Raw genomic sequence first — 115,343 nt, forward strand, 5'->3', positions numbered from 1 at the left:
CAAAGGTGTAGTTGTTGGTCGCGTCCCAGTTGACGGACCAGGTCATGGCTCCGCCGATCGGACCGTAGGGGGTGGAGGGGGTGAAGGAACCGCAGTTGGTGCCGTTCTCCAGGCAGTCCAGTGCCTTGACCACGTTGTCGGCGGACTGGTAGCCGCCGCCGGCCGCCGACGGTACCGCGGGCAGGCCCAGGCCGACCTGGTCGGGGCTCAGCCCCATCTCCAGCTGGATGCACGCCTGGGCGGTCAGGAAGTCCACCGTGCCCTGGCTGTAGACCTGGCCGTCGCACCCCAGCATCGAGCCGGAGTTGTAGTACTGCATGTTGACGATGGTCAGGATGTCCTTGATGTTGCTCGCCAACTGGTAGTACTGCGCCGACTCCGACTGGAAGTCGATGGTCTGCGGTGCCATGGCGATGATCAGCTCGGGGCCGGCCTTGTCCGACAGCGAGTTCAGCGCCTGTGTCATGTACTGGGCGTTGATGCCGTGTTCGAGGTCGATGTTGACGCCGTCGAACCCGTATTCCTGCATCAGGGCGTAGGTGGTGTCGGCGAAGTTGGTGGCCTCGGTGGCGTTGCTGACGCTGACGTTGCCGAGTTCACCGCCCACCGAGATGATCACCTTGCGGCCCTGGGCCTGGGCGGCGGCGATGTCGCTCTTGAACTCTTGGTCGGTGTAACCGTTGAGCTCACCGCTGGACAGGTTGAACGTGATGCCGCCGGGGGTGCCGGCCAGGTTGTCGGCGAAGGCGACCGCAACCAGGTTGTAGGCCTCGGGAACCTCGCTGAGCTTCATCACGGTCGAGCCGTTGTTGAAGTTGTGCCAGTAGCCGGTCAGCCACGGGCCGTCGGCCGCGGTGGTGACGGGCTCCTGCGGGGCGGGAGCCGCGTGGGCAGGCGCCGAGAGCGCGGACAGCCCGGCCATGACCATTAATGCGGAAGCGGCTACTGCGACTACTGAGCGTAGTGCCTTGGGGGGCAACGGCTTACTCCTCATCGTCGGGCGGGTACGACGTGATCTGGTTGACGACGGCGCGATGCGGGTTCGGGCCGCCGGTGGGAGGCCGGGGCGGACGCATCCGAGCGCCGTCGGTTGTCTTCGCAGGGCGTCCAGATTCGGACAGTCTCGAATTGTCAATAAACGTAAAAGAAACAGGGCTGTGCGGTCAATGCAATTGGAAGGAAAGTTTTCAATATTTGTGCCGTACGTCTCTCATCCCCCACCGGGCGGTTGTCGGCCCCGTCAGGGCCGGACGGACACCGGCCCCGGCGCAGCGCCTCAAGCGCTGCCCGGGGCCGGGACGTCAGGGCCGGTGCCTCCTGCTCCTCAGCGACCGGCCCCGACCGCGTTGTGATGCCTGCCGATGGGCAGCATGAGGGGCTTCCCCGACGTCGGGTCGGTGATGACCTGGCTGTGCAGCCCGAACACGGCGTGCACCGTTTCGGGGACGAGTACCTCCTCGGGCGGGCCCGCGGCGTGGAGCCGGCCGGACGCGAGTGCGATGAGGTGGTCGGCATAGCGTGCGGCGAGGTTGAGGTCGTGGAGAACCAGCACGATCGTTGTTCCGGACGAGTGGTTGAGGTCGGTGAGCAGATCGAGGACCTCGACCTGGTGGTTGACGTCGAGGAACGTGGTGGGTTCGTCGAGCAGGAGAAGGTCCGTGCGCTGGGCCAGGGCCATGGCGATCCAGACGCGTTGGCGCTGCCCGCCGGAGAGTTCGTTGACGGGCCTGTCGGCGAGCTCGACCGTCCGCGTCGCCTCCAGGGCGGCGGCGACGGCTTCGTCGTCCTCCTTGCTCCATCGGGACAGCATTTTCTGGTGGGGGTGCCGCCCCCGGCCCACGAGATTGCTCACCGTGATCCCCTCCGGGGCGATCGGCGACTGCGGCAGCAGGCCGAGGGTCCGGGCGACCTGCTTCGACGGAAGGCGGTGGACTTCCTTGCCGTCGAGGAGCACCCGTCCGCTCCGGGGCGCGAGGAGTCGGGACATCGAGCGGAGCAGGGTTGACTTCCCGCACGCGTTGGCCCCGACGATCGCGGTGATCTGCCCGGCGGGGATGGCGAGGTCGAGGGAGTCGATGACGGCCCGGTCCTTGTAGCCGAGTGTCAGTTCCTCGACGAGGAGTGAATGAGCCGTGGTCACAGGGAGCCTCCCACGCGGTTGGTCCGGACGATGAGGTACACGAGGTAGGGAGCGCCGAGTACGCCGGTGACGACCCCGACCGGGTAACGGGTGCCGAAAAGGAACTGTCCGGCGAAGTCGGCCACCAGTACGAGGAGCGCTCCGACCAGTGCGGCGGGAACGAGGAGGGAGCCGTTCGGGCCGACGAGGCGCGCCGCGATCGGGCCGGAGAGGAAGGCGACGAATGCGATCGGCCCCGCAGCGGCGGTCGCGAAGGCGATGAGCCCGACCGCTCCGACGATCGCGACGAGCCGGGTGCGGTTGACCCGGACCCCGAGCGCCGACGCGGTGTCCTCGCCCAGCTGGAACATGGTGAGGTTGCCCGCCTGGGAGAGGAGCACCGGAGCGATCACCAGCAGCGCGATGACGACCGGGACGACCTCGCTCCACTTGGTTCCGTTGAGGCTGCCGGTCAGCCACCGCATCGCTTCCTGGACGTCCCATTCGGCCGCCTGGTCCAGGATGTAGGTGGTAAGGCTGTCGAGCATCGCCGCGATACCGATGCCGATCAGGATGAAGCGCGTCCCGACGACTCCGTCCTTGAACGCCAGTACGTACACGAGCAAGGAGACCGCCAGCCCGGCGACGATCGCGAAGACCGACACGCCAGTCTTGTCGAGCGAGAGCATCACGATCGCGAAGGTCGCGGCCGCGCTCGCGCCCGAGCTGATGCCGATGATGTCCGGACTGGCGAGCGGGTTGCGCAGCATGGTCTGGAAGGTGACGCCGGCGAGTCCGAAGCACGCCCCGGCCACCACCGCGAGGACCGCGCGGGGCAACCGGAGCCGTCCGACGGTGAACGAAGCGCCCGGCACGTTCTCCCCGAGGATCACCCGCACGACGTCGCCGGGAGGATAGAACGTCTTTCCGATCATCAGGGTCGCGGCGAACGCGAGGACGATCAGGGTGGCGAGAACTCCGATCACGACGCGCCGTCGGCGCGCACTGCGCTTCCGGCCGTGGGCGACAGTCTCGACGGTTGCGATGCTCACAGCTCATGAACCTTTTGCCGGCGGACGATGTAGATGAAGAGGGGGGCGCCGATCAACGCGGTCACGATCCCTACGTTGACCTGTCCGGGCCGCGCCACGATACGGCCGACCACGTCCGCGGCTGTCAGGAGAGCGGCACCGCCGAGCGCCGAGAAGGGCAGGAGCCACCGGTGGTTGACACCGACGAGCAGGCGGAACACGTGCGGCACGATGAGGCCGACGAAGGCGATCGGTCCGGTGACGGCGGTGACCGCGCCGCACAGGACGACGGCACCGAGGGCCGCGCTCGCCCGCGCGACCGCGACGCGCTCTCCCAGGCCGGCGGCGAGTTCGTCGCCGAGGCTGAGCAGGTCGAGCCCCCGTGCCGAGAGCAGGCAGATGGCGAAACCGACCGCGAGGAAGGGAAGGACCTGGGAGATACTGTCGAACGTCCCGCCGCCGACACCGCCGATCTGCCAGGAGCGGACCCCGTTGACGATGTCGTTGCGCGGGAGCACGATCGCGCTGATGAACGATGCGAGGGCGGCAGAGGTCGCGGTTCCGGCGAGGGCGAGCTTGAGCGGTGTCGCGCCGCCCCGGCCCAATGATCCGATCGCGTAGACGAACACCGCGGTGACCCCCGCGCCGACGATCGCGACCCAGATGAAACTGGTCGCGGACGCCAGCCCGAAGGAGGCGATACCGGTGACGACTGCGAGGGAGGCCCCCATGTTCACGCCGAGGATGCCCGGGTCGGCCAGGGTGTTTCGGGTCACCCCCTGCATGACCGCACCCGACACGCCCAGCGCCGCGCCGGCGATGACGGCGAGCAGTGTCCGGGGGATGCGCTTGGCGACCGCGGCCTGGCCGAAGCCTTCGACCGAGCCGCCGAAGGCCGCCACGATGTCGGACCAGTTGACGTTGCGCGATCCGACGGTGACCGAGGCGCACATGAGCGCGACCAGCGCACCGAGCACCACGATCAGCCAAAGGGTCTTGCCGCGTTTCGGGCGCCGTCGTGCGGCGCCCGAAACGGACAGGGAACCGTTCCTCGTCACTGCGCCTCGTCAGCTGCCGAGGCGAGGAGGGACAGGTAGTCCTCAAGGATCCAGGCGATCGACAGCGGAGTGGGGTTCGCGGCCGTGCCCAGGGGGCTGTCCCCGGGGAGGTTGACGATCGAACCGTTCTCCACCGCCGGCATCTGGGACAGCAGCGGGTCGTCGTTCAGAACGCTCACGAGTTCGTCGCCGCCGTACGTGACGATGATGTTGACGTCGTTGAACGCGTCCGCCTGCTCGGCGCTGCGGGTAAGGGCGAACCGGTCGGTGTCGGCGGAGGCCGTGGCGATGCTTTCGGGGGTCTTCAGGCCGATGTCCTCGAAGAACAGGGTGCGCGTGTCATGCGTCGTGTAGAAGCTGACCTCGCTCAGGTCCGTGGTGTTGACGTGCGTGAGGAACATCGTCGCCTTGTCCTTGATCTGCGGGTACTCCGCGACGGACTCGTCGATCTGCTGTTCGAGGTCGGCGATGAGCTCGGTTCCCTCGTCCGCCATGCCGATGGCCTGGCTGTTCAGCTCGATCATCTCCCGCCACGGGGTGCCCCACGCGGTCTCCGGGTAGGCGACGACGGGAGCGATCTCGCTCAGCGTGTCGTAGTCCTCCTGGGTCAACCCGGAGTACGCGGCGAGGATCACGTCCGGCTGGGTGTCGGCGACCGCCTCGAAGTCGATCCCGTCGGTCTCGTCGAAGAGCACCGGCTGTTCGTCCGGGGCCAGCTCGTCGAGCTTTTCCTCGACCCACGGGAGAATGCCGTCGTCGTTGTCGTCGCCGAAGTTGGCGGCTGCCATGCCGACCGGTACGACCCCCAGCGCCAGGGGGACCTCGTGGTTGGCCCAGTTCACCGTCGCGACCCGCTCGGGCTTGGACTCGATGGTCGTCGTGCCGAGAGCGTGCTCGATGGTGATGGCCGCCCAGTCGTCGGAGCCGCCACCCTCCTGACCGGAATCGGAAGGGGAGGACGAGCAGGCTGCGATCCCGACGATGAGCAGCGCAGCGGTGGGGAGCGCGGCCAGCCTTGAAACGCGGGGCATGGTTTCCTTCCGTTTTTGACCGTCTGGCCGCAGGCACAGCACTGACGTGGCCGGAGCCTCGTGACGCCCGGGGCGAACAAGGAACGGCATGCGGCGGTGAGAGACCGGTCGGGCGAAACGCCTCGATGCGGTGCACGGAAGCAGGTGCTTCCGCGACCAAGACGATGGCGAAAATAAGGGTTGCCTAACCGAACTTAGGGTGCATTTGGTTGCTGCGCAATCACGCAGATGTGACATTTTTTTCGCGAAACGGACAAAAATTGCCCGCGAGGGGGCACGACCGGTGCGTCACTGCGCGCGGAACCGCCCGGGACTCATCCCCACGATCCGCCGGAACGCCGTGCTGAACGCGCTCACCGAGTGGTACCCGACACACGCCGCGACCTCGTCGATCTCGTCCCCTCGTGTGAGCATCGACACCGCGTGCTGCACGCGGGCCGTGGCAAGCCACTGGCTGAATCCGAGGCCGGTCTCGAAACGGAACGCCCGGGTCAGGGTCCGGGTGCTGACGCCCAGCCGCGTCGCCCACGCGGCCAGGGTCGTCGTCTCGGCGGGATCGGCGCGCACGGCGGCGACGATTGGTGCCAGCAGTGACGATTCGGGGATTTGCAGGAACAGCTCATGCTGGGCCGGAGCGATCAGGTCGAGGACGATCGCCTCGGTCTTCGCCCGTGAATCCGCGGTGAGGCCGTCGGTGTTGAGCCGGCCGAGCAGGAGCCCCAGCAAAGGTGTGATGTCCACCGCGACCGGATCGTCGGAGATCGACGGCACCGCGTGAATACTGAACTGCGCGGCCCGGTGCCACGTTCCTGTGGGCGTCCATCCGGAATGGGGGATGCCCGCCGGGATCCACAGACCCACCGTCGGAGTGATCGTCCAGACCCGCATGCCGATCGCCGCGGAGGACGCACCCCGCTGGTTCCAGAGCAGTTCGTGCGTCGGATGCGAATGCTTCTCCCACAGCGTGTCGCGGGAGATGACCTCGTCCTGGCCACTGATGACGAACGGCACATCGATCTCACCGGCCGCGTAGAGGGGGAGCCGGCGGCTGTCAACGGTGCCGCGCCGCGCCGCCCCGCCGATGAACAGTTCGCCCGCGGAGGTCGGTCGGAGATCTCGTATGGCCACGTCATCCAGGCTAGCGAGCTTCCTCGGGCCTCCCGGCAGGGCGTCGGCCCGGAGCCGTCTCGGCGCGCTCGCGAAGAGTAGGGACGGCCGGCCCGCGGCCGGTCCAGGGGCCCGGCGACGGCCTAGGGGAGCGGCGGTTCTTTCAGGTCAAGCTCGCGCTGGAGGTTCTGGTAGACGTCGTGGCCGATCTCGCCCTTGCGGTAGAGCCGGGTCAGTGCCAACCGCTGGGCTGCGCCGACCTCCCGGCGCACCACAAAGGTCTCCTTGGCCCGGTCCAGCGTGGAGGGGTCGGTGTCGGCATCCGCCAGTACTTCCCGCGCCCGGGTCACCAAGAGCTCGTGCATCTGCCGGTGGGCCCGGGCGGTGTCCGCGTCCACCCGTTCGTCCGCGATGAGCTCGTCCAACCTGTCCATTGCGGCGCGGCCCATCGCCGTCTCCGCCGAGGCGATCTCCTGGAGCACCCGACTGTCGGTCCTGACCCCCAGGCGGCGCAGCAGCAGCGGGAGCGTCATCCCCTGTCCGATCAGGGTGGCCAGGACGACCGAGGCGGCCATGAAGATCAACAGGTTGCGGTCGCCGAACTCCTCGCCCTCCAGGGTCAACGGCAGTGACAACGCGATGGCCAGCGAGATCGCCCCGCGCATCCCGCTCCACCCGATTACCACCCGCTGGGCCAGCGGTCCAGAGTCCAGCCGCAGGCGACCGGGAAGGCGCCGCATCACCGGCGACACCACGACCTCCCAGAGCATCCGCACCCCGATGGCCGCGACGATCACCGCCACCGCTGCCGCGGCCAGCTGGCCGAACGGCAGCCCCGCAACGTCGGTGAGCACCTCGTGCAGCTGCAGTCCCAGCAGTACGAACAACACGGATTCCAGCAGCATCACCAGGCCCTTCCAGACGGTCTGCCCGGTCACCCGCACGCGTGGCGGCAGGAGACCGGAGCCCCTGGTGCCCAGGTAGAAGCCCGCGATCACCGCGGCCAGTACCCCCGAGAAACCCATCAGCTCGGCGGGGACGTAGGCGATGAACGGGGTCAGCAGCGCGACGACGAGCTGGGTGTTGTCGTCGTGCAGCCGGGTGCGCACCCAGGTCACCGCGACCGCCACGACAAACCCGTACGCGAGCCCGCCCGCGACCACCTTGACCAGTTCCACCACGCCGTCCACCGGGGTCAGTGGCACGGCCATCGCCGTCACGGCGAGGCTGAACAGGGTCAGGGCCACACCGTCGTTGATGAGGCTCTCGCCCTCCAGGATGGTCATCACCCGTTTGGGCGCGCCCACCCGCTTGAGCACCGCAGAGGACGCCACCGCATCGGTGGGCGCGACGGCCGCGCCCAACGCGATCGCGGCCGGCCAGGCGGTGTCGGGTAGCAGGTAGACCGCTGCCGCCGCCACGGCGAACGCCGTCACCAGCGTCATTCCCACCGCCAAGGCCACGATCGGCCGCGCCTCCGCGCGCATCTCCCTCGGCGCGGAGAAGAACGCCGCGTTGTAGATCAGTGGGGGGAGGAAGACCAACAGCACCACGTCGGGATCGACATGGATGCTCTCCATGCCGGGGACGAAGCTCACCGCGAACCCCAGCGGGACCAGAACGATCGCGTCCGGCAGTCGCAGACGAGGTGCGATCACCCGGCCGGCCAACACCATGAGCACGATGACCAGGCCGGCGAGGACGTAGTGCTCTGCACTCAACTATCCGGACCTCCGTCGTGGCCGAAGGCCTCCACTCTCCCATGCTGCTGTCGTGTCACAGGTGAGGCCGCTACCGGGGCGTCCTCACCTGCAACACTCACCTGACCTGGATGAATTCCTCGGGGTCTCTGGGAGCGCGCTCGGCTGGGGCAGCTGCCGGGTGGCCTACCGCGACAGCCCCCATCGGCTGCCAGTGCGCGGGGACGTCGAGCACTTCGCGCACCACGTTCGGGCAGAACATCGTGGAGGACACCCAGGCCGACCCCAGCCCTTCCATGGCCAGCCCCACCAGGAGGTTCTGCACGCCGGCGCCCATCGCCACCAGGAACATCGCCTGCTCGGCCGATGCCCGCCGCTCGTCGGGGTAGGAGTGGGCCCCCTCGGCGACGAGGAACGGCACCACCAGGTACGGGGCGTGGCGCAGGACGTCGCCACGGCGCACCCTGCGCGCGATGGAGGCGTCGGTGAAGCCGTCGCGACGCAGGTCGGCCATCCATGCGTCCGCCATCGCGTCCAGCAACCGGGTTCGTTCGGCGGCCGACTCCACCAGCACGAACCGCCACGGGGTCGTGTGGTGCGGGGCCGGTGCGGTGATCGCCGCCGCCACCGCGCGGCGCACGGCCTCGGGATCCACCGGGGCCTCGCCGAACGTGCGGACCGTGCGGCGGGCGTGCAGTACGTCGCGCGAACCGTAGCGGAACATGTCCTGGTCCGCGCTGCGCACCAGGACCCGGGCCCCGTCGCCGTCGTCCTCGGTCACCAGGTGCGACAGGCCCCGCACGATCGCTGCGGGGACACCCGTGGCCTTGCCCTTGACCAGTTCGCCCGCCGCCGCGATCTCGTTGACCACCGCGCTTAGCGTCACCTCCAGCACGTTGCCGTGGGTGTCGGTGGTCCCGCGCAGGTCCTCCAGGGCGTCGATCCCCGCAGCGCCGATCGCGATGTCGGTCTGGCCCACCCGCCAGGGGCGCCCGAACGTATCGGTGACGATGACCGCGACGCTCACCCCGGACCGTTCCCACAGACCGCTCCGGATGCGCCGCGCGGACCCGTCGGGATCCTCCGGCAGCAGCAGTACGTGGCCGGCCTCCACGTTGGAGGAGTTGACGCCGGCCGCAGCCATCACCAGTCCGTGGTGGGTCTGCACGATCCGGGTCCGTCCGCGCCTGGCCACCACCCGCTGGGTCTCGGCGTCGATGGCGGCATCGCGGTCCATCGTGGTGATGCGCCCCTCGGCCTTGCTGACCACCTTGGAGGTGACCACGAGCACGTCACCGTCGCGCAGGTCGGCGGCGTCGGCCAGCAGCGCGGCCAGGTCGTCGCCCGGTCGTACCTCGGGCAGCCCGGTGATTCCTTCGATCGCGATCATCGGGTGCTCCGCCCGGTGTTGACGCCGGACAGTTCCCCGGCGAGGTCCAGCGCGGCGGCCGCGATGGCCTCGGTCGTCTCGGGGGTGCTCATGTACAGCGGCAGCGCCCGCACCTCGATGCCCGGTACCCGCGTGTGCGCATCGGCCTCGTCCACCAGCCAGCCGTCCAGGAGGTCGGCCCCGTAGTGCGCGGCGACCGCTTCCGCGCTGGTCCGCACGCCGATCGCCTTCAGGCAGGCGTCGGCCATGCCCCGCACGGGGGCGCCCCCGATGATGGGGGAGACACCGACCACGGTCGTGGCCGCCACGGCTTCCCTGATGCCGGGCACGCCCAGGATGGAGCCGACACTGACGACCGGGTTGGAGGGGGGCAGCACCACGAAGTCCGCCGTGTCGATCGCCTCCAGTACACCCGGCGCCGGCTTGGCGTCCGCCGCGCCCACGCTCACGATCGACTCCGCGTCGATCGCGGCCCGGTGGCGCACCCACCATTCCTGGAAGTGGATGGCGCGCTGCCCCTCGCCTTCGTTGACGAGAACATGCGTCTCCACCCGGTCATCGCTCATCGGCAGCAGCCGGACACCCGGCTGCCAGCGGTCGCACAACGCCTCGGTGATCGCGGAGAGGGGGTAGCCGGCCGCCATCATCTGCGCCCGCACGATGTGCGTGGCCATGTCCCGGTCGCCGAGCCCGAACCACTGCGGCTGCATCCCGTACGCGGCCAGTTCGGTCCGCACGGAGAACGTCTCGTCGGCGCGTCCCCAGCCCTGTTCCTCGTTGATGCCGCCGCCCAGCGTGTACATCACCGTGTCCAGATCCGGGCACACTCGCAGACCGAAAAGGGTGATGTCATCACCGGTGTTGCCGATGACGGTGATCTCGGTTCCGGTTGTGGTCGGGGCCTCCCGATTGTCCAGCGCGTCCTTGAGGCCGCGCAGGAACCGCGCGCCTCCGATCCCACCAGCCAGCACGACTATCCGCATGGGGACAAGTCTGGCAGGGTGGTGGGGTATGCGTGTCGTGCCCCGGCTCCGCTGGTCGCAGGACACGGTGACGGGGTGGCTGAGAAGCGCGCCCCGGTGCTCGGGGCGTCGCGTCTGCGCCGAAGACCGGATCCGCGCGAGGCGGCGCAGGCCCATCAATGCGTGCCCTGGCCGAGCCGCGCGGCTGTTGCGCGTGTCGGTCGAACCTGTGCAGACCCATTGGCTTGGATTGCTGATTCGCAATTTTTGGCCATTTCTCCTATCGGATCTTGTCCGATTCAGTTAAGAAACCAACGATATGCAAAGCTTCCACCGACGCGACAGAGAAGCAGCAGCGGAGGGGAACCTCTTGAACAACGAAGCCATCCAGCGGTTGCGCGAGCCCGCAGCCTGGGCGCTGATCGGCGCCGCGGGCGCGATCATGCTCGGTGCGCTCGTCTCCATATTCGGTGCCGATTACGACGCCACCTGGGTGATGCGCGACATCGGCCGCAACCACTTCGCGAACCCGGTGACGGTCGCCCTGCTCCTGGGCGGGGTGCTGCTCGCCGTCACCGCGCCGACCAGGTCGCCGCGCACCTTCCAGATCGTGCTGACCGCCATGATCCTGCTGGGAGCAGGGGCGGTGTTCGGATTCATCTCGTTGATCATGGGGTTCATCGCCTCCGCGAACTTCGCCGATGGCGTTGGCCACTTCTTCCTGATGGCCGGCTACCTGGCGTTCCTGGCCGTCGTGGGCCTGTTCGTGTTCCGGGTCTTCGGCGACACCGACCTGGTCCCGCGCAACGCTCCGGCCGCTCACCCCGGTGTCCCGATGCAGCCCCCGGCCGCCTATCCCGCCACGGGGGCCCAGCAGTCCTTCGCCCCGCAGAACCCCAACCTGACCGGTCAGGGGTACCCGGTGGCACCGCAGCAGCAGCCGGGGTACGGGGAGCAGTACCAGCAGCCCCAGCAGCCGGGGTATGCGCAGCCCAGTGGTGCTCAGCCGGCCTATGGTGCGGGGCAGCAGCCGCCGAGCGGTTACGGCCAGCAGGGGTACGGGGAGCAGCAGCAGGGGGGCTACCCCCAGACCGGTGCCCAGCAGGCCTACGGCCCCGACCAGACCGGCGGCTACGCCCAGCAGCAGCCCTATGACCCCTACCAGCAGCCGGCCCAGCCGGGGTACGGGGAGCAGTACCAGCAGCCCCAGCAGCCGGGGTATGCGCAGCCCAGTGGTGCTCAGCCGGCCTATGGTGCGGGGCAGCAGCCGCCGAGCGGTTACGGCCAGCAGGGGTACGGGGAGCAGCAGCAGGGGGGCTACCCCCAGACCGGTGCCCAGCAGGCCTACGGCCCCGACCAGACCGGCGGCTACAGCCAGAGCGGTGGCCAGCCCGCCGGTTACGGCCAGCAGCAGTCGTACGACGCCTATCAGCAGCCGGCCCAGCCGGGGTACGGGGACCAGCCGTCGGCGCAGCCCGGATACGGTGAGCAGGCCCCTTCTGCCGGATACGGCGACCAGAAGCCCGCTTACCCCGGCTACGACACGGGCCAGGGCGCGTACGGAGATGCCGACGCCACGATCGTGCAGGACGCGGTCCCCGGTCCGCCGCCGGCCGGTTCCTACCCTGGGGCGGACGACCGCTCGGTCGAGCGGGCCGCCCAGGACGCCATCCAGCACGGCTGGTACCAGCAGACCCCGATCTCCGACCAGCCGCCCACCGACCAACCGGCCGCCAACCAGCGTCGCGACACGCCGTTGGACGCATTTTTCCGTTCCGACGACCAGAACGGTCCTGAAGCCTCAGCGAGGTCCGAATCGGGACAGCAGGGGTCCTACGGGGCGAGCGCGTACCCGGGGCGGGGTTCGGAGGCCCCGAGCGCCTATGGTGACAATTACCCTTCTGACCAGCAGCGACGCCCTGGTTCCGAAGGGGATGACCACTGGAAGGGGTCGTATCGCGACGGCGACCCCCGCTGACGCCCGCAGGCTCCCAGAACACCGCGAATAGGGCGTGGTAATCCGCTGGATCCGGTCACCGCGAAGCGAAGTGACTGTTCGTTACATGATATTCAGGGGATTACCACGCAACGCGCTTGACGTATAGCAAGACGCGCGCGTGTAATTTCAAGGTGTGATTCCACCTTCCCGGGGGCCGAATGGGAAGGTACATCTAGGGGGGCAATAGGAGGTGCGCGTGAGCGAGGTTATCCCGCTGACGCACGGTTCGGATGAAGATCTGGGCTGGCAAGAGCGTGCCTTGTGCGCGCAGACCGATCCCGAGGCGTTCTTTCCCGAGAAGGGCGGATCGACGCGGGAGGCCAAGAAGGTCTGCCACTCGTGCGAGGTACGTACGGAGTGCCTGGAATACGCGCTTGAGCATGATGAGCGGTTCGGTATCTGGGGGGGACTCTCCGAACGAGAGCGCCGGAGGTTGAAGAAAGCCGCCGGACAGGATTTCGATTTTCTGATTGACATGCTGTAACGGGTCGTCAGTGCGTAGGCGTGTGCCCTGGGAGCTTTGTCCAGGGCGCACGCCTTTTTTATCTTCTCTTTGCCATCCTTGATCGGGTGCGCCTGGTGTGCGAACAGCACGCTGAGTGACCGGTCGGAGGGGGTGGGAGGTGTCCCGATGGGCCCAAAACGACGGCGACCACCATGGCCGCTCCCGGACTGGCGTATCGTGATCAGCCGTTAGTGGTCTGCCCGCAATGACCGTTTGTGTCCTCTCTCCCTGCTACTTCGAGGCGAACACCAGCAGTGCTACCCCTGGACCCCACACGCCACATCGTCACGGCCGTAGTGGTCACCCATGACGGTGCCCGTTGGTTGCCCGAGACCCTGGAGGCGGTGCGCTCCCAGACGCGCCCGGTACAGCGTGTCGTCGGAGTGGACAACGGAAGCCGCGATCGAAGCAACAAGATCCTGGCCGAGTTCATCGCGCCCGAGTCGATCATCCGGATGGACCGCGCCGCCGGTTACGGCGAAGCCGTGCAGGCCGCGCTGGACCATCCGCGCTCCCGAACCGAGTTCCCCTCCTCCAAGGACGCCGTCGAGTGGGTCTGGCTGATCCACGACGACTGCACGCCCGAGCCCGAGACGCTGCAGCGACTCCTGCTCGCAGCCGCCGACGACCCGCGCGCCGCCGTCCTCGGACCCAAGCTCCGGGACTGGTTCGACCGTCGGCGGCTCATCGAGGTCGGCGTCACCATCGACGGTGCTGGACGTCGCGAGACCGGTCTGGAGCCCCGCGAGTTCGACCACGGCCAGCACGATGGAAACCGCCAGGTCCTGGCGGTCTCCAGTGCCGGGATGCTGGTGCGTCGTGACGTCTGGGAGGACCTCAACGGCTTCGACCCGGCGCTGCGCCTGTTCCGTGACGACATCGACTTCTGCTGGCGGGTGGGCGGAGCGGGCCATCGGGTCCGCATCGTCACCGACGCCGTCGCCTACCACGCGGAGGCCGCCGCCCGCCGGCGCCGCCGCATCAACGCGACCGTCAACCACCCGCGCCGCGTCAACCGCCGCAACGCCCTCTACGTCCTGCTCGCCAACTTGCCGTTTGGGGCGATGCTGTTCGCGTTGCTGCGCAACTCTTTCGGGTCGGCGCTGCGCGTCCTGACCTACATCGTCGCCAAGCAGCCCGCCAACGCCCTGGACGAGGCACTGGCCATCACGTCGGTGTTCTTCGTGATGCCGTTCCGGCTCATGATGGCCCGGGCCAGACGCCGCAAGGGGCGACGGCGCACCTACAGCGCCATCCAGCCCTACCTGGCGCACGGCGTTGCCATGCGCCAGTTCACCGACGCCGTCGCCAACCTGCTGGGCGGCGACACCGAGGCATTGGACACGGCGGGACGTCACCAGGCCGTCACCGTCGCACCCGGCACGGACGACGATCCGCTCCGCGACGACTCCGGTCTGCTGCGGCGCGCGATCACCCACCCCGGCGTCCTCCTGGTCGTCGGCCTCACCGTGATCGCCCTGGTTGCCGAGCGGTCCCTCCTGCTGGGCGGCACGCTCGCCGGCGGCGCGCTGCCACCGGTCAACGGCGGAGCCGCCGATCTCTGGGCGATGTATACCGCCACCTGGCACGACGTCGGGATCGGCTCCGACGCCATCGCCCCGCCCTACATCGGCATCCTCGCCCTGCTGTCCACCATCGCCCTGGGAAAGCCCTGGCTCGCGGTCACCGTCATCCTGTTGGGCTGCGTACCGCTCGCCGGGCTCACCGCCTACCTGTTGGCCCGCCGCGTCCTCAACTACCCGCCGGCCCAACTGTGGATGGCGGCCTCCTACGCCCTGCTGCCGGTGGCCACCGGCGCCGTCGCCCAAGGCCGCCTGGGTACCGCCCTGGTGCACGCACTGTTCCCGGTCCTGGGGCTTCTGGCGACCAACATCCTCACCCGCCCGCCGCGCCGGTCGCGCCGCGCCGCCTGGGCCCTTGCCCTGCTGCTGGCGCTCGCGACGGCCTTCGTCCCACTGGTGTGGATACTCGCCCTGGTCACCGCGGTGCTGATCGCGATCACCTTCGGCCACGTCGGCCGACGGCTCTACGCGAGCCTGGGCATCGTCCTGGCCGTGCCGCTGGTGCTCCTGCTGCCGTGGACCCTCGACCTGTTCGCGCACCCCTCGTTGTGGCTGCTGGAGGCCGGCCTCAACCGGGCCGACATCGCCGATCCCCGGATCTCGGCGGAAGCCCTGCTGCTGCTCTCCCCCGGAGGCCCGGGTCTACCGCCGATCTGGATCACCGGGGGCTTCGTCGCTGCCGCACTGTGCGCGCTGCTGCTGCGCCGGCGCCGGATGCTGGTCGCAGTCGGCTGGTGCATCGCGCTGTTCGGCATCCTGATCGCCATCGTGCTCAGCCGTATCACCATCACCCTGCCCTACAGCACCCAGGATGCCACCGCCTGGCCCGGTGTCGCCCTGGCCTTCGCGGCCACCGCGATGCTGCTGTCCGCGGCCACCGCAGCGCAGTCCTTCGGCGACCTGTGGTCGTTGGGCGGGACCCGCCGGCTCTTCGCCGGGGGAGTGGCGGCCCTCGCCCTGGCCACGCCGATCGCCTCGGCCGGGGTCTGGATGTGGAACGGAGTACAGGGGCCGCTCAGCGGCGACGCGCCGCCCTCCGTCCCACCGTTCCTCGCCTCCTACAGCGATGACGGCACCCAGCCCCGCACCCTGGTGATCACCCCGGCCGAGGATCGGACCGTCACCTACAGTGTCCTGCGCGGTCGCGAGCCCCGGTTGGGTGAACCCCAGATCCCCGCGGACCCGGCCTCCAGCGCCCAGCTCGACGAAGTGGTGGCCGCGCTCGTCGCAGGCCGGGGCGGTGACGGTGCCGACCTGCTGTCGGAGTTCGGGATCCGCTTCGTGCTCGTCGCCTCCCCGGAGGTCGGGACGACCACCGACCTCACGCTGGTCAACACGGTGGACGCGCTGCCCGGGGTGCGCCGGCTCCAACTCGGCGACGACTTCGCGCTGTGGCGGCTCACCGCCGAGACCGGACGGCTGCGCCTGCTCACCGCCACCGACGGTGACGGTGACAGCGGGGCGACCGTTCTACAGTCCGGCCCGGTGAACGTCTCCACCACCGTCCCCGGCGGGCAGCAGGGAAGCCGCCTGGTGCTCGCCGAACCCGCTGACGGCGGTTGGAGAGCGACCGTGGACGGCGTCGAACTCAAGGGCTCCGCCAACGAGTTCGGAATGCAGGAGTTCGAGCTGTCCGATGCCGGGGGGCGGTTGGAGATCACCCGGGTCGGGATCGCCCGCCAGGTATGGCTGCTCGTCCAAGGACTCCTCGTCCTCGTCGTCCTCGTGCTCGCGCTGCCCGGCGCGCGCACCGAGGACGACCTGCGCGAGCAGGCCGCCCAGTCCACCCCCCGTCCGCGTCAACCGCGTGCCCGCCGCCGTCCCGCCAAGGACACCTCCGCGGAGCAGACCGAGAACGACGAGGCAGCAGAGGCCCCCCGCCGCACCCATGGCCGCGGCCACCGCGGCGGACGCCGCGCCCGACAGCGAGGGAGCTCCACGTGAGATTGATCGTCGAGAACCGTTTCGCGCTGCTCGGCCTCGTCATGGTCGCGTTGGCGGCGCTGTTCGGTGCGGCCCACTTGTCGCTCAACGTCGTGGCCCCCGCCGATGCCGCCCCCGTGCTCACGAGGGTGGAGTCGGCGCTGCGGGTCTGTCCGCCTCCCCAGGGAAGCGGTGCCACCCAGGTGGCAGCCTTCGCGCCCGGTGCCGAGGGCTCCGACGAGGCGGGCAGCCTCGGTGCGGCGCCCAACCGGCCCGGCGCGGAGCCCACCGAGCCGCTGCTGGAGGCCGGAGTGCCGTGGTCGTCCACCGATGTCGCGGCCGACGACGAAGACGCGTCCGGGACCCTCGTGCGCGCCGACGGTGTGCTTGCGGCAGGGCTTGAGGTGACCCAGACCAGCACGGGTGGCTCCGCCGTCACCGAGGTCCGCTGCGTGGAACCCTCGCTGAGCACCTGGTTCGTCGCGCCTGGGGGCAGGGACCTCGACGAACTGCGGCTGCACCTGTCCAACGCCGACGCCAGCGCCGCAACGGTCAACGTCAACCTGTTCGCCACGGACGGGCCCGCGTTCGCTCCCGAGACCCGCGGTGTCCAGATCGGCCCCGCCGACGACCTGGAGCTGTCCCTCATGCCGCTGGTGGAGACCACCGGCGCGGTCGCGGTGCACGTACGCACCAACTCCGGTCGGGTCGCCGCGGCGCTCTTCGCCGAAGGAAGCAAGGGCGGGGCCGCCTGGGTGCCCGCCACCGCCGAGCCCGCCACCCGGCACGTCATCCCGGGTGTCGTAGGCGGGGGAGGCAACAAGCGTCTGATCGTGACCGCCCCCGGTGACGACCCGGCGACGGTGAAGGTCCGGCTGACCACCCCGGACGGCGTCGTCGAGGACGAGTCGTTGACGTCGCTGGACGTGCCTCCGGCGGCGTCGGCCCGGTTGAGCCTGGAGGGGCCGTTGGACAAGCGGCCGGCCACCGTGGTGGTGGAGAGCGATCGGCCGGTGGTCGCAGGGATCGCGGTGGAACGGTCCGGGGGCGATGACGTCGCCTACTCCAGTGCCGTCGATCCGTTGGAGAGCGGCCCCAACGCCCGGGCCGTCGCCCCGGCAACGGGCAAGGGGACGACCTCACTGCTGCTGGGGGCTCCGCAGGAGGCCGCAGTGGTACGCCTCACCCCGATCGACAAGGACGGGGTCGCCGGGGAGCCGGTGGTCCTGACCGTGGAAGCGGCGACCACCGTCGAACCGGAGCTCGACCCCACCGGGGGCGGTACCACCTGGGTCGTCGAGGCACTCGAAGGCGGTCCGGTCCATGCCGCCCGCAGTCTCGCCCATGACGGATCCCTGAGTATCCTGCCGCTCCCGCCCGCCCCGTCCGAGGTTCCGTTGCCCAGGGTCGCGGACAGCCTCACGAGCATCGTGCCCTGACCCGCCCGGGGGTGAAACGGCCGTCCGGAGCGGTGTCCCGGGTTCGGGGAGGACGCCCGGCTCCATGGCTCGGCACCGCGACCCGTCGCGGGCGCGCGGTGCCGATCGGTGGAAGGGCGCGGCCCGATCCGGTCACCCGGCGTCGGTCCTTCGAGCGAACAACGCCGGGCGGCCCCATGGTCGAGCAGTACGGTGCACCCGCTGCCTGATCGCGGTAGTTCGGGCCCCGCGCCCGGGCGAGGGGGGTCACGCCTCGGGGTCAACCGTCTCCGGTTCCAGGCCCAAGAGGTTGGCCACTTCCTCGACAACGGTGTCGTAGACGAGCAGTGCCATCTCCTCGGGTTCCTTCGTGCGGATCTCGACGGGGCGTCGGTAGACGATGATCCGGGCCTGTCCGGACGCGGACGCCTCCAAGCGGGAGAACGGTATACCGTCCTCCGAGGTGACGCCGGGCGGCACACGCGGGACGTCCTCGACAAGGAACTCGACGTTGGCGAGTTCCCGGGCCCAAACGCGTTCGAGCCGTTCGACGGCGTCCAGGACGAGGTCGTCGAAGACCTGGGCGCGGGTTCTGGTGATCGGGAGTTCGGGTTGTGTCAGTGGGCCGCGCACACCACGTCCGCGGCGGTCTCTGCGCCGAACTCGTCCGGCCTCGGTGTGGGAAAGGTGCAGTCGTCGCACATATCGAGACTATGCCATCGACACACCAAAGCGCAGCCCCGGGGAGGCATCGACGTGTCTGATCCATCCCGGAGCGTGCACAACCGGCACGGGAGGGGCGTAGAAGCTAGCGCAGCGGCCCGGAAAGGGATACCGTCTGTCCTCGTGAGCGTTGTCCGACGCTGCTCACGCACAGCGTGCAGGCAGCCAGCCGTCTTCACGCTTACCTATGTCTACGCTGACTCCACCGCGGTGCTCGGCCCGCTCGCCGCCTACGTCGAACCGCACTGCTACGACCTGTGCGCGATGCATGCCGACCGGCTCACCGCCCCGCGCGGCTGGGAGGTCGTCCGCCTGCCGGCCGACAACACCAGCGGTGGTCCGGGCAGCGATGATCTCGAAGCCCTGGCCAACGCCGTGCGCGAGGCGGGCCGCCCGCCCGCGATCAGGCCGCCCGCCCCCACCGGTCAGGGGGTCGAGACCAACCGCCGCGGCCACCTGCGTGTCGTCAAATCCGATCCGCCGCGCCCGGAAGAGCGTCCCCGACCGTCGGTCCACAGGCCGTCCCGCGACGCCTGAACCCGGTGCCGCCGCTCGGAGCGCACGGCTGCCGTCATCCGGGTCTTGTACGTTTGTCTCCGTGGACCGACCGCGGTCCGCGGACTCTTCAACGGGCGCACATCGACACATCCGGAGCTGCTGTGGGTGACCTCGGTCAGATCTTCAAGGCATACGACATCCGTGGAGTAATCCCGGACACCTTCGACGCCGGCATCGCCCGTTCGATCGGAGCGGCTTTCGCCCGGACAGTGGGTGGCGAGCAGATCGTCATCGCCCACGACATGCGTCCCTCCTCGCCGGAACTGGCCGAGGCTTTCGCCGAGGGCGTCACCACGCAGGGGGTGAACGTCGTCATGGCCGGACTCGGCTCGACCGACCTGCTCTACTTCGCCTCCGGAAGCCTCGGCATTCCCGGCGCCATGTTCACCGCCAGCCACAACCCGGCCCAGTACAACGGGATCAAGATGTGCCGGGCGGGTGCGGCGCCGATCAGCTCCGACACCGGCCTCGACGACATCCGGCGCCTCGCCGAGCAGGGAGTCCCCGCCCACGACGGTCCCGTCGGAACCGTCACCGAGCGCGACATGCTCGCCGACTACGCCGCTCACCTGCGTTCCCTGGTGGACCTGTCCGGCATCCGCCCCCTCAAGGTCGTCGTGGACGCCGGCAACGGAATGGGGGGCTACACCGTGCCCGCGGTGCTGGGCGACCAGATCCTCAAGGCACTGCCGCTGGAGATCCTGCCGCTGTTCTTCGAGCTGGACGGCACCTTCCCCAACCACCCGGCCAACCCCATGGACGCCGCCAACATCGTGGACCTCCAGGCGAGGGTGCGCGAGAGCGGCGCCGACCTGGGGCTGGCCTTCGACGGCGACGCCGACCGCTGCTTCGTGGTGGACGAGCGCGGGGAACCGGTCTCGCCCTCGGCGATCACCGCGCTGGTCGCGGTCCAGGAGCTCGCCAAGGACCCGGGCGCCACGATCATCCATAACCTGATCACCTCTTCCGCGGTCGCCGAGGTCGTGCGCGAGCACGGCGGTGTCCCGGTGCGCACCAGGGTCGGCCACTCCTTCATCAAGGCCACCATGGCCGAGACCGGTGCCATCTTCGGCGGCGAGCACTCGGCGCACTACTACTTCCGGGACTTCTGGAAGGCCGACACCGGCATGCTCGCCGCGATGCACGTGCTGCGGGTGCTGGGCACCGACGAGCGGGCGCTGTCGCAGATCACCGCGGAGTACGCTCGTTACGCGGACTCCGGTGAGATCAACTCCGAGGTCGCCGACCAGGCCGAGCGCGCAGCTGCCGTCGAGGCCGCCTACGCCGACCGCCAGGACGTCGCCTCGGTGGACCACCTCGACGGCCTCACAGTGACCCTCTCCGACGGTTCGTGGTTCAACCTGCGGGCCTCCAACACCGAACCGCTGCTGCGGCTCAACGCGGAGGGCCCCGACCACGCGGCGATGGCACGGCTGCGCGACGAGGTCCTGGCCATCGTCCGGGCCTAGACCGCGCCGTACCCGCTCCCCATCGACCACCATCGAGGAAGTGACCGAGGACATGACCACCAAGATCGACGAGTGGCTGCTGGACATTCTGGCCTGCCCCAAGAGCAAGGCCCCGCTTCGGTTGGACGCTGAAGCCGGCGAACTCGTCTGCGACGAGAGCGGCCTTGCCTACCCGATCCGGGACGGCATTCCGGTGCTGCTGGTCAACGAGGCACGCCAGATCGGCTAGCACCGGCATAACGACGGGCACCCGGGGCACACCGATGAGCACCCGGGGCCCCGTCCCCGCCGTGAAACACGAGGAAAGAAGCCAGTGGAATTCGAGGAGTACCGGCTCGACGACGTCGCGACCGACCCCCGCCTCGATCCTGGAGGGCTGTTGCGCCAGGCCGCCACGGGGGCTGCCCAGGTGCGCCGGTCCAGGTCGGCCGTACTGGAAGCAGGTCTGGACGTTCTCGCCCAGGAGGGGCGACCGCGTTCCGTCGTCATCGTGGGAACCGGGATCACCGCGTTCAGTGGTGACGTCCTGGAGGTCCTGTTGGGCACGGGGCTGCCGGTACCGGTGACCACCGTGGAGGGAACAAGGCTGCCCGGTTGGGTCGGCGCCTACGACCTCGTGGTCGTGGTCGCGGTCGCTTCCGGACAGGACGACGCCGGTGCCGTGGCCGTGGTGGTCGAGGCGGCTCGCCGAGGCTGCCGCCTCCTCGCCGTCGGTGTTCCCGGAGGTCCTCTCGCCGGTCCCGCGGAGCAGGTCCGCGCCCCTTATGCGGCCGTCCCGTTGTCGGGGGAGCCGCGCACGCTGTTGTGGGCGGTCGCCACCGCGCTGCTCACCGCGGTGGGCACGGCGGGGCTGCGCACCGTGCCCGAGGACGGCTACGAGGCCACCGCGGTCGCGTTGGAGGACGCCGCGCACCGTTGCGCCCCGGGGGTCAACACCTCCACCAACCCCGCCAAGGTCCTGGCGCTGGAACTCGCCGGCTCGTTGCCGGTGATCTGGGGAACCTCACCGGTCACCGCCCTGGCGGCCCGACGCTTCGCATCCCAGTTGGCCGCCGACGCGCGTTATCCCGCGCTGGCCGCCGGTACCCCGGGCGCCGTCGAGACGCAGGCCGCGACCCTGTCGGGCCCCTTGTTCCCGGCCGGCGAGCGCAGCATCTTCGACGACCCCGAGACCGGGGCCGGACTCCGGCCGCGGGTGGTCCTGCTGAAGGACGACCACGCCGCGCCTCAGGACGCAGCCGCGCTGGACGGTGCGCGGCTCAGTGCCCTCGGCGCGGGGGCCGCGGTGACGGAGATCGCCGCGAAGGGGGCCGGACCAATGGAACGTTTGGCTGGTTTGATCGCTCTAACCGATTACGCCAGTCTGTATCTGGCCGTGGCATATGCCGTGGAACCGCTGACAAATACTCTGGTCGTGCGATAGCGCCGTCCACGACCGTTCTGGAGGAGATCGATGCCCGGTCCCGAATCGCTGCTGCCGAGCGACCCCACCTCGTTCGGCGACTACAGCGTTGTCGGCCGTCTCGGGCGGGGTGGCCAGGGAATCGTCTACCTCGGGCACGACTCCTCGGGCGACGAGTACGCCATCAAGGTCCTCAACGACCAGTGGGCCCAGGACACCGACCTCCGCAAGCGCTTCGAGAAGGAGGTCCGCGCGGCGCAGAAGGTCGCCTCCTTCTGCACCGCTGCCGTCCACGAGGCCAACCTCGAAGCCGAGCCGCCCTACGTGGTCAGCGAGTACGTGCCGGGGCCCGACCTCCAGGAAGCGGTGTCCACGGAGGGGCCGCGCAAGGGCGCTTCCCTGCAACGGCTCGCGGTGTCCACCGCCACTGCGCTGGTCGCGATCCACAAGGCGGGCATCGTGCACCGCGACTTCAAGCCCGGCAACGTGCTCCTCGGCCCCGACGGCCCCCGGGTGATCGACTTCGGTATCGCCCGGGTCTCCGACAGCACCGCCACCATGACCAACTCGATCGTGGGCACCCCCTCCTACATGGCGCCCGAGCAGATCGCGGGCAAGAACATCACCGACAAGGTCAACGTCTTCGCCTGGGGCTGCGTGATCGCGTTCGCCTCCACCGGCAGCGCACCCTTCGGAGCGGACAGCGTTCCCGCTGTCGTGCACCGGGTCGTGAGCGCTCCGCCCAGCATCGACGGCGTTCCCGCCGAGATCCGTGGCATCGTCGAAGACTGCCTCGACAAGGACCCCGACAAGCGCCCCAGCGCCCAGCGGCTCCTCATGCGCCTGCTCGGCCACGACGAGGCCGAGGCGTCCACGGAGCAGGTGGTCGCCGAGGGGGAGCAGGTCGCCCAGCACAACACGGGCAGCGGACCCAACGCCGCGGCCTACCTGGCCCCGCCGCGCACCGGTCCGCAGACGCCCTTCCCCAACCAGGGCGGTCCCGCTGCCCGGCCCCAGTCCGGTCCGCAGCACGTCAGCGGGGGCTTCACCCCCAGGCCGCACCACCAGCAGCCCCAGCACCCCAACATGACCGGCGGCCTGCCCCCGGGGGTGGCCCGGCCGCCGGCGACCGGCCCCAACACCATCTACAACCGGATGCCCCCGCCCCAGGGCGTGCCGGCCAAACAGAACTTCCAGCAGAACCAGCCCGTCAACGACCCCGTGCTGTCGCAGGGCTGGGTGATCCCGGCGGTGCTCATCGTGATCATCGTGTTGATGCTGCTCCTGCTGCTGGCCGCGATCCAGTAGGCGCAGGCGTCCTCACCAGTCGGTGACGCGGTCCAGCTCGGCGCCCAGCACGGGCGCCAGGGTACGCGAGAACGTCGCGGTGAAGTGCGCGTTGTCCCAGTAGACGAGGACGTTGCCGATCACCGTGGGGCAGCGGCCGGAGCGGCACAGCGAATCGGTGAGGTCGATGAGGGCGACGTTGCCGGGAACCCCGCTCAGTTCCTCCAAGGGGGACTGCTCGGCCATCGAGTTCGCGGCGTCCCCCACACATCCCGACGGGCCCTTCGCAGCCACGCACTCGGGCACGTTGACGTCCAGCCGCGGGGTGTCGCGTACCCCGATGACCGCGATGCCCAGCGCCTCCAGTTCCGCCCAGCGGTCAAGGTAGCCCTGGACGACCGTCTCCGACCCGAAGCCGGCGCCGGTGTCGAGACTGGTGGTCGTGGCGGTGGTGAACACCGCGTCCGGTCGCAGTTCGGCGAGGCGGTCCATGACCGAGGCGTTCCACTGCGCGCACGAGGTGTACGCGGCCTTCTTGTAGGTCTGCGGGGCGTCGGTGAACAGGCACGCCCCCTTGACCAGGTTGACCACCTGCCAGTCGCGCTGCTCGGCGACGGCCAGCAGGGCGGGGAACCAGTGGGCGGCGTGCGAGGCGCCCACCAGTGCCACGGTGCGCTCGGGGGTCGAGGAGCCGTAGACGCACTCCAGCACCGTGCTGTCGGCGATCCCCTGGTTGCAGCCGTCGGCATAGGTCTGCGCCACATCGGTCGCGGCGTCCGCCGGAGCAGGGTAGATCGGCAGGTCCGGCGCGCTTCCCATCGGGCCGGCCGCGGCCCCCGGGTAGTTGGCCGGGTCGGCGACCAGTGCCTCCTGGGCGCGATCCCGCGCGTCCAGGTGCGCCGTCCAGCCGCCCGCCGCGGTCAGCACGGGAAGGAGGAAACCGGCGGCCAGCAGCAGCGACCACGTCGGTGCGGGCCTGGTCAGGGTGAGCTCCCGTGCCCGGTCCTCCACCAGTCGCTTGGTGGCCACCGCCATCAACAGGGCCAGGACCAGGACGCACGTTCCACCGAGCAGGCTCGCCGAATTCCGGTCGGTCACCGCCAGGTAGCAGACCAGGACCGGCCAGTGCCACAGGTAGAAGGAGTAGGAGACGCCCGCGACGAAGTGCAGTGGGCGCAGCGAGAGCAGCCGGTCCGCGGAGAACCGGTACCCGGTCGTTCCCGCCGCGATCACCAGGACCGCCGCGCCGGTGGGCCACAGCGCCGCGTAGCCGGGGAAGACCGTGGACACCTCCACGAGTGCGCCGCAGGCCAGTAGGGCCACCAGCCCCGTCCAGCCCATGACCGCGCGCATCGCCGCCGGAAGCCTCAGGTGGGGAAGCACGACGGCCAGCAGGCCGCCAAGGGCCAACTCCCACAACCGCGCACCGGTGTCGAAGTACGCCCAGGGCTGGTCGGTGGCGGTCATGCGGACCGAGTAGGCCAGTGACACGGCGAACACGCCGGAGACCGCGGCCAGCACCACCCGGCGCAGCGGCCATCCCAGCCGTACGGCCAGTATCGCGGCGCCTGCCACCAGCAGCGGCCACAGCAGGTAGAACTGCCCTTGTACGGCCAGTGACCAGAAGTGCTGGACCGGGCTTGCCTGCGCGTTCTGCGCGAGGTAGTCCACCGAGTTCAGCGCCAGGAGCCAGTTCTCGTAGTAGAGGGCGGCGGCCACGGTCTCCGCGAGGGTGGCGCGCCACCGGTCAGCGGGAAGGAAGACCAGGGTCGCGGCCAGCACACCCAGCAGCGTCACTCCGACGGCAGGGGAAAGCCTGCCCAAGAGCCGGGTCCAGAACGCGACCGTGTTCACCCGGCCGGTGCGCTCCACCGAGCGCACCAGGGAACCGGTGATCAAAAACCCGGTGATCAGCAGGAACACGTCCACGCCGCCCGAGACCCGGCCGAACCACACGTGGTAGACGGCCACCAGCAGCACGGCTACCGCGCGCAGTCCCTCGATCTCGGGTCAACGGGCGTCGTTGACGGCTCTGCTCGGACGCTCCCCCGCGCCGGGGACGGGCGTGACGGCGGTGGGATTGCTGAGCATGAGGATGTCGTCTCTGCGAAGAGCCAGGAAGAGGTAGCGGCCGGCTGGATGGGTCAGCGATATCGAGACATCGTCGGTTATCGCGGTTACGACGGGTTAATCCGTTGGCCAACCTAGGTTGAACCGTGTGCCACGCCTAGGGGTGGGGGCCTGTTCGACGAAAACTCCATCGGTGCGGAAAATGCGGATTTCACCTCTTCGGACTTTCGGTTCGTTTTCATACACAGCGTGGCGGTAGCGAAAAGTCACAACAGAGTGCCGCACTGTGCCCGTGCTCATCCGGCCTGCCCTGTCCGGATGGGGGATCGCAGGTTTTCGCCGGGTGCGCGCGGGTTACGGTGAGTTTCGTGAACTTCATGCGTGGCCTTGAACTCGCCCCGGACCGGTTGCCCGCTGACGTGCGAAACCGGCTCGCCGAACTCGACCGCCTCCGCCAGGTCTGGGCGGAACGACAGGTACTTCGTCCGGCCCGGAAATGGGCCGACGACCGCGTTCGACTGTTCCGTAGACACATCCTGGAGATGCGCGCGCTCTCCGGCCACGCCATGCCCGCTCCGCTCGCTGTCGAGGCGCTGACGGCCGAGGGGTGGGACGCGGCCGACCTCGACGCAGACCTGCGCGAGCAACTGCGCGGAGAGGAGAAGGCGCTCGTGGCGCTGGCGGCCGACTGCTTGGCCGGCCACCGGTTCACCCCCGAGTACCTGCAAGGGCTCGCCCGCGCCCTGGGCGGGGAGGACAACGTCCCGCCGGTGGAGATGCTGGGCGGCTGCCTGGCCGAGGCCGCCTCGGTGTGCACCCATCCCGTCGTCCGTGCCGCCGTGGTCTACCTGTGTTGCGCCGGCGCGCTGGCGCAGCAGGCATCCTCCGGCGCAATCGTTCCGGAGCAGGCCACTGCTGAGTTCGCGGCCCGTGGACAGGAGGGCCGTATCGCACTGCCGTGGGCGCTCGCCTCGATGGCGCTGATGCGGGCGAACCACCCGCCGCTGATCGCCGACCACCGAACGGCCGCGGCTTTTCGCGGTGCCCTGGTCGGTGCCGCCGACCAGGACCGGCTGGTCCGGTTGACCGGTCTGTTCGCCGACCTGGAGATCGCCGCGCTGCGCGGCGAGCTCAGTTGGGCCGCGGAGCGACCGGCTCCGGAGACAGGGGGAACGGCACTGGCCAGGGCGGTGTACCGGCGCCTCCTCACCCATCTGCGCCAGCGGGCCTCCTCGCTCTCCCTGGTGCTGCGCGAGCTCGATCCGGCGGCCCGGGTCGGGGTCAACTCCGGGGATCTCGGTGGTGACGAGCCCTACCGGGAACGCATGGACTCGGCGGCCGAACGTGCCTTGTTCGCGCGCGGCGGTTCCTCGTGGTGGGTCTGTCTCAACGCCGAGACCGAAGGGACGACCCTGCGGTTGCTGCTCACCGTCCAGGACGTCGGGGGGCCGGCCACGGGAGTACTCGCGGTCACCGCCGACGCCCGCCTCGAATCGCTGAACGAGTCACAGGACGTTCTCGACCTGGCCTCCACGGACTGCGTGACACTGCTGTCCACCGACAGCGCCGACGAACGCTGGCCCGCGGTGGCCGACCTGACCGACGAGGTCGTCTCCCGCGCGGTCAGCCATCTGACCAGCGTCATGGCCTGAGAGTCCCCGTTCGGGCCCGGTGTGCCGTCAGGCACGCCGGGCCCGGCTCAGGGCAGCGGGTGCGGTGGTGCGCTCTTGAGGAGACGCAGCGCCTTCTGCTGCTCGAAGTCGAGGGCCCGGGCAGGGGGTGGGGTCAGCCGGCCCAGCCGCTCGCCGTAGGCGCGCACCCGTACCCGGGTCGCGGGTTCGGCCAGCACGCGCAACGCGAAGGACAGCGCCGCCGGGGTGATGTCGTAGGAGCGTTCCAGCTCCAGGCCCGCGGCCACCGTCTGCACGTCGGCCTCCGTGAACCGGCGGTGCCGGTGGCCGCGTCCGGTCGGCTGTTCCTTGGTCACCGGGAGCAGGCCCAGCCCTTCCCGGTAGCGCAGCATACGGGGGGTCGTGTCGAGCCGATCGGCAGCAGCCGAGATCGGAATATCGCGCTCCATGCCCACGAATCTAACAAACCATCGTCAACTTTGCGCGTTTGGTCGTGTCCGGTCGGGGCGCGCGCCTCTAGACTCGGGACGCACCCACAGGAGGAGTTAAGAAGCATGGCATTCGACTTCAAGGTCGCGGACCTGTCGCTGGCGGAGTTCGGTCGCAACGAGATTCGCCTCGCCGAGCACGAGATGCCCGGCCTCATGGCAACGCGCGCGGAGTTCGGTGACTCCAAGCCGCTCCAGGGCGCCAGGATCATGGGTTCCCTGCACATGACCATTCAGACCGCGGTCCTGATCGAGACCCTGGTGGACCTGGGCGCCGACGTCCGCTGGGTCAGCTGCAACATCTTCTCCACCCAGGACCACGCCGCCGCGGCGGTCGTCGTCGGCCGTGACGGCACGCCGGAGGACCCCAAGGGCGTCCCGGTGTTCGCCTGGAAGGGCGAGACGCTCGAAGAGTACTGGTGGTGCACCGAGCAGGCGCTCACCTGGCCCGGCGCCGACGGCCCGAACATGATCCTCGACGACGGCGGCGACGCCACCATGCTCGTCCACAAGGGCGCAGAGTACGAGAAGGCCGGTGCGGCCCCCGACCCCGGTACCGCCGACTCCGAGGAGTTCCGCGTCGTGCTGGAGCTGCTCCAGCGCAGCATCGCCGCCGACTCCGGCAAGTGGACGAAGGTCGCCGCCCAGATCCAGGGCGTCACCGAGGAGACCACCACCGGCGTGCACCGCCTCTACGAGATGCACCGCAACGGCGAGCTGCTCTTCCCGGCGATCAACGTCAACGACTCGGTCACCAAGAGCAAGTTCGACAACAAGTACGGCTGCCGCCACTCCCTGGTCAACGGCATCAACCGCGCCACCGACGTCCTCATCGGCGGAAAGGTCGCGGTCATCGCCGGCTACGGCGACGTGGGCAAGGGCAGCGCCGAGTCGCTGCGCGGCCAGGGCGCCCGGGTGATCGTCACCGAGATCGACCCCATCTGCGCGCTCCAGGCGGCGATGGACGGCTACCAGGTCGCCACGCTCGAGGACGTCGTCGAGACCGCCGACATCTTCGTCACCACGACCGGCAACTTCAACATCATCATGGCCGGCCACATGGCCCGGATGAAGCACCAGGCCATCGTCGGCAACATCGGCCACTTCGACAACGAGATCGACATGGCGGGCCTCGCCGCGATCCCCGGCATCGAGAAGATCGAGATCAAGCCGCAGGTGCACGAGTGGCGCTTCCCCGACGGCCACTCGATCATCGTGCTGTCCGAGGGCCGCCTGCTCAACCTGGGCAACGCCACCGGCCACCCCAGCTTCGTGATGTCCAACAGCTTCACCAACCAGGTGATCGCCCAGATCGAGCTGTTCACCAAGCAGAGCGAGTACCCCACCGACGTCTACGTGCTGCCCAAGCACCTCGACGAGAAGGTGGCCCGTCTGCACCTGGACGCACTGGGCGTACGCCTGACCGAGCTCACCAAGGAGCAGGCGAGCTACATCGGCGTGGACGTCGCCGGGCCGTACAAGCCCGACCACTACCGCTACTAGCCGACCCGATGTCCCTTCCCCAGCACGACATCGCGGACCCCGGCCTCAGCGCGGCCGGGGCCCGCAGGGTGGAGTGGGCCGAGCGTTCCATGCCGGCACTGCGTCGAATCCGGGACGGATTCGCGCAGCGCCGGCCGCTGGAAGGCCTGCGGGTGGCCGCATGCATGCATGTCACCGCCGAGACCGCCAACCTCTTGCGTGCGTTGCGCGCGGGCGGGGCCGAGGTGGCGCTGGCCGCCTCCAACCCCCTGTCCACCCAGGACGACACCGCCGCCGCGCTCGTCATGGAGTACGGGGTCGGTGTGCACGCCCGTTCCGGGATGGACACCGCCACCTACGACCGCAACCTCGCCACGGTGCTGGAGTACCGTCCGCACCTGCTCCTGGACGACGGCTGCGACCTCGTCAACCTGGCACACCTGCACCGTCCGGACCTGCTCGCCGAGACCCTGGGCGGGTGCGAACAGACCACCACCGGCGTGATCCGGTTGCGCCAGATGAGCGCCGAGGGAGTACTCAAGATCCCGATGGTCGCCGTCAACGACACCGCCACCAAACGGATGTTCGACAACCGCTACGGCACCGGCCAGTCCACGATCGACGGCATCATGCGCGCCACCAACGCGTTGCTGGCCGGACGGACCCTGGTCGTGGCCGGTTTCGGTTACTGCGGACGCGGCCTGGCCGAACGTGCCCGCGGGATGGGTGCGCGCGTCGTCGTCACCGAGGTCAACCCGGTCAAGGCGCTGGACGCCGCCATGCAGGGCTATCCGGTCCTGCCCATGGCGGAGGCCGCGACGATCGGCGACGTGTTCGTCACCGTGACCGGCAACCGCGACGTCATCCGCGCAGAGCACCTGGCCGTGCTCAAGGACGGGGCGATCCTGGCCAACTCTGGTCACTTCGACGTCGAGATCGACCTCGTCGCCCTGGAAGCACTGGCCGTCGAGGTCCGACGCGAGGTCCGGCCCCAGGCCGACGAGTACGTCCTCGCCGACGGACGTCGCCTGATCCTGCTGGCGGAAGGCCGCCTCGTGAACCTCGGCGCGGCCGAGGGACATCCGGCCGCCGTGATGGACATGTCCTTCGCCGTCCAGGCCCTCACCGTGGCGTGGCTCGCCGAGCACCACGCCGACCTCGCCCCGGGGGTCGTGGAGGTCCCCGCCGCGATCGACACCGAGGTCGCGCGGCTGGAGCTCGCGGCGCTGGGCATCCGGATCGACGCGATGACCCCCGAGCAGGAGGACTACCTCAGGTCCTGGCGCGTCTGAGCCGACACCGCACGCCGGTCGCGGCCTCGTCCCGCTCACACCGTGCCCGTGCGCGAGGCGTTACGACCACGGGGAGGAACCGTGCTGTCGGCGGGCCTCCTCGCGGCGGCGGCGTTCGGCGAGGACCGCGGACAGGAACTCCGGAGGGCTCGCCCACTGGGGCGGCGGGGGAGCCACGTACCTGGCGACGGTGTTGGCGACCTGGACCCCCATCTCGTAGCGGGTGGCCTCGGTGAGCTCGTCGTAGCGCAGCACGTACTGGTGCGCCATCGACGCGGTCTCGGCCGGCAGTCCGGACAGTTCCGCGTGCTGGGCCCACTCGGCCATCCTCGGGGGCATCTCGATCGCTGTGCTCGGGCGGCGCCCCGCCCGTTCCTGGACCACCATGGTCCCGGCCAGGAAGTCCCCGACCCGGCGGCCGTCCCGGTTCAGCATCGACACCACCACCGCCACCACGCCGAAGGTCATCCACAGTTCGACGAACCCGGTCAGCCCGCGGGTCAGGGCCTGGCGGAACCGCACCGGTCCGCCGTCCTCGCTGACGACCCGCAGGCCCAGCGCGTACTTGCCCAGGGACCGGCCGCGGCTCAGCGTCTCGAAGGCCACCGGGTAGACGACGATCACCAGCACCATCGTCGCCACCGCCAGTGCCGCGGCCATGGCCGTGTCGATGGCGCCCTCGACCAGCGCCAGGAGCAGGGTCGCGCCGATCAGGACGCTCACCTGGAGGGCGACGTCGATACACAGTGCCACCATCCGGCTGGCGAACCCAGCGGGATTGAGGTCGAGGACGACCGCGTCCCCGGTCACCAACCGGGTCTGCTCGAACTGGCCGCCCTGGTTCGCCACCGTCGTCTCCCATCGCTCGCACACCGCACCGACACACCAAGTCTGTCAGGTGCTCTGATGGCCCGACGCCCGGTACGGTTCCCCGGGTTCCGCCCTGCCTTTCGCCCTCGGGGGGTCAGTAGAGTCAAAGCGTGGACCTCGATCTCTTCATCGCCGAACACCGTCCCGACTGGAACCGGTTGGAAACGCTGGTGCGCCGGCACCGCAAGCTCGACGGGCCAGAGGTGGACGAACTCGTCGAGCTGTACCAGCGGGCAGCCACCCACCTGTCGGTGCTGCGCTCCTCGGGCCAGGACCCGGCCCTGACCGGCTGGTTGTCGGGGCTGGTGGCGCGGGCCCGTTCCGTCGTGACCGGCGCGCAGTCGGGGGGCTGGCGCGACTTCGGGAGGTTCTTCACCCGCAGTTTCCCCGCCGCGCTGTACCGGCTCCGCTGGTGGTGGATGCTCACCGCGCTGGCCTGCACGGCCGTCGCCTTCGGGGTCGGCTGGTGGGTCGCGGCCAACCCGGAGGTCCAGGCCGCGATGGGCACGCCCGAAACCATCCGGTCCTACGTCGAGAACGACTTCGCGAACTACTACGTCGAGAACCCGGGAGCGTCCTTCGCCGCCCAGGTCTGGACCAACAACGCCTGGGTGGCCGCCCAGGCCATCGTGTTCGGCGCGTTCCTGTGCCTGCCGGCCGTCTACGTGCTCGCCACCAACTCCATCGGGCTGGGCCAGGCCGGCGGGTTGATGGCAGCCAACGGCAAGGCCGACGTCTTCTTCGGCCTGATCCTGCCGCACGGTCTCCTGGAGCTGACCGCGGTCTTCGTCGCCGGCGGAGTGGGGATCAAGCTCGGCTGGACCTTCATCGCGCCGGGCCACCGCACCCGGATCAGGGCCATGGGCGAGGAAGCCCGTTCAGCGATGGGCGTCGTCCTGGGGCTGGTCGTGGTCCTGTTCGTCTCCGGGCTCATCGAGGGGTTCGTCACCGGCTGGGTGCACACCACCTGGCTGCGCATCGGTATCGGGGTGGTGGCGGAGGTGCTGTTCTTCCTCTACGTGTTCACCCTGGGGCGCCGCGCCGTCCAGCAGGGGGAGACGGGCGACATCCGCGACTCCCCGCAGACGGTCGCGGTCTCCGGCTGACGCCGTGCCGCTTTCCCTCCCCGAGTACGAAGAGCGCTACAGCCGTCCCTGCGCCTTCAGCGAGATGTAGGCGTCGGCCAGTGCCGGCGCGATCTCCTCGGGGCCGGCGTCCACGACCTCGACGCCGTGGCGGCGCAGCTCCGCGGTGATGCGGCGGCGCTCGGCCAGGGTCTTCTGGGCGGCCGCCGCACCGTAGACCGACTGTGCGTCCCCGCGCTGTGCCGCCATCTCGGCCACCTTGGGGTCGCCGACCGCGGCCACCAGCACCATGTGCCGAGCGGTGAGCGCGGACAGTCGTGGCAGCAGCCCCTCCTCCATCGCGGCGGCGTTGAGGTCGGTGAGCAGCACCACCAGTTGCCGGGTCCGGCTCTGGCGCCCCAGGATCGTGGCCACCAGCCCGGCGGAGTCGGATTCCACCAGTTCCGGCTCCAACGGTGTCATCGCCCGCACGATCGCCTGGAGCGTGCTGCCCCGCCCCTGGGAGCGCACCTGCGCGCGGACGCGGCGGTCGTAGGCCAGCAGTTCCACCCGGTCGCCGGCCTTGCCGGCCAGCGCGGTCAGCAGCAGGCCGGCGTCCATCGCATGGTCCAGTCGAGGAGTGTCGCCCACGCGCCCGGCCGATGTCCGGCCGGTGTCCAGGACCACGAGCAGCCGCCGGTCCCGCTCGGGCCGCCAGGTGCGTACCACGACGGTTTCGCGGCGCGCGGTCGCGCGCCAGTCGATGGAGCGCACGTCGTCACCCGGGACGTATTCGCGCAGCGAGTCGAACTCGCTGCCCTGTCCGCGGATCATCGCGCGGTGTTGGCCGTCCAGCTCGCGCAGCTTGGACAGCTTGCCCGGGAGGTGGCGCCGGCTGTGGAACGGCGGCAGCGCCCGCACACTCCACGGCACGGCGTGCGTGGACTGGCGCGCGGCCAGCCCCAAGGGGCCGTAACTGCGCACGGTGACGTGTGCGCGATGCTGGTCGCCCCTGCGGACGGGGGTCAGCGTGGTCTCCACCCGGCGACGTTCGCCCGCCGGAACCACGAGGTCGTGGACGCGGGGGCCGGCCACGGCGCTGGGCGCCCACGCGTCGCGCACGGTCGCCCGGAGCGTGCGCTTGTCCGGGTTGGCCACGATCAGGAAGACCGCCGCGTCCTCGCCCAGCCGGACCGACGTCGCGCCCCCGGCTTCCAGCCGCACCCGCCGGGAGTTCGCGGCAAGGGCGAGGTCGGTCAGCAGCAGTGCCGCGAGCGCGCCGAGCACCGCCCACAGCACCCACGTGCCCGCGGGTGCGGCGAGGAACACCAGCAGCACCCCGACGAACGCCAGGAACACCGCGCGGCCAGTGATCGCCATGGGTCAGATCCGCCTTTGCTTGCTGGGGGCCGCTGATCGTGTCGTGCCCACTGTCCCGACCGCGGTCGGACCGCGCGAGGCGGAGCCGACCGCGAGGACACGGGGTCAGCGGGGAACGGGAACGGAGGAGAGCACGCTGTCGAGGACGCCGTCGGTGGTCGCCCCCTCCAGTTCGGCCTCGGGGCGCACCGCGATCCGGTGGCGCAGTGTGGCCTTGGACAGGGCTTTGACGTCGTCGGGGGTGACGTAGTCGCGACCGGACAGCCACGCCCAAGCCCGGGCGGTGCGCAGCAGCGCGGTGGCGCCGCGCGGCGACGCGCCCAGTTGCAGCGACGGGGAGGAACGGGTGGCCCGGCACAGGTCCACGATGTAGGCCAGGACCTCAGGGGCCACCCGCACGGAGCTCACCGCTGCCCGGGCGGCCACCAGCTCCGCCGCTCCGGCGACCGCCTGTACCCCGGCCGCCTCCAGGTCCGAAGGATCGAACCCGGCGGCGTGCCGGTCCAGCATCTCGACCTCCGCGTCGCGCGGCGGCAGCGGCACGATCAGTTTCAGCAGGAACCGGTCCAGCTGGGCCTCGGGCAACGGGTAGGTGCCCTCGTACTCGACGGGGTTCTGCGTGGCGGCCACCATGAACGGGTCCGGCAGCGCCAACGGCTTGCCGTCCACCGTCACCTGCCGTTCCTCCATCGCCTCCAACAGCGCCGCCTGCGTCTTGGGCGGGGTGCGGTTGATCTCGTCAGCCAGCATCAGGTTGGTGAAGACGGGGCCGTCGTGGAACTCGAACTTGGCACTGCGCGCGTCGTAGACCATCGAGCCGGTGACGTCGCCGGGCATCAGGTCGGGGGTGAACTGGACCCGCTTGTGATCCAGGGACAGAGCCGCCGACACGGAACGCACCAGGAGCGTCTTGGCGACGCCCGGCACCCCTTCCAACAACACGTGGCCGCGGCACAGCAGCGCGATGACCAGGCCGGTCACCGTCTCCTCCTGGCCGACTACGGCCTTGCCGACCTCGGAGCGCAGCGCCGTCAGCGCGGTCCGCGCGGCATCGGGGGACACCGGCTGCTCGGGGTGGTACTCGCTCACGACTGGGGTACCTCTTTCCATATCGAAGTCCGGAAGCGGGGGAGGGGACGGCACGGGCCGGGACTGGGGCTCCGCGTCACTCCCGCACCTCCCGATCGAGCGCGTCGAGCTCGTCGGCGAGCCGGACCAGCGCCGTGTCGTCGGCGGTGTAGGGGTCGCTCGGCCCACCGTAGAGCAGGGCGCGGATCTGTTCGGGGTCGCGCGGGCTGCGCTGGGACACCGCTTCGACGACCGCCTCGGGAGCGGTTTCGGTGCCCAGTCCCAGCCTGGGACGCACAGAGCTGAGGGCGCCCGAACGCAGCGCCTCCGCCGCGTTCGGGCGGGCCCGTCGCGCCGTGTACAGCCGTGCGCGTCCCTCGGTGGTCTCCGAGGCCCGCACCACGACCGGCAGCCGCTCGGCCACGAGCGGTCCCAGTCGGCGTCCGCGCCACAGCGCGAGCAGCAGCAGCGCCGCCAACAGCATGCCCGCGCCCGGCAGGAAGCCCGGGTGCAGCAGGTTGACCGGATCGGAGGCCCCACCGGTCGAGGGGACGTCGGGCAGGAACCACACGACGCCGTCGCCGGCCAGCAGGTTGATCATCAGCGCCGCGTTGCCCTCGTAGGCGAGGAAGCGGTTGCGCATCGGGTCGCCGGAGCCCAGTATCGTCACCGTCGCGTCGCCGCTGTCCGTCCTGACCAGGGCGCTTCCGCCCTCGGCCGGGTAGCAGGCGGTTGAGGCGCCGCTGTAGAGCTCCCCGCCGGTGCGCGCGTCGCCCGCGGTGCGCGCCGCCTCCAGCGTGCACTCGGGGGAGAGGACGTCGCGGTCGTCGCCGCGGCCGGTCACCTCCACGCCCGGTGCGAGGGCCTTGATCGCCTGGGTCGTCGGCTGGACCAGCAGCCGGTCGCCGGGGAGCCCGGCGAGCCGGTCGAGTTCCCCCGCGGTCAGCCGGTGCGACTTGACCAGGACGAGCACCGAGTCCGCACCCGCGGCGGCGACGGCCTCGTCGGTGTCGCGGGCGATGGTGACCGGAACGTCGAAGTCGTCGCGCAGGATCTGCACGAGTGCCCGCGACCCGTCGGGATTGGCGCCTTCGGGGTCGAGGTCGCCGATGGGGGAGGGCACGGCGTTCAGCGATACGAGTACCCCGAGCACGCTCGCCCCGACCAGGAACGCCAACGGGCCGCGCACTCGGCGCCATACTCCGGCAACGCCCACCGAGACGGCGCTCGAACCGGCCGGTGGGTCCGTCGGCGGGGACTGCGCCGCGCCGGTGGTGTCCGTGCTCATCGGGTCGGCTCCGCGTCCTTGACTGGTCGGGCGGCGCGCACCGCGTCGTCCACCGCGACGAGGGCCTGGTAGCCCTCCGCGGTGGCCGCGCGCTCGCCGTACCAGACGTCGTTGAACACGACGGCGGCCCGGTCGAGGTCGGCGCGCAGCTCAGGGAGCGGGCCCGAGGTCTCCGCGGCCAGCTCGGTCGCGGTACGGCCCGGGCGTGGGGTGATCAGGGCGCGCTCCTCAAGATCGCGGGTGATGGCGCGCAGCCGTTCCCGGATGGCGTCGGCGTACTCCTGCGCGACGGCGTGGCGTTCGGCGCGGTCGCGGTGCCCGGAGGCGGTCAGGACCGTGCCGCCGTTGACCACGGCCGCACGCTTCGCCCGGCGGGCCGGGCGCAGGTAGACGACGAGGACGACGAGCAGGACCGCGAGGAGCAGCAGCAGCGGTCCCACGACCCACCAGCCCCCGGCCACTGATCCTGCGACCTGGTTGAGGAGGGAATCCAGCCAGCCCATGGCCCAGCTGTAGAGGCGGTCGATCAGGGAGGGTTCCTGCTCCCGGTAGATCGACTTGGCCAGTTCCTCCTGCGCGGCCCGTGCAGCCTCCCCCCGGCCGACCGGATCGCTCAAAAGGGGGCTCCAGGTCGGTCGCCGGTGAGGTAGACCTCGGGTCCGACCTGGTGGCCGGACTGAGTCGCCTGCTGCAGCCGCAGGTCAAGACCCTCGCGCCGCATCCGCATGTCCAGGTACAGCAGCGCGCTGGCCCCCGCGGAGAAGGGCGTGGTCAGCGCGGTGGCCACCGCCGTCGCGACGAAATTGGTGGCCAGGGTCGCGATGACGATCGCGGTGGGGTCGGCCAGGACCAGTTGCAGTCCGGTGCCGACGATCGTGAACGGGGTCTGCAACAGACCCGAGACGAAGCTGATGATCAGGTTGGCCAGCAGCAGGATGCCCAGGATGCGCCAGAAGCTTCCCGAGGTCAGCCGCCAGGAGCGGGCCAGGGCGGGGAACGGGCCGATGCGCTCCAGCACGATCGCGGGCATGGCCAGGGAGATCTTGGTCGCGAGCCAGGCCGTGAGTGCCACGGCGAGGACGACGCCCAGCAGTCCCGCCAGGATGCCGGCCACCGGGGCCTGGGTGATGCCGAGGGCCACCGCGAGCACGATCACCCCGAAGAACAGCGCCATGGCCGCGATCGCGAAGACGAAGGTCAGACCGGTCAGGCCGAGGATGGCCCCGACCCGGCCGCGCACGGTGGAGAAGGCCTCCTTGAAGGAGACCCGGCGGCCCAGCACCGACAGGGCCAGTACCCCGGTGAGCAGGCCCAGGAGGACGGAACCGGCCACCAGCTGCACGACGAGGCCCGCGAACAGGCTGACCATGCTGCCCAGGGAGAAGGGGAAGACCACCTCGTCGGACGGCGGGGGTGCCATCTCGAAGGACATGGCCTCCGACAGCAGCGACCCGGTGCCCAGCGTCGAGATCAGCCCCGACACCGCCATGACGATGAAGGCGATCCCGATGGTGGCGCCGGGGTTGTGGCGCACGTAACCGAACGCCCCGTTGAAGATGTCGCCGAGGGAGAGCGGACGCAGCGCGATCACCCCGGGGCGCGGTGCGGAGTACGGTGCCCATGGGTACGGGCCCTGCGGCCCCCAGCCGTGCGGGGCACCGGCACCGGGAGGCGGACCGTAGCCGGGCTGTGCGGGGCCGCCGGGAGGCGCCCCCCATCCCTGGTCGCCCGGGGGAGGGCCGTACGGTCCCTGGCCGCCGGGGGGAGGGCCGTACTGCCCCTGGTTCCCGGGGGGCGCGCCCCAGCCCTGGACCGGTGCGCCGAAAGGCTGCTGTCCGACGCCGGGGGGTGCTTCCCAGCCGCCGTTGGGAGGCTGAGCCGGTTGGGGACCGCTCCAGGGGCCGTCCTGCGGGGTGTCGGCCGGTTCCTGGCGGTCGCCCGGGGCCCGCCACGCCTGGCCGTCCTCCTGGGACATCAATCCTCCTGTGCGTCAACCGAGTGCCCGAACGGGCTTTCGACGGGTGCTTGAACGGATGGTCGTGTTCATCCACGCTATGCGACTTCAACCTACTGGTAACGGATCCACGCCGCAGGTCGCATTCGTCATGTATCACCCACCCGACGCTGTTCATTCTTTTTGTATGCTTTCGTTATCCAAACGACTGGCTCCCGGCCGGGGATCGCCGCTGTTCACACTGGACGAGACGTCCGGTCGGACGGCAGGCTGTGGCAGGGGCCGAAAAGGGGGGACCGGGCCGCCCGTGCCGACCGGTGCGCGGCCGCAGGGCTGACCTTGTGCGATGTCGCGCCGATTGATGGCAAGGTTAGGAAGTGTCGCCCGATGCGCCTCCGATGATCGGAGAGCCGTGCCACGGGGAGAAACCGGCAGAAGAGTTCGCAGTTTTGCCGCATGAGTGTCCGGAAAGGAGAAGGCGACCGGACCGTCGCCCCCAGAACGGGGACGCCGACCGACGCCGGAAAATCGATGAAGGGACGCGTACTGGTCGTCGATGACGACCTCGCTCTCGCCGAAATGCTGGGCATCGTGCTCAGAGGCGAGGGCTTTGAGCCATCGTTCGTACACGACGGCGACAAGGCCCTGGAAGCATTTCGCGAGACCAAGCCAGACCTGGTGTTGCTGGACCTCATGCTGCCCGGCGCCGACGGCATCGACGTGTGCCGCCAGATCCGGGCCGAGTCCGGCGTGCCCATCGTGATGCTCACGGCCAAGAGCGACACCGTGGACATCGTGCTCGGCCTGGAGTCGGGCGCCGATGACTACATCGTCAAGCCGTTCAAGCCCAAGGAGTTGGTGGCCCGGGTCCGGGTCAGGCTGCGCCGCACCGAGGAGCCCGCTCCGGAGGTGCTCCAGATCGGCGACATCACCATCGACGTCGCCGGGCACTCCGTGCGCCGCGGGGGCCAGCCCATCAGCCTCACCCCGCTGGAGTTCGACCTGCTCGTTGCGCTCGCGCGCAAGCCGCGCCAGGTCTTCACCCGCGAGGTGCTGCTGGAGCAGGTGTGGGGCTACCGCCACGCCGCTGACACCCGGTTGGTCAACGTGCACGTGCAGCGTCTCCGGGCCAAGATCGAGAAGGACCCGGAGCATCCCGAGGTGGTCGTCACCGTTCGCGGTGTCGGCTACAAAGCCGGAACCGCCTGAGTGGTTTGGTGAAGCAGCGGTCGCCAGGACTGGTCCTGGACGCGGACGCGGCGCGCCCGCTCGAGAGCGGGGACGCCGCGGCTTCGCGACTGCAACGGGCGGGTTCGGCGGTGCAGAAGGGGTATCTGGTCGCCCAGCGCAAGGCGCGCTCGCTGGTCAGGGGAGTGCACTCCCGCTGGCGGCGGTCGCTGCAACTGCGCGTGGTGACCAGCACCCTGCTCTTCTCCGTGCTGGTCACCGCCGTGCTCGGCTTCTTCCTGGTTCACCAGGTCCAGACCGGGCTCCTCGACGCCAAGACGCAGTCGGCGTTCAACGACCACTACGCGGGGCTGAGCACCGCGCGAAACATCATCCAGGACAGCGACCAGCAGGACCCCGACCGCCAACTCGACCAGATCATCGAGGACCTCAGCGCGCGCAGCGGCTCCACCGGCCTCTACGACGTCGTGATCATGCCCTCGGTCGGTGGCATGACGGGGCGGGTGAGCGGTGGTGTGGACGAGGCCAGCGTGCCGGAACGGCTGCGCGAGGACGTCCGCAAGAACGGCGAACTGCCCTACGGCAACTACACCGAGATCATCCGCGGCACCCAGCGGGAACCGGGCCTGGCCGTGGGCGCCCAGCTGTCCAGCACCTACGAGCTGTACTACCTCTTCCCGCTCGACCACGAGCAGCAGATGCTCAACCTGGTCCAGCAGACGCTCGTCCTGGTCGCCATCGCGTTGACGTTGCTGCTCGCCGCTGTCGCCTACGTGGTCACCCGGCAGGTGGTCACGCCGGTGCGCCAGGCCGCGAGCTCCGCGGAGAAACTCTCCTCCGGCGACCTCTCCGAACGCATGAAGGTGCGCGGCGAGGACGACCTCGCCCGGCTCGCCATGTCCTTCAACGACATGGCCGGCAGCCTCCAGGAGAAGATCCAGGAACTGGAGGAGCTGTCCAAGCTCCAGCGCCAGTTCGTCTCGGACGTCTCCCACGAACTGCGCACCCCGCTCACCACCATCCGGATGGCCGGTGACCTGCTCTACGACGACCGCGACGACCTCGATCCCACCATGCGCCGCTCGGTGGAGCTCCTACAGAGCCAGCTGGAGCGCTTCGAGGAACTGCTCGCCGACCTGCTGGAGATCAGCCGGCACGACGCGGGGGCGGCCACACTGGCGACCGGGACGGTGGACATCCGCGACTCCGTCCTCAAGGCCGTCGGTGAGGCGGAGCAGATCGCGGAGAGACGCGGCATCAAAGTGGTCCTGCGCCTGCCGGTCAACCCCTGTGTGGCCGAGTTCGACGCCCGCCGGATCAACCGCATCCTGCGCAACCTCGTGGTCAACGCGATCGAGCACAGCGAAGGCAAGGACGTCATCGTCACCGCTGCCGGGGACCGCGACGCCGTGGCCGTGGCGGTCCGCGACTTCGGTGTCGGCCTGAAGGAGGGCGAGGAGCACCTCTGCTTCGACCGCTTCTGGCGTGCCGACCCCGCGCGCGCCCGGACCACGGGCGGCACCGGCCTGGGGTTGTCCATCTCCAAGGAGGACGCACTCCTGCACGGCGGATGGCTCCAGGCGTGGGGAATGCCCGGCAAGGGATCGCAGTTCCGTCTCTCGCTCCCGCGCAAGTCCGGCGGTGAACTGCGCGGCTCGCCGCTGCCGCTGGCGCCGCCCGAGATCACCCTGGGCCGCACGCTCTCGGCGTTCAGCAGCATGCAAGGAGACTTCGACCGCAAAGGCATCTGGATCAGCGGACCGGGGGAGGACCAATGAGCAAGAACGCCGTTGCACTGCGCACCACCGCCTGGGCGGCCTGTCTCGTGACCCTCGTGGCCGGCTGCGCCACGGTGCCCACCGGCGGCCCGCCCTTCTCCGGTCGTGGCGACGACGCCGCCGGCCAGGTCAACACCTTCACCCGGCTGCTTCCCGCCGGCCCCCAGCCCGGTGTGGACGAGAAGACCCTGGTCCGCGGATTCCTCAAGGACATGGGGAGTTTCGAGGAGGACTACAAGGCCGCCAGGCTCTACATGACCTCCGACGAGCAGGTCGTCTGGAAGCCCAGCAGCCAGGTACTGGTCTACGAGGAGGACGACGTCGCCCTCGACGTCGAGACCGGTGACGACGGCGAGAGCGCCAAGGTGCGGATGCGCGCGGCCCAGGTCGCCACCATCGGCACCGACGGACAGTACGTCGCGGCCGGTGAGGGGGAATCGGTCAACACCGTCTTCGACCTCGTCCAGGTCGAGGAGGGGTGGCGCATCTCCGACCTCCCCGACGAACTGCTGCTCAGCCGGCGCGCCGTGGACCGGGTCTACCGTCCGCTCAACCTCTACTACTTCAACCGCGACGAGAGCACTCTCGTGCCCGACCCCGTGTTCCTGCCGGTGCAGCCCACCAGCGACGTGACCGAGCAGCTCTCGCGGATGCTGGCCCGGATGCTGGTCAACGGCCCCACCGACTGGTTGGCGCCCGCCGTGCACTCAGCCTTCCCCGAAGGCACCCGTGCTGACGTCAGTTACGACTCCGGCCGGGTCACCGTCGCCCTGAGCCCGGAGGCGGACGGCGTTGACGCCGAGGCGCGCTGGGGGATGAGCGCCCAACTCGTGTGGACGCTCCGACAGCTCCCCGAGATCCAGGAACTCATCCTCAGCATCGACGGTGACGAGTCGGAACTGGCCGGCGAGGGCAGCGAGAACCTTCAGGCCAACAGCGAGACGTGGAGCGGGGTCAACCCCTCGGGCACCAACGGCCAGCTGCGCTCGTACTTCATGCGCGAGGGCGTGCTGTGGTCGCTGGACTCCAACCAGCAGGAAGCCCGCACGGAGGGGGCGCCGGGCACCGGCGCGACCCCACTGGAGCTGCACGCCGTCTCCCTCGCAGAGGACCGGGTGGCGGGCATCGCGCCCGGCGGGAACTCGGTCCAGGTGGCGTCCCTCAACGAGGGCAGTGAGTACACCACCGTGCTCGACGGTGCCGACTACGCCTCGTTGTCCTGGGACGGGTACGGCAACCTCTGGGTGCTGGAGGACCCCAGCGACGCCCGGGCGGAGGGCGAGGCGCTCGACGACACCGAGCCCGGGGACCCGCCCGTCGAGGAGGAGCGCCGCCCCGCGGCCGACTCCCGGTCCGCCCGGATCTGGCTGCTGCCCGATGGCGGTGATCCCGTCGAGGTGGACATTCCCGAGCTGCGGTCGCAGCAGGTCACCAAGCTCCAGGTGTCCCGCGACGGGACCCGGGTCGCGATCCTCACCGAGGTCGGCGGGGAGGGGAGGGTCTCGGTCGGCCGGATCGTCTACGACGAGTCCGGTGTCAGCGCCCAGGGCTTCCTGCCGCTGGCCTCCGACATCGACAACGTCACCGACCTTTCCTGGCGGGGCGCCGACCAGCTCGCCGTTTTGGGACAGAAGGCCCGCGGAGCCCTTCAGGCCTACCTTGTCCCGATCAACGGGAGCGCCGACTCCACCAGCGCGGGGGTCTCCGCGGGCTCGGACATGACCAGCATCGCCGCCGGTCCGGGCCAGCCGCTGCTGTCGGGGACGGAGGAGGACTACATCTTCATGTCCAGTGACCGCCTGATGTGGCGCAAAGTCGCTGACGGCACGAACCCCGTCTACCCGGGCTGACGCTCCCGACCCGCGCTGCTGTGCGCCGGTCCCGTGCGGACTTCTCCCATCGGGCGCCGAACCGCTGGAGATCCGCTTGTCCACAGACGCGGATCCGCTTCCGGGACGCCCCCGCCGGGCAGGACAGACTCGCCGGTATGGGAATGCTCGAAGGGTGGGCCGGTGAGCTGCTGGACCTCGTGCTCGGTCAGTGCTGCGCCGGGTGCGGCCTGGGCGGCGCGCAGGTCTGCGCCGCCTGCTCCGACGCCCTGCGCCGTCGGGCACGGCGTTGCCCGGCCAGGCCCGGTTGCCCGGTGACGTGGGCGGCGTGGCCGTATGCCGGCCGCTGCCGTGACGTGCTTCTGGCCTTCAAGGACCGCGGTCGGCGTGGGCTCGCCGACCAGCTTTCCGGTTCGTTGGCCGCGGCCGTGCTGTCCGGTTCGGGTGCCGCCCGTCACATCCGGCTCGTCCCGGTTCCGGGGCGAGCCGCGTCGGTGCGCCGGCGGGGTTACGATCCGGTCCGGCTCCTGGCAGGGGCTACCGCGGCCCGATTACGGGAGGGCATGGTCAACGCCAGGGCGACGCCGATCCTGGCCTACGCCCGCCGCACCCGCCACCAGGTCGGTCTCGGAGCCGCCGAGCGTCGCACCAACCTGTCCGGTGCCATGCGGCTGCGGACCGGTGCACGGGGCCGGTTCCGCACCGGGTCGGTGGTGCTCGTCGACGACGTTCTCACCACCGGATCGACCCTCGCAGAGGCCGCCAGGGCCCTCGGTGAGGGCGGCGTGCCGGTCGCTTGCGCTGCTGTGCTCGCCGAACGCGAGTAGGCTCATGGGGCCGGGGATACCCCAGGCGAGATTTTCGGACGGACAAAGAACCTTTACCCGTGTGTCTTTTTCGCCGCTCCCGGTAGATTTTCGGGGTTGCTGGAACGCTTCCGTGGACAGCCGCTCAAATCAGTACCTGACAAGTGGCGGATCTAGGGCTAGCGTTCCAGATATGGCACCCGTCCGGGTCCGTGGTTGCGTCGGGCATGGCGTCCTCCCCGTGAGGGCGGCGGCTCGACAAGCCGATGCCAGCCGCAGGCGAAACGGCCCACGTAAGGCGACTTTTCGTCAACCGATCACGGTGCGGCTTAGAGGTAAGCCCTGCCCCTTCGGAGGTCCAGATGTCCTCCGGACAAGGGAGAAGGGCAGTAGTGGTGCACGAGCGCCGCGAGCCCCTCAGCAGGCGGATGTGGGGACGAAGACCAGGTCGGCCGGACGGGTGACATCCTCTCCGCGTGGATCGCGCCGTTCTTGGGCGCGACTCCCGCACATGGTGCCCAGGCACCGCGCGACATCAGGCACGAGGGCACGCACCTCGTGCCTGATGTCGTTTTCGGGACTTCTCCCCGCGTTTCACCGCCCTGTGGCTCTTCTCGGACGAACTGCTGCGACGCGAGGCCTTCGGCAAGTGATGAGGGCGGTTCTTGTGGGTATACGGGCAGCAACGTGGGCCACGACCACTGTGGCGGGAGAGGAGGTTGTGAAAGCTAGCCCGACGCTCACAGCGGGCGCGGCGCACACCGATCAGTTGGCCGCCGAAAAGGGCGGTCACGCCACGAAGGGGGTCTTGTGGACATCATCGTCAAGGGTCGGCGCACAGGTGTCAGCGACAAGTTCCGGCAGCATGTCGAAACGAAGCTGACCCGGCTCCACAAGTGGGAGCAGAAGGACATCATGAGCGTCGATGTGGAGGTGTCCAAGGAGCGCAGTCCCAAGCTCGCCGAGCATCGCGAGCGGGTTGAGCTGACCGTCCACTCCAGCGGTCCGGTGATTCGCGGTGAAGCCTCCGCTGATGACCGCTATACCGCCCTCGACCTCGCGCTGGACCGGATCGAGTCCCGGCTGCGCAAGGCCGCCGACCGTCGCAAGGTGCACAAGGGCAGCAACCGTGCCCCTGTCTCCGTCGCTGCCGCGACAGCCCACCTCGCCGCCGGCGGCCCCATGGGCTCCGTGGTCGAACCCCCGATCGCCCCGGACACCCCCGACTCCCCGGAATTCGACGGTGCCGCAGTTGACAACGAGTTCGCCGACGACTTCGTCGAGCTCGACACCCAGGGCGACGTTCCGGTCATCGTTCGCGAAAAATTCCACTCCGCCAAACCCATGACCATTGACCAGGCCCTTATGGAAATGGAACTCGTCGGCCACGACTTCTACCTCTTCCGGGACGAGGAGCGCGACGCCCCGAGCGTGGTCTACCGTCGGAAGGGCTTCAACTACGGCGTTCTGCGGCTCATGGAATAAAGTAAGAGACAACTGAATAGCCGTCCTGGCGCGCCGTGTCCGGTCTTGATACCGGGCACGGCGCGTTGTGGGGTAAGGCGTCCGAAGACGGTTTTTCCAGAGAAATTCCCCGTTTAGCTGGAAAACCGCGACCGAAGCGTGGTGCCTCTTCCGAGGCGGGTGCGCTTGACGAAACAATCCGTCCGCGTCTGGGTGATTTCGCCGCGTGGGAGGAAGGAACGCAGGCTGTGAGCTTGACTCCCCCCAATCGAGTGGACCCGATCAAGGTATTGGTCGTGGACGATCACGCCTTCTTCCGCCGCGGACTCGTGTCCGTGCTCGCAGAGGAGTCCGACATCGACGTCGTCGGGGAGGCGGCCGACGGTGAGGACGCGGTGACCCAGGCCGGCGACCTTCTCCCCGACGTGGTCCTGATGGACGTCCGGATGCCCAAGACCAGCGGTATCGCCGCCTGCACGGGGATCAAGAACATGGTTCCCAGTGCGAAGATCGTGATGCTGACGATGAGCGACGAGGAGGAGGACCTCTTCGAGGCCATCAAGGCCGGCGCCACCGGCTACCTCCTCAAGGAGATCTCGGTGGTGGAGCTCCCGGAGGCCGTCCGCGCGGTCGCCGGCGGACAGTCCTTCATCAACCCTTCCATGGCCACCAAGCTGATCGGCGAGTTCGCGACCCTGGCGAAGAAGGAGAAGGGGCGGCCGCAGTCCCTGCCCGCCCCGCGGTTGACCGCACGGGAGAAGGAAGTCCTGCGACTGGTCGCCCGCGGCCTCAACAACAAGGACATCGGTGAGGAGCTGTACATCTCCGACAACACCGTGAAGAACCACGTCCGCAACATCCTGGAGAAGCTCCAGTTGCATTCGCGCACGGAGGCCGCGGTCTACGCGATACGGGAGAAGTTCCTCGACGCGGACGGCGAGTGAGTACCGGAGCACACGGCCCCGCATCCGGCAGATACAGGTTCTTGGCCTCGCCGCACACGGATTTGACCGTGAAGGCAATAGGGTCTTCTACGATGGAAGGCTAGGGGATGGGTCCGTCCCATCTCCGGATGCGGGCCACGATCGCGAGGAGCGCATTAGAAGTGCCAGGCATACTCGACAAGGTCCTGCGCGCGGGTGAAGGCAAGATCCTGCGCCAGCTCAAGAAGCTCAAGGACCAGATCAACTCGATCGAGGATGATTTCGTCGATCTCACCGACGCCGAACTGCGTGAGCTGACCGACGAGTTCAAACAGCGCCTCGCCGACGGCGAAACGCTGGACGACCTGCTGCCGGAGGCGTTCGCCACGGTGCGCGAGGCGGCCAAGCGCACGCTGGGGCAGCGGCACTTCGACGTGCAGCTGATGGGCGGTGCGGCGCTGCATCGCGGCAATATCGCCGAGATGAAGACCGGTGAGGGCAAGACCCTGACCGCCACGCTCGCCGTGTACCTCAACGCGCTCGCCGGCAAGGGCGTCCACGTGGTCACCGTCAACGACTACCTCGCCCGCCGCGACGCCGAGAACATGGGGCGCGTCTACCAGTTCTTGGGCATGGAGGTCGGCGTCATCGGCCCCGACATGTCGCCCGAGGAGCGCCGCAAGGCGTACCAGGCCGACATCACCCACGGGACCAACAACGAGTTCGGCTTCGACTACCTGCGCGACAACATGGCGCTGTCGATCGACGACTGCGTGCAGCGCGAGCACTTCTTCGCGATCGTCAACGAGGTCAACTCCATCCTCATCGACGAGGCGCGCACACCGCTGATCATCAGCGGTCCGGCCGAGCAGAACTCCAAGTGGTACGGGGAGTTCGCCAAGATCGCTCCGCGGCTGCGCAAGGAGACCGACTACGAGGTTGACGAGAAGAAGCGCACCGTCGGCATCACCGAGTCCGGTGTCGCCAAGGTCGAGGACTGGCTGGGGATCGAGAACCTCTACGAGGCCGTCAACACCCCGCTGATCAGCTTCCTCAACAACTCCCTGAAGGCCAAGGAGCTGTACCGCCGCGACAAGGAGTACATCGTCAAGGACGGCGAGGTGCTCATCGTCAACGAGTTCACCGGTCGTGTCCTGCGCGGTCGCCGCTACAACGAGGGTATGCACCAGGCCATCGAGGCCAAGGAGAAGGTGAAGGTCAAGGACGAGAACCAGACCCTCGCCAAGGTCACCCTCCAGAACTACTTCCGCCTCTACGAGAAGCTGGGCGGCATGACCGGTACCGCCTCCACCGAGGCGGCCGAGTTCAACCAGACGTACAACATCGGTGTCGTGCCGATCCCGACCAACCGCGACATGATCCGCGATGACCAGCGTGACGTCGTGTACAAGTCCGAAGAGTCGAAGTTCGACGCGGTCGTGGACGACATCGCGGAGTGCCACGAGGCCGGCCAGCCGGTCCTGGTGGGTACCACCAGCGTCGAGAAGTCCGAGCTGCTGTCGAAGATGCTCAAGCGTCGCGGTGTCGCCCACGAGGTCCTCAACGCGAAGAACCACGCGCGTGAGGCGTCGATCGTGGCCCGCGCCGGAAAGCTCAAGGCCGTCACGGTCGCCACCAACATGGCCGGTCGCGGTACCGACATCATGCTGGGCGGAAACCCTGACTTCATCGCCGACGAGGAGCTCCAGACGCGCGGCCTGACCCCGCTGGAGACCCCCGAGGAGTACGAGAAGGCGTGGCCCGAGGCGCTGGAAAAGGCCCAGAAGGACGTCGAGACGGAGAACAAGCAGGTCGTCGAGGCCGGTGGCCTCTACGTCCTGGGCACCGAACGGCACGAGTCGCGCCGCATCGACAACCAGCTGCGCGGTCGTTCCGGACGCCAGGGCGACCCCGGCAAGTCCCGGTTCTACCTCTCGCTCAAGGACGACCTCATGCGGCTGTTCAACAGCGGTCGCGTCGAGATCATCATGGAGCGCCTGAACATCCCCGAGGACCAGCCCATCGAGTCCGGTGTGGTCTCCAAGGCCATCCAGGGCGCCCAGGGCCAGGTCGAGCAGCAGAACTTCGAGATCCGCAAGAACGTCCTCAAGTACGACGAGGTCCTCAACCGCCAGCGCAAGGTGGTCTACGCCGAGCGCCGCAAGGTGTTGGAGGGCGCCGACCTGCGCGAGCAGATCGAGGGCATGATCGAGGACGTCCTGGAGGGCTACGTCCGTTCCGCGACGGCCGAGGGCGAGAGCGACGACTGGGACCTGGAGCGCCTGTGGAAGGCGTTCGCTGAGGTCTTCCCGGTGGACTTCACCGCCGACCAGCTCATCGAGGAGAACGGCGGCGACGTCACGGTACTGACCCCCGACCTCATCTCGCACCGTGTCGTGGAGAACGCCCACGCCGCCTACGAGCGTCGCGAGCAGGAGCTCGGCCCGGACACCATGCGCGAGGTCGAGCGCACGGTCATCCTGCGCGTCATGGACCGCAAGTGGCGCGAGCACCTCTACGAGATGGATTACCTCCAGGAGGGCATCGGCCTGCGTGCCATGGCCCAGCGCAACCCGCTGATCGAGTACCAGCGGGAGGGCTACGACATGTTCCAGGAGATGCTCGAGGGCATCAAGGAGGAGTCGGTCCGCTTCCTGTTCAACGTCGAGGTCCAGGTGAACCGGCCGCAGGAGGGCCAGGGCATCACCGCGGCCGGAGCGGCGGCCACGGCTGCCGCGGTGCCGCTGGTGCAGGGAGCCACGGCCACGGCCCAGCCGGACGCTCCCACCGCGGTCGAGCCCGCGGTGGACGAGCCGGCCGTCGGGGAGCCGGCGGCCGAGACCGAGGCCGAGGGCGAGGGCGGCTCTACCCCGGAGGTGGTCGTCCCGGGGCTGACCGAGAACCGGCCCGACCGCTTGCAGTACAGCGCTCCCAACGAGGAGGGCGAGGCGGAGAGCCACACCGAGTCCACGAACGGCCAGTACGCCAACGCCGCGCGTAACTCGCCCTGCCCCTGCGGCTCGGGCAAGAAGTTCAAGAAGTGCCACGGGGATCCCAAGAACCGGCCCTGACCGGGGAGGATTCTGGAGGGCCCCGGGAGAGCGGCAACAGCCGCCCTCCCGGGGCCCTCGTCGTTGTTCCCCGGTTGCCAAGACCGGTGGCCCGGAGCCTCGAAGGGCTCCGGGCCACCGGTGCGGATCAGGCTCGGGGGGCTACGTCGCGGTTCCCGCGTCCGTGCCCTTGGCCGCCTCGGCGTCGGCGATCGTCGCCGCCGACGAGGGTGCGGCCTCGGCCGGTGCCTCGGCCGGGGTGCCGGCGGCCACCGTCGGCTGCTCGTCGGCGGGTTCGCGGCCCGGCGTGGGCAGGTTCAGCTTGGTGATCGCGAAGTAGAAGATCACGTAGTAGAGCGCGGCGTAGACCAGACCCAGCGCGATGATCATCCACAGGTTCGTGGTGTTGGACTTGAAGGCGTTCAGCAGCAGGTCGATGAGGCCGGCCGAGAACCCGAAGCCCAGGTGGGCCTCCAGCGCGTTCAGGATCGCCATGGAGACGCCGGTCAGCACCACGTGCACGGCGAACAGCACCGGCGCGATGAAGATGAACGCGTATTCGATCGGCTCGGTGATGCCGGTGACGAACGCCGTCAGCGCGGCGGAGATCATGATGCCGCCCACCGCCGCACGCTGGCTCGGGTGCGCCGCCCGCCAGATCGCGAGTGCCGCTGCGGGCAGACCGAACATCAGGACGGGGAAGAAGCCGGAGAGGAAGCCCCCGGCCGTGGGGTCGCCGGCAAGATAGCGGTTGATCTCGCCGTTGACGATGGCGCCGTCGGCGCCCTCGTAGCTGCCGAAGACGAACCAGACCACGGAGTTGACGATGTGGTGCAGGCCGAAGGGCAGCAACAGCCGGTTGACGACACCGTAGACGCCCGCGCCCACCGCCCCGGAGCCGATGATCCAGTTGCCGAGGTCGTTGATCCAACCGCCCACGGTCGGCCAGACCAGGCCGAAGACGAGCGCGACGACGATCGCTGCCAGGGCGGTCACGATCGGCACGAACCGTCGCCCGCCGAAGAAGCCGAGCCAGCTCGGCAGTTTGATCCGGTAGTAGCGCTGCCACAGCAGGGCCGCGACGATACCGATGACGATGCCGCCGAGTACGTCGGTGGGGTTCTTCGCGCCCCAGTTGATCGCGGTGGAGCCGTCGGCCAGTTCGAGCGTGATGCCGGAGGCGAGCTCGCCGCCCTGCTCGAAGAACAGGTACTTGGACACCCGGTCGAAGACGAGGTAGCCCACGACGGCGGCCAGAGCGGTGGAGCCGTCGGCGCGCTTGGCGAAACCGATGGCCACGCCCACCGCGAACAACAGGGGCAGCGCGCTGAAGATCGCGTCACCGGCGGTGCCGATCACGGGGGAGACGGCGTTCATCCAGGCGAAGCCGGGGACGTCGGCCAAGCCGCCCGGCTCGGGGCCGTTGCTGCCGAGCATGTCCGGTTGTCCCAGACGCAGCAGGATGGCCGCCGCGGGTAGGACGGCGATGGGCATCATCAGGCTGCGCCCGATGCGCTGCAGGATGCCCAGTATCGGGGACGACTTCTTCGGTGCGGCGGGGAGGCCGTCGCTGACCGTCGATGAGGAACTCATCGTTGGTCCTCCTGATCACGTGGTGAGCTCGTGGCTCGTGGGAGTGGTGGGAGTGTCAGCGCTCGATGGTACGGGCCCGGGGGCGGCCGGTGCCATCAGCCGCGTTGGCGGGGGTCCAGCGTGGAATGCAGCTGGTAACGGTCGGCACGGTAGGTGGATATCGCCAGTTCGACACAGGTGCCGTTGACGAAACTGCGCCGCTGTAGGAGCAGAACGGCGCTACCGGTGGGCAGTCCGAGGAGCCGGGCGTCCGTGGGGTCGCACAGCCCGGCCTCGATGGTCTGCTCGCCGGAGTCGAGGAGAAGCCCGTAGTCGTCTTCCAGGAGTTGGTAGAGCGAGCGCCCGGAGAGTGATTCCTCACTCAGCCCGGGGGCCACCGACAACGGGATGTTGGAGCGTTCGATCGCCATCGGCTCGCCGTCGGCGGTGCGCAGGCGCTCGATGTGGTGCACGGGGCTGCCCGGGCTGATGTCGAGCATCCGGGCGACGTGCCCGCGCGCCGGGTCGATCCGGCGGGCCAGGTCCTGGGCGCCGGGCTCGAAGCCGCGGGCGCGCATGTCCTCGGTGAAGGAGGCCATCCGCAGCGACATCTCGATCTTGGGTCTGGCCAGGAAGGTGCCCTTGCCGGGGACGCGGTACAGCTTGCCCTCGGCCACGAGGTGGTCGATGGTCTGGCGCACCGTCATCCGGGACAGTCCGTAGCGCAGGCCGAGTTCGCGCTCCGAGGGCACCGCGCCGTCCACCGCGAGCTGTGTCTCGTCGATCCATTCGAGCAGGAGGTCCCGGAGTTGTGCGTACTTGGGGACGGGGCTCGTGGGGTCGATGCTCATCGCGGGTGCCTGTTCGCTTCTCTTGCGGATCGGTCGGATATGGTGCGTACTGGTATAGGCCGGACTAGACCACAGGTGCTCCCGACGTGTCAACGCTCGTGGTCAACGCTTTGTGCAGCCCCCTCGGGGGCGTGTCGTCCTGCCTGTTCAGAGAGGGTGCCCGGCTTGGTGGGGCGCGGCAAATGGGTATCGAGTAGGAAGAAGCCGATGAGTACTACGACCAGCGTCATGCGTTCGGAGATCAACGAGCAGCCCGCGGCGCTGCGCCGGACCCTGGACGTGCTCCTGCCCCAGACGACCGAGATCGCGGCGCTGGCCAAGGAGACCCGCCAAGTGCTGTTCATCGCGCGCGGCTCCTCCGACAACGCCGCCGTCTACGGCAGCTATCTCCTCCAGGCGCACTCGGGCCGGCTCGCCACCCTGGCGTCGCCCTCCATCGCCACGACCTACGGCGCCGAGGTGGACCTGTCCGGTGTGCTCGCCGTCGCCATCTCCCAGTCGGGCAAGACCGAGGAGATCGTGGAGACCATGAACTGGGCGGCCCGGTGCGGCGCCCGGACGGTCGGCATCACCAACGGTGCGGGCTCGCCCATGGCCGAGATCGCCGACGTCGCCCTGGTCACGCAGGCCGGCGACGAGTTCGCCGTTCCCGCGACCAAGACCTACACCGCCCAGCTCGCCGCGCTCGCGGTCCTGGCCCTGGGCGTGGGAGCCGACCTCTCCGAGGACGAGCTGCGCGCGGTCCCCGACGCGATCGAGGCCACCCTGGCCGGCCCCGAGGACTCCATCGACGCCATCGTGGAGAGCCTCATCGGTGTCTCCGGCGCCGTGGTCTCCGGGCGCGGGATGGCTTTCTCCACCGCGCTTGAGGCGGCCCTCAAGCTCAAGGAGGCGTGCTACCTGCACGCGATGGGGCTCTCCTACGCGGACCTGCTGCACGGCCCCATCGCGGTGGTGGACGGCCTGACCCCCGCGCTGCTGGTCGCCGCCAACTCGGGCCCGACCCTGGCCGGCACCGTCGCCCTCGCCGAGCGGGTGCGCGCGGCGGGAGCCCCCGCCTACGCCATCGGCGGCGGCGCGGCCCTGGCGGGTGCCTGCGACCTGTCCACCGGGATTCCGGACCTGCCCGAGTGGCTGGCCCCGATCAGCCTCATCGTTCCCGCGCAGATCATCACCGAGAAGCTGGCGCGCGGGCTGGGATACGACCCCGACGCGCCGCGCAGCCTCAACAAGGTCACCCAGACCTCCTAGGCCCAGGCGCCACACGCCCCTTAAGCTCGGCAAGCACACCACACATCGTTCGCGTGGGCGTCAGGGCCCGCGCTAGCCACGGAGGAACAGATGGCCGACAAGGCAGCCGCGATCGTCGCCGGACTGGGCGGCGCCGGCAACATCGAGGACATCGAGGCCTGCATCACGCGTCTGCGCACCGAGGTCACCGATGCCGCCAAGGTCAACCAGGCCGCGTTGAAGGCGGCCGGCGCGCACGGAGTGCTGGTCTCCGGCAACATCGTGCAGGTCGTCGTCGGACCCGAGGCGGACTCGCTCACCGACGACATCAACGACCTGCTCGACTGATCTCACCCGCATCAACTCCGGGCAGGGCGGTCCGGCCGGGCCGGCTCCCAGCAGGTGGGAGCCGCCCGGCGCCGTCTCCCCGGCCGAGGAGGCAACGACAGTGCTTTCCGTGCTTTCGCCCGTGACAGGTACGGCGGTGGGACTCGAAGAGGTCCCCGATCCGGTGTTCGCCCAAGGGATGGTCGGGCCGGGAACAGCGATCCGGCCCGAACCGGGGCTCCAGACCGCGGTCTCCCCGGTCAACGGACGGGTGGTCAAGCTGCATCCGCACGCCTTCGTCGTCGTCGGCGCGGCCGACGGGAACGGCAACGGCGGCAAGGGTGTCCTGGTCCACCTGGGCATCGACACCGTCCGGCTCGACGGCAAGGGCTTCACCGCCCTGGTCGCGGAGGGGGACGACGTCGTCGCCGGCCAGGACCTGATCCGATGGAACCCCACCGATGTCCTCGAAGGCGGATTGTCGCCGATCGTTCCGGTCATCGCCCTGGACGCGGTCGGGGACGTGGTCTCGCGCCCGGTCACCGGGGAAGTGAATCGGGGAGCACTGCTGTTTCAGTGGGCGTGAGCGAATTGATAACCGATGACACCCGACCGCGTGCCGCCCTGTTCGACCTCGACGGCACCCTGATCAACAGCGAACCCCGCAGCATGGCCGTGTGGTCCAGGCTGCTCACCGCCTACGGTGTTCCCCACGACGACCAGGTCCTGCACGGTTTCATGGGGCGGCGCGGGGTGGACGTCCTCGCCGAGCAGCCGCACCTGTTCCCCGGGCTCAGCCTCGCCGAGCTCAGGGGCGAGATCCGCCGGCACGGCGAGGCGCCCGGGCTCCCCGACGTCGAACACCTTCCCGAATCGGTGGCGTTCCTGCGCGTCCTGCACGCCGAGGGAGTGCCGTTCGGCCTGGTCACCTCGGCGGGGCGCGACTGGGCGGAGCTCGCCCTGGAGCAGCTCGGCGTCCGCGAACTGTTCCGGGGGCTGGTCACGGCCGACGACGTCACCGAGGGCAAGCCGCACCCGCAGGGGTACCTCGACGGCGCGCGGATCCTCGGCTACGCCCCCGAGCACATCGTGGTCTTCGAGGACACCCCGGCCGGAATCCTGGCCGGCAAGAGCGCGGGAATGCGGGTCGTGGGCATCACCACGACCCACGCCCGCTCCGTACTGGGACAGGCCGACCTGGTGGTTGACCATCTCACCGAGGTTGACTGGCCGCGCCTGGCCGCCCGAACCTGACCGCCCACCCCCTGACATCCCCATCCCCTGGTGCGGCGCGGTGCGTCCGCGTCTCGCACCACGGCCCCGTCGCGGGGCCGACGACATCGAAGCGAGGTAGCACCGTGGCCGAGCGCCGGGTGAAGATCGAGTCCAAGGTCGGGCTGCACGCCCGTCCGGCGTCCCTGTTCGTCAAGGCCGCATCCGCGTTCGACGGCGACGTGCACGTCGCCAAGGGCGACGCCGCACCGGTGTCGGCCAAGAGCATCCTGGGGGTCATGAGCCTGGGGGCCAAGCACGGCGACGAGATCGTCGTCACCGCCGAGGGGGAGGGCGCCGAGGCGCTGCTGGACACCCTCGCCGAGATCGCCAACGCCGACTGACCGCACGGGCGTCCCGGTGCGCACGGTTCCCCCGCACCGGGACGCCCTGCCCGCCCGGCCCCTCCTCCCACCGACCAGTCAGGATTGCCCATGACCGATCCAGTAGCCCCCCAGGGGCCGGTGGCGCTGTCCGGCGTCGGAGTCAGCACCGGGACGGGATACGGCCCCGCCCTCCGGTTGAGCCGTGCGGCGCCCATTCCCGCCGAGGGTGAATCGCACACCGGCGACGCGGACGCGGAGACGGCCGCTGCCCGCGCGGCGCTGGAGGGGACCGCCGCCGAACTCACCGAACGCGGCGAGCGGGCCGGACGGGAGGCGCAGGAGGTCCTGGAGGCCCAGGCCCTCATGGCCCGCGACCCGGGGCTGGCCGCCGACGTCGAACGCCGGATCGCCGGGGGCGCCTCGGCGGCCCGCGCCGTCCACGACGCCTTCGTCGGCTACCGCGCACTGCTTTCCGAGGCCGGCGCCTTCTTCGCCGCGCGCGTCGCCGACCTCGACGACGTGCGCGACCGGGTCGTCGCCACCCTCATGGGGCTCCCCGTCCCGGGCGTGCCCCACTCGGACGTGCCGTTCGTCCTGCTCGCCCACGACCTCGCCCCGGCCGACACCGCACTGCTGGACCCCGACCTGGTGCTCGCCTTCGTCACCGTGGAGGGCGGCCCCACCAGCCACACCGCCATCCTGGCCCGCTCCCTGGGGCTGCCGGCGGTCGTCGCCTGCGCCGGGTCGAACCTGATCGCCGAGCACACCCCGGTACTGGTGGACGGCGCCACCGGTGAGGTCGCGGTGCGCCCCGATCCCCAACAGGTGGAGCGCGCCAAGGCCCGTGCCGCGGTGCGCGCCGAGGCCGCCGCGCGCAGCACCGGTCCGGGGCGGACCTGTGACGGCCACCCGGTCCCGCTGCTCGCCAACATCGGCGGTCCTCAGGACCTGCCCGCTGCCCTGGAACTGGGAGCGGAAGGGGTGGGCCTGTACCGCAGCGAATTCCTCTTCCTCGACCGCGCCGACGCCCCGGCCCACGACGAGCAGGTCGCCGCCTACCGCGCCGTCCTGGAGGCGTTCCCCGGCGCGAAGGTCGTGGTGCGTACCCTGGACTCCGGCGCGGACAAGCCGCTGGCCTTCCTGCCCCCGAGGGCGCCCGAGCCCAACCCCGCACTGGGCGAACGGGGCCTGCGCATGATGCGCCGCCACCCCGAGATCCTGCGCGCCCAGCTCGCGGCCCTGGCCGACGCCCACCGCGACACCGAGGCCGACCTGCACGTGATGGCGCCGATGGTCACCGACGTCGAGGACGCCGAGTGGTTCGCCGCAGAGGCCGCCGCGGCCGGACTCGCCACCGCGGGGGTCATGGTCGAGGTCCCGGCCGCGGCCCTGCGCGCCGCCCGCCTCACGGATGCGGCCGCGTTCTTCAGCATCGGCACCAACGACCTCACCCAGTACGCCTGCGCCGCGGACCGGGAGGCGGGTTCGCTGAGCCGTTTCCAGGACTCCTGGCAGCCGGGGGTGCTGGAACTGGTGGCGATGACCGCGCGGGCAGCCCGGGAGGCGGAGCGCTCCTGCGGGGTCTGCGGCGAGGCCGCCGCCGACCCGTTCCTGGCCTGCGTCCTGGTGGGCATGGGGGTGGACAGCCTGTCGATGGGCGCCACCGCGCTGCCCCTCGTGCGCGCGGCCCTGGCCGCCTCCAGCCTCGCGCAGTGCCGGGCGGCGGCCGAGGCGGCCTTGGCCGCCCGCGGGGCCGCCGAGGCCAAGCAGGCCGCGCGGGACGCCCTGCCGGGCGTGACCGCGCTGGGGGTGTGACGCACCGGGGACCGGAGTGACCCACCGTGGTCCTGGACACCCTCCGGCCGCGCCCGGTCCGGCGCGGCAGGGGCTCGACCCGCGACTGAACCGGGTGCGCGGGCGCGACGCCCCCCGCGCGCGCCGGGCGGTGCGGCGCCCGGCTCGGGCGAACCCGGCGAACTCCCGCCGGCGGCGGGCTAGGGTGGGCGCCGAACCCCCCGATCCGCCGACCGAAAGCCACCACCATGTCCCTTCGACGTCTCCTCGCGCCGCTCTGTGCGGGGACCCTCCTGCTCACCACCGCCTGTTCCGAAGGGGGTGAGGTCGCCCCGGCGCCGCGCGCCGATCCGCCCGCGGCGTCGGACCCGGGGGAGGGCGCGGCCGAGATCCTGGCGGACATGAGCCTGGAGGAGAAGGTCGGCCAGCTGTTCGTGCCGACCCTGACCGGGACCACCCCCGAGGAGAGCGCCGAGGTGATCTCGGCCTACCACCCGGGCGGCTTCATCTACTTCCCCGACAACCTCCAGGACACCGAGCAGATCGTCGCGCTGTCCAACGGTCTCCAGGACCGCGCGGTGGACGACTCCGGGGTCCCGATGTTCCTGGGGATCGACCAGGAGCAGGGCATGGTCTCCCGGCTGCCCGTCGGCGAGCGGTTCCCCGACGCGATGGCGGTGGGTGCGACCCGCGACCCCGACGCCGCGACCTCGCTGGCCTCGGTCACCGCCGCGGAGCTGTCGGCGCTGGGCATCAACCTCGACTACGCGCCGGTGGCCGACGTCAACATCAACGCCGACAACCCCGTCATCGGCATCCGCTCCTTCGGCTCCGACCCCGCGCTGGTCAGCGAGCTCATGACCGCCGAGGCCGACGCGTTCGAGGCCGGCGGCGTGGTGCCCGTGGCCAAGCACTTCCCCGGCCACGGCGACACCGACGTGGACAGCCATACGGGCCTGCCCGTCATCGACAAGACCCGCGCGGAGTGGGAGGAGGTGGACCTCCCGCCGTTCGTGGCGGCTGTGGAGTCCGACATCGACATGATCATGATCGCCCACGTGTTCATGCCCGAGCTGGACGACTCCGGCGAGCCCGCGACCCTCTCGCCCGGGATCGTCACCGGCATCCTGCGCGAGGAGCTCGGCTACGACGGAGTGGTCAGCACCGACGCACTCAACATGGAGGGCGTGCGCCAGACCCACGACGACGGAGAGATCGCGGTCATGGCGGTCCTCGCGGGCGCCGACCAGCTGCTGATGCCCCCGGACCTGGGCACCGCGCACGCCGCCGTCGTGTCGGCGGTCGAGGAGGGGCGCATCACCGAGGAGCGCCTGGACGAGTCGGTGCTGCGGGTGCTGCGCCTGAAGCTGCGGCGCGGCCTGTTCGACGCCGCCCCGGTCAACCCGGGGGAGGCCGCCGAGGTGGTGGGGTCCGCCGAGCACAAGGAAGCCGCCCAGCAGGTGGCGGATTCCTCGGTGACGCTGCTGCGAAACGAGGGCGGCGTGCTGCCGTTGCGGGAGGGAGCGTCGGTGCGGGTGGTCGGTTCCGGCTCGGAGGAGATCGGCGCGGAACTCGAAGGCATGGGCTTCACCCTCGCGGCCTCGGCGGCCGACGCCGACGTGGCGGTGGTGGGCACCAACGGCGCGCGCGGCGACGCCGAGCAGAAGGGCCTGGTCACCCAGGCCCAGGACGCGGGCGTCCCGGTGGTCGTGGTGGCCCAGGGCAATCCGTACGACATCAGCGAGCTGCCCGGCCTGGACGGCTACCTCGCCACGTACTCGTCGGTGGACGTCTCCCGCGCCGCGGCGGCCCGCGTGATCGCCGGCGAGGTCAACCCGTCGGGCCGCCTCCCGGTGGACATCCCGGGCACGGACCTGGCGTTCGGCGACGGCCTCACCTACTAGGACGGCACAGGGGCGGCGTCTCCCCACCGGCCACCCGGGCCCGGGCGGGGAGGCTGCCTCGTGGCCGCGACCAGGGGATTGACTGTTATGCACTTTTTGTTTGTGGAGTCCATTTCTCCACAAGTGAATGAAAAAGCGGTTACCCGCTGGTAGAGTCCCAGGTCAGCAAGAGTGCTCCCCGCGTATGCGGGGATGGTCCCAGAGGAATTTGAGACGCCGAAAGCCGAGGTGAGTGCTCCCCGCGTATGCGGGGATGGTCCTGGGGCCTACCCCGGGGCAATGTCATCGGTGCGGTGCTCCCCGCGTATGCGGGGATGGTCCCATGATGGGCTCGGCCGGGGGGACCTCGGGCAGGTGCTCCCCGCGTATGCGGGGATGGTCCCAGGCATAGGTCTTCCGAAGAGAGATCCCCCTCGTGCTCCCCGCGCATGCGGGGATGGTCCCGCCGCTGGGGAACTGGTTTTCGCGCTCGACGAGTGCTCCCCGCGCATGCGGGGATGGTCCCGCGGCCGTGGCCTCATCAGCCGACTGGGTCTCGTGCTCCCCGCGCATGCGGGGATGGCCCCGCCGACGGAGAACGAACCGGTCGAGATCGAGAGTGCTCCCCGCGCATGCGGGGATGGTCCCGGGACGGCGGTGGCCAACTCCTCCATCTTCGCGTGCTCCCCGCGCATGCGGGGATGGTCCCCCGGCCCGGACCACGTCCGCGACATCGTGGCGGTGCTCCCCGCGCATGCGGGGATGGTCCCAGCTTCGTCCACGCCTGGAGCTGGGGGATTATGTGCTCCCCGCGCATGCGGGGATGGTCCCCGGCGGGTAGTACCCGGCCGGCTGCTGCGGATGTGCTCCCCGCGCATGCGGGGATGGTCCCAACGCCCCGCCCTTGTCCGGGTTGAGGTTCACGTGCTCCCCGCGCATGCGGGGATGGTCCGACGGCGCGGCGAATTCTTCACTCGGCATAAACCCTCGCGCATGCGGAGGTCGCCTCTGTGTTTTGGCGTGTGTTGTGTCCCGGAACGGGATACGGACTGTGTTTTGGCCAGGGGTTTGGAACGGTGCCTGGTCGTCGTTCTGTTCTCCGGGCTAGGATCGGAGTCATGTCTTGGGCGTGGCTGCCTGAGTCAGGTCTCGATCAGGACCGCGAAGAAGCCCCCAGCACGCTGGGGGCTTCTTCATGTCGGTGGGTCAGAAGCGGCCGGAGCGGAGCGCACCCAGTAGTCCGGCCATTTCTCTGGCGGGGAACTCGATGTGTCCCCGGGTTGGGTTCTGCGAGTCGCGGACGGCTGCCCCTTGGGGGAGGTCGGCGATCTCGACGCAGTTCTCTGTTCTGGGGCCCGAGTAGGAGGACTTGCGGAAGCTCAGGGGTGTTGCGGCGGGCATGGCGGGCCCTTTCAGTGGCGGTCGATCAGGTCCTGGATCAGCGCCTTCGAATCTGCGATGGAGAGTGCGGAGGCACTTACATACTGATACACGAGGTCCCATGCCAGAACTTCTTCGGCGTCGTCGCTGAGTCTTTGGGTCAAGGGGTTCTCGGTGTAGATGACGCTGCTGTCGCCCGCGAAGTCGAGCAGGGTGAAGGCTCCTGCGAGGGCGGCGTGTGGGCCGGTCTCGTCGGAGATCACCTGGATGCGAAGGTCTTGTCGTTGAACGTCGAGCAGGTGTTGGAGTTGCGCGGCCGGGGCTTTGCGTAGTGCCGCCTCGTCGATGATCGCCCACAGCTGGGGAGCGTCGGTGCTGGTCAGGACACGCTGCCTGAGCATGCGGGCTTCGATTCGCCTCTCGACTTCCGCCTCGTCGGCCATGCCTCTGGCCTCGATGACGGTGCGGGCGTATGCCTCGGTCTGGAGAAGCCCCGGTATGACGGTCAGCTCGACGGTGCGGATTCTGGAAGCGCCGGGTTCCAGGCCGGTGAGGGCGCCTCGGCCCAGTACGTCGTCGTAGGAGGACCACCAGCCTCGCTGGCGGGCTTCGCGGCCGAGTCTGATGATTTCGGCGCGCAGGGCGAGGTCGGTCACGTCGTAGACATCCAGCAGCATTTCCACGTCGTCGATACGGGGACGCAGCCACTCGTCGCGTTCGATCCGGGTGATCTTGGAGGCGGACCAGCGGGTGCCTCCCGCTGCGTGGGCGCGTTCCACTACTGCATCGGCGGTGAACCCTGAAGCTTCGCGTAGCTCTCGAAGGCGCTTGGACAGTCGTCGCTTGCTGAGCGTTGGCGAGACGGCCACCAGGTCACCTCCGGTTGGGGGGTTGAGCTGGCGAGAGCCTATGTGTGTGGTCGGTTCTTCCGTCATTTTGTGCGCTACCAACCTTGTGTCAGGTTTTTCTTTAAAAACTTGCGTGCCAATTTAAAAGTTGGTCTTGCATTTTTTGGTTGCAGTGGGTGACCATGGAGGTACCTGATCGAGTCGCCCCTTGCCAGGGGCATCCTATGAGGAGCGCTTCATGCGATTCCTGTCCTTGCTCGCGTTGGCGAGTGTGCTGTTGGTGGCGGCGGTGATGCCCGCCCGGCGGGCGGGCCGTCACTGCGCCGGTGCCCCCGGTGTCGCGCCGGGTGTGCCTGGTCCGCAGTCCGCACCGATGCGTCAGGCGCGGGTGGTGCCGCGTATCCCCGACTATCCGCGTTTCGCGGAGGTCGCGGAGTCGCATTCGGCTCTGTGGGAGGTGACCTACCGCTACGGAGAGGCCGCGCCTTATACCGCGCGCAACCGCGTCACCGCCCACGTGCTCGCGGTCTCCGACGTGGAGCTTTTGGACCACTGCCTGCACGTCTACGAGCCGCCCTCACCGCTGCGCGCCTACACCGCACCGCGCGTACGCGCCTACGCCCCCACGCAGTGCCACGGCCGGTGAGTGCGGTGTGCATCCCCGACAGTGTTGCTGCGGCCCTGGCCCGGGTGCGGTGGGACTTCCCGGCCTGGACCATCACCCACACCCCCGATACCGACCCCCAACGGGCGTGGAACGCCCACCGGCGCGCACCCCTGACCCGGGCCGAACACAGCAGCGGGCGCAGGCGTCACCTGCACGCCCCCACCCTCGACGCCCTCCTCACCCAGCTGGGCACCGAACAGCGGGCCCTGGACGACCATCCCGACTCCCCGGACCACCCCGGCCGGTAACCGACCGGCCCTCAAGCGGGGGCCGCGCGTTCGCTCACCCCGCACGCGCGGCCCCTCCCACCCTTCGACCACCCGGTGTGCGCCTGCCGTCCAAGGCGTGTGCCAATGCTGCCCGAACGGACCCCTCACCCTCATGTCTTGCACCGACCCCACCCCCACCGGCCCGGATACGGCGTTGGGCGCCATTGACGACGCCCTGTTGATGAATCGCCAGGTCGCGGCGCTGTTCGGGGTGGACACCTCCACCGTGGCCCGCTGGGGAAGCCACGGCCTCATCACCTACGTCACCACCCCAGGCGGAGCACGCCGCTACCCCGCAGCCCAGTTCCACGACCTGCTCCACGAAACCCCGCGCACCCACCCGCTCAACCACACCGACCCGCCGGGCCACGCGGACTCTCCCGGCCGGAATGCTCCTGATGGGCGTTGACGTCTCCACCGCGCTCGTCAAACACCAACGCAACCTCGCGTTGGACGAACCCCACGGCCAGATCCGCGTCTTCGCACCCTCGACCGTGCCCGCACCCCTGCAAACCGCGACCTACGCCCGCACGGTCCTGACCGCTTCGGGTTTGCTGCGCCCTGAGCATGTGGAAGAGGTCGTGGCGATCCGGATGCGCCGTCAGCGCTTGCTGATCGATGCCGAACACCCCCGCACCTACGTGGTGACCGAGACGGCGCTGCGTCGTCCTATCGGCGGGGTGGAGACCATGACCGAACAGCGGGTGCTGCTCCTGGCGTTGGCCGAGTTGGCGCATGTCACCCTGCGTGTCCTGCCCGAGAGACACGACCCTCCGGTGATCTGGTCGTGTGGGTTCACCATGACCGAGAACGCCACCACGGTGGAGACGATCCCTTTCCCTCTGGCGTTGCCGATCACCGACACCCGCCACTACCTCGCCCACTTCCACGACCTCCTCCACGCCGCCCACCCCTACCGCCTCTGACCGGGGATTAGGAGGGGTGTCGTGCCTGCTCGACGCGGGTGATCGACAAGTCGCGAGGGGTATTGCGGACGGTTTTCTTCCGCAATCGCTTCCGCCTTTCCCGCGTGGTGGGATCTGATCTCTGGCGGAGGATGCTGTCGCCAAGCCCTGCTTGGCCGCATGTCATGGGCGTAGTGCCTGGTCGGGGGTGGGGGAGCGGGCGGTCTGACAGGGGGCGGGAGTCGGTGGATAATAGGGGTGCTGGACGCCTCACCGAAAATCTCATAATGATAACGGCCCGCAAAGTGCCAGGTCATTAACTGTGAGCCCCACGCACGTGGGGATGGACCGGCGAACGCACGGATCCTGCGGTTGCACGAAGAGTGAGCCCCACGCACGTGGGGATGGACCGGTGATGGCCTCGCCCGGACGGTTCTTGAACGCGTGAGCCCCACGCACGTGGGGATGGACCGGCACCCAGTTTCGACGTCCGCCCCTGCACATGGTGAGCCCCACGCACGTGGGGATGGACCGCGCTCCGGTGGCCTCACCGGAGGGACCGGTGGGTGAGCCCCACGCACGTGGGGATGGACCGGGGTTCCACCTGCGGCGACGTCGGCTGGGGTGGTGAGCCCCACGCACGTGGGGATGGACCAGTGGGGCGAGGACTTTCACCTGGTCAAGCCTGGGTGAGCCCCACGCACGTGGGGATGGACCTGTACACGGTCCCACCGTCAGTGGCGCCGTCGAGTGAGCCCCACGCACGTGGGGATGGACCGCGGGTACACGAGCTGGCCACCCACTGGTACCGGTGAGCCCCACGCACGTGGGGATGGACCGGCGGTGGAGGAGTAGTGCCCTGGCGCGGTCCGGTGAGCCCCACGCACGTGGGGATGGACCGGTGATGGCGATCCAGGGTCTTTACAGCGGCTCGTGAGCCCCACGCACGTGGGGATGGACCGAACCGTCCCATCCCGACCGCCCCGGGCGCCATGTGAGCCCCACGCACGTGGGGATGGACCCGCCCGCAGAGGAGACCCCTATGACCCCCCGCAGTGAGCCCCACGCACGTGGGGATGGACCGCCCCCGCCGATGGGCGGGGGCCGGGGAGTGGGGTGAGCCCCACGCACGTGGGGATGGACCGCTTCTGAACGTCATAAAGCGGTACCCCTGCCTGTGAGCCCCACGCACGTGGGGATGGACCGCAGAACGCCAGCTTGCCCGCCAGGAAGACCGCGTGAGCCCCACGCACGTGGGGATGGACCGTTCGGTATGGCCGACGCGACTCTGAAGGTCATGTGAGCCCCACGCACGTGGGGATGGACCGGAACTCGTCGAGGTCGTCCATCGCTTCGTGCGGTGAGCCCCACGCACGTGGGGATGGACCGTTCTCCAGCGACAGTTTCTTGCCGTTTCCCGGTGAGCCCCACGCACGTGGGGATGGACCGTCGCCCATGAGCACCACGACCAATCCCACCCGGTGAGCCCCACGCACGTGGGGATGGACCGTGGGGCGTACTACGGTCACTCCATTTTTGAGAGTGAGCCCCACGCACGTGGGGATGGACCTTCCCCGTCGAGGCGTTCGGCGTAGGCCTTCACGTGAGCCCCACGCACGTGGGGATGGACCGCCGTCGGTGGTGGCGATGGTGAGGGTTCCGGTGTGAGCCCCACGCACGTGGGGATGGACCGGGAGTGGAAGCCTTCAAGGCCGACACGGCGTCGTGAGCCCCACGCACGTGGGGATGGACCGCTCTTGCCGCACACATCCACGCGGTAGTCCGCGGTGAGCCCCACGCACGTGGGGATGGACCGGCTTTCCGGGGAGGTAGTGACTTGCCGCCTTGCGTGAGCCCCACGCACGTGGGGATGGACCGTGACGTTCGGCCCGCCCCAACTCCCTCTGTCCGTGAGCCCCACGCACGTGGGGATGGACCGACGGTGACCCACGCGTGGGTTCGTCCCGTCACGTGAGCCCCACGCACGTGGGGATGGACCGCCGTGCCCCCCTCGACTAAAACCCTCGCGGACGTGAGCCCCACGCACGTGGGGATGGACCGAGAAACTGCATCGACTGGGTCGCTGAAAACGAGTGAGCCCCACGCACGTGGGGATGGACCGCTCTCCTACAACTGCACCTACAACTCTTCCATGTGAGCCCCACGCACGTGGGGATGGGCCAGATGGGTCCGTCGAAACACACGTGGGGACAGGGAAGGGCGCAGGCGGCGCGCGGACGATCCGCAACGGTGCGTCCCGAACCCATGACGTGGGTCGGTGCAGGAGGAAACGGTCCTGTCCGGAAGAACTGGTATAACCGGGCAACCGACAATCCACGGCGATCCTCGCGAGGTACCCCTGATGCGCCCTGCCCTGCCCCTGCCCCCGGTCGACGACGACTCGCATGTGCCCGGCATGTTGCTGATCCGCACCGACCGCGACGACGACGCCTGGCGCGACGTCCTCCACCGCATGGGCGAGCTGCCCGGACTGGTCGTCACGCGTCCCGGCGAGGAGCCCCCGGCCCCGGAACCGGGAGACATCCCCAGACTCCTGGTCGTGGTGGACGACCCCGCCTGGTGGGGTGCCACCCCCGAGGAGGTAGGCGAAGCCCTGCGCGGGGAGGACACCTGGGTCCCCGACCTGGTCCTGCTGGCCACCGACAGGACCGCTGCCACCCCGGACCTGCGCCCGTTGCGGGCGTTTCGCGTTGACGACGACAACGACGACGTCACCCTGTTCCGGATCACGCCCCTCCAGGCCGCCCTCACCTACCTGGTGCTGCACCGCCTCGACCCGGACACCACCTTCGAGTACTTCGAGGAGTGGTCCCCCATCGCCTCCGAATGGGAGCCCGAGGAGGACGAAGACCTCGACGAATGGGAAGCGGGCCTGCCCGAGCCCGTGGGCGCCTACCTGGACGGGCAGGACCCCGTCCCGCGCTACACGCCCCCGGCCCGGGCCCTGCCCCCGCTCACCCAGGAGAACGACGGCCTGATCGTGCGCACCGACTTCGGCGACGACGCCGCCTGGGCGGCGTTCCTCGCAGCCGCGTACCGTCCGGAGAACGGCGGCCCCATCGACGACTTCGACGACTACATCGACGTGGTGGACGACCCGGTGTTCGAGGGAGCCTCCCTGGAACAGGTGATGGCGGTGCTGCGCGACGCTCCGGAGGACTCCGAGCAGTTGACCGCGGACGTCGTGATGATCGCGGACGGGGTCACCATGCGCGACCCCGGCCGTCCCGTCCTGGTCGTGTCCTTGGACGAGCGGATCGGGTGCGCCTTCCGGCTGTCCCCCGACCAGGTCGGGAACCTGGTGGTCAACCTGGCGCTGGGCAACCAGGACATCGAGGACTACATGGACGACGCGACCAAGGCCAGGATCGAGGGGGAGTGACGGCCGCCGGGGCGGGCCCGCCCCGGACCCCGTTCCCCCGTCGCGCACCGGGGCCGTGACCGCCTCGCGGGCCCTTCGGGAGCCGCGCCTCCCGAAGGGCCCGCCGGTTTGGGCCCGATCCCGGCCTTCGCCCGCTCCCGGTCCCGTCAACGTCTCGATGCGTGGCCTCGGGGCGCCGGTCCGTCGAACCGCTTCGCCGAGGCCCGTGACACGGGGAGCCCACGGCCCTTCCCGACCCACAGCCGGCCCTGCCGGCAGCCCGACGGGGCCATCCCGGCCGGGCGCCCCCGCGAGGCCGGAGGCGTCCGGGCGAATCCCTTGGACGCCTGCGCCGCCGTTGTCCACCTGCGGCCACCTTCTCCCCATCTTTTGGGATGCCCGGGCGCGGTCCCGGTGCTGCGATTGGGGTCACGTCCCTGAGGGCCCGGTGCGCGATCCGCACGGCCGTGACAGGGCACCACTACCAATGGGGGAGAGCGTGGCGGGCAGGGCGGAGAAGAAACTGATCCTTCTTGACGTGCCCGATCTTCCCGAAGAGCACTACCAGGAGTTCAGGGATCTCCACGGGTCGATCAAGGAGGTCCCGGTGAACCAGAACCACTGGACGACCGAGCGCGGTCGTTACAAGGTCACGTTCGCGTTCTCCGGCATCAGGGAGACCTGGGGCGGGGTGGGGGACCTGGACGTCTACCGCCCGTCGGCCTGGGTGCACGGTCCCCGGTAGGCGGTCCCGTCGAACGCGCGCTTCCGGGGGCCGGGGGCACGCGCCCCGGCGGCCCCCGTGCGGGGCGTGTGCTCCTTCGGCCGCCGCCGGTGTCCGGGCCCGATGCCCGCGCCCGGTCACGGCATCGGGCCGGTTCCCCTAGTGGTCGTGGTCGTGACCGTCGTCGTGGGAGTGCTCCTCGTCCTCCGCGTGGTCGTGCTCCTCCTCGTGCCCGTCGTCGTGGCCGGGCGACTCCAGGGCGGCCAGGCCCACCACGGCGAGGTCGCGCGGAACGAAGTCGAGCACCTTGTTGCGCTCCACCGCCAGGCCCTCGCCCGAGACCGCCACCTCCACCAGCTCGCGGGTGGTGGGGTTGACCAGGTAGACGTAGTTCTCGCCCGCCACGACCACGGCGCGCCCGCCGTCCTCGCTGTCGGTGCGGAACTCGTCGGTGGCCTGCACGCTCGCACCCAGTTCCTTGGACTCGGGGTCCACCGTGTGCAGGGTCCCGTCGGTGGTCAGCACCAGGCCGGTGCCCCAGTACGGGTCCCAGGCGATCGAGGCCACGGTGCCCGGCACCTCGACCCGGGTCATCGAGTCGTCACGGGTGTCGATCAGCACGACCGCCCCGTCGGAGTAGTTGCCGAGGACGACCTCCTCCCCGGCGCGGCCACGGATCGTGCCGACCTTGGCGTCCTCGGTGTCGTCGGGGTTGGCGATCTTCGTGGTCGCCCACTTCCCGCCGTCGTTGTGGACCTTCAGCACGCCGTCGGCGCAGCCGAACAGCACCGTGTCGTCGTCGGGGGTGAACTCGCCGTGCAGGCCGGGGCACTCCTCGAACGTCTCCTCGACCGTGCCGTCCTCGGTGAGCACCTGCACGCCGACCCGTTCGCCGTCGGCGTCGCCGAGGCTCGTGACGAGGTCGTGGCCCAGCGGCACCGAGACGCCGTGGTGGGGGTCGCCCGCCTCGACCTTCGCCTCGGCCGCCAGTTTCGCGGGGGCCTCCTCCCCGTCCAGGTGGACGAGGGAGACGCCGGCGTCGCCGTCCGCGAAGATCGCGGCGTGGTCGTCGTGCGTCACCACGTGGGAGGGGGTGGGGACGTCGATGGAGCCCTCCACGATGGCGGGCTCCACGTGCTTGGGGTCGCTGTGCTCGCCGTGCGCCTCGTAGCGGATGCCGGCGTCCAGGAGCTGGACGGTGTCGTCGTCGCCCTGGACCAGGAACGCCAGTCCGCCGTCGGTGGTGACCGTGGCGAACCGGGCCGGTCCGGTGGCCTCCACGGTCCCGGCGGTCGCACCGGTGTTGACGTCCAGGACCGTCACGGCCCCGCTGCCGGCGTCCGAGAGCAGCAGCCGGGGCAGCACCGCGCCGTGCGAACCGGTGCGCTCCTCCCACGAGGCGTTGACGGCCGGGGTCGCAGCGGATTCTTCGGGGGTCTCGTCCGGTCCGGCACCGCACGCGCTTGCCATCAGCGCGAGGGGGAGCAGGGGGACGACAAGCGCCGATCTGCGCATGTCACTCCTTATGTGAATGAAAATCGTTTCTATTACCAAAATACACGGCTCGGTTCGGGGGCCGAGACCGGACACCGAAAACGCCCCTGGTCCGTGACCAGGGGCGCCGGTGGACGCGTCTGAGGGTGGGGTCAGGAGCGCAGCGCGATCTCCCGGCGGGCCAGGGAACGCAGGTGGACTTCGTCGGGGCCGTCGAAGATCCGCATGGCCCGGGCCGAGGCGTACATCTGCGCCAGCGGGAAGTCGTCGCCGACCCCCGCCCCGCCGTGCACCTGGATGGCGCGGTCGATGGTCTGCACGGCGGCACGCGGTGCCGCCACCTTGATGGCCGCGATCTCGGTGCGCGCGGCCCGCGCGCCGTGGTTGTCGATCAGCCACGCCGTCTTCAGGACCAGCAGCCGGGCCTGCTCGATGGCCAGCCGCGACTCCGCGATCTGCTGCTGCACGACCCCCTGGCTCGCCAGCGGCCCGCCGAACGCCACTCGGGAGACGGCCCGGTCCACCATCAGCTCCAGCGCCCGTTCGGCCATGCCCAGGGCGCGCATGCAGTGGTGCACCCGCCCGGGGCCCAGCCGGGCCTGGGCGATCGTGAAACCGTCGCCCTCCCCGCCGATCAGGTTCGCCGCGGGGACCCGGACGTCGGTGAGGCGCAGCTCGCAGTGGCCCTCCTGGTCCTGGTAGCCGAACACCGCAAGGGTGCGCACGATCTCCAGGCCGGGGGCGTCGCGGGGGACCAGGATCATCGACTGCTGCCGGTGCGCCGCCCCCTCGGGGGCGGTCTTGCCCATGACGACGAACACCGCGCAACGGGGGTCCGCCGCTCCGCTGACCCACCATTTGCGGCCGTTCACCACGTAGTCGTCACCGTCGCGGGTGATGGAGGTGGCGACGTTGGTGGCGTCGGAGGAGGCCACCTCGGGCTCGGTCATGGCGAACGCCGACCGGATGCGGCCGTCCAGCAGCGGGGCCAGCCACCGTTCGCGCTGCTCGGGGGTGCCGAACATGTGCAGCACCTCCATGTTCCCGGTGTCGGGGGCCGAGCAGTTCAGCGCCTGGGGCGCCAGGTGGGATCGTCCGGTCACCTCGGCGAGAGGGGCGTAGTCGGTCACGCTCAGGCCGCCCACGTCGGGCAGGAAGAGGTTCCACAGTCCGCGCCTGCGGGCCTCGGCCTTGAGGTCCTCCATCACCGGGGGGAGGTCGTGGTTGTCGTGCCCGGCGGCCTGCCGCCACGCGTGGTAGACGGGTTCGGCCGGGTAGACGTGACCGTCCATGAACGCGTGGAGCTCGGCCAGGTACGCGCGGGCCGTGGAACTGAGGTCGAAGTCCATGCCCCCGATCATCTCATCAGACCGACCAGTCGGTACTTTGCTGGCGGGTCGGTCGGCCGCCCCGTTCCGGGCGTCCCCGCCCCCGAACCGGAACAGAATGGAGCGGAAGAGACGTCCGTCCCCGCCGGGCGCGGTGGACACCTGCAGGAGGCAATGGCAATGACGCAGATCTGTCGAGGCATCATCACCGATTGGGGCGGCGTGCTCACCAGCCCGCTGCCCGTGGCGATCGAGACGTGGTTGGAGGCCGAGCGGATCGACCGCAGCGCCTACCTCACCGTCATGCGCGACTGGCTGCACGCCGCGTACGCCGGCGGTGAGCGCAACCTCGTCCACGCCCTGGAGCGCGGCGAGGTTGACACCGGTGAGTTCGAGCAGAGCCTCGCCGGGCAGTTGCGGCTCCTCGACGGCGGAGCGGTGCCCGCGGCCGGGCTGATCGAGCGGATGTTCGCCGGCTTCCTGCCCGTCGAGGAGATGTACACGGCACTGCGCGAGGCCCGTGCCCAGGGGGTGCGCACCTGCCTGCTCTCCAACTCCTGGGGCAACGGCTACCCGCAGGAGAGGTTCGCCGACACCTTCGACGCCGTCGTCATCTCCGGCGAGGTGGGGATGCGCAAACCCGAGCCGGAGATCTTCGCCCACGCCCTCGAACTCGTGGGACTGCCCCCCGAGGAGTGCGTGTTCATCGACGACATCGAGCACAACGTGACCGCCGCCCAGGAACTCGGCATGGTCGGGATCGTGCACACCGATCCGGAACTGACCCGCAAGCGGCTGGAAGAGGAGTGCGGGGTCAACCTGACGGCCCTGCTGTAGCGGTGGCCGGCACGCAGCGGGGTGGCGGCGCACGCGCGGTGGCGGTGCACGCGCCGGCCCCGCTGTTTGGCAGACTCTAGAGCTGTCCGACCACGTCCGCCCGCCCCACCGAACTGACGAGTGACCCATGCGCATCTACCTGCCGAGCACGATCGGCGCCCTGGCCCGGGCCCTCGACGAAGGCGCCTTCCGGGGCGGCCCGCTGACCGCCTACGCCGTGACCCCCGCCCTGCGTGCACGCCACGGCGACGACGAGGAGGAGTTGGAGTACGCCGCGCTGGGCGCGGCGGCCGACGCCTCCCGGCGGCTGCTGGCCGCGGAGCCCGGCGAGCGTGCGCGTCGCGTCGTGATCGCCGCGGAGGTCCCCGAGGGTGTCGTCGGCCGGGGGGAGTCCGCCGACGAGCCGGCCCTGGTCCTGGTGGAGGCGGCGATTCCCCTCAAGCGCGTGGCGTCCGCCCACGTCAACGACGAGGCCGCCGCCGACGACGTGGCCGCCGGCCGCACGGAGGACCACGAGCTCATGTGGTACGCCACCCAGGAACTGCGCTACCTGGTCAACCGGTCCTGACCCCTGAGGGGCGTCCTCATAATTGAGGACGCCGTGCACGGGGCGCCCGCGATCCGCGCTCCCGCAGGGGCGGCGCGAGAAGCCGCACCGCCCCCGAAACGTTCCGTGCTCAGCGGGTCGCGTACCCCGCGAGCAGGGAGCGGATCGCCGCCAGGTCGCGTTCGGCCGCGGGGCCGGCCTCCGCGCAGCGGCCGACCAGGGCGTGCCACTCCCGCACCGCCCCGTCGGCCCGTTCGCGCATCCGCGTGCGGTCGGCCGCCAGGGCCTGCGCGCGCTCGGCGGCCGTGCGCCGCCCTTTGACGAAGGCGAACGCGCCGGCCCCCGCGGCGGCCAGCGCCAGCACCAGGAACACCCAGAACGACCCCAGGAACACCCCTGTCGCCAGTAGGGCCACCGCCCCACCCGCGCCCGCCAGCGCTCCGATCCGGCCGCTGTTGTCCGCCGGGTACCCCAGCGCCAACTGCGCGTCCACCGCGGCAAGGTCGCGCTCGTCGGCCCCGCGCGAAGTGATCGCCACCTCGCGGTGGAAGTGGCGGAAACGCGCCTCGTCCGCGGGCTGCGCCGTCGCCCGCTCGGCCAACCGCGCCGCGCCCGCCTGGACCTGCTCGGACAGCACCTCGACGGCGAAGGACCGGCGTCCGGGAGTGGTCTCGGCCCCGGTCGCGTCGGAGGTCAGCAGCTCCACGAGGTCCCCCGCGGGCTCGCTCCAGCCGGCCGTCTCGGCCTCGGAGGAGGCCGATCCGCTGCTCTCCACGACCCGGCGCAACTGCTCGACCCGGTGGATGAGGGGTGCCTCCTCGGGGCTGCCCTCCTCCACCAGCAGGCGCAGCGTCTCCACGGCGTAGGGGTCGGGATCCGCCGGGGACGCGGAAGCGGCCCCCTCCTCCAGCCAGGCGCGCAGCGCGCCCAGCCTGGCCGCGGCCTCCAGTTGGGCCTCCGCCGCCGCGGTGCCGGTCAGGCTCTCCTTGCTCCTGGCCCTGCGTCGGGGCCCGGCCCCGCCCTGGAACGTCTCCCACACGGTTGCGGCACTGCCGCTGTCGGGGTGCGCCCGGAAGGCGGCCCGCGCGCAGCCCAGCAGGTGGTCGCGTGCGCCCGCCCCCAACAGCCCGTCGGCGGCCAGCAGCCACAGCGCGCGCTCCTGGCGCGACACCCGGGCGGGCAGTTCCGGCATCAGGGTCGGCAGGATCCAGTCGGCGTGGACCTCGGCGCGGGCACGGTCCGGTTCCTGCCCGGCGGTCGCCGTCGCCAACAGGGCGAACACCCCGCTGCGGGCCGCGTCGAGCTGGGCAGCCTCGGCGAAGCGCCGCTGCGCACCGGAGACGTCCTCGGCCAGCGCCGCCCGCAATCCCTTCGCCGCGGGGGCCAGCCAGTAGCCGGGGACGTCGTCGAGGGGGAGGTGTCCCGGCCGGGGACCCTCCAGCATCCGGCGAACCTGGTGGCGCACCCGGGCCTGGTCGCCGAAGGGGAGTAGGCCCGCACGCACGTCGCTGAGCTCGACGAAGGCGTCGAAACTCGCGGTGATCCGGTCCAGCCGCTGCTCCAGCGTGCCCCTGATCCGGCTCAGCTCCGAGCGCAGCCGCGAACTCTGCGCGTGCGCACTGGCCATGGCCTGGCCGACTTCTTCGTTCAGCCGTTCGATCTCGCGGTTCTGCCGGTAGTCGGTCCAGTCCACGTCGTCCCCCTCGTGTCGTGCCGCCTTCCGCGGGGCACTGCCGGTCGGGCATCAGTCAGGACTGACGGTCAAAAGGGGCCATGGGTTCCACCAAGTGCGGCAATATAGTCGGACAAAGGACGAACCCGCGTGCCCATTCGTGAAGGAGTCCACCATCAGCCGACTGGTGCTGTGGAACATCGACCTCACCCTCGTCGATGTCGCCCAGGTGACGCGCGCTGCCTATGCCGAGGCGTTCGAGAAGGTGACGGGGACACCGCTGGTGTACCTCGCCGCCACCGCCGGACGCACCGACTCCGAGATCTTCTTCGACTTCCTCGCCCGCAACGACGTCAACGACCCCGACGACAGTCTGCTTCCCCGCTACATCGAGGCGCTCGGCGACGCCTTCGCCTCACGCAGGGACCTGCTCGTTGCACGGGGGCGCATGATGCCCGGCGCCGACGCCGCCCTGGACGCGGTGCGGGCACTGCCCGACACCGTGCAGACGGTGGTGACCGGCACGATCATGCCCAACGCCCTGGCCAAACTGGCCGCGTTCGGCCTGGACCGGCGCCTCGACCTCAGCATCGGCGGGTTCGGCTCCGAGTACTACCCCAAGGCCAGCCTCATCCAGTTCACCCGCATGCGCGCGGCCGAGGCGCACGGCAGGCCCTTCCCCGAGGCCGCCACCGTCTACGTCACCGACGACGCCCGCGACGTGGAGGCGGCCCTGATCGGCCGCGCCCGTCCGGTCGCGGTGGCCAGCGGATCCTCCACCGAGTCGCAGCTCCGGGCGGCCGGTGCCCGCTACGTCCTCCAGGATCTCGGCGAACCCATGACCCTGGTCGCCGCGATCGAGGCGGCCACCGCCGACGCCGGCTGATCTTCCCCCACCTCACGGGACCGCCGGCAAGGCTGGACGCGCGGTCCCGACCCGACGTAATCTCGCCTTGCTCGGCGCGTCGATCCCACGAGGAGGGCCGTCTGGATACGGTCAGTGACATGCTCGTGAAACTTACTGGCGTTTATTGCCTATGGGCGCAAAATCCCGCCGTGCAACCCACTCTTAACAGGTGAAACACACTGTTGACTGAGCCACTCGCCGTGCCGTTCCACGAATCCCAGTAGCCTTGGACGCGTGCACAAGAGGACAACGAAGTCCTCTGACACGCATTGACTCGTGTGCGCGGGTAGCGGGTCGTTGGGCGATTGCAGAGCATCGCGCCCCCGGCCGCCAGTAGGCCCGCACAGTTCACATGATCCGACGTAACGGCCCCGCCCCGGGCGCCTATGTACCCCCGACGACTCACAAGGGAGTGAGATCGCAATGTCAGGGCAGTCTGACGCCGCAAAAGACCACATGCTGAGCGACGCGGTCACCCACTGGTCGGAGCTTTCCGACCAGGCGGCCGACCAGGAGCGCATCGACCACTTCCTGCGGCTCTACTACCGCCACGTGGCCGCCGAGGAACTCAAACAGCGCACCCCCGCCCAGATCTGCGGGCCTGCGCTCTGGCACCGGGAACTGGGCGAGCAACGGCCCCAGGGCCGCGCCAAGGTGCGCGTGCACACCCCCGACGCGAACTCCGCCGGCTGGGACATCGGGCACAGCATCGTCGAGATCGTCACCGACGACGCCCCCTACCTCGTCAGCTCGGTGACGATGCAGCTCGCCGAACTCGGCATCCGCGTGCACTTGGTCATCCACCCGCAACTGCGGGTGGAACGCGACCTCATGGGCACCATCGTGGCCATCGACCCCGACGAGTTCACCCTGCGCCCCCTGGCGGAGTCGTGGATGCACATCGAGATCGACCGTCAGACCGACCCCACCCGGATCAAGGAAATCGAGAACGTCCTGGAGAACGTTCTCGCCGACGTGCGCTACGTTGACGAGGACGCCGCCAAGATGCGCCACAGCGCCATCGTGCTGGCCGACGAGGTCACCGGCTCCGCCGAGACCCTCGCCTCGGGCGGGGTGCCCTGGGCCGAGATCGGGGAGAGCGCCCAGTTCCTGCGCTGGGTCGCCGAGAAGCACTTCACCTTCATGGGCTACCGGGAGTACGACCTCGCCACCGGCGAGGACGGCGTCGAAGGACTGCGCCCCAAGCCCGGCACGGGCCTGGGCCTGCTGCGCATGGACGTCCAGAGCGGGCAGAGCTTCGCGCAGCTGCCCCCCGCCGGAGTCGCCAAGGCCCGTGAGCCCCACGTCCTGGTGCTCACCAAGGCCAACTCCAAGGCCACCGTCTACCGCCCCAAGTACCTCGACTACGTCGGCGTCAAGAAGTTCGACGCCCAGGGCAACGTCGTCGGCGAACGCCGCTTCCTCGGCCTGTTCACGCACGACGCCATGACCGGCCCCGTCTCGCAGATCCCGATCCTCCAGCGCAAGCAGCACGAGGTCCTCAAACTCGCCGGGTTCCACGCCGACAGCTACGACGGCAAGGAGGTCGCCGAGATCCTGGCGGGCTTCCCCCGTGAAGAGCTGTTCCAGATGGACGTGCCCGAGCTCTACGACATCGTGCTGGGCGTCCTGCGCCTGCGCGAGCGCCGCGGCACCAAGCTCTTCCTGCGCCGCGACTCCTACGGCCGGTACATGTCCTGCCTGGTCTACATGCCGCGCGACCGTTACAGCACGCAGGTGCGCCTGGACATCCAGAAGGTCCTGTCCGAGGCGTTCAAGGGCGCCACCATGGACCACAGCGTCATGATCGGCTCCGCGCCCCTGGCCCGCCTCTACCTCGTGGTGCGCGCCGAGCGGGGAAGCTCGCTCGCCGACGTCAACCACGCGGCGCTGGAGACCGAGGTCGTGCGCGCCACCCGCTCCTGGGACGACGACCTCGTCGACGAGCTCGCCGCCCGCTTCGGCACCGGGCGCGCCACGGACCTGCTCGCCGCCTACGGCGACAACCTGACCAACAGCTACAAGGTGGACGTCCTCCCGTCCACCGCCGTGGACGACCTCGACCACATCGACCGTCTCGGCGCCGACGACCTCTCCATCAAGCTCTACCGCACCGACGACGGCGGATCCGGGGCGTGGCGCTGCAAGGTCTACCGCACCGGCTCGCCCATCTCGCTGTCCAAGGCGCTGCCGCTCCTGGAGCACATGGGCCTGGAGATCGTCAACGAGTGGCCCTACGGCCTGGAGCGCCCCGACGCAACGGGCGTGCGCCGCGAGTGGGCCTGGATCTACGACTTCGGCCTGGCCGACCTCCCGGTGGACGAGAACACCACCGCCAAGGTCAAGGACCTCTTCGAAGAGGCGTTCGTCGCCCTGTGGGACGGCCGGGTCGAATCCGACCGGTTCAACGCCCTGGTCGTCCGGGGCGGCCTCACCTGGCGCCAGGTCACCATCCTGCGCGCCTACGCCAAGTACCTGCGCCAGACCGGAAGCACCTTCAGCCCGGCCTACCTCGCCGACGTGCTGGTCTCGCACACCCACATCGCCGGCTTGCTGGTCCGGCTGTTCGAGTCGCGGTTCGACCCGACCCTCGAAGTGGCGCGCATCGAGCGCACCGAGGGCATCTCCGAAGAGATCCGCAGCGAACTCGACCTGGTCGCCAGCCTCGACTCCGACCGCATCCTGCGCTCGTTCCTGGCCTCCATCGAGGCGACCCTGCGCACCAACTACTTCCAGGACGCCGCGACCGGCGGCAAGCCCTACCTGGTCTACAAGCTCGACCCGCAGCGCATCCCCGACCTCCCCGCCCCGCTGCCCAAGCTGGAGATGTTCGTCTACTCGCCCCGCGTCGAGGGCGTGCACCTGCGCTTCGGCTCGGTCGCGCGCGGCGGCCTGCGCTGGTCCGACCGCCCCGAGGACTTCCGTACCGAGGTCCTCGGACTGGTCAAGGCGCAGATGGTCAAGAACGCCGTCATCGTCCCCAACGGGGCCAAGGGCGGGTTCGTCTGCAAGCGCCTGCCCGCGGGCGGGGACCGCGACGCGGTGATGGCCGAGGTCGTGTCCTGCTACAAGCACTTCATCAGCGGGCTCCTCGACGTCACCGACAACCTGGTGGACGGCGAGGTCGCCCACCCCCAGGAGGTCGTGCGCTACGACGCCGACGACTCCTACCTCGTGGTCGCCGCGGACAAGGGCACCGCGACCTTCTCCGACATCGCCAACTCCATCGCCGCCGAACGCGGTTTCTGGCTCGGCGACGCCTTCGCGTCCGGCGGGTCGGTCGGCTACGACCACAAGGCCATGGGCATCACCGCGCGCGGCGCCTGGGAGTCGGTCAAGTACCACTTCCGGGAGACGGGCCTGGACGTCCAGACCACCGACTTCACCGTCGCGGGCATCGGCGACATGTCCGGTGACGTCTTCGGCAACGGCATGTTGCTGTCCCAGCACATCCGCCTCGTCGCGGCGTTCGACCACCGGCACATCTTCCTCGACCCCGCCCCCGACGCGGCCGCCGGTTTCGCCGAGCGCCAGAGGCTGTTCGCGCTCGACCGCAGCTCCTGGGCCGACTACGACACCTCGCTGATCTCTGCGGGAGGCGGAGTGCACCCGCGCACCGCCAAGTCCATCCCCGTGACCGCGCAGGTCCGCCAGGCGCTGGGCATCGACGAACGGGTGTCCTCGCTCACCCCGCACGAGCTCATCCAGTGCATCCTGCGCGCCCCGGTCAACCTGCTGTGGAACGGCGGCATCGGCACCTACGTCAAGGCGTCAACGGAATCCCACACCGCGGTGGGCGACAAGACCAACGATCCGGTGCGCGTCAACGCCTCCGACCTGCGTTGCAGGGTCGTCGGTGAAGGCGGCAACCTCGGACTGACCCAGATGGCCCGCATCGAGTTCGCCCTCGCCGGTGGCCGGGTCAACTCCGACTTCGTGGACAACTCCGCCGGGGTGGACACCTCCGACCACGAGGTGAACATCAAGATCATGCTCGACCGCGAGGTTCGCGCCGGCCGCCTGACCAAGGAGGACCGCGACAAGCTGTTCATCGGAATGACCGACGAGGTCGCCGATCTGGTGCTGTACAACAACTACCAGCAGAACACGGTCATCGCCGCGGCCCGCAAACAGACCGCCAGCATGTTGCACGTGCACACCCGCTACCTGCGCAGGCTGGAACGCAGCGGCAAGCTCAAGCGCAAGCTGGAGTTCCTGCCCGACGACAAGACCATCGCGGCCCGGCGCTCCGCCGGACAGGGCCTCACCGGTCCGGAGTTCGGCACACTGATCGCCTACACCAAGATCACCATGGCCGAGGAGATCCTCGCCTCCGACCTCCCCGACGACCCGTTCCTGCGCGGCGCGCTCACCGAGTACTTCCCGACCGAGCTGCGCGAGCGGTTCGCCGAAGCCATGCCCCAGCACCCGCTGCACCGCGAGATCATCACCACCCAGGTGGTCAACGACCTGGTCAACCGGTGCGGATCGACGTTCGCGTTCCGCTTCAACGAGGAGACCGGGGCCGGGGCGGAGGACATCGCCCGCGCCTACCTGATGGTGCGCGAGGTCTTCGGGCTGCGCGACTTCTGGACCGCGGTCGAGGAACTGGGACACCAGGTTGACGTTGACACCCAGCTCGCCATGCTGCTGGAGTCGCGCAAGCTGGTCGAGCGCACGGCCCGCTGGCTCATGCGCAACCGGTCCTCGCTGCCCGACCTCGGCGCAGAGATCGCCCGGTTCGCCGAGGGGGTCAAGCTGATCGTCCCGCAGCTTCCCGCGATGCTCCAGGGCCGCGACCTCGCCGCCTTCGTCGAGCGGCGCGACTCCTTCATCGCCCGGGGCGTCCCGGAGGAGTTGGCGGAGCAGGTGGCCGGGATGGTGCCGGCCTACTCCACCTTCGACCTCGTCCGGGTCTCCACCGAGACGGACCGCCCCCTGCGGGAGGTCGCCGAGGTCTACTTCGACCTCGCCGACCAGCTCCAGTTGAGCCGGCTACGGGAGCGCATCATCGCGCTGCCCCGCGACGACCGGTGGAACACCATGGCACGCGGTGCGGTGCGCGACGACCTCTACGCCGCCCAGGCCGACATGTCCAGCACCATCCTGCGGTCCGGACACTCGGGGGAGACCCCCGACGAGTTGCGCGCCCACTGGACCGAGCAGAACCGCTCCTCGGTCAAGAGGGCAGGGGAGATCCTCTCCGAGATCTGGGAGGCCGAGCGTTTCGACCTCTCCACTCTCTCGGTGGCGGTCCGCTCCATCCGCTCGCTGGTCGCCGCCAGCAACTAGCCGCGCCCCTGAGGGCCACCGGGAGCTTCGGCGCCCGGTGGCCCTCGGCCCTGTCCGGGGAACCCGGCGTCCCGGAGGCCGTGCGGGCACGGCGCAGGCCGTACGAGGGGTTCGGGCGAGGACACGGTGATTTGCTCGCAGACGCCGGGCTTGGTCTGATGAGGGCGTGGACGCCAAGAAGGACCGCCCGACCGTTGACGAGCTGCTGGCCAGGGTCGAGGACGCCTGGCGCGACCCCGCACGGCTGCGCGCACTGGTGCACGACGCGCTCGACGACGGTTTCGGCGCCGAGATCCTGCCCGCGGCGCGCCGGGTGCGCGAGATCGACCCAGACCTCGATCGCGGCGTCCTGCTCTACGCCCTGGCGCTGCGCGGCTGCGCCCGGCACGAGCAGGCCGAGAAGATCCTGATCGCCCACGTCAAGGCCCGGGGTGGGCGCGCCGACCTGTGGTTCGCCCTGGCCCCGTTGGCCTCCTGGCGTGGCAGCGTCAACGACGTCAACACCGCCCTGGACAATGCCCTGCTCCACGACCCCGACCACGCCGACGCGCTGACCTGGGGATGGAAGTTCCAGTCCCGACAGCACGAGGACGGGGGCGAGCACGCGGACCAGTGGCTGGCCGACCGCAGTGGGGCAGGCTGGCGGGCGGGCCTCATGCTCGGCGAGCGGGCGCTGCACCACGGCCGTACCGACGCCGCCCTGGAACTGTTCGAGCGATCCTGCGACCGGGCCCCCAGGAGAGCGGAGCCGCTCCTGCGCGCGGCCCGCGCCCTCGCGGGTGCCGGACTCGACGAGGAGTGCGCCCGGCTGGTCCTCGCGCACTGGAGCGGCTCGCGCGGCCCCTGGCCGCTGATCGAGCTGATCGAGGCGCAACTGCGGCTGGGGCGGATCGCCGATGCCGCGTTCGCTCTGGCCCGCCTCCGCGGTGTGCGTGACCTGGGAGACGCCGCCCCCGCGGCGGCCGAAGTGAGCCGTAGGGCCGAGGCCGCACGGCTCGCTGCGGGCCTGTAGGCGGGCAGCCGCCCCGTCACGCCCTAGACTTGGGGCGTGGCTGACCTAGACCCCGCAGAGCAGATCAAGGAACTCTCGTCCACGCTGGCGAGCGTCGAGTCCGTTTTGGACCTCGACGCCAAGCGGACCGAGATCGAGCAGCTTCGCGAGCAGGCGGGTGATCCCGAACTGTGGAGCGACCAGGAGAACGCGCAGAAGGTGACGCGTCGGCTGTCCTTCCTGGAATCCGAGATCACCAAGGTCGAAGGGATTCGACGGCGCCTTGAGGACATCGGGGTGCTCTTCGAGCTCGCCGCAGCCGAGGACGACGCCGACACGCTGACCGAGGCCCAGGGAGAGCTCGCGTCCCTGCGCAAGGACATCGGCGAGCTTGAGGTCCGCACGTTGCTGTCGGGCCCCTACGACGAGCGCGAGGCGCTGGTCAGCATCAACGCGCAGGCCGGGGGAGTGGACGCCGCCGACTGGACGCAGATGTTGCAGCGCATGTACCTGCGCTGGGCCGAGCGGCACGGCTACCCCACCGACGTCTACGAGACCTCCTACGCCGAAGAGGCGGGGATCAAGTCCACCACCTTCGCGGTGCGCGCGCCCTTCGCCTACGGCACGCTGCGCGGCGAGCACGGCACGCACCGGCTCGTGCGCATCTCGCCCTTCGACAACCAGAGCCGTCGCCAGACCTCCTTCGCCGGGGTGGACGTGGTGCCGGTCGTGGAGCAGAGCGACCACATCGACATCGACGAGACCGAACTGCGCATCGATGTCTACCGCTCTTCCGGACCCGGCGGCCAGGGGGTCAACACCACCGACTCCGCGGTGCGTATCACCCACTTGCCCACCGGCATTGTCGTGTCGTGCCAGAACGAGCGCTCCCAACTGCAGAACCGGGCGACCGCGATGTCGGTTCTGCAGGCCAAACTCCTTGAGCGCAAGCGCCAGGAGGAAAAGGCGGAGATCAACGAGTTGCGCGGCGACTCGGTGAGCAGCTGGGGGACCCAGATGCGCAACTATGTCCTCCAGCCGTACCAGAGCGTCAAGGACGTGCGCACCAACGTCGAGACGGGGAACACCGGAGCCATTCTCGACGGTGAGATCGATGAGTTCATCGATGCCGAGATCCGCTGGCTGCGCAGTCGGGAGCGCGACACCGACGCCTAGACCCCCTGCCCGGACGCGAAACGCGGTATTTTCACGTTTGGCCGTCTGTACTGGTCAGGCAGGGTGGATCCAGCTTGGGGCAAGGGGGCGAAATGCGTTTCCCGGAGATCACGGCACGATTAGGTATATGTGAACGTTATCACCGCTTGACAGTTCCGATATGCTCATGCCTGCCGGCTCATGTTACTGCTGAGTCGGCGGGGCCGTGGAGGCTGCGGGAACGCGTTATTCCCGGCAATGACCGGCAATGACCGACTCAGAGTCGTCAGAAGTTGCCGCGTGCGGATCTGGACATTCCGGGTTGCTTTCCCCCCTACACTGTCGATTGGCCCTGTGGCCGGTACTGCCTTGAGCGGATCCACCGCTTCGGGGCCCCAACCTTCGAGATCCTTGTGATGCGCCTGTGATTCACTTCGATAACGTCACCAAGGTCTACCCGACCCAGAAACGCCCTGCTCTCGATGGCGTTTCCATCGACGTTGACAAGGGAGAGTTCGTCTTCCTGGTCGGTCCGTCCGGATCGGGTAAGTCAACGTTTCTGCGGCTGGTCCTCAAAGAGGAGAAGCCGACCAAGGGCAGGGTCCACGTCGCCGGCAAGGACCTCGCCCGACTGTCCAACTGGAAGGTGCCGCACCTGCGGCGCCGTATCGGCTGCGTCTTCCAGGACTTCCGGCTGCTCCCGAACAAGAACGTGTTCGAGAACGTCGCCTTCGCCCTGGAGGTCATCGGCAAGCCCCGGCGCTTCATCCGCAAGGTGGTGCCCGAGGTCGTCGAACTGGTCGGCCTGGAAGGCAAGTTGACCCGCATGCCCGACGAACTGTCGGGTGGCGAGCAGCAGCGTGTGGCGATCGCCCGGGCGTTCGTGAACCGGCCGCAGATCCTGCTGGCCGACGAGCCCACCGGAAACATCGACCCCGCGACCTCGATCGGCATCATGAAGGTGCTCGACCGAATCAACCGGACCGGCACCACCGTCGTCATGGCAACGCACGATGCCGCGATCGTCAACTCGATGCGCAAGCGCGTCATCGAACTCGAGGACGGCGAGGTCGTGCGCGACCAGTCGCGCGGCGTCTACGGCCAGGCGTACTAGGTCCCGCTTTCTCGTGAACCTCGGGCTCATGGAGCCTGTGCAGCGACACTTACTGCCTAGCGGCTCTATCAATCCGTGCTGGTCGGCCAGCACGGTGCGGCCCCACAAGGATGGACCCTTAACACATCATGCGTGCACAGTTCGTACTTTCTGAGATCTGGATCGGCCTTCGACGCAACCTGACGATGACCATCGCGGTCATCATCACGGTGGCCATCTCGCTGGCCCTGTTCGGCGCGGGAATGCTGATCAACCAGCAAGTCTCGGAGATGCGCGGGTTCTGGAACGACCGGCTCTCCATCACGGTCTACCTGTGCACCGACACTTCGCAGAGCAACCACTGTGTCGAGAACGGGCCCGCCACCGACGAGGACCGGGCCGCCATCCAGGCCGACCTGGAAGGCATGACCCAGGTCTCCGAGGTCACCTATGTGACGCAGGCCGAGGCGTGGAAGGACTTCCAGGAGCGCTTCTCCAACCAGGACGCTCTGGTCGAGGCGGCCCAGGAGGGCGACATCCCGGACAACTTCCGGGTGAAGCTCGCCGATCCCGAACAGTACGACGCCGTGCAGAGCGCGGTGGAGAACCGGGCCGGGGTCGACAGCATCTCCAACGACCAGGACGTGCTCGACCAGTTCTTCGCGCTGCTGGACGGCCTCAAGTGGGCCGCCCTCACCGTCGCCCTGGTGCAGTTGGCCGCCGCGGCACTGCTGATCGGCAACACGATCCGACTGAGCGCCTACAGCCGCCGTCGCGAGACGGGCATCATGCGCCTGGTCGGTGCCTCCAACTTCTACATCCAGCTGCCGTTCCTGCTGGAGGGCGCCATTTCGGGCCTCATCGGCGGTATCTTCGCGGGAGGCTTCATCTTCGCGACGAAGTTCTTCCTCCTGGACAAGATCCAGACCTGGTTCCGCTTCGACGTCGAGCTGAGCATGGGCGCGGTCTTCTATGTCATCGGGATGTCGATCATCCTGGGTGTCTTGCTCTGTACGATCGCCTCCTTCCTGACGCTGCGGCGCTATCTGCGGGTCTAAAAGACGGCAGAAAGGATTGCCCAAGTGGCACGCGACAAAGGACGTAAGCCGATCGCGCAGAACCGGCGCGCCCGCCACGACTACCACATCGAGGACACCTACGAGGCGGGCATGGTGCTCACCGGCACCGAGGTCAAGTCGTTGCGCGCCGGCCGCGCCTCGTTGGTGGACGGCTTCGCCTATATCAAGGACGGCGAAGTCTGGTTGCACAACGTCCACATCCCCGAGTACACGATGGGGACGTGGACCAACCACATGACGCGCAGGCCGCGTAAGCTGCTTCTGCACCGCGAAGAGATCGCCAAGCTGATCGCCAAGACCCGCGAGTCGGGCCGCACCCTGGTTCCCCTGTCGTTGTACTTCAGCGACGGCAACGCCAAGGTCGAGATCGCTCTGGCGCGCGGTAAGCGCGAGTACGACAAACGCCACGACCTCGCTGACCGAGAAGCACAGCGCGACATCGAGCGCGCACTGCGCCGCCGGCGCTGAGTGAGTGTCCGGCGTGCGTCTCCCGCCCCCGGGGCTCGCCGGACATACACCGAAAGGAAGCCCAAGGGTGTCCCCCCGTCACATCCGCCGATTCCTGGCCGGGGCCATGAGCCTCGCCGCGGTCGCAGTGGTCACCGGCTGTGCGGCCGAGCCGAGCCCCGAAGTCGCCGTCCGCCACTTCCTGTTGGACTGGCAGGCCGGCGACTACGAGGCCGCAGCCCGCCAGACCGACGGCGACACCACCCAGGTCGCCCAGTCGCTCGAACAGGCGCACGACCAACTCGACCTTGCCGCGCTGCGGCTCAGCCTCGGCCCCATCGATCGCGACGGCGACGCCGCCACCGCGGCCTTCGGCGTCCAGGCCGACCTCGGCATCGGCGACCCGGTGTGGAACTACGAGGGCGCCATGCCGCTGTCGCGCACCGCCAGCGGTTGGGCGATCAACTGGTCCCCCTCGGTCATCCACCCCGAGCTGGGGGAGGGCGAACGCCTCGCCGTCACCTACGACGTCCCCGATCGCGGCCAGATCTACGACCGCGACGAACAGCCGCTGATCGGCGAAACCCGGGTGACCGCCTTCGGTGTGCGCCCGGCCAAGCTCTCCGACATGACCGAGGACGTCAACAGCCTCGCGGAACTGCTTGAGGAGGAAGCCGAGCCGCTGCTCAGCCGGGTCCGCTCCGCTCCCCCCGAGGAGTTCCAGCCACTGGTCCTGATGCGCACCGCGGACGTTGACTCCCGGCTGCTGGCCCAGGCCAAGCGGATCACCGGTGTCGAGACCGCCAACCTGCGCATGCCGCTCACCCCCAAGGGGGCCTCGGCGGTCATGGGCGAAGTGGCCGGGACAGCCGAGCACAAGGTCTCCAACCGGGTGTCGGGGCCCTACCAGGCAGGCGACACGATCGGTCTCAGCGGTCTGCAGAACAGTTACCAGGAGCGCCTGGCAGGTACCGCCACCACCCGGATCGTCACCCTCGACACCGCGGGCAACGAGACCGGCGTCCTCAGCACCTGGGACGGCACGGCCAGCGGTTCGCTGACGACGACCATCGACAGCGGGGTGCAGGCTGCGGCCGAGGAGTCCCTGGCCACGGTCACCACCAACGCCTACCTGGTGGCGGTGGACGCGCGCACCGGCGAGATCCTGGCCTCCGCCGCGCGGCCCAGCGGCACCTACAACGACGGCGGGTTCACCAAGGAGTACCTGCCCGGCGACGCCTTCACCATCGTCTCCACCGCCGCGATGCTCGAAGCGGGAACGGTGACCGGCGAGACCCAGGTCTCCTGCGAGCTGAGCACGAAGGTCGGCAACCTCACCTTCGACAACACGGCGGGCACCTCCCTGTGGGGGCCGCGCGACCTCACCACCGCCTTCGCCAACAACTGCACCACCGGTTTCGCCGGCCTGGCCGACAAGGCCGACAGCCAGGCCATGGCGGAAACCGCCGGGAACTTCGGCATCGGCAACCAGTGGCAGCTCTCGGTCCCCACGTTCAGCGGTGAGTTCACCCCGCCGGGCAACGCCGAAGAGACCGCCTCGGCGATCGTCGGAACCCAGCAGGTCACGGTCAGCCCGCTGACGATGGCGCTGGTGGCCGGGGCAGTCGCCGACGGACGTTGGCACGCCCCCCGGCTCGTCCCCGAGGACCAGCGCGAAACCACCGAGCCCGGCCCCGAGCTTGCGCCCGCGGTCGTCGAACCGTTGCGCGAGATGATGCGCGCCTCGGTCGTGTCGGGGACCTCCTCGATCGCCAACGTGGGTATCGCCGCTCCGGTGCACGGCCAGCGGGGTGTGGCCCGGCAGGAGATCGACGGGGCCGACACGGCCGTCCAGTGGTTCGTGGGCTACCAGGGGCAGGTGGCGTTCGCGCTGGTGGTGGAGACCGACCCCGCCAACACGTACCACTTCGCGTTGAACTCGGCGCGGGCCTTCGTGCAGCTGCTGCCGTCCGGGTACGTCCAGGAGATCGGGGCCGAGGCCCAGGCCGACGGCGCGGAGGGTGTGCCCGGAGCCTGATTCGGTCGCCCGATACGGGATTGCGGTGAGGTGGTGGCGGGCTCCCAGGAGCCCGCCACCACTTCTGTTGTTGCGGTACGGACGGGGCCGTAGGGGGCGTTGGGCGGCCCCCCATGAATCACGTCCGGTTTTTTGTCCTGCTCGGGCAACCTTTTCGGTCCATCCTTGCGTCTTCCCTTATGACTGGCTCGTGATGGGGGTCACGGTTCCAGTCCCTGAGAAAGGCGTGGTCTCATCTCGGGAGAGCCTCGCCGTTTCGAGGCCGGCGTTGACCCTGCCGGCCGCCCTCGCGGGAAGCGTTGATGGATCTCGTCCGCGCCCGCGAGGGTCTTCTCCTGTCCGGGACCGACCCCGTTCGGCCCCGGACAGGAGATCCACCCGCCCACGGGAAGAAATCGTGTTGGCTCTTGCAGCGTTGTAGCTGTAGCGTTGAGGGAGTGGGGCCGTTTCGGCGGTCCCCGCGCCGGGTCCTTCGGGGCTCGTTGAAAATTTCACAGGGGGTGATCGGTTTCGACTTCGGTGAATGTTGTAGGGGAAGCGGGCCGAGGACCGCGAACGCAACCTCGTTAACACTGCGATCGCAAACCAACAAGTGCCAATTCCAAGCGCACTGAGTTCACTCTCGCTGCCTAAGCGATTGTGACTCTGTCGGCCTGAGGGCGTCTCCGCTTCAGGGTCCGGCATCGTTAGGAGACTCACCGGTCAGATCAGGCCACGGGGCCTGACCGGGACATTTTCGTGGCTGGGCCTGTCAGCGACTCGTCTGCGAGAGCGCTGGGGCCAAGTAGAACGTCAAGCAGACTGCGCCCGGAGAAGCCCTATCTCAGCACTGAAGGACGCGGGTTCGATTCCCGCCACCTCCACTCGACTCCGAGACGACCCGGTGAGTGCGTTCACGCACTCACCGGGTCGTCTCGTCGTTTCCTCTGGGGGGCGACCCCCAGACCCCCGATGTGTGACTTCGCCCCACGGGTTGTAGTTACGTCTTCCAGGGGCCACCCTGGACGCCTTACCGGAACCCTTGCCTGATCCGAGGGAACCCGGAAGGGCGTTGACTGAAGGCAGTACCTCGAAGCCCTCCCCGACCACGGGGAGGGCTTCGTTGCTGTTCTGAGCGGCGAGCGCTGTGATCGCTGCCGTCGTGCTCGTCCCTGGCGATGCCTGTGCGGGCGGCCTAGAGGGCGGGTAGCCCGTCGGAGGTCTCGCGCAGGTGTGACCGGTGATGGTGTCCTCTCCCACGTACGGGGAATGGGACAGTGCCCGGTCGGGCATCCGCCGCTGTGCCTCGTTGACCGCTCGTGCCAGACGGGCGCGCACGTCCCTGATGAACGCGGGAAGCGCACGGCGGCGTAGTGCGCTTCGACGACTTCCTCTGGTCGCTCGATGCCGGTATGCGGGGTATGGCATTCGCCACTCTGGGTGTCGGCGCAGAAGAAGTTCGGGTACATCGACGCCCTGGCCGTCCTGCCGAAGGGTGTGGACCTGGCCGGCGTGCTCCTCACCGCCCATGCCCTGCACACCCGCACCGACACCGCCGCGCACCTGGTTGACCGGCCTGCGCACCGACTGTGTGCTGACCGTCAAACGCAACCAGAAGAGGCTGTTCGACCAGGTCGAGCCACTGCCCTGGGCTTCAGGCCCCCGCGCTGGGCACCACCCGTGACCGCGGACGCGGACGCTTTGAGCCCCCCACCGTCACGGCCATCGACCGTGCAGGCGGACGCGGCCCGGATCGGCGCTTTGGCGCGGGGGCGTTGGGCGATCGAGGCCTGGCGTCTTGTCAAGGACGCGTCCTTGGGCGGGGACGGCTGCGAGGTCCGCTGCGGGCACACCTCGACAACCTGGCCGTGTTTGCGAGCTTTTTCCCTGGGAACCCTGGGACGGCTGGGCCGGGAAACCGTGCCCGACACGATCCCGTGGGTGTCGTATGAGGCATGTACCGCCGGCTGGACGTGATCGGTTTTCGCTGACCAGCACGGACACCACCACTCACCGAGAATAAAACCCCCTCTGGCCCAAAGGATCTGAATATTCACGACTTCGTGACGTGACTTCGCCGGCGTCACGCGACGTCACAGCGCTCTACCACGGCCGGCATTCTGCCGAATCGACACAAAGGAAAAAGCGTGGCTTTAGCCGAAGAAAAAGAATCCCATTTCGTGGAAGCGGCCCGAAGAGGTGGCCACCGGTGGTGGCGGTACCTGGTGGGGGTGGCTGTCACACTCTCTTTTTGGGCGATCGGCGTTTGGGCCGCCACCACGCTCATCGCGTCTGCCGTCGCCCGCCCGGGGGAAGAGGTCGGGGTTTTCTTAAGTCAAGGGGACCTCTCCGCGCTCGGCCCCGTGAGCGAATTCGTGGCGCTCATGCTGGGCATGGTGTTTTTTGTCGTCGGGCTTCTCGTCGCGGTCACCCTCATCCACCGCCGCCACCCCCGAACGCTCGTCACGGGGAGGGAGAAAATCAGCTGGCGTCGCATTGTCCACGGCTTCGTGGCGATGTTCGTTCCGTGGTCCCTGATACTCGTGCTCGGGCAGTACCTCCTCTATCCCGAGAGCTTCGCCTTCACCCCCGACCTCGCAACGTTCGCGATCTTCGTGCCCTTGGCGCTGGTGCTCATCGCGATCCAGACCACCACCGAGGAACTGTTCTGCCGCGGCTACCTGGTGCAGGCCACCAGTCTCATCTGGGCCAACCGCGTCTTCCTCGCGCTCGTGCCGGCCACGGTATTCGCCCTGCTGCACCTCGGAAACCCGGAAGCGGAAGCAGGCGGTTGGCTCACGATGGTCCTCTTCTATTTCCTGGGCCCGGGCCTGGTGTGGACGGTCGTCTCGTTGGTGGAAGGGACCACTGAACTCGCCATCGGCGCACACTTCGCCTTCAACACCGTCTACTTTGTCGTGGTCAACCCGGTAGGGGCCGTCATAACCACGCCGGCCCTCTTCACGGTCAGCGAGTACCACGCGACTTTCTACGCGCTCTCGGCTGTTTCGGTGATCCCGCTGTTCCTGGCGATCTCCTATCTGGTGTTCAGGAGGGAGCCCCGCCGGACCGGTTCCCTGAACAGCGGGAATGGTCTGATCCATCCGATCGGTTCCTGACCCTTCCGGTAGTCCGCCCCGGCGGCGATGAACGCTGACAGGCCGACGTCGTCGCCACGGACACGGGCAGCGCTGCGCCGTTGCGCTGCTTGGAAGAGCCCGACGAGTGTCGCGTAGCCGAGGGCCTCGCCGGCGCGGGCCACCAAGACTTGGTGGCCCGCGCCGGCGAGGCCGGCCGTCAGCCCGGTCAGGTGGCTGACGCACTCATCCACGGGCAGGACGGGCGCCTTCGGCCGGCGCACCGACGGGATCCGGCCGGTGAGCGGAGGATCATCGCGTCAGCCTCGGCGTGGCGAGTCCACGCCCAGGCGGCCGTGCGGGATCCAGACGGAGCCATCGGGAGCCGGTGTTCTTGCGGTGGGTGCGGATGGCCGGATTCACGGTCCGACGTGAGGGCAGCGCGGCACGGTCGGACGGCGTATGGGCCTCTGGTGGCGCAGGTTGTCTTGGTCGTCAACCCGTCCACCATGGGCTTCTTTCTGCCATAGGAGGTTTCGGGCAGTCGGTGCGAGCCTGTGGCCGGTACGCTCAGGACAAAAAGGCTCACTCAGGACGGGGTTGAAGCCCGGGAGGGTGAATTCCAAAGGATGCCGGTGTGGTTCTGGTACTGGAGAAATCCGTGAAGGGATCTCCTCCCGAATGGCGTCGCATTTGCTGGAGCTGCCATCTCTCGGCGCGCCGGGTGGTGTCACTGGCTAGGCGCACAGCAGCGTCGGAATGAAATCTCTTATCGAATCGGCACATCAATCCTTGCGCGTTGCCGGCCCTGCGTCAATCGACCTTCTCGGCCTCCTTGAAGACATGAGAACGAGAGTGCGGGGAGTGGAGTCAAGGTGCCTTTGATGATTCCTGCTCAGAGGCAGATGATTGACGTCCAGGATGTGTGTCCCTGATTTCTGGGATGCTTCGTTCCTCTTTTTTCACACCGCACCCAAGCAGCCGGTTCCCCACCTCTTGCCATCCGCGCCGAAGCGCCGCCCGGTCTTGGCGAGCGGCCGGTCTTCGCCGGGCCTGTCGTGGGACGTGGCCTCGCCACCTTGAGGGAGTACCGAGGGACGGAAGTTCCCGGGGCAAGGCCTCAGGCGTCGTCCTCCCCACGGTCGAAGCGCTCGCGTGCCCGTTCGATCTCGGGCGTGTGTGCCGAGACCCAGTCGAGCAGCACGTCCACCGGATGCCGGAGCGTCTTGCCGAGCGGGGTGATCCGGTACTCGACGGCAACCGGGCGGGAGTGGACCACCAGGCGATGGACGATGCCGTTGCGTTCGAGGCGGCGCAGGGTCGCGGTGAGCGACTTCTGCGTCACGGAGGGGATCGCGCGGCGCAGCTCGTTGAAACGAGAAGGGCGCTCGCAGAGCACGTCGAGCACCGCCAGCGACCACTTGTCGAGGACCTGGTCGAGGAGTTCGCGGTGCGGTGCGGTGATGTCGAGGCCGCTGTGGGCCGCCTGTCCGGTATCCGTCATGACACCTAGTCTCGTTGAAGTTTCCTTCAGATACCAGGTATCAAGATTGGACCTATTGGACACCAGTTGCGAGGACAGCGAAATGACCGTTCGGCGTTTCACCCCCGAGGGCATGATGCAGCCCACTCCCTACCACCACGTCGCCGTCGGCACCGGTACGCGCCACGTGCACGTCAGCGGACAGATCGCCCGCCTTGCCGACTCGACGCCAGTGGCCCCGGGGGACCTCGCCGGCCAGGTCGCCCAAGCGCTGCGCGCCACCGCGACGGGGCTCGCCGGGGCGGGGGCCACGTTCGCCGACGTCCTGCGTCTGACCTTCTATGTCACGGAGTGGGAGCCCGAAAGGATCGGCGCGTTCATGGCCGGGGTCGAGTCGGTCGCAGAGGAGATCGGCCTCCCGCAACCGCTTCCGCCGTCGTCGCTCATCGGCGTGGACTACCTCTTCGAGCCCGACGTGCTCGTCGAGGTCGAGGCGACGGCCCTCCTCGACTGACGGTCGTTTTTCGGGTCGCAGAGGACGCTGCTCTGTGCGGTACCTGCCCGAGATTTTCTGTGCCCGGCGGGAGAGGCCGGGACCGGCGGCGCCGTCAGCCGCCGACGGGGCCCCGGGAGTCACGAGCCAGTCCATCGGTCCGGTCGATCCTGGTGCCGGCAGGGATCGCGGGAGGCCGGCGGGCCGCCGTGCGCGACCGTTCGGGCGGTGCCCCGGCCCAGGTGCGAGCCGTGGCGCAGGCGCGGTGCCGTCCGTCGTCGGAGGGGGAGAGCAGGGAGCCGGGCGCCGCGGTGAGAGCACGGCCTGCTCGTCGGCATCGGACCCGGTCGTCGGGTACCGATGAAGGACTACGGCCCCGCCTACGCTGCGCCGACGCTCCTCGGCGGGGCGTCCATCGTGGCCGCGCGATCACTGCGCGGCCCACGAGCGGCGTCGGAACCGCGGTCAGGCCGGGGTCGCGCCGACGAGCCACGCGGTTCGCCGGGCAGCCAGCGGAAGGCTGTCGCTGCTGCCGAGACAGACTCCGAAGGTGGTCAAAAAGGCGTAGTCGTAGGAACGGCGCTCGCAGCTCACGTCCTCGATGGCGTACTCCGACTTGGGGTTGCTCACCCGCAGGAACGGCACGCCGTCCTCGACGACCCGGGCCCATACGCCGTAGGGGGCCAGCTCCGAAGCGAGCTTGGCCAGGTACGTGCGTTCGGTCGAACGGGTCAGGGCCGGCAAGGCCGCTGCGGTTCGAGGGTGTCTTGGATAGACCATGGCGGTGTCCTCAATACGTGCGATTCGGTGTCCCTTAATCCCTCTTCATTGTTGCTCTGGGTTGCCGATAGATCGCGCACCGCCACGGCGACACGCCGGTGTGTCCGGCGCCGCCGGTCCGGTGCGTGCTGATTGTGTCGGTCCGGGGCCTATCTCCTCATGCCGGGGCAGCCGTTGGGATCAGCGCAGCGCCGCCAGCGCTTGGTCCACGTCCTCGTCGGTCGTGTAGACGTGGAAGGCCAGCCGGACCAGCCCGGCCCGCTCCGAGACCCACACCCCGGCCGCGCGCAGCCGCCCGCCGGCATCGGGTCGGTCCACGGAGACGATGGCGGAGTTGCCCGGGGCCAGGCCCACCCCGGCCCGGAAGCGGTTGGCCAGCGCCACGTTGTGCGCGTTGACCGTGGGGACACCGACGTCCAGGAGCGTCGCGATCGACGCGGCGGCGCCCACCGACGCGAACCACGAAGGGGAGATGTCGAAACGCGAAGCGGTTCGCGACAGCCGCATCTCGTCCGCGTAGAAGGACCCCATGATGTCGGCCGCGGCACTCGGACCCGCGGCGACGGGACGCATGCGCTCGCGCAGCCGGGGCGAGAAGTACCCGAACGCGATGCCGCGCGGAGCCATCAGCCATTTGTAGCAGGAGCACACCAGCGCGTCGAAGAGGGTCGCGTCCACCGGGAGCCAGCCCGCACCCTGGGTGGCGTCCACACACACCAGTGCGTCGTGGCTGCGGGCGGCGGCGTGGATCTCCTCGACCGGTGCGACCTCCCCGGTCGCCGAGTGGACGAGGCTGAAGGTGACCAGCCAGGTGTCGTCGTCGATGGCGTCGGCCAGCGCGTGCATCGGCACGTTCTCCAGCCGTACACCCCGGTCGCCGTGCACCGCCCAGGGATAGAGGTTGGAGGTGTACTCGCCCTCGGGCGCGAGCACCCGTGCGCCGTCCGGGACGGCGAGACCGGCGGGCCCCAGCAGCTGCGAGGTTGACGCGCCGTGCACCACGTCCTCGGGCGCCGCTCCGACCAGCGCTGCGAAGCGGTCCCGAGCCAGTACAGAGGCGTCGCCCCAGTCCTCCGGCCCGTGCAGGCCGTGTCGCCACACCCCGACCGCCTCGCTGAGCGCCTGGTGGGCGTCGCGGGGCGGTATCCCGTACTGCGCGGTGTTCAGCCACACCGTCTTGACGTCCCACAACCGCTGCGCCGTCTCGATGTCCATGCCCGCCAGGTTCTCACCCGGGCAGGAGCGAGAGCCCGACAGGGGCGGTCAGCGCCGTAGCCGCTGGAGCAGTCGCCGCAGGAGCGGTACCCGCTTGACGCGCACGGCGAGCCGTTCGCCCGCTTTGCCGGCGGGCCGTCCGGTGAAGCCGCGCGGGCCCCTGAAGAAACGGGTGTGCCCGATCCGGGCGGCGGGCCGCAGTGCCGTCGCGCACCGTGTCGAATCGGGCCCCGACAGCACCAGGTCGATCTCCCACACCCGCTCGGCGGTGCCCCTGGGGGTCCCCAGGCGCAGGGCCGCGTCGATCCTGGCGTCCGCGCCGCTGCCCGAGACCCGGGCGGGCGCCTCCAACGGGGCAGCGCCTTTGGCGGTGGCCCGTACGACCGCGGTGAACGGTGCACCGATCTCGATCTCGGGTGTGGCCACGATGCGCAGCCGCCCTCCCCGTTTCCAGGAAGCCGATTCGACCCGGACCGCCGAGACAGGGGCGTTCCTGATCCGGCCGACCTCCAGGCTCAGGTTCGCGCGTTCGGCGGTGAAGTAGGCGGTGGCTGTTCGCCGCCCCGCCGACTGCGCGACGAACATCGGTGACGGTGCGGTGCGCACGGCACGCACGCGTTTGGCGCCCAGCCGCACACGGGACGTGTATTCGCCGACCGCGGACGACGCGAACACGTCGAAGACACCGTCCGGCAGCTCCCGGCCGTCGGAGGCGGAGAGCGGGACCTCGGCGTCGAAGGAGCCGTCCTCCCGCAGCCGTGCCGCAAAACCGAACTCCCGGTCGCTTCCCCGGTGCACCAGGAGCAGGGTGATCGCCAGGCCGTCAACTCCGGGAACCGCGTCCCGACGGGTACCCGAGACGCGCAGCGCCTCGTCGGCCGTCTCCACCGAAGTCAGCCACAGCTCGGGATCGGGCACCCTGAACACCGTGCACTCACCGGCCGTCGTCGTACTCAGGGCCAACCCGAGGCCGCCCTCCTGTTCGCCGTGCTCGACGCGCAGCCGCGCAACCCCCGGTCGCCGGGCGTCGGCGAAGGGCAGGGCGGCGCGCAGGACAGTGGTCCCCTCGCCCCGGCTGAGCACAGCGGGAACCGTCACGGTGTCCCCTCCGTCCCGGTCGGCGTGCAGCACCAGTTCGACGTCCTTCTCCACCGCCGCCTCGACCGGGACGACGAGTTCCACACCCTCGGCGCGCTCGATCACCGCGGCGCCCTCCTGGGGGAGGGCGACCGCCCGGTGCAGGCCGTTCAGGCCGTTGTCCACGGAGAGGGTGAGCCGGCCCTCCGGATGCCAGAACGGATCGGCGAACGTGGAGTCGGGGCCGTAGAAGGCCGGACGGCGCTGCTCCTCTGCCGCCGGGGTACGCGAGTCCACGACCCCGTCGGCTTCGACCCCGAAATGACGGACACGGACGAGGACGTCCCACTGTCCGGCGGGAACCGCCCCACCGTCGGTACCCGCCAGGTCCAGTTCCGCATCCACCACGAAACCCGGCACGTCCGCCCCGTCCTCGCAAGGGGCCGCACCCGACCGGGGGGAGAGCGCGAAAGCGACCGTGCGTTTCGGTGCGTTCCGCGAGCGCAGTACGACCTCGACCCTGTTGTGCCGCTCCAGCAGCCGCAGGTCCGGGCCGACCGGTTTGCCGTTGGCCCCCTCCCAGCGCAGGGAGCCGTTCGCACGGTGAAGGACCGGACCGCGTGCGCGCTCCGACACCAGGGTCGCCGCCACCCGCAGCCGCAGGGCCGACCCCGACCATTCCAACGACTCCAGGCGGGCGGACACGTTGACCGCCCCGGTGATCATGGTGGCTCGGGAGTCGATGCCGGTGTCGGTGATCGCCAGCCCCAGGGCGTCGTCGTCGCCGAAGACCGGGCGTACCCCGACGTCCCCGGTCTCGGTGCCGGTCACGGTCACCGTCGGGTAGGTGATGACGTCGCGGTGCCCGAGCACGCCGTCGAGGTGGCGGCCCAGGCGCGCACCGGGCGCGCCCGGTCGATGAACCAGGTGCAGGTTCCATTCCTGTTCGGTGGTCGTGCGTCGGGCGAGCATCGCCCGTGCCTGCACCGATGCGGTGAACGTCCCGTCCGCTGCGATCGGGCACGGGGTGGAGTGGGACGGCTCGCCCCGTCCGCGGGGGGAGGCGACCAGACGGGCGTCGGGAAAGGGGCCCGTGGCGCCGAGGAACACCCCGGTGAAGGTGAGCGAGCCGGCGTCGCAGACGAGCGATTGCACCTCGGCGTGGAGCCGGGCGCGTCGGATGACCACGGCGAGGTGGTGGGCGGTGTCGCGGTCGGGAACGGTGAGGCCCAGTGGTCGGGAGGGGGAGAGCGCGGGTGGGTAGGCGAGCAGGTCGATGACGACGTCGGAGACCGGACCCTCCTCACCGCCGTCCACCCGGTGCACGCTCCAGCGTCCCGGGGCGAGCAGGGGGTCGTGGGGTCGCAGTTCGAGGGTTCCGTCGTCAAGGCAGGTGAACTCCGCGGTGGTTCCCGAGGAACCGCGCAACAGCACCCGGTCGGGCCGTTGGGTGAAGGACAGCGTGGTGACGCCCTCGCCGTCCACCCGCGCGGTACAAGAAGCGGGCTCCCTGTCCTTTGCCGGGACAGGGGTCGTGGGCAGGGCGTGCCCGGTGAGTTCGTGGAAGAGTGCCTCGTGCTGCCGGGTGATGGGGCCCGGGTCGAAGCGTTCGGCCGAGCGCGCTGCCGCGCGCGCCATGCGGTCGAGTTCTCCGTTGTCGCTCATCAGCTCGTCCAGGCCGGCCGCCACGGCCGTCACGCTGCCGTTCTCCACCAGGAGGCCGTCCACCCCGTTCTCGATGATCTCCCCGGGCCCCAGGGGGCAGTCGGTGCTCACCACGGGCAGTCCGCCGCGCATAGCCTCGACCAGGGTCATGCCGAACGACTCGGCCTTGGAGGTGACCGCGGCGAACGACCCCAGGGCCCACGCCTCCTCCAGGTGGGAGCGCGGCCCCATCAGCAGCACGTCGTCGTGCAGGCCGAGGGCGTCGATCTGTTTTTTCAGCCGGGCCTTCTGGTCGCCGCCGCCGTAGATGCGCAGGGTCCAGCCCGGATGGTCGGGAAGAACCCGGGCGAACGCCTCCACGAGCAGCTCGTAGCGTTTCACCGGGGCGATCCGACCTGCGGCGACCACGACCTTGCGCTCGCCCCGGCCCCCCGTCGGCGCGCGCAGCCGGGGGGCTTCCACGCTGTTGGGGATGGCCAGGACCCGCACACCGGGGAGATCCATTCGTTTGCGGTGCACGGCCGCGTCGGCCTCGGTCACGGTGACCACCGCGTCCAGATCGCCGTATGCGTCGGACAGCACTCTGCGCAGCGCTTCGGGGTGCATGTTGTGCGTCAGGTGCTCCTGGCCCACCTTGGCGTAGCGATCGGAGCCGCACCGCGCCAAGACCACGTTCAGCCCCGCCCGTGTTCCCACCACCACGTCGGCGTCGGTGGTCTCCAAGTAGGCCCGCAGCCGGTCGTCGGTGAGCGCGCTGTACTGCTTCTGGCGGCTTTCCTCAACGGGAAAGACCTCCGGGGGAAGCCCGGCGCGGTGGGACCCCTCGTGTAGGCGGCGGCCCCCGGTCCCCGTTCCGGGCCCGGCGGGGAGCCGCATGTTGACCAACGGGGTGACCGTGATCCCTTGGGGGAGGGAGAGGACGGGGTGCTCGCGATGACGGAACACCGACACGATCTCCACCTCGTGCCGATGGCGCAGAGCGGCGGCCTGGGTGATGACCGTCTGAATGGTTCCACCGATCCCGTAGACATTGTGGATCAGGTAGGCGATCTTCATCGTTGCTCTCCCGGCTCGTCGAGGGCCGGCGCGGGGAACCGGACGCCCTGGTTGTTGCGGTCTGCTGTTTCCCGGCCGCGGGATCAGGGCGGCAGCGACACGACGGCGATCCCGGCAAGGGCGCAACCGCTCGTGTCCTGTCCATAACGCCGGACTCCGGACGAACGGTTCTCGTTGGTCATGGGAAGTCTGGAAAAGGTGTTGTTCTGCGGCTACTACCACTTTTGGCGGGATACCAACATGACGTCCGTCCCACGGACCGCACAGCAGGTCGGGCGCCTGGCTCACGCGGGGGTCGGGGACGGCGTCGCACGCCGTTGAACGGGCGTTCAGGAGCGGTGCAGCGGGAGGTCGCCCATGCCTTCGGCAGGGGGAGGGGAGCCGGCTGCACGGCGAAGCCCGGGGGAGGGGGATTGCTTCCCGGCCGTCGGAAGCCGGGACCACAGGGCCGGTCGGCGGCTGATCAACACCCTTTGAACTGCACGGATGCTCGGGGTGCGGCGTCGGGCAGGGGCCGACGCGAACCGGCCGTCAAACGAGGGGGCGGCCTATCGGCCACGCCCCGGCAACTCGGCAAAGACCCGTTCCCCGGCCGCCGGCCGGGGAACGGGGAACATGGCGGCTCCGGCCGGCGGAGCCCGACCGGCCGTCCGGTCAGTTCTGCGCGGCGACCGCCTGGCCGCGGTACAGGACCGACTCCACCGTCAAATCGTCGTTCATGATCACGAGGTCGGCCCACGCACCCGGGGCCAGCACGCCGGCAGCCAGGCCCAGCGCCGCGGCGGGGGTGGCCGTGGCCGCGCGCAGGGCGTCGGCCGGGGTCGCGCCCAGGTCGCGCACGGCGCGGCGGACCGCTTCGGGCAGCACGATGGTGCTGCTCGCGATCGCACCGGAATCGACGAGGCGGGCTTCGCCGCCGAGTACCCGGACCCGCAAAGTGCCGAGGGTGTACTCGCCGTCGCCCAAGCCCGTCGCGGCCATCGCGTCGGTCACCAGCGCCACACGGCCGGCCCCCGCGGCGTCGAATGCGACCCGCGCGGCGCCGGGATGGACGTGCACGCCGTCGTTGATCAGTTCGACGGTGACCCGCTCGTCGTTGAGAGCTGCCGCGATAGGGCCGGGATCGCGGTGGTGCAGGGGCCGCATCTGGTTGTACAGGTGGGTGGCCACGGTGGCCCCGGCGTCGAACGCGGCTCGGGTCTCGTCGTAACTGGCCTCGGTGTGGCCGACTGCGGCCACCACGCCCGACTCGGTGACCGCGTGCACCAGGTCCAGGGCCCCGGGGAGCTCGGGTGCCAGGGTGATCATCCGGACGTGGCCACGTCCGGCCTTGAGAATGCGCTCGAACTCCACGGTGTCGGGCTCACGCAGCAGGGCCGGGTCGTGCGCGCCGCACTTGCCGCGCGCGATGTAGGGCCCCTCCAGGTAGATGCCGGCCAGGTCGCCGGATTCGCACAGTTCGGCCAGCGCGGCCACCTGGCGCAGCGTGTCCTCGGGAGTCGCGGCGACCAGTCCGCCCAGCAGCGATGTGACCCCGTGCGCGCGATTGAACTCGACGACGGAGAGCGCGCGCTCGGGAGCGGTCTCGGTGAACGCCGCACCCGCCCCACCGTGGACGTGCACGTCCACGAGACCGGGGGCCAGGACGGCGCCGGCGAGGTCGCGGACCGGCTCCCCGCCCTCGGGGGCCGGCCCGGTCCCCGTCGCGGCGATGCGCTCACCCTCGATCCGCAGCCAGCCGGGAGTGAGCCCGTCCGCGGTCACCAGCCGTGCGTTCGCCAGTATGCCCATGGAAACGATGCCCTCCTGTGGTCCTCGTCACGTCAGCACATCGACAAAACCGTCGATCACGCATTGACGATAGCGCCGGCCCCACTCATGATTGGGTACATGTCCGCCGGTGAGCTGCTTGTCCAGCGCCTGCATGTCGATCTGAAGCAGCAGGCGAGCGCACTCTGTCGTAGTTGACGTCAGTGAGCAGGACCCCCATGTCCTGTGAGCACTGAGGTTTCCCGACGCGCTCGACCCCGGCCCACGCGAACCCCTTTGGTGTTGTTGGTGCACGTGCCGTCGTGTCCGGTCTAGGGAAGCCCCCTCTCGAAGTCGCCTCTCGTTAATCCCGACGACTCCCTACGCCACACCGTGCCCGGCCCTCTGGCCGTCCTCCACAGGAGATCACCATGACCCGTTTCACCGTGCTCGTCGCCGCCACCGAAGCCCGCTCCTCCGTGCGCACCGCCGCGGTCCACGCCGCCGACACCGTCGCAGCGCACACCGGGGTCGCCGCGGACACCACCGTCATCGACCTCGCCGAGCTCGGCCCCGCCCTGCTCGACGCCACCAACGACGACCTCACCGCCGCCCTCGCGGCCACCGCCGAGGCCGACGTCCTGCTCGTGGCGACCCCCCAGGTGCACGGCAGCTACACCGGCCTGCTCAAGGTCTTTCTCGACCGCGTCCCCGAACTCGGTCTGGCCCACGCGATCGCGCTTCCCATCGCGGTCGTCAACGACCTGCGCAACGGCCGCAACATCGAGGATGATCTCCGCGTCCTGCTGTCCGACCTCGGCGCCTGGGTGGCCGAGCCGGGACTGCTGCTGTCGCGCCACGAGCTCGCCGAACCGCTCAGCGTCATCGACGTCTGGGCGCAGATCGCCGCCCCCGCACTGCGTCAGGCGTTCGCTGTCGCTGTCTGAGGGGCCACCTCCCGTCGGTGCCGAAAAGACCCGGTCCGCCGACCCGGCGAGCCGGACGCTTCACACGCGTGACCCCTGAGTGCGGGGGCCGGTGCCGGTCGTCCGAACCACGGATTTTTATCGTCTCGCCCTCTGTGCCTCGCGCCGCCATCGCCCAGCGATGGCGGCGCGTCGCGTTGTGCGCTCCCCGGGCCTCCGTCGCCAGGGCGGCTCGCTCCCCGTACGCGCCGGGGCGGAGCCCATCGGCCCGAAGTACGCGGAGCGTCCGCCGTTTTCTGCCCGCACGCCGACATTTTTGCGGCGACCCGGTGTTGACTATTAGTCCATTTTCTGTATTCTGTGCCATTGGCGTATTGATTGTGATTTATGTGCAGTGGTGCGCTAGGAGGACAGTGATGCCTCGCACGTGCTCAACGTGGCTATCGGTGGGCGAGTGCCCGCCATTTTTTGTGCAGAAGGCACGGTTGGCCGCCAATTTTTCGTGCAGACTGCCCGATTGTTTTTCTTCGACAACGCTCTACCGTTGATTCTGCGGTTGCAGGTCGAGGCCAACTCCACGGACTCCCCGCGGCCGTACCGCGGTGCGCTCACACCTCTCCCGGGGCCGCGCCGCAGCGGTCGGGGGCCGTCGCCACCGTCCTGGGCCTGCTCTGTGCACACCCCTCCCATGCGCAGAATGGTCCAGCGGCGCCCCCGGCCGTTCACTTTCGCCCCGCGTGATGGGGCGCTCGGCCGATCCTGTCGATTTCTTCGGTTTCCACCGTGCGCGCGGTCGCGTCGAATTACGCTCCACCCATGGAGTCGAACCAGGCGTGCGATTTTCTGACCGGTTACGACCAGGACCGGTTGTGCCAGCAGGCCGTGCGGTTCGAGACCGATGCCCTGCTGTTCGGGGAGGACCGTGCCGAGCTCCTGGGCGAGGCTGCCAGGTTCTGGCACCGGGCGGGACAGTCCCGGCACGCTCTTCGCCTGTGCGCCGAGGCCATCGCAGAGGGCGACGGAACAGGAGTCGGGGCCGCCCGCCTGCGCCGTATGGAAATCCTCGCCGACCAGGGCCGCATCCCGGAGTTCGATCAGGACGTGCGAGCCCTGCGGGGGAGCGAGCTCACCGAGTCCGCGGCCTGCTCTGCCGCCCGCCTCCTGGAGTCCCTGGGGCGCGCGGGCGAGGCCCTTGAGTTCTACGACCGCGCCTGCACCCGGCCCCTCGCCGAGCTCGCGCACTTCTGGCCGCTGGATCTCGCTCGCCACGTCGGCATCCTCGACGCCCTCACCGGACGCTCCAGGCTTCGCGCGGAGACGGGCCTGCCCGTCAACGCACTCGACGCCAAGGTCGCCGCGTTCGTCTCCGGGCCCGCTTCGTTCCCGACGCCGTCCTGCCGGCTGCCCGAACGCAACGCGCCCTGCGGCTGCGGCGCACCTCGCCGGTACAAGAACTGCTGCGGGAAGCGTGCGATCGCCGCCGACGAGCACCGGCGGTTCGCCCGCAGGTGAGCCGATGGGCGCGGGACCCCCGCCGCGTGCTCCCGATCCGGGTTCGCCGGGGTGCGGGCCCCGGGGTGGGTAACGTTTCCCCCCATGATCCCAACCCAGATAGTCGTCGGCGCCGCGATCGTCAGGGGCGGCTCGGTCCTCGCCGCGCAGCGCGCCAGTCCCGCACACCTGCGCGGACGATGGGAACTCCCGGGCGGCAAGGTGGATCCGGGCGAGACCGACGAGGCCGCTCTCGTACGCGAGTGCCACGAGGAGCTGGGCGTGCGCATCCGCCCGATCGAACGGGTCGGCCCCGACGTCCTACTGCCGGTGCGGCCCAACGCCCCCCGCGCACTGCTGCGTGTATGGACCGCGGAGCTGACAACGGGCGAACCCGAGGCCCTCGAACACCTCGAATTGCGCTGGCTCACCGCCGACACCCTCTCCACCGTCGACTGGCTCCCCGCTGACCTGCCGTTCCTCGACCACATTCGGTCCCGCCTGAGCGGTGGTGCCCCGCCGGTTGGGACGCAGCCGCCATGAGGCAACGGTTTTCGGCGGTCCACAACAGTCGTTTCGTGCGGAAAGTACCGGGATGTGTCCACACTGACACTGACTGACCTGCACGTTTCTCGGTGCGTCCATCATCACGGCATAAACTGGTAGTTGGCCGCGGGAGTCGCGGTGTTTCCCCAGCAGATGAGATCGAGACTTTCGCATGCCCACCGCCACGCCCGCCGACGGCTCTGTGCGCCGTACAGACATCCGCAACGTCGCCATCGTCGCCCACGTTGACCATGGCAAGACCACCCTCGTGGACGCCATGCTCTGGCAGTCCGGTGTGTTCCGCTCCAACCAGGACGTCGATGACCGCGTCATGGACTCCAACGACCTGGAGCGCGAGAAGGGCATCACCATTCTCGCCAAGAACACCGCGGTCCACTACACGACGCCTGAGGGCGAAGACGTCGTCATCAACATCATCGACACCCCGGGCCACGCCGACTTCGGCGGCGAGGTCGAGCGCGGCCTGTCCATGGTGGACGGTGTCGTGCTCCTGGTGGACGCCAGTGAGGGCCCGCTGCCCCAGACCCGGTTCGTGCTGCGCAAGGCACTGGCCGCCAAGATGCCGGTCATCCTGGTCATCAACAAGGTTGACCGCCCCGACAGCCGTATCGCCGAGGTCGTGGACGACACCTACGAACTGTTCATGGACCTCGACGCCACCGAGGAGCAGATCGAGTTCCCGATCGTCTACGCCTGCGCCCGTGACGGCAAGGCGTCCCTGGAGCGTCCCGCCGACGCCACCGTGCCCGACAGCGAGAACCTCCAGCCGCTGTTCAGCACCATCCTGAACACCATTCCGGCCCCCGAGTACACCCCGGGCGCCCCGCTTCAGGCCCACGTCACCAACCTCGACGCCTCCCCGTTCCTGGGCCGCATCGCGCTGTGCCGGGTGCACCAGGGCGAGATCCGCAAGGGCCAGCAGGTCGCGTGGATCCGTGGCGACGGCACCTCCCAGCAGGTCAAGATCACCGAGCTGCTGATGACCGAGGCGCTGGAGCGCAAGCCCGCGGAGAAGGCCGGCCCCGGCGACATCATCGCGATCGCCGGCATCCCCGAGATCATGATCGGCGAGACCCTCGCCGACCCGGCCGACCCGCGCCCGCTGCCGCTGATCACGGTGGACGAGCCGGCCATCTCCATGACCATCGGTACCAACACCTCCCCGCTGGTCGGCAAGGCCAAGGGGTCCAAGGTCACCGCGCGCCTGGTCAAGGACCGCCTCGACCGCGAGCTCATCGGCAACGTCAGCCTGCGCATCCTGCCCACCGAGCGTCCCGACGCCTGGGAGGTCCAGGGCCGTGGTGAGCTGGCGCTGGCCATCCTGGTCGAGCAGATGAAGCGTGAAGGCTACGAGCTGACCGTCGGCAAGCCGCAGGTCGTCACCAAGCAGATCGACGGCAAGCTGCACGAGCCGGTCGAGCGCCTGACGGTGGACGCCCCCGAGGAGTACCTGGGCGCCATCACCCAGCTGCTCAACATCCGCAAGGGCCGCATGGAGAACATGAGCAACCACGGCACCGGCTGGGTCCGGATGGACTGGGTGGTTCCCTCGCGCGGTCTGATCGGGTTCCGCACCGAGTTCCTCACCGAGACCCGTGGTACCGGCATCGCCCACCACGTCTTCGAGGACTTCGCCCCCTGGTTCGGCGAGCTGCGCACCCGCCAGAACGGCTCACTGGTGGCCGACCGCGCCGGTGTGGCGGTCAGCTTCGCGATGTCCAACCTGCAGGAGCGCGGCACGCTCTTCGTTGAGCCCACCACCGAGGTGTACGAGGGCATGATCGTCGGCGAGAACTCCCGTTCCGACGACATGGACGTCAACATCACCAAGGAGAAGAAGCTCACCAACATGCGCTCCTCCACCGGTGACGAGCTGGAGCGCCTGGTTCCCCCGCGCAAGCTGTCCCTGGAGCAGGCCCTGGAGTTCTGCCGCGAGGACGAGTGCGTCGAGGTCACCCCCGACGCCGTGCGCATCCGCAAGGTCGTCCTGGACCAGAAGGAGCGCGCCCGCTCCCTGGCCCACAAGAAGCGCGGTTCCTGACCCGCACACCGCCCACGGCCCGTCCCGGTATCGAGCACCGGGGCGGGCCGTCCGCATCTGCGCATCGTTCCCGCCCGGACACTGCCGGACTGTCGTTTTCCCATGATACGAATAGCAATTCGTACACATGATCGATTGGATTGCGATGTCGGACCGCGCCTTGTTGGAGACCAGCCTCGATTTCGCCACGCACCGGATACTCGAAATCGGCGAGACCCCGCTGAGTGTCCCCACCCCCTGTTCGGAGTGGAACCTCGGGCAGCTCCTCAACCACCTGGTGTCCTCCACGGCCCTGCTCGCCGACCTCGTCCGTGGGGACGAGGTCGATCCCCGCGCACTCGCCCCCGAACGCACCGCAGCCGTCCCCTTCGAGGGGCACCCCGTGGGAGCGTTCGCCGTTGCCGCGGGCACCACGCGCCGGGTCTTCGCCTCCGACGAGGCATGGCGGCGCGGCGTCCGAATGCCCGGCGCCACGATGCCCGCAGCGCTCGTGGCCAAGTTGATCGCCATGGACGCGGTCGTGCACGGCTGGGACATCGCGCGCGCCGTCGGTGCGGACGACACCATCCCCGATCCGCTGGCCGAGGACATCATGTCCTTCGCTGAGACGTTCGTGCGCCCAGAGGTTCGCGGAGGCATCCTCGGGCCGGAAGTCCGGGTCGGGGCGAAAGACACCAAAACTCGGCAACTCGTGGCGTTCTTGGGGAGACGACCCTAGCCTGGTGGGAAAGACGCCGGCTCCTTCACGGAGCGCGTCCACCCCCATCCACCGAAGGGCAGCTCAATGGCTCAGCCGCACGCGGTCGTGGTCGGAGGAGGAATCGGCGGGCTCGCGGCCGCGGTGGCACTGCACCGCAAGGGGTGGGCCGTCACCGTCTGCGAACGCTCTCCGGCGATCGAGCCCGTCGGGGCCGGCCTCGGGGTCGCCCCCAACGGACTGCGCGCGCTCGACGCCCTCGACCTCGGCGACGAACTACGCGCCTGCGCCGTCACCCAGGGCCGTGCCGGTCTGCGCCGCAAAGACGGCCGCTGGCTGGTGCGCACCGACGCCGAGGACCTCCGGCGCTTCTTCGGGGACTCCGTCGTGGTCGTCCCCCGGGCCGACCTCGTGGACGTACTGCTCACCCGGCTCCCCGCCGGAGCCCTGCGCACCGCGACCACCGTCACCAGCGTGGAGCCCGGCGACACCCGCCAACTCGCACGGGTGGGCACGGACGCCGGGGAGCTCACCGCCGACCTCGTCGTGGCCGCCGACGGTATCCGCTCGATGATCCGCCCCGCGCTCTTCCTCGAACACCCCGGTCCGGTCTACGCGGGCTTCACCAGTTGGCGGTTCATCGTGGACGCACCTCAGGAGCCGATCGACTACGGCGAATCCTGGGGATGCGGGGTCACCGCCGGTGTGCTGCCGCTCCCGGGCGGGCGCGTCTACTGCTATGTCACCGCCAACGCCCCGGCGGGGGAGCGCGCCAAGGACGAACGGGCCGAGATCGCCGGCCTGCTCGCCGAATGGCACGACCCCATCCCCGGACTGGTTGCCGGTGTCGCCCCCGAAGCCGTCCTGCGCACCGACGTCTGGCACATCGCCACTCCCCTCCCCGCCTACCACAAGGGCAGGGTCGCGCTCCTCGGCGACGCGGCGCACGCCATGACCCCCAACCTGGGGCAGGGCGCCTGCCAGGCCATCGAGGACGCGGTGGTGCTCGCCCACCACATCAACGGGTCCACCGCTTACGTTCCGACGGCGCTGCGCTCCTACACCGACGTCCGGATCGGCAGGACCAGCCTGATCGCGCAGCGCTCCGCCCAGATCGCCGAGACCACCCAGAGCGAGTCCGCCCTGCTCAACCGGTTCCGTGACACCGGTGCCAGCGTCATGGGGCGTCTGCCGGCCACACTGATGTCGCGCTACCTGCGCCCGGTCCTGGACTGGCAGCCGCCCACCGAGACCGCCCGGGTATGACCGCTCCGCTCCGCGCGGGGGAGTCATTCCACCGGCGACGCCACCACTTCCAGGTCCTCCAGTTCGGCGTCGGTGAGACCGGAGAGGTGGTTCATCAGACTGCGGCGAAACGCAGTGGCGGTGTGGGAGGGCGCGACGTCCTTGCGGTGGGCCAGCGCTATCGTGCGCATCAACCGGGGTTGGGCCAGTGGGGTGCCACGCAGTTTGGGGCGGTTGCGCAGCACCATGCTCGGTACCACCGCCAGGCCCAGGCCCGCCTCCACGAAGCGCAGCACCGCGTCCATCTCGCCGCCCTCCACCGCGAGGCGTGGCTCGAATCCTGCTGCCCGGCAGGCGTGCAGGGTCGCATCGCGCACGTCGTAGCCCTGCCGGAACATCACCAACGGCTTGTCGCGCAGATCGACGATGCGCATCGAGGCCCGCACACAGGGCGCGGGCAGATCCATCGAACTGGCCACGACCAGGCTCTCGCGCAGAATCGGGGTGGTCACGAACTCGGGGTCGCTGCTGTGCAGCGGCAGGATGATCAGTGCGAGGTCGAGTTCGCCGCGCCCGAGGGCGCGGATGAGGTCGCGCGACCCGCCCTCCTCCACCCGCAGTTCGATGCCGGGGAAGCGGCGGTGGAACAGCGACAGCGCGTCGGCCAGCAGCCCCGCGCACAAGGAGGGGGTGGCGCCCAGGCGAACCCGGCCGCGTCGCATGCCGGCGAGCTCCTGGACCTCGCGCCGGGCCGTTTCCACGTCGGTCAGGATGCGCTGGGCCAGCGGCAACAGGGCCTCACCGGCCGGAGTCAGTGTGATATTTCCCCGGGCGCGAACGAATAACGATGCACCCAGTTCCTCCTCCAAGGCCCTGATCTGCTTGCTCAGGCTCGGCTGCGCGACGCGCGATACCTCCGCTGCGCGGGTGAAATGCCGGGTCTCGGCCACCGCGAGGAAGTAGGCGAGCTGCTGAAACTGCATGCCTCATAGCCTACGTCTATCGTCACCAGCGTTCCTATGACTTAGACGATCGTGTTAATCCAGCCCTAAAGTTCACACTGTGGCGAACAGTACCCTGACCAAGCAGCGGTCAACGGCATTCAGGTTGACGGTGGCGCTCAAATCCGCGATGGCGGTCACCGGCCTCGTCCTTGTGCTGTTCTTGATCGCGCATATGTACGGCAATCTCATGATCTTCGGAGGCCAGGAGGTCTTCGACAACTACTCGCACCACCTGCGCGAGCTCGGCGAGCCGATGCTCCCGTACGCCGGCGCACTGTGGATCATTCGCATCGTCCTCCTGGCGAGCGTCCTCATCCACGCCTACTCGGCCTTCGTGCTGTGGGCCCGCGCCAAGCGGGCCACCTCTGTCGGCGGACAGCGGTACCACAGCTCCAAGAACCGGACCGGTGTGCAGCGCAGCTACGCGTCCTTCACCATGCGGTGGGGCGGCATCGTCGTCCTGCTGTTCGTGATCTTCCACATCCTGCACCTGACCACGAACAACATCGCTCCGGGCGGGCCGTCCAGCAGCCCTTACGAGCGTGTCGTGCACGGGTTCCAGATCTGGTGGGTCGTCCTTGTCTACGTGATCGCCATGGCTGCGGTGGGCTTCCACCTGCGGCACGGCATCTGGAGCGCGACCCAGACCCTGGGTCAGAACAAGGCTTCCCGTCAGCGCACGATCAACCTGGTCGCGACCGCGATCGCCGTTGTGCTCACGCTCGGGTTCCTCGTTCCCCCGTTCTCCGTTCTCTTTGGACTGGTGGGTTAAATGACTGAGCTGTACATCGAGGGCGACCCGATCCGCGACGAGAAGGCGCCCGAAGGACCGATCGAGCAGCGTTGGGACAAGCGACGCTTCTCCGCCAAGCTGGTGAACCCCGCCAACCGGCGCAAGCTCTCGGTCATCATCGTGGGCACCGGTCTGGCCGGCGCCTCCGCGGCCGCCACCCTGGGCGAGGCCGGCTACAACGTCAAGAGCTTCTGCTACCAGGACAGCCCCCGGCGTGCGCACAGCATCGCCGCGCAGGGCGGCATCAACGCGGCCAAGAACTACCGCAACGACGGTGACAGCATCTACCGGCTGTTCTACGACACCGTCAAGGGAGGCGACTTCCGCTCCCGCGAGTCCAACGTGTACCGCCTGGCCCAGGTCAGCGTCGAGATCATCGACCAGTGCGTGGCCCAGGGCGTGCCCTTCGCCCGTGAATACGGCGGCCTGCTCGACAACCGCTCCTTCGGCGGCGTACAGGTCTCGCGTACCTTCTACGCGCGCGGCCAGACGGGGCAGCAGCTCCTCATCGGCGCCTACCAGGCGCTGGAGCGCCAGATCGCAGCCGGCAGCGTGGAGATGCACACCCGGCACGAGATGCTCGAACTCATCGTCGTGGACGGCAAGGCGCGCGGCGTCATCGTGCGCGACATGGTCAGCGGCGAGATCGAGACCCACTTCGCCGACGCGGTGGTCCTGGCCTCCGGCGGCTACGGCAACGTCTTCTTCCTGTTCACCAACGCCATGGGCTGCAACGTCACCGCCACCTGGCGGGCGCACCGCAAGGGCGCGCTGTTCGCGAACCCCTGCTACACGCAGATCCACCCGACCTGCATCCCGGTCAGCGGCGACTACCAGTCCAAGCTGACCCTGATGAGCGAGTCGCTGCGCAACGACGGCCGCATCTGGGTGCCCAAGGAGGGCGGGGACACCCGCGACCCGCGCGAGATCCCCGAGGAGGAGCGCGACTACTACCTGGAGCGCATCTACCCCGCCTTCGGCAACCTCGTACCCCGTGACATCGCCTCGCGCGCGGCCAAGAACGTCTGCGACGAGGGCCGCGGTGTGGGCCCCGGAGGCCTGGGGGTCTACCTGGACTTCGCCGACGCGATCAAGCGCATGGGCCGCTCCACCGTCGAAGCCAAGTACGGCAACCTCTTCGACATGTACCAGCGCATCACGGGGGAGAACCCCTACGAGCTGCCGATGCGTATCTACCCGGCCGTCCACTACACGATGGGCGGACTGTGGGTCGACTACGACCTGCAGAGCAACATCCCCGGCCTGTTCGTGACCGGTGAGGCCAACTTCTCCGACCACGGTGCCAACCGCCTGGGCGCGAGCGCCCTCATGCAGGGGCTGGCCGACGGGTACTTCGTACTGCCCAACACCATCAACGACTATCTCGCCGACGGTCCGTTCGAGAAGGTCAACGAGACCCACCCGGAGGCCAAGGAGGCGGCGGACTCGGTGCGCGAGCGCATCGACACCCTGCTCTCCATCAACGGCACCCGCACCGTGGACTCCTTCCACAAGGAGCTCGGCCACATCATGTGGGACTACTGCGGCATGGAGCGCAGCGACGAGGGTCTGCGCAAGGCCATCTCGCGCATCCGTGAGCTGCGGGACGAGTTCTGGCAGAACGTCAAGGTGACCGGGACCAACGAGGAGCTCAACCAGGCTCTGGAGCGGGCCGGCCGCGTGGCCGACTTCTTCGAGCTGGCCGAGCTCATGTGCGTGGACGCGCTCGCACGCGCCGAGTCCTGCGGCGGCCACTTCCGCGCGGAGAGCCAGACCGAGGACGGCGAGGCCCTGCGCAACGACGCGGAGTTCGCCTACGTGTCGGCTTGGGAGTTCGCCGGCACCGGCCAGCGCCCGGTCCTCCACAAGGAAGCTCTGGAATACGAGTACGTCGAGATGAAGCAGCGGAGCTACAAGTGAACATCACACTGCGCGTTTGGCGCCAGAAAGGCAAGGCCGACGAAGGCCGGATGGTCACCTACAAGGTCGAGGACGTCTCTCCGGACATGTCCTTCCTTGAGATGCTCGACGTCCTCAACGAGAAGCTCACGGTCTCCGGCGACGACCCGATCGCCTTCGACCACGACTGCCGTGAGGGAATCTGCGGCGCCTGTGGCGTGGTGATCAACGGCGTCTCGCACGGCCCGGAGGTCACCACCACCTGCCAGCTGCACATGCGCAGCTTCAAGGACGGCGACACCATCGACGTCGAGCCGTGGCGCGCCAAGGCGTTCCCGGTCATCAAGGACCTGGTCGTCGACCGCGGCTCCTTCGACCGCATCATCCAGGCGGGCGGCTACATCAGCGCCCCCACGGGGACCGCGCCCGACGCCCACGCCGCGCCGATCCCCAAGACCGACGCCGACCGTGCCTTCGACGCGGCCACCTGCATCGGCTGCGGGGCGTGCGTGGCGGCCTGCCCCAACGCCTCGGGCATGCTGTTCACCGCGGCCAAGGTCACCCACCTGGGCCTGCTCCCGCAGGGGCAGCCCGAGCGGGCGGCCCGCGTGGTCAAGATGGTGAACCAGCACGACGAGGAGGACTTCGGCGGCTGCACCAACATCGGTGAGTGCGCCGCGGTCTGCCCCAAGGGCATCCCGCTGGACACGATCTCCCAGCTCAACAAGGACCTGCTGGGGGCCCTGGCCACCGGCAACCTGTAACGCCGGGCCGGATCGCGACGCCCTTCCCCTCCTAACCGGAGGGGAAGGGCGTTCGTCGTTCCCAGGAGCAGGCGTCCCCGTGGGGGACGGCCCCGGCAGGCGTGCTCCCGGTTCGGTGACCACCGGGGAAGGAGCTGCCTTCGGCGGGAACGGACCCCGGCTGGTGGCTTGTACGAGGACCGGACCGCTTCCCCGGCCCCGGCCGCCCGCCGCACCGGGGAACCGGCGGCGCGGGACGCGTCGGCATCCGGTCGCGGACCGGCGGACCCTGAGGACCGTTTCACGGGAATCGCGCGGCGCAGGGCGGGCCCCGAACCCGTGTGACAGGGCTACGACCAGGTCAGTCGCGATGCCGTTTCCACCGGGTAGGGGTCGGTGGCGTAATAGGCGTAGAGCAGTCGGGAGCCCGCTGAGCTTGCCGTGTAGACGGTCCCGCCGGCGGAGATCCAACGGTTCCAGGCTGTTGCGAACGCCTCGGCCCCGGTTCTGTTGCGGGCCAGCAGGGCGGGCACCGCGTGGAAGACCATCGCGTTCTCCGGAGCCTTGCCGCGCAACCACGCCTTGGCGACCGCCCGTTCCGCGTGCCGGCCCCCCGGTCGATCCAGCAGGTAACGGGCAACGATATACCGGGGATTGCCCACCAACGGCGAGACCAGTTCATCCAGGGCCGTGCTGAACGCCGCAGCCGCCTGGGGACCCGCCCCGGTGAGGGTCAACCGCAGGGTGGCGTCGGAATCCACGTCCAGGCGCACCCCGCGCGCGCCCACCGACGAGTGCCCGGCTCCGTGCAGCGCGTCGGCCACGGCGTAGCCGAAGCGCACCAGGTCGGGCTCACCGGCCGTGCCGCGGACCAGTTCCACGGCGCGGCGCATCCGCGGCCCCCGCGCGGTGAGGCGCTCGGAGACAAGGGCCACCAGGAGCGCCGCGATCAAGGGTGCCCCGGCGGGCAGGCCCAGCAGCGTTATTCCCGTCACCAGAACGCCCACGAACACCGCACCACCGGCCAGGAGCGAGCGGCGGGTCGGTTCCAGGGACGGTCGCTCCGAGGTGCTGATCCCCGCCATGGCCGGCACCGCAGCCGGCGGCTCGGGTGTCCGGCCCGCGGGACGGGGCACCACCGGTCCGCTCCGTGCGGGACGCATCCGCAGGGTGGACAGCAACTCGTCGGTATAGGACTGCCCGATCCGCCACCGCGCGCGCGTGACCGAGCGGTTCTCCGCACGGCTCAGCATCCGGGCGTTGAGCGCGTCCAGGTCGGCGACCGCGGGCGGTTCGTAGGGCGACAGCGCCGGGTCAACGTGGGCGACCCCGCTCATCACCTCGCCGTCCGCGGCCACCCCGAGGTATCCCTCGTGCTTGCGCACGAAGCGATCCCAGTCCGCGCCCCCCTTGGGGTGGGCGTCACTGACGCACACCACCGTCCAGGTGTGCGCGGTCTTGTCCGGCCAGGAAGGATCCAGGCGCAGTGCCCGCCCCCGTCCCTGGACGACGGCCGTGGGCGTGGTGGCGGTGGTCAGGTCGATGACGGTGTTGACTCCGCGGGCATCCCATCCCTCACCGAGGAGACCCCGGGTTCCCACCAGGATCTGGCAGGCCCCGCTCTCCAGATACTCGGTGACCAGGCGAACCCAGCTGCGGGAGGACCAGCGGCCCTCGACGCGCACCACCGGGCTGTCGTCGTCGGCATCGATGATCAGGTCGAGTCCGGGTCTGCGTGATCCGGCGAAGGCGATGAAGTCCTCGGCGGTGCGCAGGTCGGCGGCCACCGTGCGACCGGTGACCAGCATCGGTCGCAGCGCGCGGCTGCGCTCGTCGGCGACCAGCAGTTCCAACTGCAACCACGCCGAACCCGCGTGGTCGCCCAATACCTCGCGCAGTCGCGCGGACGGTCGGGCGGTGGCGCGCTCGTGGTCGCACAAAACCAGTGCGCGCAGCCGCGACCCCAACGAGGCCGACTCCGCAGCGGCGATCTCCACGGTCCCCTGCGACTTCGCCGTGCTGCGGGCCAGCACACGATCGACCGGGGAGCGGCCGGTCCGGATACCGTGCTTGGTGAGCGTGTAGCCGACCGCCGGCAGCGCGGCCCGAATACGTTCGATGGCCTTCTCGTTGGTGCTTTCGGGGTCGGCGCGCAGGCAATTGGTGACGTAGTCGCCCAGGAGCGCCATCCAGTCGGCGGCGTCGGGCGCGCTGCGGTGGCGTTCCAGCATCCGGGCGTCCGTGGGCAGCGCGCTCAACCCGGCGTGGTGCAACCGCAGCACGGCATCGGTCAGCTCGGGTTCCTGGACGGCGAGCCTGGCCCAGTCCAGACGTTCACCGGTGTCCAGGACGCGTTCATCGAAACGTGCGTGCAACCAGGTGAGGAAGTCGGTGCGTGCGAACCCGGGAGCGAGCAGGTCGGTGCACAACTCGGTGAAGCGCAGTCCTTGGTCGCCGATGTACTCGCGCTCGGTGGTGGTGGGTTCGGTCACCCAGACGAGTTCGGCGAAGGGCGCGAGGTAGCCGTCCCGGACCAGGGCGGGGATGGACGCGCCGTGGATCGGATCGCCGAAGAGCGTGGCCACCAGACCGCTCTCGGTCGCCGTCAGTGTTTCGGCGGGGGTCCCGGTCAAGCCGATCACGTGGGCGTCGGACAGGCCCGACAGCACCTCCGCGAGCAGTCTGCCCCAGGTCTGGAGGAGATGGTGGCACTCGTCCAGCACGATCGTCACCGGACCGGCCGCGTGCAGTGCCTCCACCAGGGCCGCACCGTTGCCGTGCAGGCGTTTGACGAGGGAGAGTTCGTGACCCTCCTCATCGGTCTCGGCGTCGGGGTCGAACACCGCAAGGGACTGGTAGGTCAAGACCGTGACGTCGGCATCCAGGGTGCGCCTGGTCCCTGCGGTGCACCCGTCGGGACGGGTGAAGGACTTCCATTGCGCGACCCACTGGCCCTGGATGGCGGTGTTGGGGGCGAACACGACCACAGGGCGGCCCAGCCGCCGGGCCGCCTCCAAACCGACGAGGGTCTTGCCCGCACCGGGCGGCAGCACCACCCAGGCCCGGCGCTCACCGGACTCCCAGCGTGCGGCCAGCGCGGACAGTGCGTCGTGCTGGTAGGGGCGCAGGGTGCCGGGCCACCGGGCCGTTTCGATACCGCTCATACGGCCTGTTCGAAGACGTGCGCCCTGACCCAGGCATGCATGGCCACTGCGGCGGCCGCCCCCGCGTTGATCGAACGGGTGGAGCCGAACTGGGCGATGGACAGCACCGCGTCGCAGACCTCGCGGACCTCTTCGGAGAGCCCCGGTCCCTCCTGGCCGAACACCAGGACGCAGGCACGCGGCAGGGGATAGGTCTCCAGCGGAACCGAACCGGGAAGATTGTCGATGCCCACCAGAGGGAGCTCGCGTTCCTGGGCCCAGGCCACGAGCTCGGTGGTACCGGGGTGGTGATGCACGTGCTGGTAGCGCTCGGTCACCATTGCGCCGCGGCGGTTCCACCGACGGCGGCCCACGATGTGCACGGCCTCGGCACCGAAGGCATTGGCGGTGCGTACCACGGAGCCGATGTTGAAGTCGTGCTCCCAGTTCTCCACGGCGACATGGAAGGAGTGGCGCTGGGTGTCGAGGTCGGCGACGATGGCCTCGCGCCGCCAGTAACGGTACTGGTCCACGACGTTGCGGCGATCGCCTTCCGCGAGGAGCTCGGGATCGTAGTGATCCCCAGCGGGCCACGGGCCCGTCCAGGGGCCGACCCCGACAGGGGGTCGTTCAGGGGCGTGTTCCGTCACCGGGGGTGTTACGACCTGCTCACTCACGTAGGCCAGTCTAGGCGTACATCGCGATGGACTCGCTGAGGCGCCCTGCCGTCTGCCGGCTTCGCCCGAAGACGAGCCGTCGTGCCCCCTGGCATGCGTTCGCTCCGTCAAAACAGCGCACGCCAGAGGGCACGAGGATCAGAGATGCACGCCGCCGTGGATGTCGCGGGCCTGGACAACAGCGCCGGTCACGGTTGCGTTGACCGTGTTCGTGACGTCGCCCCCGTCCGTGCCGAAATGCGGCCGAAGCCCGTCGGTCAACGACCGCACCTCGGAGGCGACGGCCTCGACGGCGGTGATGTGCCCCGCGAGTTCGCGCACGGTGTCGGGGTCCTCTCCGTTCTCGTCGCGGGCGGCCTCCAACGCCGCCCACGCCGTGGGGTGCTCCGCGAATCGCTCCCTGAGCCTCTCGCGGAGCGCGACCAGAAGCTTTCGCGCGCCGTCGGAGAGATCCCCGGCGACCTTGCCGGCGACAGCGGTCGCGATGCCGACCTTGTCCATGAAAGGGCTCCTCCGACTCGAAGCGGACGTGACCACGTGGTGCGCGCGTTCCCACACGACGGTCCGGTGGCGTGGCCTCAGATCTTGTGCACGGCCACATCTGGGGAGAGAGCCTGCCCGGGGATGGGAACGCGGGAGCTGGTCCCGGGGATTTCGACGGTGGCCATTCGGTGCGGGACCGGGCAGCCCTTGGGGAAGGTGCCGATACGGCTCGGCTCGTACCCGTCGGGGTAGCTGATGATGTTGGGGTTCTCGCTGGCGGGCCGGGGGACCTCGCGCGGCGGCATCAGTCGCACCACCCTCGCCCGGATGCGCAGGCTCAGGTGTGCGACCGCGCGCCAGAACCGGGACGGCTCGTCGTAACGGAACGCCCTGATCAGCGAAGGGTCCAGCAGGGCCTTCGTGAAGGGGCGTATCACGGGACGCTGCGCCTTGGGGTAGAAGTTCACCATCAGTTCCAGGGTGGCGTCGGAGACCGCGCGCCCGCCATGGCTGTAGGCGAAGTGCTTGCGCTCGTAGGTGTCCAGGAGGTCGGCGAATCCGGCGTACGTGAGGGGAATGTGCTTGATCCCCATGTGCCGCCCCAGCCGACGGTAGTAGTTGGTGCTCGCCCGGATCTCGTGGTCGGTCAGCTTGCGCCAGCCATAGCCCAGATCGTTGAGCCAGCGCACCGGGGTCACCACGAAGGTGCTCAGGACGTAGCGGTAGTCGTCGTTGCTGATGTCGTAGGAGCGGTGCATCTGGTTCATCCGACGCAGCGCGTCACGGCCCCGGCCCGGCTCGAAGCCGAACCGGAGCATGTCGTTGAGGAGCAGTGCGGTGTCGTCGTAGCGGTGCTGGGTGCGGCCGGTGAACTCCCGGGTCGCGCCCAGGAGTCCGCCGATGCTGGGCACCGCATACGTCCGATACAGGGCCAGGCCCAAGGCCTGCTCCACGTCCCAGGGAAACTCGTGCTCGCTGATGATCTGAAGAATGCGCTGGCAGTCAGTCTCGGGGTCCAGACGGTGGATTTCGTCATACCAGTCGAAGCGCTTCATACGGGGGCTCTCGCTCGTCTAGCGGTCAGTCCGGATGATCAGGGAGCCGGGGCCAATGGTGGCCCCGCTGTCATTAGAACTACCCGTTAGCGGCGTGTCGGTATCCCATGGAAAAAAGGGTTCGCGCACTCATTCCCTGAAATATTCGGGGCGTGTCGCGCCTATGCCCGCTTTCCTGCGTCCTGAGGGGAAAGTGCCTGGTCAGGGGCTGGTACCCGGGATCCCGTCTCGGGGATTTCGACGGTGATCATGTCGTGGGGGACCGGGCAGCCCGTGGGGAAGGTGCCGATACGGCTCGGCTCGAACCCGTCGGGGTAGCTGATGATGTTTGGATTGTCCTTGTAGCTGAACGGTTCCACCCGAGGCGGCATGAACCGCACGATGCGCGAGCGCAGCCGCAGCGCCCGGTGGCCGGCGCTCCTCCAGAACCACGAGGCCCGCGGATAACGCAGCGCCTCCAGCAGATGCGCGTCCATCAGGCCCTTGGTGAACGGCTCCACCGCCCAGCGCACCCGTGCGGGGAAGAACCCGACCATCAGTTCCAACGTGGTGTCGGCGACGGCCCGACCGCCCTCGCTGTAGGCGAAGTGCTCGCGTTCGTAAGTGTCCAGGAGTTCGGCGAATCCGGCGTAGTCGGCGGGGATCTCCTTGATCCCCATGTGCCGACCGAGGTCGCGGTAGAAGTTGGTGTGCGCGATGATCTCGTGGTCGGTCAGCTTGCGCCAGCCGTAGCCCAGATCGTTGAGCCAGCGCACCGGCATCACCGCGAAGGTGCTCAGGACGTAGCGGTAGTCGTCGTTGCTGA

General features: G+C 69.5%; 91 protein-coding genes, 1 other RNA gene and 2 CRISPR repeat arrays (2 of these 94 only partly in view). Of the genes, 56 read left to right on the forward strand and 36 right to left on the reverse strand.

What is annotated here, in order from left to right:
• From AC0VYP_RS03435 to cofD, 9 genes are all read right to left on the reverse strand, one after another.
• A protein-coding gene (locus tag AC0VYP_RS03435; protein ID WP_475472434.1) for a glycosyl hydrolase family 18 protein crosses the window boundary here: on the reverse strand, positions 1 to 928 show its 5' portion. It extends 257 nt beyond the left edge of the window; 928 of the gene's 1,185 nt are visible here — the first part of the coding sequence; it begins with the start codon at positions 926 to 928; the stop codon falls past the left edge of the window.
• Positions 929 to 1,324: 396 nt separating this feature from the next.
• Positions 1,325 to 2,140 carry an ABC transporter ATP-binding protein gene (locus tag AC0VYP_RS03440; protein WP_475472436.1) on the reverse strand — a complete coding sequence of 272 codons (816 nt, stop codon included), beginning with the start codon at positions 2,138 to 2,140 and terminating at the stop codon, positions 1,325 to 1,327.
• Entirely contained in the window at positions 2,137 to 3,171 is a 1,035-nt protein-coding gene (locus tag AC0VYP_RS03445) for a FecCD family ABC transporter permease (protein WP_475472438.1), read from the reverse strand. The genes AC0VYP_RS03440 and AC0VYP_RS03445 overlap by 4 nt, the downstream gene beginning before the upstream one ends.
• Complete coding sequence (locus AC0VYP_RS03450) at positions 3,168 to 4,208, reverse strand: FecCD family ABC transporter permease (protein ID WP_475472440.1); 1,041 nt, start codon at positions 4,206 to 4,208, stop codon at positions 3,168 to 3,170. Before AC0VYP_RS03450 ends, AC0VYP_RS03445 begins: the two co-directional genes overlap by 4 nt.
• The gene (locus tag AC0VYP_RS03455) at positions 4,205 to 5,239 is read right to left on the reverse strand and encodes an iron-siderophore ABC transporter substrate-binding protein (RefSeq protein ID WP_475472442.1); all 1,035 of its coding nucleotides are present in this window, start codon (positions 5,237 to 5,239) and stop codon (positions 4,205 to 4,207) included. The genes AC0VYP_RS03450 and AC0VYP_RS03455 overlap by 4 nt, the downstream gene beginning before the upstream one ends.
• A gap of 288 nt (positions 5,240 to 5,527) precedes the next feature.
• Complete coding sequence (locus AC0VYP_RS03460) at positions 5,528 to 6,367, reverse strand: helix-turn-helix domain-containing protein (protein WP_475472444.1); 840 nt, start codon at positions 6,365 to 6,367, stop codon at positions 5,528 to 5,530.
• A 122-nt stretch (positions 6,368 to 6,489) separates the two neighbouring features.
• Positions 6,490 to 8,067: a Na+/H+ antiporter gene (locus tag AC0VYP_RS03465; RefSeq protein WP_285761181.1), complete on the reverse strand. Its 1,578-nt coding sequence runs from the start codon at positions 8,065 to 8,067 to the stop codon at positions 6,490 to 6,492.
• Between the two features lie 97 nt (positions 8,068 to 8,164).
• Entirely contained in the window at positions 8,165 to 9,436 is a 1,272-nt protein-coding gene (locus AC0VYP_RS03470) for a coenzyme F420-0:L-glutamate ligase (protein WP_475472446.1), read from the reverse strand.
• Positions 9,433 to 10,419 (reverse strand): 2-phospho-L-lactate transferase, encoded by a 987-nt coding sequence (cofD, locus tag AC0VYP_RS03475; RefSeq protein WP_475472448.1) that lies wholly within the window; start codon positions 10,417 to 10,419, stop codon positions 9,433 to 9,435. The genes AC0VYP_RS03470 and cofD overlap by 4 nt, the downstream gene beginning before the upstream one ends.
• 349 nt (positions 10,420 to 10,768) lie before the next feature.
• Between cofD and AC0VYP_RS03480 the strand changes: the two genes are divergently transcribed.
• The 4 genes from AC0VYP_RS03480 to AC0VYP_RS03495 all read left to right on the forward strand — a co-directional run bounded on the left by AC0VYP_RS03480 (position 10,769) and on the right by AC0VYP_RS03495 (position 17,847).
• Positions 10,769 to 12,376 (forward strand): hypothetical protein, encoded by a 1,608-nt coding sequence (locus tag AC0VYP_RS03480; protein ID WP_475472450.1) that lies wholly within the window; start codon positions 10,769 to 10,771, stop codon positions 12,374 to 12,376.
• Positions 12,377 to 12,593: 217 nt separating this feature from the next.
• Positions 12,594 to 12,881 carry a WhiB family transcriptional regulator gene (locus tag AC0VYP_RS03485; protein WP_285761185.1) on the forward strand — a complete coding sequence of 96 codons (288 nt, stop codon included), beginning with the start codon at positions 12,594 to 12,596 and terminating at the stop codon, positions 12,879 to 12,881.
• Positions 12,882 to 13,156: 275 nt separating this feature from the next.
• A complete protein-coding gene (locus AC0VYP_RS03490; RefSeq protein WP_475472452.1) occupies positions 13,157 to 16,429 on the forward strand; it encodes a glycosyltransferase in 3,273 nt (1,090 codons plus the stop codon).
• The gene (locus AC0VYP_RS03495; protein ID WP_475472454.1) at positions 16,426 to 17,847 is read left to right on the forward strand and encodes a DUF5719 family protein; all 1,422 of its coding nucleotides are present in this window, start codon (positions 16,426 to 16,428) and stop codon (positions 17,845 to 17,847) included. The genes AC0VYP_RS03490 and AC0VYP_RS03495 overlap by 4 nt, the downstream gene beginning before the upstream one ends.
• A 246-nt stretch (positions 17,848 to 18,093) precedes the next feature.
• On the opposite strand, the gene AC0VYP_RS03500 is transcribed toward AC0VYP_RS03495, so the two are convergent.
• Positions 18,094 to 18,528: a metallopeptidase family protein gene (locus tag AC0VYP_RS03500; protein ID WP_285761188.1), complete on the reverse strand. Its 435-nt coding sequence runs from the start codon at positions 18,526 to 18,528 to the stop codon at positions 18,094 to 18,096.
• A 144-nt stretch (positions 18,529 to 18,672) separates the two neighbouring features.
• Here AC0VYP_RS03500 and AC0VYP_RS03505 point away from each other — a divergent pair, with 144 nt between their 5' ends.
• From AC0VYP_RS03505 to AC0VYP_RS03525, 5 genes are all read left to right on the forward strand, one after another.
• A complete protein-coding gene (locus tag AC0VYP_RS03505) occupies positions 18,673 to 19,086 on the forward strand; it encodes a DUF3499 domain-containing protein (RefSeq protein ID WP_285761189.1) in 414 nt (137 codons plus the stop codon).
• A 122-nt stretch (positions 19,087 to 19,208) separates the two neighbouring features.
• The gene (locus AC0VYP_RS03510) at positions 19,209 to 20,576 is read left to right on the forward strand and encodes a phosphomannomutase/phosphoglucomutase (protein WP_285761190.1); all 1,368 of its coding nucleotides are present in this window, start codon (positions 19,209 to 19,211) and stop codon (positions 20,574 to 20,576) included.
• Positions 20,577 to 20,628: 52 nt separating this feature from the next.
• The gene (locus tag AC0VYP_RS03515; RefSeq protein WP_475472456.1) at positions 20,629 to 20,805 is read left to right on the forward strand and encodes a Trm112 family protein; all 177 of its coding nucleotides are present in this window, start codon (positions 20,629 to 20,631) and stop codon (positions 20,803 to 20,805) included.
• An 84-nt stretch (positions 20,806 to 20,889) separates the two neighbouring features.
• Positions 20,890 to 21,999 carry an SIS domain-containing protein gene (locus AC0VYP_RS03520; RefSeq protein ID WP_475472458.1) on the forward strand — a complete coding sequence of 370 codons (1,110 nt, stop codon included), beginning with the start codon at positions 20,890 to 20,892 and terminating at the stop codon, positions 21,997 to 21,999.
• A gap of 30 nt (positions 22,000 to 22,029) precedes the next feature.
• The gene (locus AC0VYP_RS03525; protein WP_475472459.1) at positions 22,030 to 23,286 is read left to right on the forward strand and encodes a serine/threonine-protein kinase; all 1,257 of its coding nucleotides are present in this window, start codon (positions 22,030 to 22,032) and stop codon (positions 23,284 to 23,286) included.
• 12 nt (positions 23,287 to 23,298) lie between these two features.
• Here AC0VYP_RS03525 and AC0VYP_RS03530 read toward each other — a convergent pair whose 3' ends face one another.
• Positions 23,299 to 25,269 carry an acyltransferase family protein gene (locus tag AC0VYP_RS03530; RefSeq protein ID WP_475474151.1) on the reverse strand — a complete coding sequence of 657 codons (1,971 nt, stop codon included), beginning with the start codon at positions 25,267 to 25,269 and terminating at the stop codon, positions 23,299 to 23,301.
• A 443-nt stretch (positions 25,270 to 25,712) separates the two neighbouring features.
• On the opposite strand from AC0VYP_RS03530, the gene AC0VYP_RS03535 reads away from it, so the two are divergent.
• The gene (locus tag AC0VYP_RS03535) at positions 25,713 to 26,987 is read left to right on the forward strand and encodes a hypothetical protein (RefSeq protein WP_475474152.1); all 1,275 of its coding nucleotides are present in this window, start codon (positions 25,713 to 25,715) and stop codon (positions 26,985 to 26,987) included.
• 47 nt (positions 26,988 to 27,034) lie between these two features.
• On the opposite strand, the gene AC0VYP_RS03540 is transcribed toward AC0VYP_RS03535, so the two are convergent.
• Positions 27,035 to 27,415 carry a MerR family transcriptional regulator gene (locus AC0VYP_RS03540; RefSeq protein WP_285761194.1) on the reverse strand — a complete coding sequence of 127 codons (381 nt, stop codon included), beginning with the start codon at positions 27,413 to 27,415 and terminating at the stop codon, positions 27,035 to 27,037.
• Positions 27,416 to 27,520: 105 nt separating this feature from the next.
• On the opposite strand from AC0VYP_RS03540, the gene ahcY reads away from it, so the two are divergent.
• Together ahcY and AC0VYP_RS03550 are read left to right on the forward strand one after the other, a co-directional pair.
• On the forward strand, positions 27,521 to 28,957 hold the full coding sequence (gene ahcY / locus AC0VYP_RS03545) for an adenosylhomocysteinase (protein WP_475472461.1): 1,437 nt from the start codon (positions 27,521 to 27,523) through the stop codon (positions 28,955 to 28,957).
• 8 nt (positions 28,958 to 28,965) lie between these two features.
• On the forward strand, positions 28,966 to 30,228 hold the full coding sequence (locus AC0VYP_RS03550; protein WP_475472463.1) for an adenosylhomocysteinase: 1,263 nt from the start codon (positions 28,966 to 28,968) through the stop codon (positions 30,226 to 30,228).
• A 60-nt stretch (positions 30,229 to 30,288) separates the two neighbouring features.
• Here AC0VYP_RS03550 and AC0VYP_RS03555 read toward each other — a convergent pair whose 3' ends face one another.
• Positions 30,289 to 31,077 (reverse strand): RDD family protein, encoded by a 789-nt coding sequence (locus AC0VYP_RS03555; protein WP_475472465.1) that lies wholly within the window; start codon positions 31,075 to 31,077, stop codon positions 30,289 to 30,291.
• 131 nt (positions 31,078 to 31,208) lie between these two features.
• Between AC0VYP_RS03555 and AC0VYP_RS03560 the strand changes: the two genes are divergently transcribed.
• The gene (locus tag AC0VYP_RS03560) at positions 31,209 to 32,204 is read left to right on the forward strand and encodes a stage II sporulation protein M (RefSeq protein ID WP_285761198.1); all 996 of its coding nucleotides are present in this window, start codon (positions 31,209 to 31,211) and stop codon (positions 32,202 to 32,204) included.
• 36 nt (positions 32,205 to 32,240) lie between these two features.
• Here AC0VYP_RS03560 and AC0VYP_RS03565 read toward each other — a convergent pair whose 3' ends face one another.
• The 5 genes from AC0VYP_RS03565 to AC0VYP_RS03585 all read right to left on the reverse strand — a co-directional run bounded on the left by AC0VYP_RS03565 (position 32,241) and on the right by AC0VYP_RS03585 (position 37,873).
• A complete protein-coding gene (locus AC0VYP_RS03565) occupies positions 32,241 to 33,542 on the reverse strand; it encodes a DUF58 domain-containing protein (RefSeq protein ID WP_285761199.1) in 1,302 nt (433 codons plus the stop codon).
• 105 nt (positions 33,543 to 33,647) lie between these two features.
• The gene (locus AC0VYP_RS03570; RefSeq protein ID WP_285761200.1) at positions 33,648 to 34,631 is read right to left on the reverse strand and encodes an AAA family ATPase; all 984 of its coding nucleotides are present in this window, start codon (positions 34,629 to 34,631) and stop codon (positions 33,648 to 33,650) included.
• Positions 34,632 to 34,707: 76 nt separating this feature from the next.
• Positions 34,708 to 35,898, reverse strand: a complete 1,191-nt coding sequence (locus tag AC0VYP_RS03575) for a DUF4350 domain-containing protein (protein WP_475472468.1) — start codon at positions 35,896 to 35,898, stop codon at positions 34,708 to 34,710.
• The gene (locus tag AC0VYP_RS03580; protein ID WP_475472469.1) at positions 35,895 to 36,515 is read right to left on the reverse strand and encodes a DUF4129 domain-containing protein; all 621 of its coding nucleotides are present in this window, start codon (positions 36,513 to 36,515) and stop codon (positions 35,895 to 35,897) included. Before AC0VYP_RS03580 ends, AC0VYP_RS03575 begins: the two co-directional genes overlap by 4 nt.
• Positions 36,512 to 37,873: a glycerophosphoryl diester phosphodiesterase membrane domain-containing protein gene (locus AC0VYP_RS03585; RefSeq protein WP_285761203.1), complete on the reverse strand. Its 1,362-nt coding sequence runs from the start codon at positions 37,871 to 37,873 to the stop codon at positions 36,512 to 36,514. The genes AC0VYP_RS03580 and AC0VYP_RS03585 overlap by 4 nt, the downstream gene beginning before the upstream one ends.
• Before the next feature lie 510 nt (positions 37,874 to 38,383).
• On the opposite strand from AC0VYP_RS03585, the gene mtrA reads away from it, so the two are divergent.
• The 7 genes from mtrA (at position 38,384) to secA (ending at position 48,911) form a co-directional block, all read left to right on the forward strand.
• A complete protein-coding gene (mtrA, locus tag AC0VYP_RS03590) occupies positions 38,384 to 39,061 on the forward strand; it encodes an MtrAB system response regulator MtrA (RefSeq protein WP_285761275.1) in 678 nt (225 codons plus the stop codon).
• A gap of 8 nt (positions 39,062 to 39,069) precedes the next feature.
• A complete protein-coding gene (gene mtrB, locus AC0VYP_RS03595; protein WP_475472470.1) occupies positions 39,070 to 40,818 on the forward strand; it encodes an MtrAB system histidine kinase MtrB in 1,749 nt (582 codons plus the stop codon).
• Positions 40,815 to 42,668, forward strand: a complete 1,854-nt coding sequence (locus AC0VYP_RS03600) for an LpqB family beta-propeller domain-containing protein (protein ID WP_475472472.1) — start codon at positions 40,815 to 40,817, stop codon at positions 42,666 to 42,668. The genes mtrB and AC0VYP_RS03600 overlap by 4 nt, the downstream gene beginning before the upstream one ends.
• Before the next feature lie 137 nt (positions 42,669 to 42,805).
• Positions 42,806 to 43,474, forward strand: a complete 669-nt coding sequence (locus AC0VYP_RS03605; protein WP_475472474.1) for a ComF family protein — start codon at positions 42,806 to 42,808, stop codon at positions 43,472 to 43,474.
• 789 nt (positions 43,475 to 44,263) lie between these two features.
• Positions 44,264 to 44,938, forward strand: coding sequence for a ribosome hibernation-promoting factor, HPF/YfiA family (gene hpf / locus AC0VYP_RS03610; RefSeq protein WP_285761207.1), 675 nt, complete (start codon positions 44,264 to 44,266; stop codon positions 44,936 to 44,938).
• A 227-nt stretch (positions 44,939 to 45,165) separates the two neighbouring features.
• Positions 45,166 to 45,861: a response regulator gene (locus tag AC0VYP_RS03615; protein WP_285761208.1), complete on the forward strand. Its 696-nt coding sequence runs from the start codon at positions 45,166 to 45,168 to the stop codon at positions 45,859 to 45,861.
• A 161-nt stretch (positions 45,862 to 46,022) separates the two neighbouring features.
• Entirely contained in the window at positions 46,023 to 48,911 is a 2,889-nt protein-coding gene (secA, locus tag AC0VYP_RS03620) for a preprotein translocase subunit SecA (RefSeq protein ID WP_475472477.1), read from the forward strand.
• Positions 48,912 to 49,052: 141 nt separating this feature from the next.
• Here secA and AC0VYP_RS03625 read toward each other — a convergent pair whose 3' ends face one another.
• Both AC0VYP_RS03625 and AC0VYP_RS03630 read right to left on the reverse strand, forming a co-directional pair.
• Positions 49,053 to 50,483 carry a PTS transporter subunit EIIC gene (locus AC0VYP_RS03625; RefSeq protein ID WP_285761210.1) on the reverse strand — a complete coding sequence of 477 codons (1,431 nt, stop codon included), beginning with the start codon at positions 50,481 to 50,483 and terminating at the stop codon, positions 49,053 to 49,055.
• Between the two features lie 95 nt (positions 50,484 to 50,578).
• Positions 50,579 to 51,313, reverse strand: coding sequence for a GntR family transcriptional regulator (locus AC0VYP_RS03630; protein ID WP_285761211.1), 735 nt, complete (start codon positions 51,311 to 51,313; stop codon positions 50,579 to 50,581).
• A gap of 207 nt (positions 51,314 to 51,520) precedes the next feature.
• Between AC0VYP_RS03630 and AC0VYP_RS03635 the strand changes: the two genes are divergently transcribed.
• The 7 genes from AC0VYP_RS03635 (at position 51,521) to AC0VYP_RS03665 (ending at position 58,166) form a co-directional block, all read left to right on the forward strand.
• Positions 51,521 to 52,564 (forward strand): SIS domain-containing protein, encoded by a 1,044-nt coding sequence (locus AC0VYP_RS03635; protein ID WP_475472479.1) that lies wholly within the window; start codon positions 51,521 to 51,523, stop codon positions 52,562 to 52,564.
• Between the two features lie 90 nt (positions 52,565 to 52,654).
• Positions 52,655 to 52,891, forward strand: coding sequence for a PTS sugar transporter subunit IIB (locus AC0VYP_RS03640; RefSeq protein WP_475472481.1), 237 nt, complete (start codon positions 52,655 to 52,657; stop codon positions 52,889 to 52,891).
• Between the two features lie 100 nt (positions 52,892 to 52,991).
• Positions 52,992 to 53,456 (forward strand): PTS sugar transporter subunit IIA, encoded by a 465-nt coding sequence (locus AC0VYP_RS03645; protein WP_475472483.1) that lies wholly within the window; start codon positions 52,992 to 52,994, stop codon positions 53,454 to 53,456.
• A complete protein-coding gene (locus tag AC0VYP_RS03650) occupies positions 53,453 to 54,124 on the forward strand; it encodes an HAD family hydrolase (protein ID WP_285761215.1) in 672 nt (223 codons plus the stop codon). Before AC0VYP_RS03645 ends, AC0VYP_RS03650 begins: the two co-directional genes overlap by 4 nt.
• Before the next feature lie 104 nt (positions 54,125 to 54,228).
• Positions 54,229 to 54,486, forward strand: coding sequence for an HPr family phosphocarrier protein (locus AC0VYP_RS03655; protein ID WP_285761216.1), 258 nt, complete (start codon positions 54,229 to 54,231; stop codon positions 54,484 to 54,486).
• A gap of 90 nt (positions 54,487 to 54,576) precedes the next feature.
• Entirely contained in the window at positions 54,577 to 56,283 is a 1,707-nt protein-coding gene (gene ptsP / locus AC0VYP_RS03660; RefSeq protein ID WP_285761217.1) for a phosphoenolpyruvate--protein phosphotransferase, read from the forward strand.
• A gap of 227 nt (positions 56,284 to 56,510) precedes the next feature.
• Positions 56,511 to 58,166 carry a glycoside hydrolase family 3 protein gene (locus AC0VYP_RS03665; protein WP_475472486.1) on the forward strand — a complete coding sequence of 552 codons (1,656 nt, stop codon included), beginning with the start codon at positions 56,511 to 56,513 and terminating at the stop codon, positions 58,164 to 58,166.
• Between the two features lie 171 nt (positions 58,167 to 58,337).
• Positions 58,338 to 59,097: a CRISPR direct-repeat array (repeat unit 28 nt; unit sequence GTGCTCCCCGCGCATGCGGGGATGGTCC).
• A gap of 254 nt (positions 59,098 to 59,351) precedes the next feature.
• Here AC0VYP_RS03665 and AC0VYP_RS03670 read toward each other — a convergent pair.
• Positions 59,352 to 59,546: a DUF397 domain-containing protein gene (locus AC0VYP_RS03670; protein ID WP_475472487.1), complete on the reverse strand. Its 195-nt coding sequence runs from the start codon at positions 59,544 to 59,546 to the stop codon at positions 59,352 to 59,354.
• 11 nt (positions 59,547 to 59,557) lie between these two features.
• The gene (locus AC0VYP_RS03675; protein ID WP_475472489.1) at positions 59,558 to 60,394 is read right to left on the reverse strand and encodes a helix-turn-helix domain-containing protein; all 837 of its coding nucleotides are present in this window, start codon (positions 60,392 to 60,394) and stop codon (positions 59,558 to 59,560) included.
• 217 nt (positions 60,395 to 60,611) lie between these two features.
• On the opposite strand from AC0VYP_RS03675, the gene AC0VYP_RS03680 reads away from it, so the two are divergent.
• The 6 genes from AC0VYP_RS03680 (at position 60,612) to AC0VYP_RS03705 (ending at position 66,341) form a co-directional block, all read left to right on the forward strand.
• Positions 60,612 to 61,019, forward strand: coding sequence for a hypothetical protein (locus tag AC0VYP_RS03680; RefSeq protein ID WP_475472491.1), 408 nt, complete (start codon positions 60,612 to 60,614; stop codon positions 61,017 to 61,019).
• 5 nt (positions 61,020 to 61,024) lie between these two features.
• Positions 61,025 to 61,288 (forward strand): hypothetical protein, encoded by a 264-nt coding sequence (locus AC0VYP_RS03685; RefSeq protein ID WP_475472492.1) that lies wholly within the window; start codon positions 61,025 to 61,027, stop codon positions 61,286 to 61,288.
• A gap of 133 nt (positions 61,289 to 61,421) precedes the next feature.
• On the forward strand, positions 61,422 to 61,718 hold the full coding sequence (locus tag AC0VYP_RS03690) for a hypothetical protein (RefSeq protein ID WP_475472494.1): 297 nt from the start codon (positions 61,422 to 61,424) through the stop codon (positions 61,716 to 61,718).
• Positions 61,708 to 62,235 (forward strand): Scr1 family TA system antitoxin-like transcriptional regulator, encoded by a 528-nt coding sequence (locus AC0VYP_RS03695; RefSeq protein ID WP_475472495.1) that lies wholly within the window; start codon positions 61,708 to 61,710, stop codon positions 62,233 to 62,235. The genes AC0VYP_RS03690 and AC0VYP_RS03695 overlap by 11 nt, the downstream gene beginning before the upstream one ends.
• Positions 62,236 to 62,536: 301 nt before the next feature.
• Positions 62,537 to 64,397: direct repeats of the CRISPR family, unit length 29 nt; unit sequence GTGAGCCCCACGCACGTGGGGATGGACCG.
• Positions 64,398 to 64,576: 179 nt separating this feature from the next.
• Positions 64,577 to 65,617 carry a DUF6924 domain-containing protein gene (locus tag AC0VYP_RS03700; RefSeq protein WP_475472497.1) on the forward strand — a complete coding sequence of 347 codons (1,041 nt, stop codon included), beginning with the start codon at positions 64,577 to 64,579 and terminating at the stop codon, positions 65,615 to 65,617.
• A 478-nt stretch (positions 65,618 to 66,095) separates the two neighbouring features.
• On the forward strand, positions 66,096 to 66,341 hold the full coding sequence (locus tag AC0VYP_RS03705; protein ID WP_285761225.1) for a hypothetical protein: 246 nt from the start codon (positions 66,096 to 66,098) through the stop codon (positions 66,339 to 66,341).
• A 138-nt stretch (positions 66,342 to 66,479) separates the two neighbouring features.
• On the opposite strand, the gene AC0VYP_RS03710 is transcribed toward AC0VYP_RS03705, so the two are convergent.
• Both AC0VYP_RS03710 and AC0VYP_RS03715 read right to left on the reverse strand, forming a co-directional pair.
• A complete protein-coding gene (locus AC0VYP_RS03710; RefSeq protein ID WP_475472499.1) occupies positions 66,480 to 67,835 on the reverse strand; it encodes a hypothetical protein in 1,356 nt (451 codons plus the stop codon).
• A gap of 131 nt (positions 67,836 to 67,966) precedes the next feature.
• Positions 67,967 to 69,163, reverse strand: coding sequence for an acyl-CoA dehydrogenase family protein (locus AC0VYP_RS03715; RefSeq protein WP_285761227.1), 1,197 nt, complete (start codon positions 69,161 to 69,163; stop codon positions 67,967 to 67,969).
• A 159-nt stretch (positions 69,164 to 69,322) separates the two neighbouring features.
• On the opposite strand from AC0VYP_RS03715, the gene AC0VYP_RS03720 reads away from it, so the two are divergent.
• Positions 69,323 to 69,979 (forward strand): HAD family hydrolase, encoded by a 657-nt coding sequence (locus AC0VYP_RS03720; RefSeq protein WP_475474154.1) that lies wholly within the window; start codon positions 69,323 to 69,325, stop codon positions 69,977 to 69,979.
• 127 nt (positions 69,980 to 70,106) lie between these two features.
• A complete protein-coding gene (locus AC0VYP_RS03725; RefSeq protein ID WP_475472500.1) occupies positions 70,107 to 70,547 on the forward strand; it encodes a DUF6912 family protein in 441 nt (146 codons plus the stop codon).
• 109 nt (positions 70,548 to 70,656) lie between these two features.
• On the opposite strand, the gene AC0VYP_RS03730 is transcribed toward AC0VYP_RS03725, so the two are convergent.
• Positions 70,657 to 72,219, reverse strand: a complete 1,563-nt coding sequence (locus AC0VYP_RS03730; RefSeq protein WP_475472502.1) for a hypothetical protein — start codon at positions 72,217 to 72,219, stop codon at positions 70,657 to 70,659.
• Between the two features lie 139 nt (positions 72,220 to 72,358).
• On the opposite strand from AC0VYP_RS03730, the gene AC0VYP_RS03735 reads away from it, so the two are divergent.
• The 11 genes from AC0VYP_RS03735 (at position 72,359) to AC0VYP_RS03785 (ending at position 88,298) form a co-directional block, all read left to right on the forward strand.
• Positions 72,359 to 73,084, forward strand: coding sequence for an HAD family hydrolase (locus AC0VYP_RS03735; protein WP_475472503.1), 726 nt, complete (start codon positions 72,359 to 72,361; stop codon positions 73,082 to 73,084).
• 444 nt (positions 73,085 to 73,528) lie between these two features.
• Complete coding sequence (locus tag AC0VYP_RS03740) at positions 73,529 to 78,397, forward strand: NAD-glutamate dehydrogenase (protein ID WP_475472504.1); 4,869 nt, start codon at positions 73,529 to 73,531, stop codon at positions 78,395 to 78,397.
• A gap of 166 nt (positions 78,398 to 78,563) precedes the next feature.
• A complete protein-coding gene (locus AC0VYP_RS03745) occupies positions 78,564 to 79,409 on the forward strand; it encodes a hypothetical protein (protein ID WP_285761232.1) in 846 nt (281 codons plus the stop codon).
• Positions 79,410 to 79,445: 36 nt separating this feature from the next.
• Positions 79,446 to 80,564: a peptide chain release factor 2 gene (gene prfB / locus AC0VYP_RS03750; RefSeq protein WP_285761233.1), complete on the forward strand. Its 1,119-nt coding sequence runs from the start codon at positions 79,446 to 79,448 to the stop codon at positions 80,562 to 80,564.
• A 403-nt stretch (positions 80,565 to 80,967) separates the two neighbouring features.
• The gene (gene ftsE, locus AC0VYP_RS03755; protein ID WP_475472505.1) at positions 80,968 to 81,657 is read left to right on the forward strand and encodes a cell division ATP-binding protein FtsE; all 690 of its coding nucleotides are present in this window, start codon (positions 80,968 to 80,970) and stop codon (positions 81,655 to 81,657) included.
• A gap of 128 nt (positions 81,658 to 81,785) precedes the next feature.
• Complete coding sequence (gene ftsX / locus AC0VYP_RS03760; protein ID WP_285761235.1) at positions 81,786 to 82,694, forward strand: permease-like cell division protein FtsX; 909 nt, start codon at positions 81,786 to 81,788, stop codon at positions 82,692 to 82,694.
• Between the two features lie 24 nt (positions 82,695 to 82,718).
• Positions 82,719 to 83,183, forward strand: coding sequence for an SsrA-binding protein SmpB (gene smpB / locus AC0VYP_RS03765; RefSeq protein ID WP_285761236.1), 465 nt, complete (start codon positions 82,719 to 82,721; stop codon positions 83,181 to 83,183).
• Positions 83,184 to 83,250: 67 nt separating this feature from the next.
• Complete coding sequence (locus tag AC0VYP_RS03770; protein WP_475472507.1) at positions 83,251 to 85,200, forward strand: penicillin-binding transpeptidase domain-containing protein; 1,950 nt, start codon at positions 83,251 to 83,253, stop codon at positions 85,198 to 85,200.
• 496 nt (positions 85,201 to 85,696) lie between these two features.
• Positions 85,697 to 86,066, forward strand: a transfer-messenger RNA (tmRNA) gene (gene ssrA, locus AC0VYP_RS03775).
• 641 nt (positions 86,067 to 86,707) lie between these two features.
• Positions 86,708 to 86,863, forward strand: coding sequence for a hypothetical protein (locus AC0VYP_RS03780; RefSeq protein WP_475472509.1), 156 nt, complete (start codon positions 86,708 to 86,710; stop codon positions 86,861 to 86,863).
• Between the two features lie 463 nt (positions 86,864 to 87,326).
• The gene (locus tag AC0VYP_RS03785) at positions 87,327 to 88,298 is read left to right on the forward strand and encodes a lysostaphin resistance A-like protein (RefSeq protein ID WP_475472511.1); all 972 of its coding nucleotides are present in this window, start codon (positions 87,327 to 87,329) and stop codon (positions 88,296 to 88,298) included.
• A gap of 1,078 nt (positions 88,299 to 89,376) precedes the next feature.
• Here the strand turns inward: AC0VYP_RS03785 and AC0VYP_RS03790 are convergent.
• Positions 89,377 to 89,760: a winged helix-turn-helix transcriptional regulator gene (locus AC0VYP_RS03790; RefSeq protein WP_285761240.1), complete on the reverse strand. Its 384-nt coding sequence runs from the start codon at positions 89,758 to 89,760 to the stop codon at positions 89,377 to 89,379.
• 82 nt (positions 89,761 to 89,842) lie between these two features.
• Between AC0VYP_RS03790 and AC0VYP_RS03795 the strand changes: the two genes are divergently transcribed.
• Entirely contained in the window at positions 89,843 to 90,253 is a 411-nt protein-coding gene (locus tag AC0VYP_RS03795) for a RidA family protein (protein WP_285761241.1), read from the forward strand.
• 444 nt (positions 90,254 to 90,697) lie between these two features.
• Here the strand turns inward: AC0VYP_RS03795 and AC0VYP_RS03800 are convergent, their stop codons facing one another.
• From AC0VYP_RS03800 to nagA, 4 genes are all read right to left on the reverse strand, one after another.
• Positions 90,698 to 91,012 (reverse strand): hypothetical protein, encoded by a 315-nt coding sequence (locus tag AC0VYP_RS03800; protein WP_285761242.1) that lies wholly within the window; start codon positions 91,010 to 91,012, stop codon positions 90,698 to 90,700.
• 180 nt (positions 91,013 to 91,192) lie between these two features.
• Positions 91,193 to 92,227, reverse strand: coding sequence for an aminotransferase class V-fold PLP-dependent enzyme (locus AC0VYP_RS03805; protein WP_475472513.1), 1,035 nt, complete (start codon positions 92,225 to 92,227; stop codon positions 91,193 to 91,195).
• 48 nt (positions 92,228 to 92,275) lie between these two features.
• On the reverse strand, positions 92,276 to 96,025 hold the full coding sequence (locus AC0VYP_RS03810; protein WP_475472515.1) for a glycosyltransferase: 3,750 nt from the start codon (positions 96,023 to 96,025) through the stop codon (positions 92,276 to 92,278).
• Positions 96,026 to 96,679: 654 nt separating this feature from the next.
• Complete coding sequence (gene nagA / locus AC0VYP_RS03815; RefSeq protein ID WP_475472516.1) at positions 96,680 to 97,816, reverse strand: N-acetylglucosamine-6-phosphate deacetylase; 1,137 nt, start codon at positions 97,814 to 97,816, stop codon at positions 96,680 to 96,682.
• Between the two features lie 389 nt (positions 97,817 to 98,205).
• Between nagA and AC0VYP_RS03820 the strand changes: the two genes are divergently transcribed.
• The 6 genes from AC0VYP_RS03820 (at position 98,206) to AC0VYP_RS03845 (ending at position 104,762) form a co-directional block, all read left to right on the forward strand.
• Entirely contained in the window at positions 98,206 to 98,721 is a 516-nt protein-coding gene (locus AC0VYP_RS03820; protein ID WP_475472517.1) for an NADPH-dependent FMN reductase, read from the forward strand.
• 795 nt (positions 98,722 to 99,516) lie between these two features.
• Complete coding sequence (locus AC0VYP_RS03825) at positions 99,517 to 100,212, forward strand: hypothetical protein (RefSeq protein WP_475472519.1); 696 nt, start codon at positions 99,517 to 99,519, stop codon at positions 100,210 to 100,212.
• 84 nt (positions 100,213 to 100,296) lie between these two features.
• Positions 100,297 to 100,734: a (deoxy)nucleoside triphosphate pyrophosphohydrolase gene (locus tag AC0VYP_RS03830; protein ID WP_285761248.1), complete on the forward strand. Its 438-nt coding sequence runs from the start codon at positions 100,297 to 100,299 to the stop codon at positions 100,732 to 100,734.
• Between the two features lie 175 nt (positions 100,735 to 100,909).
• Positions 100,910 to 102,799, forward strand: coding sequence for a translational GTPase TypA (typA, locus tag AC0VYP_RS03835; protein WP_285761249.1), 1,890 nt, complete (start codon positions 100,910 to 100,912; stop codon positions 102,797 to 102,799).
• Between the two features lie 127 nt (positions 102,800 to 102,926).
• Entirely contained in the window at positions 102,927 to 103,517 is a 591-nt protein-coding gene (locus AC0VYP_RS03840; RefSeq protein ID WP_285761250.1) for a TIGR03086 family metal-binding protein, read from the forward strand.
• A gap of 66 nt (positions 103,518 to 103,583) precedes the next feature.
• On the forward strand, positions 103,584 to 104,762 hold the full coding sequence (locus AC0VYP_RS03845; protein WP_285761251.1) for an FAD-dependent monooxygenase: 1,179 nt from the start codon (positions 103,584 to 103,586) through the stop codon (positions 104,760 to 104,762).
• A gap of 23 nt (positions 104,763 to 104,785) precedes the next feature.
• On the opposite strand, the gene AC0VYP_RS03850 is transcribed toward AC0VYP_RS03845, so the two are convergent.
• The gene (locus AC0VYP_RS03850; RefSeq protein ID WP_285761252.1) at positions 104,786 to 105,724 is read right to left on the reverse strand and encodes a LysR family transcriptional regulator; all 939 of its coding nucleotides are present in this window, start codon (positions 105,722 to 105,724) and stop codon (positions 104,786 to 104,788) included.
• 79 nt (positions 105,725 to 105,803) lie between these two features.
• Between AC0VYP_RS03850 and AC0VYP_RS03855 the strand changes: the two genes are divergently transcribed.
• The 3 genes from AC0VYP_RS03855 to AC0VYP_RS03865 are packed head-to-tail and all read left to right on the forward strand — an operon-like array spanning position 105,804 to position 109,201.
• Complete coding sequence (locus tag AC0VYP_RS03855) at positions 105,804 to 106,517, forward strand: succinate dehydrogenase cytochrome b subunit (RefSeq protein WP_475472522.1); 714 nt, start codon at positions 105,804 to 105,806, stop codon at positions 106,515 to 106,517.
• A complete protein-coding gene (locus tag AC0VYP_RS03860) occupies positions 106,518 to 108,458 on the forward strand; it encodes a fumarate reductase/succinate dehydrogenase flavoprotein subunit (protein WP_475472523.1) in 1,941 nt (646 codons plus the stop codon).
• Positions 108,455 to 109,201 carry a succinate dehydrogenase/fumarate reductase iron-sulfur subunit gene (locus tag AC0VYP_RS03865; RefSeq protein WP_285761255.1) on the forward strand — a complete coding sequence of 249 codons (747 nt, stop codon included), beginning with the start codon at positions 108,455 to 108,457 and terminating at the stop codon, positions 109,199 to 109,201. The genes AC0VYP_RS03860 and AC0VYP_RS03865 overlap by 4 nt, the downstream gene beginning before the upstream one ends.
• Positions 109,202 to 109,530: 329 nt before the next feature.
• Here the strand turns inward: AC0VYP_RS03865 and AC0VYP_RS03870 are convergent, their stop codons facing one another.
• The 5 genes from AC0VYP_RS03870 to AC0VYP_RS03890 all read right to left on the reverse strand — a co-directional run.
• A complete protein-coding gene (locus AC0VYP_RS03870; RefSeq protein WP_475472525.1) occupies positions 109,531 to 112,344 on the reverse strand; it encodes a DEAD/DEAH box helicase family protein in 2,814 nt (937 codons plus the stop codon).
• Positions 112,341 to 113,000 carry a TrmH family RNA methyltransferase gene (locus AC0VYP_RS03875; protein ID WP_285761257.1) on the reverse strand — a complete coding sequence of 220 codons (660 nt, stop codon included), beginning with the start codon at positions 112,998 to 113,000 and terminating at the stop codon, positions 112,341 to 112,343. The genes AC0VYP_RS03870 and AC0VYP_RS03875 overlap by 4 nt, the downstream gene beginning before the upstream one ends.
• Positions 113,001 to 113,138: 138 nt before the next feature.
• Positions 113,139 to 113,501 (reverse strand): hypothetical protein, encoded by a 363-nt coding sequence (locus tag AC0VYP_RS03880; RefSeq protein ID WP_475472527.1) that lies wholly within the window; start codon positions 113,499 to 113,501, stop codon positions 113,139 to 113,141.
• Between the two features lie 77 nt (positions 113,502 to 113,578).
• On the reverse strand, positions 113,579 to 114,538 hold the full coding sequence (locus AC0VYP_RS03885) for an oxygenase MpaB family protein (protein WP_475472528.1): 960 nt from the start codon (positions 114,536 to 114,538) through the stop codon (positions 113,579 to 113,581).
• 161 nt (positions 114,539 to 114,699) lie between these two features.
• Positions 114,700 to 115,343 carry the 3' portion of an oxygenase MpaB family protein gene (locus AC0VYP_RS03890; RefSeq protein WP_285761260.1) on the reverse strand. 316 nt of this gene lie beyond the right edge of the window, so 644 of the gene's 960 nt are visible here — the last part of the coding sequence; the start codon falls outside the window, past its right edge — the gene reads right to left on this strand; its stop codon occupies positions 114,700 to 114,702.

The organism is Nocardiopsis sp. iso_186, assembly GCF_056173365.1.

What these genes read in the sequence shown, in the direction of transcription:
- AC0VYP_RS03810 (WP_475472515.1), bottom strand. Translation starts at nt 96,025, where the DNA reads ATGAAGATCGCCTACCTGATCCACAATGTCTACGGGATCGGTGGAACC.
- ahcY (WP_475472461.1), top strand. Translation starts at nt 27,521, where the DNA reads ATGGCATTCGACTTCAAGGTCGCGGACCTGTCGCTGGCGGAGTTCGGT.
- AC0VYP_RS03525 (WP_475472459.1), top strand. Translation starts at nt 22,030, where the DNA reads ATGCCCGGTCCCGAATCGCTGCTGCCGAGCGACCCCACCTCGTTCGGC.
- AC0VYP_RS03725 (WP_475472500.1), top strand. Translation starts at nt 70,107, where the DNA reads ATGCGCATCTACCTGCCGAGCACGATCGGCGCCCTGGCCCGGGCCCTC.
- AC0VYP_RS03575 (WP_475472468.1), bottom strand. Translation starts at nt 35,898, where the DNA reads ATGAGCACGGACACCACCGGCGCGGCGCAGTCCCCGCCGACGGACCCA.
- AC0VYP_RS03830 (WP_285761248.1), top strand. Translation starts at nt 100,297, where the DNA reads ATGATCCCAACCCAGATAGTCGTCGGCGCCGCGATCGTCAGGGGCGGC.
- AC0VYP_RS03720 (WP_475474154.1), top strand. Translation starts at nt 69,323, where the DNA reads ATGACGCAGATCTGTCGAGGCATCATCACCGATTGGGGCGGCGTGCTC.
- AC0VYP_RS03550 (WP_475472463.1), top strand. Translation starts at nt 28,966, where the DNA reads ATGTCCCTTCCCCAGCACGACATCGCGGACCCCGGCCTCAGCGCGGCC.
- AC0VYP_RS03870 (WP_475472525.1), bottom strand. Translation starts at nt 112,344, where the DNA reads ATGAGCGGTATCGAAACGGCCCGGTGGCCCGGCACCCTGCGCCCCTAC.
- typA (WP_285761249.1), top strand. Translation starts at nt 100,910, where the DNA reads ATGCCCACCGCCACGCCCGCCGACGGCTCTGTGCGCCGTACAGACATC.
- AC0VYP_RS03630 (WP_285761211.1), bottom strand. Translation starts at nt 51,313, where the DNA reads ATGAGCATCGACCCCACGAGCCCCGTCCCCAAGTACGCACAACTCCGG.
- AC0VYP_RS03885 (WP_475472528.1), bottom strand. Translation starts at nt 114,538, where the DNA reads ATGAAGCGCTTCGACTGGTATGACGAAATCCACCGTCTGGACCCCGAG.
- AC0VYP_RS03795 (WP_285761241.1), top strand. Translation starts at nt 89,843, where the DNA reads ATGACCGTTCGGCGTTTCACCCCCGAGGGCATGATGCAGCCCACTCCC.
- AC0VYP_RS03780 (WP_475472509.1), top strand. Translation starts at nt 86,708, where the DNA reads ATGCCCTGCACACCCGCACCGACACCGCCGCGCACCTGGTTGACCGGC.
- ftsX (WP_285761235.1), top strand. Translation starts at nt 81,786, where the DNA reads ATGCGTGCACAGTTCGTACTTTCTGAGATCTGGATCGGCCTTCGACGC.
- AC0VYP_RS03845 (WP_285761251.1), top strand. Translation starts at nt 103,584, where the DNA reads ATGGCTCAGCCGCACGCGGTCGTGGTCGGAGGAGGAATCGGCGGGCTC.
- AC0VYP_RS03715 (WP_285761227.1), bottom strand. Translation starts at nt 69,163, where the DNA reads ATGGACTTCGACCTCAGTTCCACGGCCCGCGCGTACCTGGCCGAGCTC.
- AC0VYP_RS03535 (WP_475474152.1), top strand. Translation starts at nt 25,713, where the DNA reads ATGCGTGGCCTTGAACTCGCCCCGGACCGGTTGCCCGCTGACGTGCGA.
- AC0VYP_RS03800 (WP_285761242.1), bottom strand. Translation starts at nt 91,012, where the DNA reads ATGGTCTATCCAAGACACCCTCGAACCGCAGCGGCCTTGCCGGCCCTG.
- AC0VYP_RS03840 (WP_285761250.1), top strand. Translation starts at nt 102,927, where the DNA reads ATGATCGATTGGATTGCGATGTCGGACCGCGCCTTGTTGGAGACCAGC.
- AC0VYP_RS03825 (WP_475472519.1), top strand. Translation starts at nt 99,517, where the DNA reads ATGGAGTCGAACCAGGCGTGCGATTTTCTGACCGGTTACGACCAGGAC.
- AC0VYP_RS03565 (WP_285761199.1), bottom strand. Translation starts at nt 33,542, where the DNA reads ATGGCGATCACTGGCCGCGCGGTGTTCCTGGCGTTCGTCGGGGTGCTG.
- AC0VYP_RS03680 (WP_475472491.1), top strand. Translation starts at nt 60,612, where the DNA reads ATGCGATTCCTGTCCTTGCTCGCGTTGGCGAGTGTGCTGTTGGTGGCG.
- mtrA (WP_285761275.1), top strand. Translation starts at nt 38,384, where the DNA reads ATGAAGGGACGCGTACTGGTCGTCGATGACGACCTCGCTCTCGCCGAA.
- AC0VYP_RS03700 (WP_475472497.1), top strand. Translation starts at nt 64,577, where the DNA reads ATGCGCCCTGCCCTGCCCCTGCCCCCGGTCGACGACGACTCGCATGTG.
- AC0VYP_RS03880 (WP_475472527.1), bottom strand. Translation starts at nt 113,501, where the DNA reads ATGGACAAGGTCGGCATCGCGACCGCTGTCGCCGGCAAGGTCGCCGGG.
- AC0VYP_RS03540 (WP_285761194.1), bottom strand. Translation starts at nt 27,415, where the DNA reads ATGGAGCGCGATATTCCGATCTCGGCTGCTGCCGATCGGCTCGACACG.
- AC0VYP_RS03805 (WP_475472513.1), bottom strand. Translation starts at nt 92,227, where the DNA reads ATGGACATCGAGACGGCGCAGCGGTTGTGGGACGTCAAGACGGTGTGG.
- AC0VYP_RS03600 (WP_475472472.1), top strand. Translation starts at nt 40,815, where the DNA reads ATGAGCAAGAACGCCGTTGCACTGCGCACCACCGCCTGGGCGGCCTGT.
- AC0VYP_RS03820 (WP_475472517.1), top strand. Translation starts at nt 98,206, where the DNA reads ATGACCCGTTTCACCGTGCTCGTCGCCGCCACCGAAGCCCGCTCCTCC.
- AC0VYP_RS03640 (WP_475472481.1), top strand. Translation starts at nt 52,655, where the DNA reads ATGGCCGACAAGGCAGCCGCGATCGTCGCCGGACTGGGCGGCGCCGGC.
- cofD (WP_475472448.1), bottom strand. Translation starts at nt 10,419, where the DNA reads ATGCGGATAGTCGTGCTGGCTGGTGGGATCGGAGGCGCGCGGTTCCTG.
- AC0VYP_RS03740 (WP_475472504.1), top strand. Translation starts at nt 73,529, where the DNA reads ATGTCAGGGCAGTCTGACGCCGCAAAAGACCACATGCTGAGCGACGCG.
- AC0VYP_RS03670 (WP_475472487.1), bottom strand. Translation starts at nt 59,546, where the DNA reads ATGCCCGCCGCAACACCCCTGAGCTTCCGCAAGTCCTCCTACTCGGGC.
- AC0VYP_RS03605 (WP_475472474.1), top strand. Translation starts at nt 42,806, where the DNA reads ATGGGAATGCTCGAAGGGTGGGCCGGTGAGCTGCTGGACCTCGTGCTC.
- AC0VYP_RS03470 (WP_475472446.1), bottom strand. Translation starts at nt 9,436, where the DNA reads ATGATCGCGATCGAAGGAATCACCGGGCTGCCCGAGGTACGACCGGGC.
- AC0VYP_RS03850 (WP_285761252.1), bottom strand. Translation starts at nt 105,724, where the DNA reads ATGCAGTTTCAGCAGCTCGCCTACTTCCTCGCGGTGGCCGAGACCCGG.
- AC0VYP_RS03695 (WP_475472495.1), top strand. Translation starts at nt 61,708, where the DNA reads ATGGGCGTTGACGTCTCCACCGCGCTCGTCAAACACCAACGCAACCTC.
- AC0VYP_RS03625 (WP_285761210.1), bottom strand. Translation starts at nt 50,483, where the DNA reads ATGAGTTCCTCATCGACGGTCAGCGACGGCCTCCCCGCCGCACCGAAG.
- AC0VYP_RS03455 (WP_475472442.1), bottom strand. Translation starts at nt 5,239, where the DNA reads ATGCCCCGCGTTTCAAGGCTGGCCGCGCTCCCCACCGCTGCGCTGCTC.
- AC0VYP_RS03635 (WP_475472479.1), top strand. Translation starts at nt 51,521, where the DNA reads ATGAGTACTACGACCAGCGTCATGCGTTCGGAGATCAACGAGCAGCCC.
- ptsP (WP_285761217.1), top strand. Translation starts at nt 54,577, where the DNA reads ATGACCGATCCAGTAGCCCCCCAGGGGCCGGTGGCGCTGTCCGGCGTC.
- AC0VYP_RS03710 (WP_475472499.1), bottom strand. Translation starts at nt 67,835, where the DNA reads ATGCGCAGATCGGCGCTTGTCGTCCCCCTGCTCCCCCTCGCGCTGATG.
- AC0VYP_RS03860 (WP_475472523.1), top strand. Translation starts at nt 106,518, where the DNA reads ATGACTGAGCTGTACATCGAGGGCGACCCGATCCGCGACGAGAAGGCG.
- nagA (WP_475472516.1), bottom strand. Translation starts at nt 97,816, where the DNA reads ATGGGCATACTGGCGAACGCACGGCTGGTGACCGCGGACGGGCTCACT.
- AC0VYP_RS03790 (WP_285761240.1), bottom strand. Translation starts at nt 89,760, where the DNA reads ATGACGGATACCGGACAGGCGGCCCACAGCGGCCTCGACATCACCGCA.
- AC0VYP_RS03515 (WP_475472456.1), top strand. Translation starts at nt 20,629, where the DNA reads ATGACCACCAAGATCGACGAGTGGCTGCTGGACATTCTGGCCTGCCCC.
- AC0VYP_RS03665 (WP_475472486.1), top strand. Translation starts at nt 56,511, where the DNA reads ATGTCCCTTCGACGTCTCCTCGCGCCGCTCTGTGCGGGGACCCTCCTG.
- AC0VYP_RS03585 (WP_285761203.1), bottom strand. Translation starts at nt 37,873, where the DNA reads ATGTCCCAGGAGGACGGCCAGGCGTGGCGGGCCCCGGGCGACCGCCAG.
- AC0VYP_RS03690 (WP_475472494.1), top strand. Translation starts at nt 61,422, where the DNA reads ATGTCTTGCACCGACCCCACCCCCACCGGCCCGGATACGGCGTTGGGC.